At 69.8% G+C, this 113,474-nt stretch carries 105 protein-coding genes (1 of these 105 running past the window's edge); 48 read left to right on the top strand and 57 right to left on the bottom strand.

The window, feature by feature from the left end; all coding sequences use genetic code 11:
* Positions 1 to 1,011 carry the 5' end (the start) of a type VII secretion protein EccCa gene (eccCa, locus tag AB0I28_RS33685; RefSeq protein WP_357499769.1) on the bottom strand. The gene continues 2,958 nt to the left of window position 1, outside the view, so only the first 1,011 of its 3,969 coding nucleotides appear in the window; its start codon is at positions 1,009 to 1,011; its stop codon lies off the left edge, out of view.
* 220 nt (positions 1,012 to 1,231) lie between these two features.
* Here eccCa and eccD point away from each other — a divergent pair, with 220 nt between their 5' ends.
* A complete protein-coding gene (eccD, locus tag AB0I28_RS33680; protein ID WP_357499768.1) occupies positions 1,232 to 2,641 on the top strand; it encodes a type VII secretion integral membrane protein EccD in 1,410 nt (469 codons plus the stop codon).
* 78 nt (positions 2,642 to 2,719) lie between these two features.
* Here eccD and AB0I28_RS33675 read toward each other — a convergent pair whose 3' ends face one another.
* The 3 genes from AB0I28_RS33675 to AB0I28_RS33665 form a co-directional block, all read right to left on the bottom strand.
* Positions 2,720 to 4,066, bottom strand: coding sequence for a hypothetical protein (locus AB0I28_RS33675; protein ID WP_357499767.1), 1,347 nt, complete (start codon positions 4,064 to 4,066; stop codon positions 2,720 to 2,722).
* Between the two features lie 8 nt (positions 4,067 to 4,074).
* On the bottom strand, positions 4,075 to 4,566 hold the full coding sequence (locus AB0I28_RS33670; protein WP_357499766.1) for a hypothetical protein: 492 nt from the start codon (positions 4,564 to 4,566) through the stop codon (positions 4,075 to 4,077).
* 99 nt (positions 4,567 to 4,665) lie between these two features.
* Complete coding sequence (locus AB0I28_RS33665; RefSeq protein WP_357499765.1) at positions 4,666 to 5,835, bottom strand: type VII secretion protein EccE; 1,170 nt, start codon at positions 5,833 to 5,835, stop codon at positions 4,666 to 4,668.
* Between the two features lie 175 nt (positions 5,836 to 6,010).
* On the opposite strand from AB0I28_RS33665, the gene eccB reads away from it, so the two are divergent.
* The 3 genes from eccB (at position 6,011) to AB0I28_RS33650 (ending at position 8,825) form a co-directional block, all read left to right on the top strand.
* The gene (gene eccB, locus AB0I28_RS33660; protein ID WP_357499764.1) at positions 6,011 to 7,375 is read left to right on the top strand and encodes a type VII secretion protein EccB; all 1,365 of its coding nucleotides are present in this window, start codon (positions 6,011 to 6,013) and stop codon (positions 7,373 to 7,375) included.
* Positions 7,376 to 7,451: 76 nt separating this feature from the next.
* The gene (locus AB0I28_RS33655) at positions 7,452 to 7,856 is read left to right on the top strand and encodes a hypothetical protein (RefSeq protein ID WP_357499763.1); all 405 of its coding nucleotides are present in this window, start codon (positions 7,452 to 7,454) and stop codon (positions 7,854 to 7,856) included.
* A gap of 3 nt (positions 7,857 to 7,859) precedes the next feature.
* Positions 7,860 to 8,825 carry a hypothetical protein gene (locus AB0I28_RS33650; RefSeq protein ID WP_357499762.1) on the top strand — a complete coding sequence of 322 codons (966 nt, stop codon included), beginning with the start codon at positions 7,860 to 7,862 and terminating at the stop codon, positions 8,823 to 8,825.
* Positions 8,826 to 8,892: 67 nt separating this feature from the next.
* Here the strand turns inward: AB0I28_RS33650 and ileS are convergent, their stop codons facing one another.
* The 6 genes from ileS to AB0I28_RS33620 form a co-directional block, all read right to left on the bottom strand.
* A complete protein-coding gene (gene ileS / locus AB0I28_RS33645) occupies positions 8,893 to 12,273 on the bottom strand; it encodes an isoleucine--tRNA ligase (RefSeq protein ID WP_357499761.1) in 3,381 nt (1,126 codons plus the stop codon).
* A 151-nt stretch (positions 12,274 to 12,424) separates the two neighbouring features.
* Positions 12,425 to 13,450 (bottom strand): oligopeptide/dipeptide ABC transporter ATP-binding protein, encoded by a 1,026-nt coding sequence (locus AB0I28_RS33640; RefSeq protein ID WP_357499760.1) that lies wholly within the window; start codon positions 13,448 to 13,450, stop codon positions 12,425 to 12,427.
* A complete protein-coding gene (locus AB0I28_RS33635) occupies positions 13,447 to 14,532 on the bottom strand; it encodes an ABC transporter ATP-binding protein (RefSeq protein ID WP_357499759.1) in 1,086 nt (361 codons plus the stop codon). Before AB0I28_RS33635 ends, AB0I28_RS33640 begins: the two co-directional genes overlap by 4 nt.
* Positions 14,529 to 15,434: an ABC transporter permease gene (locus tag AB0I28_RS33630; RefSeq protein ID WP_357499758.1), complete on the bottom strand. Its 906-nt coding sequence runs from the start codon at positions 15,432 to 15,434 to the stop codon at positions 14,529 to 14,531. The genes AB0I28_RS33635 and AB0I28_RS33630 overlap by 4 nt, the downstream gene beginning before the upstream one ends.
* Positions 15,427 to 16,455: an ABC transporter permease gene (locus AB0I28_RS33625; RefSeq protein ID WP_357499757.1), complete on the bottom strand. Its 1,029-nt coding sequence runs from the start codon at positions 16,453 to 16,455 to the stop codon at positions 15,427 to 15,429. The genes AB0I28_RS33630 and AB0I28_RS33625 overlap by 8 nt, the downstream gene beginning before the upstream one ends.
* An 81-nt stretch (positions 16,456 to 16,536) precedes the next feature.
* The gene (locus tag AB0I28_RS33620) at positions 16,537 to 18,300 is read right to left on the bottom strand and encodes an ABC transporter family substrate-binding protein (RefSeq protein ID WP_357499756.1); all 1,764 of its coding nucleotides are present in this window, start codon (positions 18,298 to 18,300) and stop codon (positions 16,537 to 16,539) included.
* A 384-nt stretch (positions 18,301 to 18,684) separates the two neighbouring features.
* Between AB0I28_RS33620 and AB0I28_RS33615 the strand changes: the two genes are divergently transcribed.
* From AB0I28_RS33615 to AB0I28_RS33605, 3 genes are all read left to right on the top strand, one after another.
* The gene (locus tag AB0I28_RS33615; RefSeq protein ID WP_357499755.1) at positions 18,685 to 20,811 is read left to right on the top strand and encodes an anthranilate synthase component I; all 2,127 of its coding nucleotides are present in this window, start codon (positions 18,685 to 18,687) and stop codon (positions 20,809 to 20,811) included.
* Between the two features lie 64 nt (positions 20,812 to 20,875).
* On the top strand, positions 20,876 to 21,193 hold the full coding sequence (locus AB0I28_RS33610) for a hypothetical protein (protein ID WP_357499754.1): 318 nt from the start codon (positions 20,876 to 20,878) through the stop codon (positions 21,191 to 21,193).
* A gap of 9 nt (positions 21,194 to 21,202) precedes the next feature.
* Entirely contained in the window at positions 21,203 to 22,792 is a 1,590-nt protein-coding gene (locus tag AB0I28_RS33605; protein ID WP_357499753.1) for an alpha/beta hydrolase, read from the top strand.
* A 7-nt stretch (positions 22,793 to 22,799) separates the two neighbouring features.
* Here AB0I28_RS33605 and ndk read toward each other — a convergent pair whose 3' ends face one another.
* The gene (ndk, locus tag AB0I28_RS33600) at positions 22,800 to 23,204 is read right to left on the bottom strand and encodes a nucleoside-diphosphate kinase (protein ID WP_357499752.1); all 405 of its coding nucleotides are present in this window, start codon (positions 23,202 to 23,204) and stop codon (positions 22,800 to 22,802) included.
* Between the two features lie 236 nt (positions 23,205 to 23,440).
* Between ndk and AB0I28_RS33595 the strand changes: the two genes are divergently transcribed.
* Positions 23,441 to 24,433, top strand: a complete 993-nt coding sequence (locus tag AB0I28_RS33595) for a VOC family protein (protein WP_357499751.1) — start codon at positions 23,441 to 23,443, stop codon at positions 24,431 to 24,433.
* Here AB0I28_RS33595 and rarD read toward each other — a convergent pair.
* The 7 genes from rarD to AB0I28_RS33560 form a co-directional block, all read right to left on the bottom strand.
* Positions 24,411 to 25,376 carry an EamA family transporter RarD gene (gene rarD / locus AB0I28_RS33590; RefSeq protein WP_357499750.1) on the bottom strand — a complete coding sequence of 322 codons (966 nt, stop codon included), beginning with the start codon at positions 25,374 to 25,376 and terminating at the stop codon, positions 24,411 to 24,413. The two genes, AB0I28_RS33595 and rarD, sit on opposite strands and share 23 nt — an antisense overlap.
* 125 nt (positions 25,377 to 25,501) lie before the next feature.
* Positions 25,502 to 26,557: an LCP family protein gene (locus tag AB0I28_RS33585; protein WP_357499749.1), complete on the bottom strand. Its 1,056-nt coding sequence runs from the start codon at positions 26,555 to 26,557 to the stop codon at positions 25,502 to 25,504.
* Positions 26,558 to 26,670: 113 nt separating this feature from the next.
* Positions 26,671 to 27,102: a DUF4233 domain-containing protein gene (locus AB0I28_RS33580; RefSeq protein WP_357499748.1), complete on the bottom strand. Its 432-nt coding sequence runs from the start codon at positions 27,100 to 27,102 to the stop codon at positions 26,671 to 26,673.
* A 32-nt stretch (positions 27,103 to 27,134) separates the two neighbouring features.
* On the bottom strand, positions 27,135 to 28,454 hold the full coding sequence (locus tag AB0I28_RS33575) for a folylpolyglutamate synthase/dihydrofolate synthase family protein (protein WP_357499747.1): 1,320 nt from the start codon (positions 28,452 to 28,454) through the stop codon (positions 27,135 to 27,137).
* A 59-nt stretch (positions 28,455 to 28,513) separates the two neighbouring features.
* Positions 28,514 to 28,774, bottom strand: coding sequence for a Txe/YoeB family addiction module toxin (locus AB0I28_RS33570; RefSeq protein WP_357499746.1), 261 nt, complete (start codon positions 28,772 to 28,774; stop codon positions 28,514 to 28,516).
* On the bottom strand, positions 28,771 to 29,022 hold the full coding sequence (locus AB0I28_RS33565) for a type II toxin-antitoxin system prevent-host-death family antitoxin (protein WP_357499745.1): 252 nt from the start codon (positions 29,020 to 29,022) through the stop codon (positions 28,771 to 28,773). The genes AB0I28_RS33570 and AB0I28_RS33565 overlap by 4 nt, the downstream gene beginning before the upstream one ends.
* Positions 29,023 to 29,128: 106 nt before the next feature.
* Positions 29,129 to 31,774 (bottom strand): valine--tRNA ligase, encoded by a 2,646-nt coding sequence (locus AB0I28_RS33560; protein WP_357499744.1) that lies wholly within the window; start codon positions 31,772 to 31,774, stop codon positions 29,129 to 29,131.
* Positions 31,775 to 31,916: 142 nt separating this feature from the next.
* Between AB0I28_RS33560 and AB0I28_RS33555 the strand changes: the two genes are divergently transcribed.
* Positions 31,917 to 32,885, top strand: coding sequence for a cation diffusion facilitator family transporter (locus AB0I28_RS33555; RefSeq protein WP_357499743.1), 969 nt, complete (start codon positions 31,917 to 31,919; stop codon positions 32,883 to 32,885).
* Here the strand turns inward: AB0I28_RS33555 and AB0I28_RS33550 are convergent.
* Positions 32,852 to 34,159 carry a hypothetical protein gene (locus tag AB0I28_RS33550; RefSeq protein ID WP_357499742.1) on the bottom strand — a complete coding sequence of 436 codons (1,308 nt, stop codon included), beginning with the start codon at positions 34,157 to 34,159 and terminating at the stop codon, positions 32,852 to 32,854. The two genes, AB0I28_RS33555 and AB0I28_RS33550, sit on opposite strands and share 34 nt — an antisense overlap.
* 183 nt (positions 34,160 to 34,342) lie before the next feature.
* Here AB0I28_RS33550 and AB0I28_RS33545 point away from each other — a divergent pair, with 183 nt between their 5' ends.
* From AB0I28_RS33545 to yidD, 7 genes are all read left to right on the top strand, one after another.
* Positions 34,343 to 34,564 carry a DUF3311 domain-containing protein gene (locus tag AB0I28_RS33545; RefSeq protein ID WP_357499741.1) on the top strand — a complete coding sequence of 74 codons (222 nt, stop codon included), beginning with the start codon at positions 34,343 to 34,345 and terminating at the stop codon, positions 34,562 to 34,564.
* Positions 34,561 to 36,162 carry a monocarboxylate uptake permease MctP gene (gene mctP, locus AB0I28_RS33540; protein ID WP_357499740.1) on the top strand — a complete coding sequence of 534 codons (1,602 nt, stop codon included), beginning with the start codon at positions 34,561 to 34,563 and terminating at the stop codon, positions 36,160 to 36,162. The genes AB0I28_RS33545 and mctP overlap by 4 nt, the downstream gene beginning before the upstream one ends.
* 212 nt (positions 36,163 to 36,374) lie before the next feature.
* Entirely contained in the window at positions 36,375 to 36,803 is a 429-nt protein-coding gene (locus AB0I28_RS33535) for an OsmC family protein (RefSeq protein ID WP_357499739.1), read from the top strand.
* 49 nt (positions 36,804 to 36,852) lie between these two features.
* The gene (locus AB0I28_RS33530; RefSeq protein ID WP_357499738.1) at positions 36,853 to 37,626 is read left to right on the top strand and encodes an SDR family oxidoreductase; all 774 of its coding nucleotides are present in this window, start codon (positions 36,853 to 36,855) and stop codon (positions 37,624 to 37,626) included.
* 37 nt (positions 37,627 to 37,663) lie between these two features.
* Positions 37,664 to 38,152 carry an anthrone oxygenase family protein gene (locus tag AB0I28_RS33525; RefSeq protein WP_357499737.1) on the top strand — a complete coding sequence of 163 codons (489 nt, stop codon included), beginning with the start codon at positions 37,664 to 37,666 and terminating at the stop codon, positions 38,150 to 38,152.
* 5 nt (positions 38,153 to 38,157) lie between these two features.
* On the top strand, positions 38,158 to 39,054 hold the full coding sequence (locus AB0I28_RS33520) for a DMT family transporter (protein WP_357499736.1): 897 nt from the start codon (positions 38,158 to 38,160) through the stop codon (positions 39,052 to 39,054).
* Between the two features lie 9 nt (positions 39,055 to 39,063).
* Positions 39,064 to 39,519 carry a membrane protein insertion efficiency factor YidD gene (gene yidD / locus AB0I28_RS33515; RefSeq protein ID WP_357499735.1) on the top strand — a complete coding sequence of 152 codons (456 nt, stop codon included), beginning with the start codon at positions 39,064 to 39,066 and terminating at the stop codon, positions 39,517 to 39,519.
* A 43-nt stretch (positions 39,520 to 39,562) separates the two neighbouring features.
* Here the strand turns inward: yidD and AB0I28_RS33510 are convergent, their stop codons facing one another.
* Positions 39,563 to 39,787, bottom strand: a complete 225-nt coding sequence (locus AB0I28_RS33510) for an ester cyclase (RefSeq protein WP_357499734.1) — start codon at positions 39,785 to 39,787, stop codon at positions 39,563 to 39,565.
* Between the two features lie 8 nt (positions 39,788 to 39,795).
* Between AB0I28_RS33510 and AB0I28_RS33505 the strand changes: the two genes are divergently transcribed.
* Entirely contained in the window at positions 39,796 to 40,410 is a 615-nt protein-coding gene (locus AB0I28_RS33505) for a helix-turn-helix domain-containing protein (RefSeq protein ID WP_357499733.1), read from the top strand.
* 166 nt (positions 40,411 to 40,576) lie between these two features.
* Here AB0I28_RS33505 and AB0I28_RS33500 read toward each other — a convergent pair whose 3' ends face one another.
* Together AB0I28_RS33500 and AB0I28_RS33495 are read right to left on the bottom strand one after the other, a co-directional pair.
* Complete coding sequence (locus tag AB0I28_RS33500) at positions 40,577 to 42,202, bottom strand: hypothetical protein (protein WP_357499732.1); 1,626 nt, start codon at positions 42,200 to 42,202, stop codon at positions 40,577 to 40,579.
* A 22-nt stretch (positions 42,203 to 42,224) separates the two neighbouring features.
* On the bottom strand, positions 42,225 to 43,361 hold the full coding sequence (locus AB0I28_RS33495; protein ID WP_357499731.1) for a phosphorylase: 1,137 nt from the start codon (positions 43,359 to 43,361) through the stop codon (positions 42,225 to 42,227).
* Between the two features lie 101 nt (positions 43,362 to 43,462).
* On the opposite strand from AB0I28_RS33495, the gene AB0I28_RS33490 reads away from it, so the two are divergent.
* On the top strand, positions 43,463 to 44,158 hold the full coding sequence (locus AB0I28_RS33490; protein ID WP_357499730.1) for an NUDIX domain-containing protein: 696 nt from the start codon (positions 43,463 to 43,465) through the stop codon (positions 44,156 to 44,158).
* Between the two features lie 92 nt (positions 44,159 to 44,250).
* The gene (locus AB0I28_RS33485) at positions 44,251 to 45,345 is read left to right on the top strand and encodes a hypothetical protein (protein WP_357499729.1); all 1,095 of its coding nucleotides are present in this window, start codon (positions 44,251 to 44,253) and stop codon (positions 45,343 to 45,345) included.
* 255 nt (positions 45,346 to 45,600) lie between these two features.
* On the opposite strand, the gene AB0I28_RS33480 is transcribed toward AB0I28_RS33485, so the two are convergent.
* Positions 45,601 to 46,152, bottom strand: coding sequence for a M23 family metallopeptidase (locus tag AB0I28_RS33480; RefSeq protein WP_357499728.1), 552 nt, complete (start codon positions 46,150 to 46,152; stop codon positions 45,601 to 45,603).
* A 174-nt stretch (positions 46,153 to 46,326) separates the two neighbouring features.
* Here AB0I28_RS33480 and AB0I28_RS33475 point away from each other — a divergent pair, with 174 nt between their 5' ends.
* Together AB0I28_RS33475 and AB0I28_RS33470 are read left to right on the top strand one after the other, a co-directional pair.
* Positions 46,327 to 46,632 (top strand): nitrilase-related carbon-nitrogen hydrolase, encoded by a 306-nt coding sequence (locus tag AB0I28_RS33475; protein ID WP_357499727.1) that lies wholly within the window; start codon positions 46,327 to 46,329, stop codon positions 46,630 to 46,632.
* Complete coding sequence (locus AB0I28_RS33470) at positions 46,613 to 47,044, top strand: nitrilase-related carbon-nitrogen hydrolase (RefSeq protein WP_357499726.1); 432 nt, start codon at positions 46,613 to 46,615, stop codon at positions 47,042 to 47,044. The genes AB0I28_RS33475 and AB0I28_RS33470 overlap by 20 nt, the downstream gene beginning before the upstream one ends.
* A 70-nt stretch (positions 47,045 to 47,114) precedes the next feature.
* On the opposite strand, the gene AB0I28_RS33465 is transcribed toward AB0I28_RS33470, so the two are convergent.
* Entirely contained in the window at positions 47,115 to 48,245 is a 1,131-nt protein-coding gene (locus tag AB0I28_RS33465) for a DUF234 domain-containing protein (RefSeq protein ID WP_357499725.1), read from the bottom strand.
* Positions 48,246 to 48,485: 240 nt separating this feature from the next.
* On the opposite strand from AB0I28_RS33465, the gene AB0I28_RS33460 reads away from it, so the two are divergent.
* On the top strand, positions 48,486 to 49,937 hold the full coding sequence (locus AB0I28_RS33460; RefSeq protein WP_357499724.1) for a recombinase family protein: 1,452 nt from the start codon (positions 48,486 to 48,488) through the stop codon (positions 49,935 to 49,937).
* Between the two features lie 20 nt (positions 49,938 to 49,957).
* On the opposite strand, the gene AB0I28_RS33455 is transcribed toward AB0I28_RS33460, so the two are convergent.
* Genes AB0I28_RS33455 through AB0I28_RS33445 form a run of 3 tightly spaced genes read right to left on the bottom strand, consistent with a single transcriptional unit; the run spans position 49,958 to position 53,541 of the window.
* Positions 49,958 to 50,671, bottom strand: coding sequence for a hypothetical protein (locus AB0I28_RS33455; RefSeq protein ID WP_357499723.1), 714 nt, complete (start codon positions 50,669 to 50,671; stop codon positions 49,958 to 49,960).
* Positions 50,668 to 53,007 carry a hypothetical protein gene (locus AB0I28_RS33450; RefSeq protein ID WP_357499722.1) on the bottom strand — a complete coding sequence of 780 codons (2,340 nt, stop codon included), beginning with the start codon at positions 53,005 to 53,007 and terminating at the stop codon, positions 50,668 to 50,670. Before AB0I28_RS33450 ends, AB0I28_RS33455 begins: the two co-directional genes overlap by 4 nt.
* On the bottom strand, positions 53,008 to 53,541 hold the full coding sequence (locus AB0I28_RS33445; protein WP_357499721.1) for a hypothetical protein: 534 nt from the start codon (positions 53,539 to 53,541) through the stop codon (positions 53,008 to 53,010). It abuts the gene before it with no gap.
* A gap of 195 nt (positions 53,542 to 53,736) precedes the next feature.
* Here AB0I28_RS33445 and AB0I28_RS33440 point away from each other — a divergent pair, with 195 nt between their 5' ends.
* Positions 53,737 to 54,627: a hypothetical protein gene (locus tag AB0I28_RS33440; protein ID WP_357499720.1), complete on the top strand. Its 891-nt coding sequence runs from the start codon at positions 53,737 to 53,739 to the stop codon at positions 54,625 to 54,627.
* A gap of 266 nt (positions 54,628 to 54,893) precedes the next feature.
* A complete protein-coding gene (locus tag AB0I28_RS33435; protein ID WP_357499719.1) occupies positions 54,894 to 55,445 on the top strand; it encodes an NUDIX hydrolase in 552 nt (183 codons plus the stop codon).
* On the opposite strand, the gene AB0I28_RS33430 is transcribed toward AB0I28_RS33435, so the two are convergent.
* A complete protein-coding gene (locus AB0I28_RS33430) occupies positions 55,425 to 56,636 on the bottom strand; it encodes a helix-turn-helix transcriptional regulator (RefSeq protein WP_357499718.1) in 1,212 nt (403 codons plus the stop codon). The genes AB0I28_RS33435 and AB0I28_RS33430 overlap by 21 nt on opposite strands.
* 241 nt (positions 56,637 to 56,877) lie before the next feature.
* Here AB0I28_RS33430 and AB0I28_RS33425 point away from each other — a divergent pair, with 241 nt between their 5' ends.
* The 4 genes from AB0I28_RS33425 (at position 56,878) to AB0I28_RS33410 (ending at position 58,110) form a co-directional block, all read left to right on the top strand.
* Positions 56,878 to 57,177: a hypothetical protein gene (locus tag AB0I28_RS33425; RefSeq protein ID WP_357499717.1), complete on the top strand. Its 300-nt coding sequence runs from the start codon at positions 56,878 to 56,880 to the stop codon at positions 57,175 to 57,177.
* A 19-nt stretch (positions 57,178 to 57,196) separates the two neighbouring features.
* Positions 57,197 to 57,406 (top strand): hypothetical protein, encoded by a 210-nt coding sequence (locus AB0I28_RS33420; protein ID WP_357499716.1) that lies wholly within the window; start codon positions 57,197 to 57,199, stop codon positions 57,404 to 57,406.
* 64 nt (positions 57,407 to 57,470) lie between these two features.
* Positions 57,471 to 57,848, top strand: a complete 378-nt coding sequence (locus AB0I28_RS33415; protein WP_357499715.1) for a hypothetical protein — start codon at positions 57,471 to 57,473, stop codon at positions 57,846 to 57,848.
* Positions 57,849 to 57,891: 43 nt separating this feature from the next.
* Complete coding sequence (locus AB0I28_RS33410) at positions 57,892 to 58,110, top strand: hypothetical protein (RefSeq protein WP_357499714.1); 219 nt, start codon at positions 57,892 to 57,894, stop codon at positions 58,108 to 58,110.
* Between the two features lie 23 nt (positions 58,111 to 58,133).
* On the opposite strand, the gene AB0I28_RS33405 is transcribed toward AB0I28_RS33410, so the two are convergent.
* Entirely contained in the window at positions 58,134 to 59,393 is a 1,260-nt protein-coding gene (locus tag AB0I28_RS33405) for a hypothetical protein (protein ID WP_357499713.1), read from the bottom strand.
* Between the two features lie 171 nt (positions 59,394 to 59,564).
* Positions 59,565 to 63,266 (bottom strand): MobF family relaxase, encoded by a 3,702-nt coding sequence (gene mobF / locus AB0I28_RS33400; RefSeq protein WP_357499824.1) that lies wholly within the window; start codon positions 63,264 to 63,266, stop codon positions 59,565 to 59,567.
* A 402-nt stretch (positions 63,267 to 63,668) separates the two neighbouring features.
* Between mobF and AB0I28_RS33395 the strand changes: the two genes are divergently transcribed.
* Positions 63,669 to 64,454: a hypothetical protein gene (locus AB0I28_RS33395; protein WP_357499712.1), complete on the top strand. Its 786-nt coding sequence runs from the start codon at positions 63,669 to 63,671 to the stop codon at positions 64,452 to 64,454.
* 46 nt (positions 64,455 to 64,500) lie between these two features.
* On the opposite strand, the gene AB0I28_RS33390 is transcribed toward AB0I28_RS33395, so the two are convergent.
* The 7 genes from AB0I28_RS33390 to AB0I28_RS33360 all read right to left on the bottom strand — a co-directional run bounded on the left by AB0I28_RS33390 (position 64,501) and on the right by AB0I28_RS33360 (position 72,829).
* Positions 64,501 to 64,953: a hypothetical protein gene (locus AB0I28_RS33390; RefSeq protein ID WP_357499711.1), complete on the bottom strand. Its 453-nt coding sequence runs from the start codon at positions 64,951 to 64,953 to the stop codon at positions 64,501 to 64,503.
* Positions 64,954 to 65,086: 133 nt separating this feature from the next.
* Positions 65,087 to 66,820, bottom strand: a complete 1,734-nt coding sequence (locus AB0I28_RS33385; protein ID WP_357499710.1) for a methylmalonyl-CoA mutase family protein — start codon at positions 66,818 to 66,820, stop codon at positions 65,087 to 65,089.
* A 158-nt stretch (positions 66,821 to 66,978) separates the two neighbouring features.
* Entirely contained in the window at positions 66,979 to 67,188 is a 210-nt protein-coding gene (locus AB0I28_RS33380) for a DUF397 domain-containing protein (protein ID WP_357499709.1), read from the bottom strand.
* Between the two features lie 3 nt (positions 67,189 to 67,191).
* Complete coding sequence (locus AB0I28_RS33375) at positions 67,192 to 68,037, bottom strand: helix-turn-helix transcriptional regulator (protein ID WP_357499708.1); 846 nt, start codon at positions 68,035 to 68,037, stop codon at positions 67,192 to 67,194.
* A 159-nt stretch (positions 68,038 to 68,196) separates the two neighbouring features.
* Positions 68,197 to 68,856 carry an ATP-binding cassette domain-containing protein gene (locus AB0I28_RS33370; RefSeq protein ID WP_357499823.1) on the bottom strand — a complete coding sequence of 220 codons (660 nt, stop codon included), beginning with the start codon at positions 68,854 to 68,856 and terminating at the stop codon, positions 68,197 to 68,199.
* A 5-nt stretch (positions 68,857 to 68,861) separates the two neighbouring features.
* On the bottom strand, positions 68,862 to 69,731 hold the full coding sequence (locus tag AB0I28_RS33365; RefSeq protein WP_357499707.1) for an ATP-binding cassette domain-containing protein: 870 nt from the start codon (positions 69,729 to 69,731) through the stop codon (positions 68,862 to 68,864).
* Positions 69,728 to 72,829: an FtsX-like permease family protein gene (locus AB0I28_RS33360; protein WP_357499706.1), complete on the bottom strand. Its 3,102-nt coding sequence runs from the start codon at positions 72,827 to 72,829 to the stop codon at positions 69,728 to 69,730. The genes AB0I28_RS33365 and AB0I28_RS33360 overlap by 4 nt, the downstream gene beginning before the upstream one ends.
* 167 nt (positions 72,830 to 72,996) lie before the next feature.
* Between AB0I28_RS33360 and AB0I28_RS33355 the strand changes: the two genes are divergently transcribed.
* Both AB0I28_RS33355 and AB0I28_RS33350 read left to right on the top strand, forming a co-directional pair.
* Entirely contained in the window at positions 72,997 to 73,623 is a 627-nt protein-coding gene (locus tag AB0I28_RS33355) for a hypothetical protein (protein WP_357499705.1), read from the top strand.
* Positions 73,624 to 73,705: 82 nt separating this feature from the next.
* On the top strand, positions 73,706 to 74,281 hold the full coding sequence (locus AB0I28_RS33350) for a Uma2 family endonuclease (RefSeq protein ID WP_357499704.1): 576 nt from the start codon (positions 73,706 to 73,708) through the stop codon (positions 74,279 to 74,281).
* Here the strand turns inward: AB0I28_RS33350 and meaB are convergent.
* A complete protein-coding gene (gene meaB, locus AB0I28_RS33345) occupies positions 74,278 to 75,270 on the bottom strand; it encodes a methylmalonyl Co-A mutase-associated GTPase MeaB (RefSeq protein WP_357499703.1) in 993 nt (330 codons plus the stop codon). The genes AB0I28_RS33350 and meaB overlap by 4 nt on opposite strands.
* The gene (locus AB0I28_RS33340) at positions 75,216 to 76,400 is read right to left on the bottom strand and encodes an acetyl-CoA C-acetyltransferase (protein WP_357499702.1); all 1,185 of its coding nucleotides are present in this window, start codon (positions 76,398 to 76,400) and stop codon (positions 75,216 to 75,218) included. The genes meaB and AB0I28_RS33340 overlap by 55 nt, the downstream gene beginning before the upstream one ends.
* Before the next feature lie 194 nt (positions 76,401 to 76,594).
* On the opposite strand from AB0I28_RS33340, the gene mce reads away from it, so the two are divergent.
* The 9 genes from mce to AB0I28_RS33295 all read left to right on the top strand — a co-directional run bounded on the left by mce (position 76,595) and on the right by AB0I28_RS33295 (position 87,987).
* Entirely contained in the window at positions 76,595 to 77,026 is a 432-nt protein-coding gene (gene mce, locus AB0I28_RS33335) for a methylmalonyl-CoA epimerase (protein WP_357499701.1), read from the top strand.
* A complete protein-coding gene (locus AB0I28_RS33330) occupies positions 77,023 to 78,033 on the top strand; it encodes a methyltransferase domain-containing protein (RefSeq protein ID WP_357499700.1) in 1,011 nt (336 codons plus the stop codon). Before mce ends, AB0I28_RS33330 begins: the two co-directional genes overlap by 4 nt.
* Positions 78,030 to 78,608, top strand: a complete 579-nt coding sequence (locus AB0I28_RS33325) for a hypothetical protein (RefSeq protein ID WP_357499699.1) — start codon at positions 78,030 to 78,032, stop codon at positions 78,606 to 78,608. Before AB0I28_RS33330 ends, AB0I28_RS33325 begins: the two co-directional genes overlap by 4 nt.
* A 90-nt stretch (positions 78,609 to 78,698) precedes the next feature.
* Positions 78,699 to 79,433 (top strand): 2,3-dihydro-2,3-dihydroxybenzoate dehydrogenase, encoded by a 735-nt coding sequence (locus AB0I28_RS33320; protein WP_357499698.1) that lies wholly within the window; start codon positions 78,699 to 78,701, stop codon positions 79,431 to 79,433.
* A gap of 45 nt (positions 79,434 to 79,478) precedes the next feature.
* Complete coding sequence (locus tag AB0I28_RS33315; protein WP_357499697.1) at positions 79,479 to 80,633, top strand: isochorismate synthase; 1,155 nt, start codon at positions 79,479 to 79,481, stop codon at positions 80,631 to 80,633.
* Positions 80,605 to 82,182 (top strand): AMP-binding protein, encoded by a 1,578-nt coding sequence (locus tag AB0I28_RS33310; protein WP_357499696.1) that lies wholly within the window; start codon positions 80,605 to 80,607, stop codon positions 82,180 to 82,182. Before AB0I28_RS33315 ends, AB0I28_RS33310 begins: the two co-directional genes overlap by 29 nt.
* Complete coding sequence (locus tag AB0I28_RS33305) at positions 82,182 to 82,994, top strand: isochorismatase family protein (RefSeq protein ID WP_357499695.1); 813 nt, start codon at positions 82,182 to 82,184, stop codon at positions 82,992 to 82,994. Before AB0I28_RS33310 ends, AB0I28_RS33305 begins: the two co-directional genes overlap by 1 nt.
* A complete protein-coding gene (locus AB0I28_RS33300; RefSeq protein ID WP_357499694.1) occupies positions 82,991 to 84,073 on the top strand; it encodes a 3-deoxy-7-phosphoheptulonate synthase in 1,083 nt (360 codons plus the stop codon). Before AB0I28_RS33305 ends, AB0I28_RS33300 begins: the two co-directional genes overlap by 4 nt.
* Positions 84,070 to 87,987 (top strand): AMP-binding protein, encoded by a 3,918-nt coding sequence (locus AB0I28_RS33295; RefSeq protein ID WP_357499693.1) that lies wholly within the window; start codon positions 84,070 to 84,072, stop codon positions 87,985 to 87,987. Before AB0I28_RS33300 ends, AB0I28_RS33295 begins: the two co-directional genes overlap by 4 nt.
* Here AB0I28_RS33295 and AB0I28_RS33290 read toward each other — a convergent pair.
* Positions 87,956 to 88,936: an aldo/keto reductase gene (locus AB0I28_RS33290; protein ID WP_357499692.1), complete on the bottom strand. Its 981-nt coding sequence runs from the start codon at positions 88,934 to 88,936 to the stop codon at positions 87,956 to 87,958. The two genes, AB0I28_RS33295 and AB0I28_RS33290, sit on opposite strands and share 32 nt — an antisense overlap.
* 83 nt (positions 88,937 to 89,019) lie before the next feature.
* Between AB0I28_RS33290 and AB0I28_RS33285 the strand changes: the two genes are divergently transcribed.
* The 3 genes from AB0I28_RS33285 (at position 89,020) to AB0I28_RS33275 (ending at position 90,748) form a co-directional block, all read left to right on the top strand.
* The gene (locus AB0I28_RS33285; protein WP_357499691.1) at positions 89,020 to 89,508 is read left to right on the top strand and encodes a hypothetical protein; all 489 of its coding nucleotides are present in this window, start codon (positions 89,020 to 89,022) and stop codon (positions 89,506 to 89,508) included.
* Between the two features lie 17 nt (positions 89,509 to 89,525).
* A complete protein-coding gene (locus AB0I28_RS33280) occupies positions 89,526 to 90,434 on the top strand; it encodes a hypothetical protein (RefSeq protein ID WP_357499690.1) in 909 nt (302 codons plus the stop codon).
* Positions 90,435 to 90,550: 116 nt separating this feature from the next.
* A complete protein-coding gene (locus AB0I28_RS33275; RefSeq protein ID WP_357499689.1) occupies positions 90,551 to 90,748 on the top strand; it encodes a hypothetical protein in 198 nt (65 codons plus the stop codon).
* Between the two features lie 359 nt (positions 90,749 to 91,107).
* Here the strand turns inward: AB0I28_RS33275 and phoU are convergent, their stop codons facing one another.
* Positions 91,108 to 91,758, bottom strand: coding sequence for a phosphate signaling complex protein PhoU (phoU, locus tag AB0I28_RS33270; RefSeq protein WP_357499688.1), 651 nt, complete (start codon positions 91,756 to 91,758; stop codon positions 91,108 to 91,110).
* A 112-nt stretch (positions 91,759 to 91,870) separates the two neighbouring features.
* Here phoU and AB0I28_RS33265 point away from each other — a divergent pair, with 112 nt between their 5' ends.
* Positions 91,871 to 94,585, top strand: coding sequence for an AAA family ATPase (locus AB0I28_RS33265; protein ID WP_357499687.1), 2,715 nt, complete (start codon positions 91,871 to 91,873; stop codon positions 94,583 to 94,585).
* A gap of 10 nt (positions 94,586 to 94,595) precedes the next feature.
* On the opposite strand, the gene AB0I28_RS33260 is transcribed toward AB0I28_RS33265, so the two are convergent.
* Complete coding sequence (locus AB0I28_RS33260; RefSeq protein ID WP_357499686.1) at positions 94,596 to 95,375, bottom strand: hypothetical protein; 780 nt, start codon at positions 95,373 to 95,375, stop codon at positions 94,596 to 94,598.
* Between the two features lie 196 nt (positions 95,376 to 95,571).
* Here AB0I28_RS33260 and AB0I28_RS33255 point away from each other — a divergent pair, with 196 nt between their 5' ends.
* Complete coding sequence (locus AB0I28_RS33255) at positions 95,572 to 97,383, top strand: S8 family serine peptidase (RefSeq protein WP_357499685.1); 1,812 nt, start codon at positions 95,572 to 95,574, stop codon at positions 97,381 to 97,383.
* A gap of 232 nt (positions 97,384 to 97,615) precedes the next feature.
* On the opposite strand, the gene AB0I28_RS33250 is transcribed toward AB0I28_RS33255, so the two are convergent.
* The 5 genes from AB0I28_RS33250 to AB0I28_RS33230 form a co-directional block, all read right to left on the bottom strand.
* On the bottom strand, positions 97,616 to 98,143 hold the full coding sequence (locus tag AB0I28_RS33250; RefSeq protein ID WP_357499684.1) for a hypothetical protein: 528 nt from the start codon (positions 98,141 to 98,143) through the stop codon (positions 97,616 to 97,618).
* Between the two features lie 41 nt (positions 98,144 to 98,184).
* Positions 98,185 to 98,994 carry a MerR family transcriptional regulator gene (locus AB0I28_RS33245; RefSeq protein WP_357499683.1) on the bottom strand — a complete coding sequence of 270 codons (810 nt, stop codon included), beginning with the start codon at positions 98,992 to 98,994 and terminating at the stop codon, positions 98,185 to 98,187.
* 11 nt (positions 98,995 to 99,005) lie between these two features.
* On the bottom strand, positions 99,006 to 99,548 hold the full coding sequence (locus AB0I28_RS33240) for a hypothetical protein (RefSeq protein ID WP_357499682.1): 543 nt from the start codon (positions 99,546 to 99,548) through the stop codon (positions 99,006 to 99,008).
* A gap of 135 nt (positions 99,549 to 99,683) precedes the next feature.
* The gene (locus tag AB0I28_RS33235) at positions 99,684 to 99,881 is read right to left on the bottom strand and encodes a DUF397 domain-containing protein (protein ID WP_357499681.1); all 198 of its coding nucleotides are present in this window, start codon (positions 99,879 to 99,881) and stop codon (positions 99,684 to 99,686) included.
* On the bottom strand, positions 99,878 to 100,738 hold the full coding sequence (locus AB0I28_RS33230) for a helix-turn-helix transcriptional regulator (RefSeq protein ID WP_357499680.1): 861 nt from the start codon (positions 100,736 to 100,738) through the stop codon (positions 99,878 to 99,880). The genes AB0I28_RS33235 and AB0I28_RS33230 overlap by 4 nt, the downstream gene beginning before the upstream one ends.
* 251 nt (positions 100,739 to 100,989) lie before the next feature.
* On the opposite strand from AB0I28_RS33230, the gene AB0I28_RS33225 reads away from it, so the two are divergent.
* Together AB0I28_RS33225 and AB0I28_RS33220 are read left to right on the top strand one after the other, a co-directional pair.
* Positions 100,990 to 101,250: a hypothetical protein gene (locus tag AB0I28_RS33225; RefSeq protein WP_357499679.1), complete on the top strand. Its 261-nt coding sequence runs from the start codon at positions 100,990 to 100,992 to the stop codon at positions 101,248 to 101,250.
* Entirely contained in the window at positions 101,247 to 102,137 is an 891-nt protein-coding gene (locus tag AB0I28_RS33220; protein ID WP_357499678.1) for a hypothetical protein, read from the top strand. Before AB0I28_RS33225 ends, AB0I28_RS33220 begins: the two co-directional genes overlap by 4 nt.
* A gap of 339 nt (positions 102,138 to 102,476) precedes the next feature.
* On the opposite strand, the gene pstB is transcribed toward AB0I28_RS33220, so the two are convergent.
* From pstB to AB0I28_RS33170, 10 genes are all read right to left on the bottom strand, one after another.
* Positions 102,477 to 103,253, bottom strand: coding sequence for a phosphate ABC transporter ATP-binding protein PstB (pstB, locus tag AB0I28_RS33215; protein WP_357499677.1), 777 nt, complete (start codon positions 103,251 to 103,253; stop codon positions 102,477 to 102,479).
* 25 nt (positions 103,254 to 103,278) lie between these two features.
* Entirely contained in the window at positions 103,279 to 104,352 is a 1,074-nt protein-coding gene (gene pstA / locus AB0I28_RS33210; protein ID WP_357499676.1) for a phosphate ABC transporter permease PstA, read from the bottom strand.
* Positions 104,349 to 104,510, bottom strand: coding sequence for a hypothetical protein (locus tag AB0I28_RS33205; RefSeq protein WP_357499675.1), 162 nt, complete (start codon positions 104,508 to 104,510; stop codon positions 104,349 to 104,351). Before AB0I28_RS33205 ends, pstA begins: the two co-directional genes overlap by 4 nt.
* 98 nt (positions 104,511 to 104,608) lie before the next feature.
* Positions 104,609 to 105,760 (bottom strand): phosphate ABC transporter permease subunit PstC, encoded by a 1,152-nt coding sequence (gene pstC, locus AB0I28_RS33200; protein WP_357499674.1) that lies wholly within the window; start codon positions 105,758 to 105,760, stop codon positions 104,609 to 104,611.
* A 33-nt stretch (positions 105,761 to 105,793) separates the two neighbouring features.
* Positions 105,794 to 106,891, bottom strand: a complete 1,098-nt coding sequence (pstS, locus tag AB0I28_RS33195; protein ID WP_357499673.1) for a phosphate ABC transporter substrate-binding protein PstS — start codon at positions 106,889 to 106,891, stop codon at positions 105,794 to 105,796.
* A 214-nt stretch (positions 106,892 to 107,105) separates the two neighbouring features.
* Complete coding sequence (locus AB0I28_RS33190) at positions 107,106 to 107,753, bottom strand: alpha-ketoglutarate-dependent dioxygenase AlkB (protein WP_357499672.1); 648 nt, start codon at positions 107,751 to 107,753, stop codon at positions 107,106 to 107,108.
* A 114-nt stretch (positions 107,754 to 107,867) separates the two neighbouring features.
* Entirely contained in the window at positions 107,868 to 108,584 is a 717-nt protein-coding gene (locus AB0I28_RS33185; protein ID WP_357499671.1) for a DUF3105 domain-containing protein, read from the bottom strand.
* A 113-nt stretch (positions 108,585 to 108,697) separates the two neighbouring features.
* Positions 108,698 to 109,501 (bottom strand): transporter substrate-binding domain-containing protein, encoded by an 804-nt coding sequence (locus tag AB0I28_RS33180; RefSeq protein WP_357499670.1) that lies wholly within the window; start codon positions 109,499 to 109,501, stop codon positions 108,698 to 108,700.
* Positions 109,486 to 110,100 (bottom strand): hypothetical protein, encoded by a 615-nt coding sequence (locus AB0I28_RS33175; RefSeq protein WP_357499669.1) that lies wholly within the window; start codon positions 110,098 to 110,100, stop codon positions 109,486 to 109,488. The genes AB0I28_RS33180 and AB0I28_RS33175 overlap by 16 nt, the downstream gene beginning before the upstream one ends.
* 108 nt (positions 110,101 to 110,208) lie before the next feature.
* On the bottom strand, positions 110,209 to 111,429 hold the full coding sequence (locus AB0I28_RS33170; protein WP_357499668.1) for a cation:proton antiporter: 1,221 nt from the start codon (positions 111,427 to 111,429) through the stop codon (positions 110,209 to 110,211).
* 175 nt (positions 111,430 to 111,604) lie between these two features.
* Here AB0I28_RS33170 and AB0I28_RS33165 point away from each other — a divergent pair, with 175 nt between their 5' ends.
* Positions 111,605 to 112,513, top strand: coding sequence for a cation diffusion facilitator family transporter (locus AB0I28_RS33165; protein ID WP_357499667.1), 909 nt, complete (start codon positions 111,605 to 111,607; stop codon positions 112,511 to 112,513).
* Positions 112,514 to 113,474: the final 961 nt, after the last annotated feature.

Below are 113,474 nucleotides of genomic sequence, written 5' to 3'. Positions count from 1 at the left end.
CAGCCCCGGACCGGCGAGGTCGCAGTCGGCGTCGACGTCGCCGCCGTCGAGGATGACGATCACGTGCGGGGTCTCGGCGAAACCGCCCTGGTCGACCCCGCCGCGCGCACGGTCGGACAGCTCGTCGGCGAGCAGGCCCTCCAGTTCGCCCATGGTGTCGACGATGAGGCGCCGGGGCCCGGCGGCGTCGGGGAGCGCGTCGAGCTGGGTGTGCGGGAGCCATTTCACCCAGTCCCAGCGGGCCATCCGCTCGGGCGCGGCGACCACGGCGATGCGCAGGTCCTCCGGTGAGTGGAAGGTCGCGGCCTGGCAGAGCAGAGAGCGCAGCAGTCCGTCGGAGTGGGCGCGTTCGCCGCGGACGGCGACGCGCCGGAAAGCCCGCAGTTGCAGGGCCATCGGCATGTTCGGCAGGGTCGAGTGGGCGCGCACGAAGCGCCGCAGCGCCAGCGCGCTCATGGGTTCGAGGTCCTCGACCGGCTTCGTCTCGGGTGTGGTGATGCCGACCGACATGCGCTGTGTCCCCACGGCCAGACGGACCTCGACGAAGTCGGGGTCGGTGTGCCTGCGCTCCCACAGCCGCGAGGAGTTGACCATCGTCCACAACGCGGCGGGTGCCGGGTGCCGCCACTGGATGGACCTGCGCTGCTGCGCCGCGGCGCGCCGGATGCGGCGGCGGGCCTGGGCGAGGTAGCGCATGTAGTCGCGGCGCTGGGCGGTCTGCTCGGCCTTGCGGTCGCCCGATCCGCCGCCCATGAAGGAGCCCATGAACATGCCGACCATGGACAGGCCGAAGAGGCCGCCGACGACGAGGGTGAGCACGCCGCGGTTGCGGCCGCTGTAGAGGACCATCATCGCCGCGACGCCGGCGATCATCGGCAGCAGCATGAGGATCTGGGCGACGCTGCGCGGCACCGGGACCGGCAGGTCGGGCGGCGGCTCAAGGACCAGTTCGCCGTCGGGCATGGGCGGGCCCTGGGGGCGGGGCGGCCGGGTGAACACGACTGTACTCATTTCGACCCTGCTCATCAGACGCGGACGACGGTGCCGCCGAGGACAGTTCGGGGAACCGAATGGGGGTGGGGATGCCTGCATCGTAGGGCTTGGCGCGCTTTCCATGGGGGCAGCCGAATCCGGTCCTGAGCGGGCCGCCGGGCCGCGCTTCGAGGGACAGCGGGAACGGTGTCCGGCTCGGTAGGCTCCTCCCGCGCGTGCGCTCAGAGGAGAAGTCGCCATGACGGTCACCAGCGAGTTGTGCAGGGTCACCATCGTCGCCCCGCACACCCGGATGGACATCGCCCTGCCCAGTCACGTCCCGCTGGCGGAGTTGCAGCAGGACCTGCTGCACTACGCCTCCGGGGGCCCCGACGCCATCGACCTCGCCGACGCCGGCGCGGCCAAGGGCGGCTGGGTCCTCGCCAGGCTGGGCAAGGCCCCGCTCAACCCGGACCTCTCGCCGAGGCAGCTGGGCATTGTGGACGGTGAGGAGCTGTTCCTCTCCCCGTACAGCCAGAGCGGGCCGGAGATGGTCTTCGACGACGTCATCGACGCCGTGGCCACCGCCGCCGGCGAGCGGGCCGGGCGCTGGCAGCCGGCGACCTCGCGGGTCTTCGGGATCGCGCTGGGCACCGTCGCGCTGCTCGGCGGCGCCGCGGCGGCGCTGACGACCGGTGGCGCTGTCGCGCTGTGGACCTCCCTGGCCGTCGGGGTGGCGCTGCTGCTGGCCTCGGTGGTCATGTCGCGCGCGCTCGGCAGCACCAGGGCCGCGACGGTCTTCGGCTTGGTCGCGCTGGCCTACGGCTTCTGCGGCGGCGCGCTGCTGCTGGCCGACGGCCGCTCGCTGGGCACGCTCGCCGCGCCCCATCTGCTCACCGCCGGGACGGTGTTCACCGTGTTCGCGGTGGTCGGCGGGATCGCCGTGCCCCGCTCGACGCCGATATTCCACCCGGCCGCGGTCTGCGGTGTGGCGCTGACCGTCGGGGCGGCCCTGTGCGCCTTCCTGCCCGACGACACGGTCACCGGCGGACGCGCGGCGGCGGCGGTGGCGGCGGTGTCCCTGGCCTTCATGCCCGCGCTGCCGATGACGGCGTACCGCATGGCGCGCCTGCCGATGCCGACCGTGCCGACCTCCCCGCAGCAGCTGCGCACCGACAACGAGACCGTCGACGGCGAGCAGGCGCTGCGGCGCAGCGAGCGCGCCGACGAGCACCTGACCGGTCTGCTCGGGGCCGTCGCGGTGATCGTCGCGGTCGCCGCGGTCCTGATGCCGCTGGACGCGACGGTGCCGGGCGCGGTCCTGACCGGCTGGCTGGCGCTGGTGGTGATGGCCAGGGCGCGGGTGTTCCTCACGATCCGGCAGCGGCTTCCCCTGCTGCTGGCCGGAACGGTCGGTTTCGGGTCCCTCGCGGTGGCCGCGATGGCGACCTCGTGGTCGGGGTCCCAGCGGCTGCTGGTCGTCCTCGGCGGGCTGTTCGCGCTGGCGATGATCGCGCTGACCTACGCGCTGAGCGTGGCGGGCAAGCGCGTCTCGCCGAGCTGGGGCCGCGCGCTCGACATCGTCGAGATCATCCTCATCGTCGGCGTGATCCCGCTCGCGTTGTGGGTGTGGGACGTGTACTGGACGCTGCGGATCCTGCCCGGCTGAAGACGAACGCGAAAGGGCCGCCCGGCTCGTGCCCGGGCGGCCCTTTCATGTCCACTGTGGCCGTGACCGCTTTGCGGGCTAGAGTCCGACGACCGGTGGCGCGGTGTTCTCGTCGCTGTGCCAGGGGTCGTCGTCCTCGGTCAGCCAGGTCTCGCTGTCCTGGCCGCCACCGCCGCCCTGTCCGCCGTGGCCGACGCCGGGCATGAAGCCGCCCATCCCGCGTCCTCCACCGGCAGCGCCCGCGCCGCCGACGGCCATGAGCCCCGGCCCGGCCATCGCGCCTCCGGGGGCGGCCAGTCCCGTGCCGGCGGCCGTCGGGGCGCCCAGACCGGCGCCGCCGCCCCCGAATCCGCCGCCTCCTCCGCCGAGGCCGCCACCACCCGCGCCGGCTCCGGCGAGGCCGGTCTCCGGAGGCTTGTAGGGGTCGGGGTTGTAGGGATCCGGCTCGTAGGGTTCGGGCTCGTACGGGTCGGGTCCGCCCTCGACCGGCGGCTGCTCGGGCTCCTGCTCCCCCGGGGGCTGCTCGGGTTCGCCCTCCCCCGGCGGCTGTTGCGGCTCGCCCTCCCCGGGCGGCTGCTCGGGCTTGGTCTCCGGCTCGGTCTCGGGTTTCGTCTCCGGTCCGGTGTCCGCCGGCGGGCCTTCCTTCTCGGGGTCCTTGGGCTTGGTGTCCTCGGGACCGCCGCCGGTCTTGCCGCCGGGCTCGTCACCGCCGCCGGCCCTGCCGTCATCTCCGCCGCCGCCGCCGTCGCCCGACTTGCCGGCTTCGTCGTCGGCCGCCGAGACGTCCTGCGGCTGGTGCGGCTTGATCTCCAGCTTCGGCTCGACCTCGCGGTACTCGCTGTCGAGCTTTCGCGCGACGGCCTCCGCGCCGCGCTGCCCCGCCGAGTACCACTGGCCGACCAGTGCCTCGACGTCGGTTCCCAGCTTCTCGCGGGCGTCCCTGCCCGGTACGTAGATCGGGGACGCGCCCTCGGGCATCGGGTTCCAGGACAGGTAGCAGCCGAAGGCGTCGTTCTCGGCGATGTGGGCGCGGGCGGCGGGCTTGTAGTCGCCGCTCCCGCCGGTCGCCCGACCCGCGGGGGCGCCCAACAGCGGCAGCGGCATCTTCCCCTGCGCGTCGCCGAGCGCGCCCGCCGCCGCTTCGAGCGCGCCGACCACCGGGCTCACCGCCGTCGAGCGGTCCATCAGCGGGTCGGCCGTCTTCACCCGTGTGTAGTCGCGGAAGGCGTCGCCGGCCTTGCCGTTCCAGCCCGTCCCCGACTTCGTGCCGGGCCTGCTGTCGGCGCTCATGCTCAGCGCGTCGCGACCGGCCTGGTCGAGACCGCCCTGGAGCTTCACCAGCTCGGTCGCGGTCGCGCGGATCTTCTCCGGTTCGCCCTTGACGAGGATCTGCCAGACCAGGTCTTCCCAGGTGTATCCGGACATCGGGTCTCCTACCTCCCCTTGCTCGGGTCGGGATTGGCGTCCAGCAGGGTCTGCACCTTCGCGACGAGACCCTCGTTGACCTTCTCGGAGGCGGCGTACTCCCGGCCGACCTCGGGGAGCGTCGCGCCCAGGTAGTCGGCCGACTGCCAGACCTTCTGCAGGTCGGCGTAGAGCGTGGTCATCGACCGTCCCAGCCGGGCCATGAGCCGGTCGCCCATGTCGACCTCGCCGAACATGCCGCCGTTGCGGCCGTCCTTCGGCGCCGCGCCCGGGCCGCCGGATGCGGGGCCGATGGCACCGCTGACACCGAACACGTTGCCCTTGACGGCTTCCAGCGGCTGCTTGACGTTGCGGCCCTCCAGGTCCCACTTGATGCTGTTCGCCCTGGCGCCCAGCTGCTCGAAGGCCTCGGGACCGTTGTGCGCGATGAACTTCTCACCGGCGGTCGACACCGGCCTGCCATCGGGCCCGGTCGTGGGCTCTTCCTCGGGAATCGGCATTCTCGCCTCCGGTTCTCACAGAATCCTCGTGCCGGCTCACCGGGCCGGCGGTCCGCTCGCCGAGCCTGCGCCCCATGTGGTCGGTGGCCTCGGCGATGTTCACCAGCCGCTCCCGGTCAGCGCCGAGGCGTAGACCGCCGGCCCCTGCTCGCCGTCGCAGCGGCGCAACCGGACGCGGTACATCCGGGCCAGTTCGACCAGCCGGGCGCACAGCTCCTCGATCTGCTCCTCGTCGGCGGCCAGCCGCACCAGGCACTGGACGTTGAGGCGGTGGTCGCCGCGCCGCTCGCTGAGCCGGCGCATGTTCACCGAGACCGTGGTGAAGTCGGCGGGCAGCTCGGTCACCGAGGTCCACAGTCGACGGATCAGCAGGGGCTCGGCGACGCGTCCGTGGAGGGCGTAGGTGACCTGGCTCAGGGTGCCCGTGCGCCAGGTGTCCCAGTGCTCGGCGACATCGTCGGCGACGGCCGCCGCGACCGTCTCACCGCCGATCGACTGCCGCAGCGAGCGCGCCAGCTCGGCCTCGCCGAGCGGTCGCAGCCGCACGCCGAGCCCTTCGCCGCCCTTCGTCAGGCGGCTGACCGCCGAGGTCAGCGCCCGGTGGACACCGCGCTCGCCTCCCCCGCGACCGGCGGCGACCGGGGCGGCGTCGCGCACGTCGAGCCGCACCACGCACCAGCTCTCGCGGTGGGCGACCGTCTGGTGCCCGTCGAGGAGCTCCCGGTAGGACTGGGCGCACAGGACGTCGTGGTCGAGGCCGGTGCTGGGCGCGGGCACCGTCTGGGTCAGCATCTGGAGGCTCGACACCGGCGCGCCGCTGTGCGAGAGGACCCCGGCCAGCACCTCGAACACCGCCGCCTGCGCCTCGGCGGTCTCGACCGCCATCGCCGAGTACCAGCCCGATCCGTCGAAGGCGACGCCGAGATCGCCGCCGCGTTCGGTGATGGTCGCCAGGCGCGGGCGGGGGCCGAAGTCGGCGACGCCGTCGGGCGCCACCGTCGTCGGTTCGGCGGCGGCCGCCATGCGCCCGTCGACGCGCCGCCGGCTCCGCAATCGTTGCCATACCGTGACCGACGAGTACCACCAGCGGCCTCCGCCGCGTCCGAAGGTGACCGCCAGGATGAGGACGGCGACCGCCGCCGAGGCGATGAACCACTCGCGGGGAAGCGCGCTCGCCAGCAGCACCCCGGCGCAGGCGAGTTCGAGCACGATGAGCTGCGCGGCGGTGAACACGCCGACCCTGACCGGACTCTGCGAAGTGCTCGCCATCTGCCGAGATCCTTTGCGGTCACAGGGAACTGGATGGGGCGACGGGACCCGTCGGCCGGGCGGCGGACGGGCACGTCGAAGGAGGTCGACCGCGTTCGCGGGGGACCACGTGGGCGTCACGTTAGCGGTAAGTTCCGCACGAAGTTGTCCCATCGTTTTGAGGGAGCGGCCCGCCGTGCGGACCAGACGAGAACAGGTGCAGGCGCAGCGATTCGTGATCCGGCGGATCGTCTCGGCGATGCTCAGCGCCAACCCGGAGTCGCTCGATCTGCCGATGCGGCGGATGGGTCTTTCGATCCTCGGCGGGGTCATGGCCGGGGTGCTCCTGGCCGTGGGGTTCTGGGTGGTCGGGATCCTCTTCCCCGGTGGCGCGACGTCCTGGCAGAAGGACGGGACGATCGTGCTGGAGGAGGAGACCGGGGCCAGTTACGTCTACAGCCAGGGCAGGCTCTACCCGACGCTGAACTTCGCCTCGGCGCGGCTGTTCGCCGGCCAGCCGAAACCGCCGATCGTGTCGGTGCACCGGAAGTCGCTCGAAGGGACCCCGCGCGACAACCCGGTCGGCATCGAGGGCGCGCCCGACGCGGTGCCCGACCCGAAGTCCCTGGTCGGCCTGCCCTGGCAGGTGTGCAGCGCGGTGGATCCACAGGACTCCACGAAGCTCGCCACGCGCGTGGTGATCGGCGCTGCGCTCGACGCGGCGGCCGACCTGTCCGGGCAGGCGGTGCCGCTGCTGGCCTCGGGTTCGTACTTCCTGCTGTGGAACGACCGCCTGCACGAGGTCCCCGAACCCGACCGGAACCTCCCGGCGATGAGCATGGCCCGCACCGACGCCGTCGAGGTCACTCCACTGCTGCTCAACGCGATCGAACGCGGACCCCGGCTGGAGATGGCGGTCGGCGGCGCCGGCGGTGAGGCGCGGACCCTCGGCGGTGAACCGCGCGTGATCGGCGAGGTGTTCAAGGTCGAGGAGCGCTACTACGTGCTCGACGCGGCCGGATTGCACGTGATCGGGCGGCTCGCGGCCGAACTGCTCGGCTGGGACGAGAACTCCGGCCCGCGGCTGCCGCCCGAGGAGGTCACCGCCAACCTGAGCACCGAGGGCGTCGAACCGCCGGACTTCCCGCAGTCGGTGCCGGTCGCGGTGGCCGTCGACCGGGACGACATCGCGGTGTGCGGCGCCTACACCGGTGCGGTCACGCCGAACGGGACGGCCTTCTCCGCACAGGTCCACTCGCCGGTGTCGGGGACGATCGACCAGCCGGTGCCCGCGCCGGTGCCCACCGACGCCGTGACGAAGAGCGCCGAGTACGTGTGGATGGACGGCGGGGCGGCGGTTCTGGCGCGCTCCATCACCGCGAGCGGCAACTCCGGCGGCCCGCTCTACCTGATCGCCGGCGGCCGCCGGTTCGCGCTCGCCCCGGAAGCCGTGGCGCTGCTGGGATACGGCGAGACCGAGCCGGTCGCGGTGTTCTCCTCCTACCTCGACCTGATCCCCTCGGGGCCCGCACTGGCTCCGATCGGGCAAGCCGGTCCATGATCGACTAAGGGGCATCGGGTCCGTCCACTTTGTTCTATCCTGGCGCCGACACTCCTCGTCACATGGGAGGAAGCACATGATGGGTCCCGTTTCGGGCGACGGCGTCATCGACGTCAACATCGACGCGCTCGAAGAGTTCATGCAGATCTTCGAGCGACTACAGGCGCTCCAGACGTCGGCGCACGGCTCGGTGCACAGCACCAACGCGCCGGGACTCGGAAAGTTCGCCGACGCCGTCACCGTCGCCGCCGAGCACGCCCGGCTGCGCGCCGAGCACATGGCGCGGCTCAAGCGGCTGCTGGCCGCGCTGCGGGCGTCCGAACGCGCCACCGCCCAGGTCATCGTCGACTACGAGGAGTCCGACAACGTCGCCAAGACCAACATGAACTCATTCCTGGCGACCCTCACCCCGACGACCGGCGCGGTCGGCGCCACCGACCGGCCCGGCATGATCGCCGGCCACGGACCGAAGGAGGCGTAAGCGATGGGCTCCTATGACGCGATGTCCTACGACGAACTCGTCGCGGCCTTCGCCTCGATCGACCCCGCGCCCGTCCGCGCCAGCTCCGGCTCGTGGAACCAGGCGCAGGGCAAGACCGGCGACGTCGGGACCATCCTGGCCAAACGGCTGGCCGCGCTCGCCCACGACTGGAAGGGCTCGGCCGCCGGGGCCTTCGGCGCGTACATGGACGAGATCGGCGAGTTCTGCGCCAAGCTCGCCGAGGACGAGAGCGAGATGGGCGACGGCATGGCCGAGATGGCCGCCGACGGCGCCTCCTACAAGGCCAGGGCCGAGGCGCTGACGAACCCGCCGCCCAAGAACGCCAAGGAGAAGGAGAAGGTGCGCAAGGAGCTGGCGAAACTTCTGGGCGAGCTCGGCGGCAGGTACCAGGCGAGCGCGTCGAAGTACTGGAAGACGCCGGCGAAGGCTCCGGCGAACCTGCCCGGCGATGACGACCACGTCGAGGACGCGCCGATCGACGTCGCCGATCCGTACGAGGGTGTCCCGCCGCCGCTGGAGGACGCGGGCCCGCCGCCGGAGTCGGCTCCGCCGCTCCCGCCGGCTCCGGTCGCGCCGGTCCCGTACGTGCCCGAGATCGGTTACGACAACGGGAATTTCGAGACGGGCCTGGCGGGTGCGGCGCCCGCCGCGCCGGCTCCCGCGCCGGTCGGTCTGGGCATGGGCATGGGCGCCGGTGGAGCGCCGGGCTTCTCGCCCGGGGTCGCGGTGACCGGCCTGAGTTCGGCGGTCACGCCCGGAAGGGCCCCGACGCCGGCCGCCACGGGTGCGGGACGTTCCGGCGGCGGTCTGTTCGGGGGTGCCGCTCCACGGCAGCACGCCCACGAGGAGGACGAGCCCGAGGGCAACCGCACGTGGCTGACCGAGGACGAGATGGTGTGGGGCGGTGCCGAGGGAACCCCGGCGCCGGTCGTGGACCGCCGGGCCTGAGGGCCCTCGACGAACAGGTGCCCCGGATCGAGGCCGATCCGGGGCACCTTCGTCGGTGGATCTCCCGTTAGGCGTCGGCTCGCGACACCGCCACCCGCACCGCCACGCCGTCGCCGACCTCGCCGGTGAAGGCCTCGTCGGGCAGCGCACCGAACTCCAGGCTCGCGGTGAGGGTCTCACCGGTGAGGAAGTCACGGTGCGTCTCGACGGCCGCGCGCACCTCGGCGGGCAGGTCGGCGGTCAGCGTGATGCGGTCGGAGACGTCGAGGCCGGCTTCGCGGCGGGCGGTCTGCACGACGCGGACCACGTCGCGGGCAAGGCCCTCGGCGGCCAGTTCCGCGGTGACGACGGTGTCGAGGACGACGACTCCGGTCTCACCGGGCAGGGAGGCGGTGCGTTCGGCGGCCTTGACGACGCGCGTCAGCTCGTACTCCCCTTCCCGCAGCTCGACTCCGCCGGCGGTGACCACGCCGTCGGCGACGGACCAGTCGCCTGCCTTGACGGACTTGATGACCCGCTGGACGTCCTTGCCCAGCCGCGGGCCGAGGGCACGCGGGATCAGGGCGAGGGTGCGCTCGGAGTACTCCGACAGGTCGGCGGTGAACTCCACCGACTTGACGTTGACCTCGTCGGCGATGAGTTCGGCGAAGGGCCGAAGGCGCTCGGCGTCCGGGGTGGCCACGGTGAGCGAGGCGAGCGGGAGGCGGACCCGCAGGCGGGTCGACTTGCGCAGGGAGAGCGCCGCCGAGCACACCTCGCGTACGGCGTCCATGGCGGACACCAGGTCGCCGTCGGCGTTCGCCGGGCGCAGCTCACCGGGCTGCGGCCAGTCGGTCAGGTGCACCGACCGGCCGCCGGTCAGTCCGCGCCAGACGTCCTCGGTGAGCAGCGGCAGCAGTGGCGCGGCGACCCGGCACACCGTCTCCAGAACCGTTGCCAGCACGTCGAAGGCGCGGCGGTCGCCCTGCCAGAAGCGGTCGCGGGAGCGGCGCACGTACCAGTTGGTGAGCGCGTCGAGGAAGGATCGCAGCGACTGCGCCGCGCCCGACAGGTCGAACACGTCCATCGACGCGGTGACCTCGGCGACGAGGCCGTCGGTCTTGGCGAGGATGTAGTGGTCCAGCAGGTGCTCGGAGGCCAGTGCGCCCTCCCGGGCCGAAGCCGGGGTGGCGTCGTGGCCCTCGGCGTTGGCGTAGAGGCCGAAGAAGTACCAGACGTTCCACAGTGGAAGGAGCACCTGGCGTACCGCGTCGCGGATCCCGGCCTCGCTGACGACCATGTCCCCGCCGCGCACGACCGGCGAGGAGATCAGCAGCCAGCGCATCGCGTCGGCGCCGTAGGAGTCGAAGACCTCGTAGACGTCGGGGTAGTTGCGCAGGCTCTTCGACATCTTGCGGCCGTCGTCGCCGAGCAGGGTGCCGTGCACGACGCTGTTGCGGAAGGCCGGCCGGTCGAACAGGGCCGTGGCCAGCACGTGCATCGTGTAGAACCAGCCGCGCGTCTGCGGTGTGTACTCGACGATGAAGTCGCCCGGGTAGTGCTGCTCGAACCACTCGCGGTTTTCGAAGGGGTAGTGAACCTGGGCGAAGGGCATCGAGCCCGACTCGAACCAGCAGTCGAGGACCTCGGGGACCCGCCGCATCGTCGAGCGGCCGGTGGGGTCGTCGGGGTTGGGGCGGGTCAGCTCGTCGATCATCGGCCGGTGCAGGTCGGCCGGCCGCACCTTGCTCTGCTCGCCGCTTCGGGTCGCAAGCTCCCCACCCTGCATTCCGCTTCGGGTCGCAAGCTCCCCACCCTGCATTCCGCTTCGGGTCGCAAGCTCCCCACCCTGCATTCCGCTTCGGGTCGCAAGCTCCCCGAAGTCCGCCTCCAGCTCGTCGAGGGAGCCGTAGACGTCGACGCGCGGGTAGGCCGGGTCGTCGGAGACCCACACCGGGATCGGCGAGCCCCAGAAGCGGTTGCGCGAGATCGACCAGTCGCGGGCGCCTTCGAGCCACTTGCCGAACTGACCGTCCTTGATGTGCTCCGGTGTCCAGGCGATGTCCTGGTTGAGCTCCACCATCCGGTCGCGGAACTCACCGACCGCCACGAACCAGCTGGACACGGCCTTGTAGACCAGCGGCGTGTCGCAGCGCCAGCAGTGCGGGTAGGAGTGCGTGTAGCCCTCGTGGCGCAGCACGACGCCGCGTTCCTTGAGTTCGCGGACGATCGGCTTGTTGGCGTCGAAGACCTGCATCCCCTGGTACGGCGGGACCAGCGCGGTGAAGCGGGTGTGCTCGTCGACGGTCATGACCGTCGGGATGCCCACCGAGGCGCACGCGTTCTGGTCGTCCTCGCCGAAGGCGGGCGCCATGTGCACCACGCCCGTACCGTCCTCATCGGACACGAAGTCGGCGCCGATGACCTGGAAGGCGTTGGGGGTGTCGGCGAGGAAGTCGAACAGCGGCGTGTAGCGGCGCCCGACGAGGTCGCGGCCCTTGAGCTCGGCGACGACGCTCGCCTCGCCCAGCTCTTTCTCGTAGGCGGCCAGGCGGGACTTGCCGACGACGTAGCGGCGGCCTTCCAGCTCCACGACGAGGTAGTCCAGGTCGGGACCGACGGCTGCGGCGAGGTTCGACGGCAGCGTCCACGGCGTGGTCGTCCACACCAGCAGCCGCTCGCCGGTCTCCAGTTCGAAGCCGACCGTCAGCGCCGGGTCGGTGCGATCGCGGTAGACGTCGTCCATGCGGGTCTCGGTGTTGCTCAGCGGCGTCTCGCACCGCCAGCAGTAGGCCAGCACCCGGTAGCCCTGGTAGACGAGGCCCTTGTCGTGGAGGGTCTTGAAGGCCCACATGACGCTTTCCATGTAATCCAGGTCGAGGGTCTTGTAGTCGTTGCCGAAGTCGACCCAGCGGGCCTGGCGGGTGACGTAGCGCTCCCACTCGCCGGTGTAGCGGAACACCGACTCGCGCACGGCCTCGTTGAACCTGCCGAGCCCGAGTTGGAGGATCTCGGCCTTGGTGGAGATTCCCAGCTGCTTCTCGGCCTCGACCTCGGCGGGCAGGCCGTGGCAGTCCCAGCCGAATCGGCGCTCGACCCGCCTTCCCCGCATGGTCTGGTAGCGCGGGACGACGTCCTTGATGTAGCCGGTGAGCAGATGCCCGTAATGGGGCAGGCCGTTGGCGAAGGGCGGGCCGTCGTAGACGACGAACTCGTTGCTCCCGCCCGGCCCGGAGGGACGGCGGTCGATCGACGCCTGGAACGTCCCGTCGCCGTCCCAGAAGTCCAGGATTCGCTGCTCGACCTCGGGCAGTTTGGGACTCGCGGGCACCCCCCGCGTCGGGTCGTCCTTCGGATAGGCCACGACCGGCTCCTTCGCTCTCACACCTGGCGTTCCGGTGCGAGGACGAGCCGGGGCCCGCGGTACCACCTCGCTTGGCGCCGCCCCGGTGGGGAGACGCCCGCTCATTCGACGGCTGTGACGGGCCGCACCCGTCCGGATCTACTGGGGCGCGTGCGGCGCCTGTTCTGCCGGAGGCTCACCGGTGATGGCCGGGTCATAGCCGTGCTGGGGCAAGTGTAGCCAGGTCACCGGCCCGCCGCCGCCTGCTTTTCGGTGCTCACAGCACCGTCGACACGCTGGCGTAATGGCAGGCCGCCTCGGTCGCGCTGAACCGGTGCCGCAGCTCGGGCACCTTCCCGACGCACTTGGCGCGCTGGATCGTCGACAGCTCCCGCGCGAACTTCGGGCAGCGGCTGCGGAAGCGGCAGCCCGAGGGCGGGTCGGCGGCGCTGGGCACGTCCCCGGCGAGCAGGACCCGGCGGCGCCTGCGCTCGCGTCGCGGGTCGGGAACGGGGATCGCCGACAGCAGCGCCTGGGTGTACGGGTGGGCCGGTGACTCGAAGACCGCGCCGACCTCGCCGGTCTCCACGATCCGGCCGAGGTACATCACCGCGACCCGGTCGGCGATGTGGCGCACCACCGACAGGTCGTGGGAGACGAAGAGGTAGGCCAGACCGAGCTCGTCCTGGAGGTCTTCGAGGAGGTTGATCACGCCGGCCTGGATCGACACGTCGAGCGCCGAGACCGGCTCGTCGAGCACGAGGACCTTGGGGCGCAGCGCCAGCGCCCGGGCGACGCCGATGCGCTGCCGCTGCCCGCCGGAGAACTCGTGCGGGTAGCGGTTGCGGTGCTCGGGGTTGAGTCCGACGGTGGCCATGAGTTCGCGCACCGCCTCCCTGCCGCCGTAGGAGAAGCGGCCGTGGACCCGCAGCGGCTCGGCGATGATCTCGAAGACCGTCATCCGCGGATCCAGTGAGGCGAAAGGGTCCTGGAACACCAGCTGGAGGTCGGCGCGCAGCGGCCGCATGCGGCGCCGGGACAGGCGGGTGATGTCGCGGCCCTGGTAGCGGACCTCGCCCGAGGTCGGGCGGATCAGGTTGAGCAGCAGCCGCGCGGTGGTCGACTTCCCGCAGCCGGACTCCCCGACCAGGGCCAGGGTCTGCTCGGCCCGGATGTCCAGCGACACGTCGCAGACGGCGTGCACCTCGCCGACCTTGCGCCGCAGCATCCCCTTGCCGCGCACCGGGAAGTGCTTGACCAGGTGGCGCGCCGAGAGGATCGGCGGGACGACCAGCTCGCTCACGGTGACTCCCTTGTGGACGGCGCGCCCGGGTCGGACGCCACGGGCGCGAACAGGTCGGCGGGCGCGGTTCCGGCGAGGCGTTCGGCGAAGTGGCAGGCCGCCGTGCGCGGACCGCCGTCGACGTAGCGCAGTTCGGGTTCCTCGTCGCGGCAGCGCTGCTCGGCCATCGGGCAGCGGGGCGCGAAGGGGCAGCCGGGCGGGAGGTTCACCATCGACGGCGGCGCGCCCAGGATCGGCGTGAGCCGGTGGTGCCTGGCGCGGTCGAGTCGCGGAAGGCTGCCCAGCAGGCCGAGCGTGTAGGGCATCCGGGGCGCGTAGAAGATCTCGTCGACCCCGCCGCCCTCGACCATCTTCCCGGCGTACATGACCACGACCCGGTCGACGTGCCCGGCGATCACGCCGAGGTCGTGGGTGATGAGCACGAGCGCGGCGCCGGTCTCGGCGCGCGCGGTCTCCAGCGCCTCCAGCACCTGCGCCTGGACGGTGACGTCGAGGGCGGTGGTGGGCTCGTCGGCGATGATGACGTCGGGATTGTTGGCCATGGCGATGGCGATGACGATCCGCTGCCGCATCCCGCCGGACAGTTCGTGCGGGTAGACGTGGATCTGGCGGCGGGGGTTGGGGATGCCGACCACGTCGAGGAGTTCGACCGCGCGGTCGAGGGCCGCCTCCCGGCCGACGTCGTTGTGCACCAGCACGGCCTCGGCCAGCTGGTAGCCGACCGTGTAGACCGGGTTGAGGGAGGTCAGCGGGTCCTGGAAGATCATCGCGATCCGGTTGCCGCGCACGGCGCTGAGCCCGGCGTCGTCGAGGCCGAGGATCTCCTGCCCGAGCAGCCGCACCGAGCCGGTGGCCCGGGCGGTGCGGGGCAGCAGGCCCATCGCGGCCAGCGAGGTGACGGTCTTGCCCGAGCCGGACTCCCCGACGATGCCGACGGACTCGCCGCGCCGGACCCGGTAGGTCACCCCGCGCACCGCGCTCACCGGGCCGTCGTCGCTGGGGAAGGTGACGGCGAGGTCGGTGACGTCGAGGACGGTCGCGTCGCGGGGAGCGGGATGGATGGAGTCCATGTCGATGTTCATCGGCGCACCATGGTCTGGCGCGGATCGAGGGCGTCGCGGAGTCCGTCGCCGATGAAGTTGACGGTGAGGCAGATCAGGATGATGAACACCCCCGGGAAGTAGAAGAGCCACGGCCGGGTGAAGGCCGCCGAGGTCGCCGAGCTGATCAGCAGCCCGAGCGAGGTGTCGGGAGGCTGGATGCCCAGGCCCACGAAGGACAGACCGGCCTCGGCGAGGATCGCGGTGGCGATCTCCAGGGTGGCCGCGACGATGATGACGCCGGTGGTGTTGGGCACCAGATGCCGGAAGATGATGCGCAGGTCGGAGGCGCCGACGGCCCGCGCCGCCTCGATGAACTCCTGCTCACGCACGGAGAGCACCATCGCCCGCACGACCCGCGCGGTGCCCATCCAGCCGACGAGGCCGAGGATCACCGCGATGTGGAACCAGGTGACGCCGCCGCGCACCGCGCCCGACAGGGAGGCCGCCACGGCGAGGAACGGGATGACGAAGACGACGTCGACGATCCGCATCATGACCGTGTCGATCCAGCCCCGGTAGAAGCCGGCGACCGCGCCCCAGACCGAGCCGATCCCGGTGGCCAGGACCGCGACGGTGAGCGCGACCTTCAGCGACTGCTGCGTGCCGCGCATGACCTGCGCGAGCACGTCGTTGCCGGCCCTGGTGGTGCCGAAGGGATGCTCGGCGCCGGGCGGGGCGAGGCTCGGGATCTCGCGGTGCAGCAGGTGGTCCCACTTCCACAGCAGCGGCCCGGCGAAGGCGAAGAGCACCACCAGGACGAAGACGACGAGACTGGCCACTGCCAGCCGGTGGCGCAGGAAGCGGCGCAGGACCAGCCGCCCCTGGCCGCGTTCGGCGCCGGCCGGTTCGGTGTCCAATGTGGGCGCGGCCAGGTCATGCATAGCGGATCCTCGGGTCGAGGGCGGCGTAGAGCAGGTCGGCGACGAGGTTGGCGCACACGACGAGCGTCCCGGCCAGCACCAGCCAGCCCATGACCGCGTAGGAGTCGTTGTTGACGATCGACTCCAGCAGATAGGTGCCCAGGCCGCGCCAGTTGAAGATGAACTCGACGATGACCACGCCGCTGAAGGCGCCGGCGATGGCCAGCGGAGCGAAGGTCGCGATGGGGATCAGCGCGGTCCGCAGCGCGTGGCGGCGCATGACCACGCCGTTGCGCAGGCCTTTGGCGCGGGCGAGCCGGATGTAGTCGCTGTTGAGCACGTCGAGCATCGCCGAGCGCTGGTAGCGGCTGGCCGCGGCGTATCCGGTCAGCATGAGCGCCAGCGTCGGCAGGATCAGGTGGCCGGCGACGTCGCCGGCGTTTTCGGCGAAGCTGAGATCGCGGGTGTCGGGCGAGGTCGCGCCGATGGTGTAGAACAGCGTCGACCCGACCCGCTTGTTGACCCAGATCCCGGTCTCCTTGATCAGCGCCGCCAGCCAGAACGTCGGCATGGCCAGGGCGAGGAAGCCCACGAAGGTCAAGACGTAGTCGGTCTTGCGGTACTGCCGCACGGCGCTGATCACCCCGGTGACGATCGCCAGGCCGATGGCCATGAACACGGCGATGAGCACCAGCCGGAAGGTCACCAGGAAGCGCGAGCCGATCTCGCCGCCGATGTCGTGGTTCTCGGCGCGCACCGACGGCCCCCACTCCCCTTGCAGGAGGCCGATGTCGCCGTTGCCGCCGATGCCGGTCAGCCACAGCCAGTACCGCTCGGGCATGGACCGGTCGAGGTAGAGGCGCTCGCGCTCGGCGTCGATGGTCGCCTGCGGCACGCTGCCGTCCGCGGTGGACTGCTGGAGGCGCAAGATCAGGTCGGCGATCGGGTCGCCGCTCAGGTCGACGAGGGTGAAGGCCAGCATCGACGCGGTGATGAGGATCGGGATCGCCAGCAGCAGCCGGCGGGCGACGTAGGCGTACATCGTGGGGAACCTCCACTGCGGCCGGTCGGGCCGCCCGGATTCCCGCGGGCGGGCGGGGATCCGGGCGGGACGGTCAAGTGCCTACTGGGCCGCCAGGCCCCACTCCTCGTGGTTGTAGACCGACCGCAGCGGCGAGGCCGCCGTGTCGCGGATGTTGACGTAGTCGTCGGAGACGAGCACCATCGCCGGAGTCGTGACCAGCGGCAGGATGTAGGCGTCGGCGACGACCTTCGCGATGGCCTCGTTCGTGCGCGCGGCCGCCTCGGCGGGGTCGACCGTCTGCCGGATCGTGGCGATCACGTCGTCGATCGAGGCGTTGTCGTTGCCGCCGAAGTTGCTCGCCGAGGCGCTCCCCCAGAACTGCTTGGGGGCGGTGCTGAACTCCGGCGTGCCGCTCCAGCCGAACAGCACCATGTCGAAGTCGCGTTCGGACAGCGCGCTGCCGAGCTTGTCGGCGGCGATCGGGTCGAGGACGATCTCGATGCCGAGTTCGGCGAGGTAGGACTGCACCAGCTCGGCGGTGATCTGGCGCATCGGGTGCCCGTCGAGGGTCCGGAAGCGAAACGGCCCGACGGTCTGGCCGTCCTTGGTGAGCTTCCCGTCGGCGAGGGTGTAGCCGGCGGCGGTCAGGATCTCCTTGGCCTTCTCGACGTCACCGCTGCCCTGCCCGGTCGCGGTGATCTTGTCCTCGAAGTACGGACTGGACGCCTTGAAGAGGTGGTTGAGCCGCCGCTCCACCTTGTCGGTGACCTGCCCGTAGGTGCGGGCGTTGACGTCGGCCACATCGATCGCGGTGAAGATCGCCGTGCGCAATCGGACGTCGGCGAGCCACTTGTTGTGCACGTTGACGTCCACGTGTTCCCAGCTGGGCCCGCCGCTGAGCGCGCTGTGCAGTCCCTCGACCGCGCCGGCCTGTTCGGCGACGTCGGCGTCGAGCGCGGCCGGCGCGGCGCCGTCGAGTTCGCCGTTCTCGATCCCGGGCAGCAGCGAGCGCGTGTCGGAGACGACCTTCACGATGAGCTTGTCGAGGGTCGGCTCGATCTCGCCGTACCACTTGTCGTTGGGGACCTTGACGACCTGCTCGCCGACCACGGCGGTGTCGATCCGGTAGGGCCCGCCCGACCAGGCGGGGACGGTCTCGGAGAAGTACTCCATCGAGGCCGCCATCTGCGCGGGGTCGTTCTTCCAGTCGAAGCCGGCGCCGGCGGCGACGTGCGCGGGGTAGGACAGCGCGGCCGCCGAGCGCCATTCGGGGTTCTTCTCCCCGGGCTTGAGCGTGATGGTGACCGTGCCCTTCTCGGTCTCGGTGATCGAGGCGACCTGGCCGCCGTAGGTGGTGGCGGCCGGTGTGCACTCGGCGCAGAGGGCGTCGTCGCCGGAGAGGGCGTACCAGTACCAGGTGAAGTCGTCGAGGCCGATGGGCGTCCCGTCGTCCCAGACCGCCTCGGGGCGGATCTCGTACTGCCATGCCTGGGGCTCCTCGCTGACGAGGACCGGTTCGGCGGCGAGCAGGTCGCGGCTCCACTTCCAGGTCGCGTCGGGCTCGAAGCGCCCGGTGAGCGGGAAGACGCCGTGCAGGACCTGGTTGAGGTAGACGGAGTTGCCGCTGGAGGTGGTGTTGTTCCATTCCTCCCAGCCGTTGCTGATGGCCCAGACGATCTCTCCGCCGTCGGCGCGTTCGCCGGAGTTGCAGGAGTTGACGTCGGCCGCGCAGTCCTGGAGGCCCTGTCCGGTTCCGGAGTCGTCCTCGGAGCCGGCGCAGGAGGCCAGGACCAGTAACGCGACCGCGGCGAGGACGCCGGTGAGCGGGCGTCGGGGTAACGGGCGCTTTCGATTCAGAAGCATGGACGCTCCTTCGATGGCCGAGCACTCGATGATCGGCTTCGATCACGGAGTGCACCCGGTGTTGGCGCGGCGCGTCGCCGCGGTGACCATACGGTGGCATAGATTGCCGTGGATGCGCGAGGGCCCAAAAGGTCGAGACCGTATCGTCATATGTCCGTTATCGGGATGAGACACCTCGCCATCACGCGTCCGAGCGGTCCGTGCTAAAGTCGCCGCCATGCGACCCGAGACCCATCGATGCTGGTGGCGCCGCTGACAGGCGGCGTGGATTTCGCATGTAGTCGTACGCGACCGCCGGGGTGATGGGCGGTCGCTTCTTCATTGGGCGGCCCGGGCTCTCCGGCGGTTTTTCAAGCTGGTGACGAGCTAACCGAGGGCAGTGGCATGACGAGTGAAGAGTTGACCGCCGGTGGCGCGCGCGTGCTGAGGCGAACCGAGGAGTTCGACCCCGACGGGCTCCCGGAGATCGTGGCGGCCGTGGAGAACGGCCGTGGCGGCGTGCTGAGTTCGGGGATGGAGTATCCCGGCCGCTACAGCCGCTGGAACCTGGCCTATCTCAACCCCTGCGTCGAGGTCGTCGCGCGCGGGCGCACGCTGACCGTCCGGGCGCTCAACGCGCGCGGGCTGGTCGTGCTCCCCTTGCTGCGCCGGGCGGTCCTGCCCTGCGGGCAGGTCGTCGCCGACGAGCCGGAGCACCTCACCGTTCACGTCCCCGACACCGACGAGGTCGTCAGCGAGGAGCTGCGCACCCGGCGCCCGACGGTCTTCACCGCCCTGCGCGCGATGATGGCCGCGATGGGCGGAACCGATCCCCACCTCGGCTTCTACGGCGCCTTCGGCTACGACCTGTCCTTCCAGTTCGAGCCGATCCGGACCGTCCTCGACCGCACGCCCGGCGACCGCGACCTCGTCCTCCACCTGCCCGACGAGATCTACGTCGTCGACCGCAAGCGCGAGCGCGCCCACGTCCACCGCTACGAGTTCGAGGTCGACGGCGAGTCGACCGTCGGCCTTGCCCGCACCGCCGAGGCGACCCCGTACACCGCTGCCGCCGTGATCCCGCCCGCGCCGACGCCCGGCGTCTACGCCGAGGTCGTCCGCAAAGCACGCGACCGCTTCTTCCAGGGCGACCTGTTCGAGGTGACCCCGAGCCACACGATGCACGCCGCCTGCGACTCCCCGGCGGCCTTCTACGAGCGGCTGACGGCGGCCAATCCCGCCCCCTACGAGTTCTTCTTCAACCTCGGCGAGGGCGAGTACCTGGTGGGCGCCTCGCCGGAGATGTACGTGCGGGTCAGCGGGGAGCCCGGCAAGCGCCGGGTGGAGACCTGCCCGATCGCGGGAACGATCCGGCGCGGCGCCGACCCCCTCGAAGACGCCGTGCGGATCGCCGAGCTGATCGGTTCGGCGAAGGAGGAGTCGGAGCTGACGATGTGCACCGACGTCGACCGCAACGACAAGTCGCGCGTGTGCGTGCCGGGCAGTGTGCGGGTGATCGGGCGGCGCCAGATCGAGATGTACTCGCGGCTGATCCACACCGTCGACCATGTCGAGGGGACGCTGCGGCCGGAGTTCGACGCGCTCGACGCCTTCTTGACCCACACGTGGGCGGTGACGGTCACCGGCGCGCCGAAGACGTGGGCGATGCAGTTCATCGAGGAGCACGAGGCGACGCCGAGGCGCTGGTACGGCGGCGCGGTGGGGTATCTGGGCTTCGACGGGACGGCCAACACCGGCCTGACCCTGCGGACCGCGCAGATCCGCGACGGTCTGGCGACGGTGCGGGCCGGCGCGACGCTGCTCTACGACTCCGACCCCGAGTCCGAGGAGCGCGAGACGCACCTCAAGGCCCGCGCTCTGCTGGAGTCGGTGGGCACCCCGGCGGAGAAGTCGGCCCCGGTGACGGTCGTCGAGCCCGCCGGCGCCGGGCGGAAGGTCCTGCTCGTCGATCACCAGGACTCCTTCGTCAACACCCTCGCCGACTACTTCCGCCAGCACGCCGCCGAGGTCACCACGCTGCGCTACGGCTTCCCGCCGTCGATGCTCGACGAACTGCGACCCGACCTGGTCGTCCTGTCCCCCGGCCCGGGCCGGCCGAAGGACTTCGACTGCGCCGGCCTGCTGTCCGAACTGGACGCCCGCGGCCTGCCGCACTTCGGCGTGTGTCTCGGGCTCCAGGCGATGATCGAGCACAGTGGAGGGTCGCTCGCCCTGCTGCCCGAACCGGTGCACGGCAAGCCCGGTGTGGTGAAGGTCCTCGGCGGCAGGCTGCTGGCCGGTCTGCCCGACGAGTTCACCGCCGCCCGCTACCACTCGCTGCACGCCAAGGCCGACCAAGTGCGCGGCGGCTTCACCGCGACGGCGATGACCGACGACGTCGTCATGGCCATCGAGGACCACGAGCGCCGGCGCTACGCCGTGCAGTTCCACCCCGAGTCGATCCTCACCGCGACGGGCCGCTCGGGCCACAAGATCGTGGCGAACGTGCTCGGGCTGGTGCGCGGGGACTGATCGCGGGACAGCGGGAAGGCTCCTCTCTTCGTTAGGCTGCGGTCGCGAGGAGAGGAGCGGCACCGTGGAGATCCGCTACGCCGAGGTCCGCGACTGCGCGCGCAAGGTCGGCGCGGTCGGCGAGGAGGTCCGGGAGTTCCTCGACCGCGCCAGGAGCGGCCTCGACGCCGCCGCCGAGGGCAACGAGGGCTTCACCGCCGTCGACGCCTTCCGGGACGTCGCCGAGAAGCTGCACCGGCAGTCCACCGCCGTGGGCGACAACACCGTCAAGTCGGCCGCCGCGCTGGCCGCAGCCGCCGACGACCACGAGCGCACCGACCTGTACGTACGCGGCGAACTCGCCAAGACCCGCGAGGCGCTCGGCGACGCCTCCCCCGTCTAGGAGGCGTCCATGGTGGACTACCGACAGCTCAGGGCCGCCGATCCGGCCCGGCTCGAAGGCGCCGGCAGCAAGGCGGCCTCGATCTCGCGCGACCTCGACAGCTTCGCCGAGGACGTCCGGGCGCAGCGCAGGAAGCTGCCCGGACTGTGGCAGGGCCAAGACGCCGCCGAGGCCCAGACCGCCTTCGCCGGCCACCAGCGCGACTACGAGCAGGCGACCTCGGCCTACGAGGCCGTCGGCAACGCGCTCACCGAACTCGCCGCCGGCGTCGTGCACGCCAAGAAACTGCTCGACCAGGCCCACGAGATGGCCGCGTCCGTTCCCGCCGTGATCCGCTCCGACGGCTCGGTCGTCGCCGATCCCCCGCCCGAGGCGCGCAAGTCCGACGGGTGGATGGCCTCGATCGCCAAGGGCACCGAGGCCGTCGCCGCCAAGATCGCCGAAGCGCTGAAGGTCGCCAACGAGGCCGACAGCCGCGCCAAGGAAAAACTCGCCTCGGTCGGCATGCCCGACGCGCCGAGCCTGAGCGACGCCGACCTGGCCCGCAAACTGCCCGGCGCCGACGTCGACACCCCCGCCGAGGTCAACGCCTGGTGGAAGAGCCTCACCCCGGCCGAACGCGAGGCGCTGAAGAACGAGTACCCGGAGAGGATCGGCGACCTCGACGGCGTGCCCGCCAAGGACCGCGACGACGCCAACCGGCTCAAGCTCGACGACCGCCGGCAGGCCATCGACGACCGGGTCCGGCAGATCGACGGGGAACTGGCGAACAACCGGCCCGGCCTCGACGAGGACGCGCTCGCCGAGGAGCGGCGGGAGCTGCTCGGGGAGCGCGCGGTCCTCGACAAGCTGGAGAACAGGCTCGACGAGGTCGACGCGCGCGGTGGTGAGAAGACCTTCCTGCTCAAGATCGACCCCACCGGCGACGGGAAGGCGATCGTCGCGGTCGGCGATCCGGACAAGGCCGACAACATCGTGACCTACGTGCCGGGGACCACCACCGACCTCGGCAACATCGGCGACGACGGCAGCGACATCGACCGGACCGCGATCATGCAGACCGACGCGGCCGCCCTCGACCCCGGCAAGAAGACCTCGTCGATCCTCTGGCTGGGCTATGACGCCCCCGACGACCTCGCCGCGGCGAACCAGCCGGGTCACTTCCGCAGCGGCGCCGAGGATCTGGCGAACTTCCAGACCGGCCTGCGCGACACCCACGACGGCGGCCGGTCGAACAACACGCTACTGGGACACAGCTACGGCGGTTCGACCGTCGGGCACACCGCCGACCGGTACGACACGAAGATCGACAACCTCGTGCACGTCGCCAGCCCCGGCGGCGGCCAAGGGCTGGGCGGCGACGCCGGGGACTACCGGGGCGGGCCGAAGGTGTGGGCGACCAACGCCGGCGGCGACTGGGTGGGCGACCTGCCCGTCCACGGCACCACGCCGGAGACGTCCCGCTTCGGCTCCCGCGTCTTCGACAGCGGCGACGGCGGGCACTCCGACTACTGGAGCACGCAGGTCTCGCGCGACAACATCGCCCGGATCATCACCGGGCGCCACGACGAGGTGACCGCTCCGGGGGACACCACCTGACGGCGGCTCAGGCCTCGAACCACAGCGCGATCTCGCGCTTGGCCGACTCCGGCGAGTCGGAGGCGTGGATCAGGTTCTCCCGGTTCGACAGCGAGAGGTCGCCGCGGATCGTGCCCGGGACCGCCGCGCGACCGTCGGTCGAGCCGGCCAGCGCGCGCACCACGGTGATGGCCTCGTCGCCCGAGACGATGAGCGAGACGAGCGGGCCGCTGGTCATGAACTCCTTCAGCGGCGGATAGAACGGCTTCTCGACGTGCTCGGCGTAGTGGGCGTCGGCGAGCGCGGCGTCCATGGTTCGCAGGCGCATCGCCTCGATGCGCAGGCCCTTGCGCTCCAGCCGGCCGAGCACCTCGCCGACGAGGCCGCGGGCGACCGCGTCGGGCTTGATAAGGACCAGGGTCTGCTGGGACACGGAAGTGGCCTCCTTGTGGCTTCGGTTGACCGTGGGCGGCCAGCTTAACCGGAGGGACGGCGTCGGCGTGGCCGTGGTCGGGCAGGGCGGCGGGTAGCTGCGGTGAGAGGTTCGGGTGAGAGCCGGGTCACGTTTTTTCGGCGCCTCGCCGTGGGTGACGCGCCGGTTGCCCCCGGCCCGCCGCGCCATCTAAGCTGCGCGTGGACCCGGACCCGGGCGTCCACAAGGGAGGGATCATGGCGGTACGGCAGCGGCGGCCCGCTCGGCGGCCCATGTCCGGGCGCCTGCTGGGCGCCGGCCTCTTAATCCTTCTCGCCCTCTTCACCACGGCGGTGGCGGCGGGCAGCCGCAACCTGACCATCTTCCTGTTCGCCTTCGTGCTCTTCGGCGGGGGTGTGGCGCTGCTGACGCAGGAGCGGATCCGCAACAAGCTGCGCCGCACACCGCGTGACGAGCCGCGCAATCCGCCCAACCCGGTGGAGGAGTTCGTCGCCGAGTTCCGCAGCACCGAGCGCGACGACGAGGAAGAGGAGGAGTCGGCCGAGGACGGGCTGGCGTCCATCGACGACCTTGAGGCGAGCTTCGCCGACGACGAGGAGGAGCTCGAACGCGAGCCCGACCTGGAACCGCCGTCCCGCGAGGCCGAGGTGGCCGAGGAGGTCGTGGTCGCCGAGCCGGCCGAACGCGCGGAGGCGCCCGCCCCGGCGGTGCCCAAGCAGCGTCAGCCGGCCTGGGATCCCAAGCCGCAGCCGGAGGACCGCAACGACCGCTACACCGCGGCCGGGCACGTCGAGGAACTCGGCGGTCCGCTCGACGACTCGCGCGCCTTCGTCAGCGAGGAGACCTTCCTGCCGGCCGCCTCGGTGCGCGACGTGGCCGCGACGCTGGTGGTGGCCGACATCGAGCGTTCGGTGGAGTTCTACACCGGTCTGCTCGGGCTGGTCGAGCTGGACCGCTCCTCGGAGGCCGTCCTGCTGGAGGCCGGGTTCGGGCGGGTGCTGCTGGTCCGCCGTCGCGACGACACCCCCGAGCGGCACAGCCCGCTGATGCACCTGGCCCTCGAAGTGTCCGATGTGGACAACGCCTACCTGCAACTACAGGACCGGGGGGTGGTGTTCAGCCACGGTCCGCGAGCGGCGATCACCGGTGGGACCTACGAGGTCGTGGCCGCGTCCTTCACCGACCCCGACGGGCACGGCCTGGCCATCACCGAGATACGGGAGCTGTGACCGGCAGCGCCTCGGGCGCCGCGCGCCCGGCCAGCCGGGTCTGACGCGAGCGCCGCAACCCGTCGAAGCTGAACAGCACCAGCGCCGCCCACACCAGGCCGAAGCCGATCCACCTGGCCGGCGGCATCTCCTCGCCGAAGACGGTGACCCCGAAGACGAACTGGAGCACCGGCCCGACGTACTGGATCATGCCCATCACCGACAGCGGGAGCCGGTTGGCCGCCGCGCCGAAGAACAGCAGCGGCACCGCCGTGACGACGCCCGCACCGGCCAGCAACAGGGCCTGCGCCACCGAGATCGACGCGAAGGTCCCCTGCCCGGCCGCCTCCAGCCACACGACGAAGCCCAGCGCGGGCAGCGCCATGAACGCCGACTCCACGAACAGGCTCTCGGCCGGCGGCAGACCCAGCCGCTTCTTCACCGCGCCGTAGGCGGCGAAGCTGAACGCCAGGATCAGCGCGATCCACGGCGGTTGCCCGTAGGCGACGGTGAGGACGCCGACGGCCAGCGCGCCGACGGCCACGGCGGCCCACTGCCAGGAGCGCAGGCGCTCGCGGAACAGCAGCACGCCGAGCGCGACCGAGACCAGCGGGTTGATGAAGTAGCCCAGCGAGGTCTCCACGACCCGGTCGGCGTTGACGCCGTAGATGTAGACGCCCCAGTTGACCGTGATGACGGTCGCGGCGACCGCGACGCCGAAGAGTTTGCGCCGGTCGCGCAGCAGGGTCACCAGCGCGCCCGGGCCGTTGAGCGGGTCGCGACGGCCGGCCCGCCAGTGCATGGCGAGCAGCACCAGGCCGGTGAAGACCACCGACCAGAGGATGCGGTGGCCGAGGATCTCGACGGCGCCCGCCGGTCGCAGGAGCTTCCAGTACAGGGGCACAAGGCCCCACAGGCCGTAGGCCGCGAAGGCGAACACATAGCCGCGGCGGGAGTCGTTCACGGCGCAAACGTACGGGGCGTAAGGGGTGTCGGCAACTTACCGACGGCGCTCGCGCAGGTCCCGGGGACGCATGCTGCGAGGCCGTCGGGAGGGCTGTGCCGAAGGTCACCGGGAAGGGCCGCCGGCTACTTCTTCACGTCCTTGTTCACCAGGTCGGAGTGCTCGGCCAGGAAGGGTTCGAGGGAGTCGTCGGCGACGGCCTTCCAGAGGTCGTCGGCGGTGTCCATGGCCCGCAGGACCTCCGCGCCGCCGATCGTCTCCGGGACGGTCGGGACCTTCACCATCGTCATCGCCTCGGGCTTGATGCCGCGCAGGGTGTAGGCGACGTCGGTAGGGCGCATCCCCACCGGGCACTGGACGGTCAGCGTCGCCCCGACCTTCTCGATCAGCGTGCCGATCTTCGTGGGGTCGGACAGGTAGCCCTGCTCCTCGGCCCGCTCCAGGAGGGCCTTGACGAAACGCTGCTGCATCCGCTGCCGCGCGAAGTCGCCGTCGGCGTACATCTTGCGCTGCCGGACGATGTCGAGGGCGTCCTTGGCCTTGTACTCCTTGCAGCCCTTCTTGAAGGTCTTGTAGCTGTGGATCGAGGTGATCGTCTCCTCAAGGCACAGCTCGACGCCGCCGACGAGTTCGACGACCTCCTTGAAGCTGTTGAAGTTGATGATCGCCGCGCCGTCGAACTTCAGGCCGGTGAAGCCGCTGACGGTCTCGGCGAGCAGCTTGAAGCGCTTGGCCCGGCTGTCGCCGCCGAAGACGTAGGCGGCGTTGACGCGCTCCTCGCAGGCCGTCTCGCCGTCCCAGCAGCGCGGGATGTCGACCCACAGGTCACGCGGGATGGAGATCAGATAGGCCTTGTCCAGGCCCTTGGGGATGTGCAGGACCATGATGGTGTCGGTGCGCGCCTCGGCGTCGACGTCCTTGGCGTCGCGCGAGTCGGTGCCGATCATCAGGAAGTTGAGCGGACCGTTCGTGGCGACGTAGTCGACGCCCTGCTGCACGGCGGTCTCACCGAGCAGGTCCTCCTCGACGACGGAGTCGTTGACCGTCTCGGTCAGCATGCGCGCGTAGACCACCGCCCCGCCGGAGGCGGCCATCAGGAGCACGCCGAGGCCGACGAGGAACTTGGCCCACAGCGGGCTCCGGGAGCCGCGCTTGCGCTCGCCACGACGCTTCCAGGCCATGATCGTCGTCCGTCCTCGATGAAAGTGAAGAACTCTCTGCTGAGGAAAACGCGTTCAGATGACGGTTGGGTTGCGCCGGGATCTTCCGTGACCTGTTCGTGGCCGAGTCGAGATCAGGACTCGCGCACCGGCGGGCGCGACAGCACCTTGCGCACATGGAGCGAGTACAGCCAGACCAGGCCGAACACCACACCGATCGCGGCCAGTGACCAGTGGAACACCGCGCACGGGAGCAGCGCGACCTGAAGGGCCCCGCCGGCGAGCCACGCCCACGGCCGCTTCATCATCCCGGCCAGCACGACCGCCGCGACGACCAGGACCAGGACAACCGTGATGGCCAGGCCCAGGTGCGGCACGTCGAGCATGTTCAGCGGCGCGATCGCCAGCAGCAGGACCAGGGCCTCCAGGGCGAGGACCATCGCGCCGAGACCCCGGGCCGCGCGCTCGGGATTGCGCAGGCCGGACTCGGTCGCGGGGTCGGTACCGGACTCGGCGTCGGCAACGGCGTCGGTCTGGTCGACGGCTTCTTCGCGCACCTGTTCCACGGGTGCAAGGGTACGGGGGTGGCCCCCGGCACTCAGTCGCGCACCAGCAGCGTCCGCGCCTCGCCGACGAGGTACGCCGACCCGGTGATCAGCACGCCCGACGCCCCCAGGGTGATCCCGGCGGCCTCCTCGGCGCGCTCGACGGCCAGCTCGATCGCCTCGGGCAGCGAGGCCTCGATCTGGACCCGCTCCTCGCCCATGATGTCCTCGGCGAAGCGCGCGATCTTCGCCGGCGCCATCGCGCGCGGGTTCTGGCTGCGCGTCACGATGAGCTGGTCGGTGATCGGTTCGAGGAGTTCGAGCATGCCCTCGACGTCCTTGTCGGCGACGACGCCGATGACCACGATCAGCCGCTCGAAACCGAACTCCTCGCCGACGGCCTTGACCGTCGCGGCCATGCCGTGCGGGTTGTGGGCGACGTCGAGGAGCACCGTCGGCGCGGTCCGCACCCGCTCCATCCGGCCCGGCGAGGTGACCTGCGCGAAGCCCTCGCGCACGACCTCGGCGTCGAGTCCGGCGCCCAGCAGCGACTCGACGGCGGCGAGCGCGATCGTCGCGTTCTGCGCCTGGTGGGCGCCGTGGAGGGGCACGAAGACCTCCTCGTAGCGTTCCCCGATGCCCTGGAGGGTGAGGACCTGGCCGCCGAAGGCGAGGTAGCGCTCGGTGACGCCGAAGTCCTTGCCCTCGCGCATGACGGTCGCGCCGACCTGGGCCGAGCGGCGCAGCAGCGGTTCGAGGGCCTCGGGCTCCTGCTCGGCGGTGACGAGGGTGGCGCCCTTGTGGATGATGCCGGCCTTCATGTCGGCGATGTCCTCGACGCGGTCGCCGAGCCATTCGGTGTGGTCGAGGCCGATGGGCGTGATGACGGCCACCTCGGCACCGAGGACGTTCGTGGCGTCGGTCTCACCGCCCAGGCCGACCTCGATGACGCCGACGTCGACGGGCGCGTCGGCGAAGGCCGCGAAGGCCAGGGCCGTGGTGATGTCGAAGTAGGTGAGGGTCTCGTCGTAGCGCTGGTCGGCGAGTTCGGCCAGGGGCGCGACCTCGCGGTAGACGCGGACGAAGTCCTCCTCGGAGATGAACTCGCCGTCGATGCTGATGCGTTCGGTGATCGACTTCAGGTGCGGGCTGGTGTAGCGCCCGGTGCGCAGGCCGTGGGCGCGCAGCAGCGACTCGATCATGCGGGCGGTGGTGGTCTTGCCGTTGGTGCCCGTGATGTGGATCGCCCGGAAGGCGCGCTCGGGGTTGCCCAGCAGGTCAAGGAGCGCCTTGATGCGTTCGAGCTTGAAGACCCAGCGGCTGAATCCGCGGGCCTCCAGCTCGGCGTTGACGGCCGCGAAGTCTTGGTTCACGAGGTCAGCGTAGTTGGTGGGGCCGGGCGGCGAGGTGGGCCCGGGTCGGGCGGGGTGGGTCAGGGGGAATAGTGGTACCTACATGCAGCCACACGAATCTGTTCGTCGACGATCTTGTAAACCAGACGATGTTCCGACGTAATGCGACGAAACCAGTACCCGTGAAAACCGTGTTTCAGCGACTCCGGCTTACCGATCCCCTCATTGCCGTTGCGCTGAATATCGGTGATCAGCAGATTGATTCGCTTGAGGACCTTGCGATCCTGCGTCTGCCAGTGGACATAGTCTTCCCAGGCGGCTTCGTCCCACAGGAGCTTCAATCGATCAAGCCCTTCTCGATACCGTCCCCGCGCTCAAGCCGGTCGATTGAGGCCAGCAACCGGCGGGCGTTCTCGGGGCTGCGCAGGAGGTAAGCCGTCTCCTTGAGCGACTCGTACTCCTCAAGCGAAACGATGACGACCGCTTCGTGGCCCGCACGGGTCACCACTACCTCCTCGCGATCGTTGACGACCGCATCGAGAGTCTGTGCGTAGTTCGCTCTCGACTCGGTGAACGAGATCGTCTTCATACATACCTCCAGAGATGTACATAGAAGCGTACAGTGATTTTATGGCCGCGGCAACGAAACGGCCCCCGCCTCGCCGGCGGGGGCCGTTCCTCGTCGTTCGCTCCCGCTACGCCTCCGGCAGGCTCGCCAAGGCCGCCTCGATGCGCTCGATCGAGGCGACCGCGGCCGCCTCGCGCTCCCGGATGCCGGCCACGATCGCGTCGGGCGCCTTGGCCAGGAAGGCCTCGTTGCCGAGCTTGCGGCGGCACTGCTCCAGTTCCTTGCCGACGACCGCGAGGTCCTTGGTCAGGCGCGCCCGCTCGGCGGCGACGTCGATGGTCCCGCGTGTGTCGAACTCCACCGTCACGTCCCCGTCGATGGCCAGCGAGGCCGTCGCGGTGAAGTCGGCACCGGCCGCCTCCAGCCGCGCCAGCGCGCGGATCATCGGCTCGTCGCCGCCGATCCCGGACGCGTCGAGGCCCGTCAGGCGCGTCGCCACGCGCTGGCTGGGCTTGACGCCCTGGTCGTTGCGGAAGCGCCGGATCTCGCCGACCACCCGCTGCAGCGTCTCCACGCGGGTCTCGGCGATCTCGTCGTAGTACGACGTGCGCGGCTGCGGCCACGGCGCGATCATCACCGACTCGCCCAGCTGGTCGCCGCGCGTCAGCGCCAGCCACAGCTCCTCGGTCACGAAGGGGATCAGCGGGTGCAGCAGACGCAGCAGCGTCTCCAGCACCTCGCCGAGGACCCGGCGCGTGCGCTCGGCGGCCACGCCGCCCTCGGCCAGGACCGGCTTGATCAGCTCCACGTACCAGTCGCAGACGTCGTCCCACGCGAAGTGGCGCAGCGCGTCGGAGAGCTTGGCGAACTCGTAGTCGGCGTAGTACTCGTCGACGGCCGCCACGGTGTGGTTCAGCCGCGAGAGGATCCACCTGTCCACCGTGGACAGCCCCTCCGCGGCGGGCAGCTCGCCCTCGGTCGTGGCCCCCGACATCAGCGCGAAGCGCGTGGCGTTCCACAGCTTGTTGCAGAAGTTGCGCGAGGCCTGCACCCAGTCCTCGCCGATCGGCACGTCCACGCCCGGGTTGGCGCCCAGCGCGAGGGTGAACCGCATCGAGTCGGCGCCGTAGCGGTCCATCCACTCGATCGGGTCGACGGCGTTGCCGAAGGACTTCGACATCTTCTTGCCGAACTGGTCGCGGACCATGCCGTGCAGCACGATCTCCTTGAACGGCACCGCCTGCGCCGGCTCGGCGTCGGAGAACGCGTAGAGCCCGAACATCATCATCCGCGCCACCCAGAAGAACAGGATGTCGTAGCCGGTGATCAGGATCGAGTTCGGATAGAACTTCGCCAGGTCGGGCGTCTCGTCGGGCCAGCCCATCGTCGAGAAGGGCCACAGCGCCGAGGAGAACCAGGTGTCGAGCACGTCGGGGTCCTGCTCGTACCCGGCCGGCGGCTCCTCGCCCTCGGCGAGGCAGACCTGCTCGCCATTGGGGCCGTGCCAGATCGGGATCCGGTGCCCCCACCACAGCTGACGTGAGATGCACCAGTCGTGCAGGTTGTCGACCCAGGCGAAGTAGCGCTTCTCCATCTCCGGCGGCGAGACCTTCACGCGGCCGTCGCGCACGGCGTCGCCCGCGGCCTTCGCCAGCGGCGCCACCCGCACGAACCACTGCTTCGACAGCCGCGGCTCGATCGTCGTCTTGCACCGCGAGCAGTGCCCGACGGCGTGCACGTAGGGACGCTTCTCCGCCACGATCCGGCCCTGCGCGCGCAGCGCCGCCACGATCGCCGGACGCGCCTCGAAACGGTCGAGGCCCAGGAAGGGGCCGTGCGCGGTGATCACCGCGCGCTCGTCCATGACCGTGATCGACGGCAGGTCGTGGCGCTGCCCGATCTCGAAGTCGTTGGGGTCGTGCGCCGGCGTCACCTTCACCGCGCCCGTCCCGAAAGCCGGGTCGACGTGCGCGTCGGCCACGATCGGGATCCGGCGGCCGGTCAGCGGAAGCTCGATCTCGGTGCCGACCAGGTGCCGGTAGCGCTCGTCGTCGGGGTGGACGGCCACGGCGGTGTCGCCCAGCATCGTCTCCGCCCGGGTCGTGGCCACCACGATCGAGTTCTCACCGTCGCCGTAGCGGATCGACACGAGTTCGCCGTCGTCGTCGCTGTGGTCGACCTCGATGTCGCTGATCGCGGTCTGGCAGCGCGGGCACCAGTTGATGATGCGCTCGGCGCGGTAGATCAGCTCGTCGTCGTAGAGCCGCTTGAAGATCGTGCGGACCGCCCGCGAGAGGCCCTCGTCCATCGTGAAGCGCTCGCGGTCCCAGTCGACGGAGTCGCCGAGGCGCTTCATCTGGTCGAGGATCTGCCCGCCCGACTCGTCCTTCCACTCCCAGACCTTCTCGACGAAGGCCTCGCGCCCGAGGTCGTGCCGCGAGACGCCCTCGGCGGCGAGCTTGCGCTCGACCACGTTCTGGGTGGCGATGCCGGCGTGGTCCATGCCCGGCTGCCACAGCGCCTCGAAGCCCTGCATGCGCTTGCGGCGGATGACGGCGTCGATGAGGGTGTGCTCGAAGGCGTGCCCGACGTGCAGGTTCCCCGTCACGTTGGGCGGCGGGATGACGATGCAGTAGGCCGGCTTGTCGCTGTCGGCCTCGGCCCGGAACCGGCCGTCGGCTACCCACCGCTCGTAGCGCGCCGTCTCGACCTCGGCGGGCGCGTACTGGGACGGAAGGGACGCTCGGGGCTGCGGTTCGGGTGCGTTGGTCACGGCCTGAGTTTACGTACGCGGCCGAGACGCGGTCATCCCGGTTTACCACCCGTGACGCGCCCTTGGCGCGTTGGAGCCGGGATGGGGCGGCCGGGCCCATATCCTCGACGGATCGCGGCGGACACGACCCACAGGAGGCCCGGTGAGCGAGGGCGCGCAGCCGGTCAGCGAGGAGAGCGTCGGGACGGTCCTGCTCGCCGGGGCGATGAACCTGTCGATCGCGGTGGCCAAGGGCATCGCGGGCCTGCTCAGCGGCTCCTCGGCGATGCTGTCGGAGGCCGCGCACTCCCTCGCCGACACCGCCACCGAGGTCTTCTTGTTCGTGGCGCTGCGCCGGTCCGGGAAACCCGCCAGCCGCCGCCACCCCTTCGGTTACGGGCGCGAGGCCTACTTCTGGGCCTTCATCGCCGCCGCCTTCACGTTCATCGCCGGCGGCGGCTTCTCCATCGGGCACGGCATCCAGGAGATGACCGGCGACCACGAGCCCGGCGACTACCTGATCTCCTACATCGTGCTGGCCGTCTCCTTCGTCCTGGAGTCGATCTCGCTGATCCGCGGCCTGCGCCAGACCCGCGACGAGGCGAGGCGCTGGCGGGTCGGAATGCGCCGCTTCCTGCGGCTCACCCCCGACACCACGCTCAAGGCCGTCGTCCTCGAAGACTTCGCGGCCCTCGCCGGGCTCATCATCGCCGCCGGCGGCCTGGCGCTCACCGAGATCACCGGCAGCCCGGTCTACGACGGCGCCGCCTCCGTCCTCATCGGTCTTCTGCTGATCGCCGTCGCGGTGACCCTCGCGGTGGCGAACATGTCGCTGCTGGTCGGCCAGTCTGTCCCGGCGAAGCTGCGCGAGTCGATCATCACCGAACTCGAGGGCATCGAGGAGGTGAACCAGGTTCGCGAGCTGGTCGCGATGCACATGGGGCCGGCCTCGGTGCTGGTCGCCGCGAAGGTCGACTTCGTCGACTCGGTGACCGCCGGGCGCATCGAGATCGCCGCCGACGCCGCCGAGCGCCGGCTCCGCGCTCGCTTCCCGTCGATCGCCTACCTGTTCCTCGACCCGACCCCGGGCCGCGTCGCTCAGGAGGACGAGGAGACCGGCGACTCCGGCTGAAGCGGCGGCGGGATGCGCACGACCACCTCCAGGACCAGCACGAACAGCGTCGTCCACAGCGCCGTCCACAGCACCGAGGAAGGCCCCGGCCGGTCGTCGAGCACCAGCGTCAGGACGGCCACGACCACCGCCGCGACCTGCACCGGCCGGTACCAGCGCGCGACCGCCTGCCCGGCGCGGCCGAGCGGCGGCCACAGGTGCCCGAGAATCCGGGCGAGCCACTCGCAGCCGTGCACGACGACCCCGCGGAAGGCGCCGGCCAGACGGCTCGGGCCCGCCACGAAGGCGGCGACCACCCAGATGACCGCGGCGACCAGCAGCGCCTCGAACGCGTTGGCCAGCTGGGCGACGACCTGGTCGTAGACCACCGCCGCCGCGTCGGGCGACACGCCCGACGGAAGGTGGTTCAGGTAGTAGGTGCGGACCGCCGGCAGCGCCAGCACGAGTATCGCGGCCATCACCAGCAGGCAGATCCCGCCGATCAGCAGCCCGGTGCGCCGGCGCGGCGCGGCGGCCAGGCCCGCGACGACCAGGACCAGCACCAGCCACGGCAGCCAGGTGGCGACGGTGTTGAGCAGCTTCGTGAGCCGCTGCGCCTTGGCCAGGTCGGGCGAGTCGAAGACGGTGAACTGGATGGACACCGCCGGGACCTTCGCGGCGAGCCCGAAGCCGCCCTCGACGAGCCGCTGCTTGACGACCTCCAGGAAGGCGCCGAGGTCGACCGAGACGGTGGTGTCGGTGGTGGTCACGAACTCGCTGTCCTGACCGGTGAGGACGGCGTCGAGCTGGGTGTGGGCGATCCGGTTGGCGTCGGCCCAGGCGTCGGCGAAGGTGTCCGAGGCGACGATCTGGGAGACCTTCGTGCCGATGAAGCCCTCGATGGCGTCGGCGACGGTCCCGACGAGGGAGTCGAGGACCGCAGGCGCGCCGACGCGCTTGAGGGCGTCGACGGTGCGGCTGGTGAGGTCGTCGAAGTCGACGGCCTTGACGATCTCGCCGGTGAGCCTGTCGGCGACGGCGGTCTGCACCGCGGGGTCGTGCGCGAGGGGCGCGACGGTGGCGACGTAGGAGTCGGTGTCGAGGAGTTCGTCCCGGACGAAACCGGCCAGCAGCGCGACTCCGGCGAGCACGGCGGCCACGACGAACAGCGCGGTCGCGGCGACCCACCGCCCGCCCCGGCGCCATTTTCCTTTACGCCCGCGCAGGCGTTCGACCTCCTCGCGCAGCGCGGCGATCTCGGCCTCCGAAGCGCCCGCGGGCGTCGAGGCGGTCATGAAACGGACCGACCATTCGCACGTTTTGCCCCCATCCGATCATTTTGCCTGCGGAGTAGTCAGTGGCTCACCGCTTCGCGCAAACGGGGCGCGGTCGGTGCCACGGGGGTGACATGGCGTAGGTCACGTGATAGAAGTGCTCCACATCACAGCAAGACAGCCCCTCGAAACGGAGTCACGGCCTTGACCACCCGGCAACCCTCACCCCGCTCCGATCGCAGCCCCTGGAACTGGCTGCTGATCGTGCCGGTGGTGCTTCCCCTGCTGACATTCCTGTTCAACCACGACGAACCGCGACTGCTCGGCTTCCCCGTCTTCTACTGGCTCCAGCTGGCGTTCATCCTCGTCGGCGTGGCCACCACCAGCCTCGTCTACCAGATGACGAAGAAGCGGCGGTCGTCATGACGATCCAGTGGACCGAACTGATCGTGTTCGGCGTGCTGTTCCTCGGCGTGTCCGGCATGGGATTCGTGGCCGCGCGCTGGCGCCGCCCGAAGGACATGGAGCACCTCGACGAGTGGGGCCTGGGCGGCCGCAACTTCGGTGGCTGGATCACCTGGTTCCTCATCGGCGGCGACCTCTACACCGCCTACACGTTCGTCGCCGTCCCCGCGCTGGTCTTCGGCGCCGGCGCGGTCGGCTTCTTCGCGGTGCCCTACACCGTGGTCATCTACCCGATGCTGTTCCTGGTGCTGATCCGGCTGTGGTCGGTCTCCCACCGGCACGGCTTCGTCACCCCGGCCGACTTCGTGCGCTCGCGGTTCGGCTCGCCGACGCTGGCGCTGGTCGTGGCGATCACCGGGATCGTGGCGACGATGCCCTACATCGCGCTGCAGCTGATCGGCATCGAGGCGGTGCTGAAGGCGATGGGCGTCCAGGGACACCTCCCGATCATCATCGCTTTCGCGATCCTGGCGGCCTACACCTACCAGTCGGGGCTGCGCGCCCCGGCGCTGATCGCCTTCGTTAAGGATGTGCTGATCTACGTGGTCATCCTGGCCGCGGTCATCTACATCCCGCTCAAGCTCGGCGGGTGGGGCGAGATCTTCGGGGCGGCGCAGGCGAAGTTCGACGCCTCCCCCAACCCCGGTGACGGCATCCTGCTCAACGCCAACAACCAGCTCCAGTACGCGACGCTGGCCTTCGGGTCGGCGCTGGCGCTGTTCCTCTACCCGCACTCGGTGACCGGGATCCTGGCCAGCAAGAACCGTGACGTGATCAAGCGGAACATGTCGGCGCTGCCGGCCTACTCGCTGCTGCTGGGCCTCATCGCACTGCTGGGCTTCATGGCCATCGCGGCCGGGATCACGCCGATCGGCACCGACATGAACACCGTCGTGCCCAACCTCTTCGACAAGATGTTCCCCGACTGGTTCACCGGCGTGGCCTTCGCGGCCATCGGCATCGGCGCGCTGGTCCCGGCGGCCATCATGTCGATCGCGGCGTCGAACCTGTTCACCCGCAACATCTACAAGGAGTACATGAAGAAGGACGCCTCGCCGGCGCAGGAGGCCAAGGTCAGCAAGATCGTCTCGCTGGTCGTGAAGATCGGCGCGGTGCTGTGCATCCTGCTGCTGGACCCGTCGTTCTCCATCGACCTCCAGCTCATCGGCGGCGTGATCATCCTCCAGACCCTCCCCTCGGTCGGTCTGGGCCTGTACACGCGCTGGTTCCACCGGGGCGCGCTGATCGCCGGCTGGGCCGCGGGCATGGGCTTCGGCATGTGGATGCTCTACAACGTGTCCAGCCCGACCAAGCCGCACTGGGCCGGTTCGGCCTTCCCGCTGGAGAAGTTCGGCCTCGACACCAAGATGACCCTCTACGCCGGTCTGCTGGCCGTCGCGATGAACCTGATCGTGACCGTGCTGGTGACCCTGGTCCTCAAGGCCCTCAAGACGCCCGACGGCGCCGACGGGACCGTCGACGACGACTACTTCGCCGACGAGGGCGACAAGGGAGTCGACGCGGGCGAGCTGGAGAAGGAGCCGATCGCCTCCACGTGACGCGGCGACCGCCGGCCGCCGCCCTCCAAGGGCGCGGCCGGCGGGCCCGGGGCGGGGTGCGGTGGGGCGGGCCCGGCGGTCCGCCCCACACGCGTGACGAAGGCCGCACCCCTTCGGCGAAGGCGTCCGGGCGGGTTCGCGCGCAGCCGCGCCCGCCACGGCCTAATGTCGAGACCGTCCGGCTAGCCGTGAAACCGAAGGAGTCCATAGCTATGGCCACGGTCCGCACCGCACGCACCGTCTGGGAGGGCGACCTCGCCAGCGGCAAAGGCGTCGTCAACTTCGAGTCGTCGAATCTCGCGCCGACCGACGTCTCCTGGGCGGCACGCTCGCAGGAGGCCAACGGCAAGACCAGCCCCGAAGAGCTGATCGCCGCCGCTCACTCGTCGTGCTTCTCCATGGCGCTGTCGGCCGGGCTCGGCAAGGCCGGGACCCCGCCGGAGAGCCTGGAGACCAGCGCCGACGTGACCTTCGACCCCGCCGCCGGCGGGATCACCGGGATCCACCTGACCGTCGTCGGCCGGGTGCCCGGGATCAGCGCCGAGGACTTCGTCTCGGCCGCCGAGGCCGCCAAGACCGGCTGCCCGGTCAGCAAGGCGCTGTCGGCCACCACCATCACGCTCAGCGCCAGCCTGGCCTGAGGTTCGCGCACCCGCGGCTCACGCGTTACCTTCGATGCGGAGGTGGCGCGTGAGCCGTTCCTATGTGGTCACCGGTGGCGGGCGGGGTGTGGGCCGCGCCATCGTGGAGAAGCTGATCGACGACGGCGGCCACGTCGTCGCCATCGAACGCGACCCGGGCGCGCTGGAGTGGATCGCGCGGCATCCCTTCAGTGAGCGCGTGTCGGCGCTGACCGGCAGCGCCGCCGACGAGCGCGTCTGCGAGGAGGCCGCCGAGCTGGCGGCCGCGTCGGGGACGCTGACGGGCTGGGTCAACAACGCCGCCGTCTTCCGCGACGCCTCGGTCCACACCGCCCCGGCCGCCGAGACCCTCGACCTGATCGGCCGCAACCTCGCGCCCGCCGTGGCCGGCGCGACCGTCGCCGTCCGCCACTTCCTGGCCTGCGCCGACGGTGGCGCCATCGTCAACGTCTCCTCGCACCAGGCGCAGCGCGCGGTCCCCGGCTGCCTGCCCTACGTCACCGCGAAGGCCGCGATCGAGGGCATGACGCGGGCCCTGGCCGTCGAATATGGACCGCACGGGATCCGCGTCAACACCGTCGCCCTGGGCTCCATCGCCACCGAGCGCTACCAGGCGTACCTCGGCGAGCGCTCGGCGGCCGACCGCGCCCGCACGGCCGAGGAGATGCGGCGGCTGCACCCGCTCGGGCGGGTCGGCGAACCGGCCGAGGTCGCCGACGCGGTCGCCTACCTGCTGTCACCGGAGTCGAGCTTCGTGAACGGCGTGACGCTGGCCGTGGACGGCGGTCGCGCGGCGCTGGGCGCCGACCCCGAAGCGCACTAGACTGTCGGCGCCCACCCCTGCTCAGGAATGGTCGTCCATGGCGCTCTTCACCGACATCGTGCTCATCGCGGCAGGCGTCACCAGCACACTGATCACCGGCCTGTTCTTCGGCTTCTCGACGGCCGTGAACGGCGCGCTGAACAGGCTCACCGACCGCGAGTACCTGCGCGCGATGAAGTCGATCAACCGCGTGATCCTCAACCCCGTCTTCATGCTGTGCTTCGTGGGCTCGCCGATCCTGCTGATCCTGGCGACCGTTCTGCACTTCGACGACACCGACTCGGCCCGCTTCTGGCTCCTCGCGGCTGCGACGGTCGTCTACGTCCTCGGCCTGTTCTTCGTGACGGTCGGCGCCAACGTCCCCCTCAACAACCGGCTTGAGGCCACCGACGTCGACGCTCTCGACGACAAGGGCCTCGCCGAGACCCGCGGCTGGTTCGAGAAGCCGTGGAACGCCCGGCACACCGTGCGCACGCTCGCCGGTGTCGTCGCGGCGGTACTGACGTTCTGGGCGCTGCTCGTATGACCGGGGTGCCCACCACCGACCGCAAGGCCCTGGCGGCCGCGGCGGTGACGGTGCTGCTGTGGTCGTCGGCGTTCGTGGCCATCCGCGACGCCATCGAGCACTACAGTCCGGGCGCGCTCGCACTGGGGCGGCTCGCCTCGGGCGCGGTGGTGCTCGTGGTGATCGCGGTGATCCGCAAGGCGGGCCTGCCGAAGAAGCAGGCGTGGCCGGGGATCATCGTGTCGGGGCTCTTCTGGTTCGGCGCCTACATGGTCGTCCTCAACTGGGGCGAGCAGGAGGTCGACGCGGGTACGGCGGCGATGATCGTCAACGTCGGGCCGATCCTCATCGCGCTGCTGGGCGGATGGCTGCTCAAGGAGGGTTTCCCGCCGCGGCTGATGGCCGGGATGGCGGTCTCCTTCGCGGGCGCCGTCGTGGTCGGCGTGTCCATGTCGAGCGGTGGCCGCTCGTCGATCCTCGGTGTCGTGCTGTGCCTGCTGGCGGCGGCGACCTATGCCGTGGGCGTGGTCGCGCAGAAGCCGGCGCTGCGGCACGCGACCGCGCTTCAGGCCACGACCTACGGCTGCCTGATCGGCATGGTGGCGTGCCTGCCGTTCGCCGGGAAGCTCGTCGGGGAGGTCGCCGAGGCGCCCTTGTCGGCGACGCTGAACATGGTCTACCTGGGCGTCTTCCCGACCGCGCTGGCCTTCACGACCTGGGCGTACGCGCTGGCGCGGACGACGGCCGGGAAGATGGGCGCGACGACCTACATCGTGCCGGCCGTGGTGGTCCTCATGTCGTGGATCGTGCTCGACGAGGTGCCCGGCTGGCTGACCTTCGCCGGTGGTGCGCTGTGCCTGGCCGGTGTCGCGGTTTCCCGCACGAGGAAGCGTGTCCGGGAGACAGTGGACGTCGCGGTCTAGTCTCTCCGGATGGTGGACTGCGACCTTCCCGACTGCGGATCCTGCTCGGACATCGGCAGCGGCTGCGACTGGTCGAGCAACGGGAAGAAGAAAAAGAAGAACAAGCACCGTCCCGACGCCCCGCACCCCGACTGGAAGCCCCGCGACCGCCGGGGTCCGGGGCACCGGCTGATGGACGCCGTCGCGCTCGACCGTTTCCCGGAACGGGCGCGGGCGCTGCGCTGGTGGTCGCTGTCGCGGTGGTTCGGTGTGCTGGCCATTCGCGGGTACCAGCGGTATCTGTCGCCGAGGCTGCCCTTCCACTGCCGGTTCAAGCCCTCGTGCAGTCAGTACGGGCTTGAGGCGGTGCGGGCGTACGGACTGGTGCGCGGCATGCGGCTGGCCGTCGGGAGGATCCTGCGGTGCAACGGGACCGTGCGGCGGGGGACGGTCGACGCGCTGCCGAGCAGCGTCGTGGAGGCCTAGTACTCCAGTCGCGGATCGTGATCTTCTTGATCCAGCGACTCTTTCACAGGCCCAACTGGTCGCGCATCGCATCGGCGTCGCGCAGGGCCCAGTGCTCGACGATTCGGCCGTTGCGGACGCGGACCATGTCCATGCTGAGGACTTCGTAGCGTCGGCCGGAGTCTGTGTGGGTGCCCCTGCTGGTGTACCGGTTGACGGAGGTGTCGCCGGAGACGACGTTCTGCTCGATCGTCACGGAGACGTCGTGGAACGCGCTGCCCGCGCTCATCCAGGGTCATGGCATCGCAGAGCGCCGGACCCGCGCCGCGTTCGGAACCACAGCGTCGTCGTCGCGCGGACGCCCAGCGCAACTACGACCAGCTCGTGGCCGCGGCCAAAGACGTCTTCCACGACCACGGCGTCGACGCCCCACTTGACGACATCGCCCGCCGGGCCGGCGTCGGCAACGCCACCATGTATCGGCACTTCCCGACGCGTCGCGAACTGATCATCGCCGTCTACTCCGAGGAAGTGGCCGAGCTCTGCGCCCGGAGCCGGTCCCTACTGGCCGAGGATCCTCCCGGCGACGCCCTCTTCGCCTGGCTTCGGGATTTCATCGCACACGTGGCAGCCAAGCGGGAACTGGCGCTGTCGATCACTGATGACCGCACCGGTCAGCGATCGGCGCTGTTCGACCGCTGGCACCAGTCGATGCACACAGCCGCGTCGGCACTGCTGACTCGGGCGCAAAGCGCCGGTGCCGTCCGCGCCGACCTCAACGCATCGGAACTACTTGCGCTGGCCAACGGGATCGCCCTGACCACCACCGACGCCACTCAAGCAGAGCGACTGATCGTCCTGGTCAGACAGGGCACGGACACTCGCTCGACACCGGCCGACGGCCTCCGCTGAAAGCGGCGAGCACGACGCCGGCTTCCGCCGCGTCCTCGAAACACGCGCTCTGGACCCTACCGCGAGCCGCTCGGGCATGAAGATCACGATACGACTGGAGTACTGGGCGCGCGGATGGGGCCGGTCCACCGCAGATGAACCGGCCCCGAGGTGAGGGAGAAGGTCTTCAGCCCGGTTGACCGACGTTGCCCTTGACGTTGCCGACCGAGTTGACGCTGTTGCCGCTGTTGCCCGAGCCGGCGACGCCGACGTTGACGTTGCTGCCGGCGCCGTTGTTGATGACGCCGTTGTTGATCACGGTGGCCGCACGCGCCTCCAGCTCGGCGAGATCGACCTTGCCCCGCAGGAAGTCCACGAGGGCGACGAAGAGCTGGCGTTCGAGGATCGCGACGTACTTGTGCGGGTCGCGCCACTGGAAGTAGTTGCCGAAGCCCGGCTCGGTGCCGAGGAGCCGGACGCTGGTCTTGGCGCCGACGTCGATGGGAGCACCCTGCGAGTTCAGTACCGACGCGGCCGATCGGGCCAGGACGGCCGGCACGCGCCAGATCAGCCGGGGCATCTGCCGCAGTGCCGCCAGACCGGCCCCGAACGCACCGCCGGAGACGCCGAAGACGTGGAAGTCGTCACGGGTCGGCGGCATCACAAAGGCCTGGAACTCCAGGTAGAGCGTGCGTCCCTGCAAGGCGGTGTGCACGTAGACGGTCGTGACGACCTCGCCGCTCCAGGAGACGACCTGGCACTTCAGGTAGTGACGCATCGCCTCGAACGGGTAGCGCATGACCCGTTCGGCCTCCCCCGTCGGCGGATCGGCGTGGTCCGGGTGCGCGGTGTCGCGGCCGGAGATGACGAACCGGTCCTCGACCCGCAGGTCCGGGATCCGCGCGAAGCGGCCGTAGTCTCCGTCGAGCCCCTGCAGGAACCGGCCGATGTGGCCGACGAGCGAGTCGACGTCGAACATCGGCCAGCTGCCAGGCTCGTGCGCGGCGGGCACGCCCCCTTCGGGTGGGCGCAGATCGAGCGCGAAGCGCCAGAAGTCGGTGCGCTCACCGGCGTGCGTGAAGGGGTTGAAGTCCGAGTAGACGGACACCTTCGCGTGCTCCCTCGCCTCGACCCGGGCGAGGCGGCGGTCGCCGTCCACCGGCGGAACCCAGCCCGCTCCCACGCGGGCGATGAGCCTCCCGCGGATGATGCCGGTCGTCAGAACGGTCGCCGCCAGCAGTAAGACCATCAGCACCGACGCACCGCCGAGGATGTCGGGCTCCGCGGAGGAGCCGCCGTCCATACTGGAATAGGGATCATTGGAGTCCGCCGTTCGGGACGCCAGCGCACCCGTCACCACGTACAGCGCGACGGCCGCCGCCACGAACCCGAGCAGGACGAGCGAGCCGGTCACCCGCCGCCCGGCCCGCAGGTCACGCGAAAGGCTCGCGGCGCTGAGGATCACCTGCCACACCACCAGCACGAGCGCCACGCTCGCGAAGATCGGACCGCCGGCGCATACCGTGCCGACGAGCAGGACGAGCAGCACCGCCGCCTCGACGGTGTTCAGCATGCGGGCGCGTTTCGCGTGCGCGAGCACCGCCGCCGTCTCGGCGCCCGTGTAGGGCGCCACCGCGCTGCCGTCGTCCTCGTAGACGTCGTGCAGGACGCGATCGCAGTACCGGTGGTCGAGGTAGACACCCGCGCAGAGATGCCGGGTGGCGAGGTTCACCGCCTGGGCCGTGGTCCCCGCCTCGGCGGGTGTCGGCGGCGGGCTCGGCTGCCGGCCGTTTCCAATGGGCTGGTCGGTCATGCTAACTCCCCCTTGAACTCTCCTATTCGGACTCGGTCAACGCGAGGATCCGCTGCGCCACCTCGTGGACGGCGACGATGCCGCCCGCGAAGCCGAGGACCGAGCGCAGCGCCGACCTGAGCCGTCCGCGCCGCACCTCCTTCCCCTCCGCGGCGCCGCGGATGTCGTCGACGGCGTCGGTGTACTCGTCGTCGGCGGTGCCGATCTCCCGCTCGTGCTCGGCGAGCAGCGCGAGCAGCAGGCGCGTCTCGGCGCGCAGGCGGTTGTCGGGTGCGATCGCGGCCGTCACGTGCACGTCTCCCTCGACGTGACCGACGCTGCCGATCGTGTTCCCGCTGTTGCCCGAACCCTGGATGCCGATGTTGGTCTCGCCGCCGTTCACGCCGGCCGCCTCTCGCTTCGCGGGGACATCGGGGTCGGTGCGGTCGAGCAGCTCCCAGGCGAAGGCCGCGGCGTGCCCGGCGGCCACGACCTGCCACCTGGCGTCGTTGCCGGCGGTCTTGTCGCCGAGCAGGTCGGAGACTCCGCGGATCACCATCGCGTCGACGCCCTTGTTGACGTAGGCGGCGTGGAGGACGCCGTAGCCCTCGGTCTCGACGCCGCGCGCGTCGTCGCAGCGCTGGTCGATGAGCATGGCCGTGCGGGAAGCGACGCCGGTGACGACCTTCCCCCCGGCCGCCAGCGGTGCGACGAACGCGCGCGGCTCGGACACCGGCGGCGGCTGGATGCGGCGACGCCACTGCCCCTCGCGCGAGACGGCCTGGGCGGCCTGCACGAGGCGGTGGGCGGCGGGCAGGCTCTTGGCACGGGAGAAGAACTCCCCGTCGGCGTCCCGGCCCGCCTCGTAGTCGTAGATGACGCTGGCGGCGATCACGTCCCCGTGACGGCTGTCCCGGCGGCCGCCGGCGATGCCGACGAGCAGTAAGAGCTGCGGGCCGAAGGCCGCCAGAGCCCTCTCGACCTGCACGGCTGCGCCGGTGTTCTCCCGCCCGACGAGCGCCAGGACGACCTCCCACGGGCCGTGCACGGAGGTCTCGTACCGCGTGCCTCCCCGCACGACCTCCGTGAACGGCCCCGGCAAGTGCGCACGTGCCGCCTCGTACTCAAGGTTCAGCGCGGCGCAGACCACCGCGACCGGGCGATCCCCTCCACCGTCCATGCCGCCTCCCGCGTGATCATTACTGTCGGTGTGACAGTAATACCTCGAAGTTAGCCCGCCGAGGCCATACTGTCAAGCAGACAGAAAGGTAGGGTGGCGCCGTGCAGACCTACATTCCGCCGCTGATGAACATCGCCGTGGACATCACCATCCTCACCGTGCGCGACGACCGCCTCCAGGTCCTGCTGGTCAAACGCGGAATAGAACCCCACCAGGGCGTCTGGGCCCTCCCCGGCGGATTCATGAACAACGACGAGACCGCCGAGCAGGCCGCACACCGCGAACTCGCCGAGGAGACCGGCATCCCCCACGGCCACGCGCGACTCGAACCCGTCGGCTTCTACACCGAACCCGACCGCGACCCCCGGGGGCGCGTGGTCTCCCTGTCCTACATGGCGCTCATCCCCGCCTCACCGCCCACCGCCGCCGGCGGCGACGCCGACGACACCGGCTGGGTGCCGGTCGCCGCCGTCCTCGACGGCGCCCGCACGCTCGCCTTCGACCACGCCCGCCTGCTCGCCGACGCGCTCGAACACGCCCGCGCCCTGCTGGAGCACACGACGATCGCCACGGCCTTCTGCCCGCCGGAGTTCACCGAGGCCGACCTGCGGCGCGTCTACGAGCGCGTGTGGGACACCGAGCTCGACGTGCGCAACTTCCACCGCAAGATCACCCGCACCGAGGGCTTCTTGACCCCCACCGGCGAGAAGACCACCCGCGACGGCGGACGCCCCGCCGCCCTCTACCGCGCCGGCGACGCGGTGCGGCTCCAGCCGCCCATGTACCGCGCCCGGTAGCCGCGCCCCGCAGACCTGGTCGGCCGATTCGCGCCCCCGGACACCCGCGCGCTTGATCAACTGGTCGCAGGTGACCGAGAGGAGCCGCCGCCATGTCGTTGCGCCGGGCAGCGCTCGCGCTGCTGCTGCTCCCCCTCGCCGCCTGCGCGAAGGAGAAGCCGCCGGACGACTTCTGCCTCACCGGCACCCTCGCCTACGACTTCCACGACGCCGAGGACGGGCCGGAGAAGCCGGCGGCGACCGCGCCGGCCCACAACGCCAACTGGGAGCTGTGGGGCGGGCCGACCGGGTCGGTGGAGATGCTGTCGACGGGCAGGACCGGCGCCGACGGGTCCTTCCGCGCCTGCCACCGGGGAAGGTTCGCCGAGGTCCACCTGACTTTCCGCTCCGCGTCGGGCGCGCTCTGGCAGGTCGTCACCGACGAGACCGCCCGCCAGCAGTACTCCTTCGAGAGCGTCGGCATCGCGCCCTCCCCCCTCGGAGAGCTCGACCTGGGCCGGCTCGAGGCGCCGGAGACGATCGCGGGCGCCTGGCGCATCGTCGACACCCTCAACCTGCTCTACGACAAGCGCGCCAACCCCGACTCCACCTGCTGGACGAGGCGGCAGGACGACGGCCACTGCGAGCCCCTCACCATGGTGTGGACGCCCGCCGACGATGACGAGGCGGGGTACTTCGACCAGGAGGCCGGGCTCGTCGTGCTGGCGGGGGACATGCCCGACTCGGAGCACCTGATACTCCACGAGGCGGGCCACTGGTTCCAGTGGCAGCTGTACGGGCACTGGCTGCCCGAGACCGTCGGATGCGAGATCCACTACATCGAGGAGCACACCTCCCCCACCTGCGCCTGGGTCGAAGGCTTCCCCGACGCCCTGGCCGCCTACGCCTCCGGCGACGACAGGTATGTGTACGAGGACGGCATCGAGGCACCCCTCGACGGCTCCACCTCCTGGGCCACCGGCGAGGCCGTGCAGGGGCGGGTCGCCGGCACCCTCGTGGACCTCTGGGCCCCCAACGGTCCCGACGGCGGGAACTGGGACGGCACCATCGAGGTGATGTCGCGAGTGCGGAGTTCGACGTTTCTGGAGTACTTCTACATCGCCCGCCCCATGGCCCTCCCGCCCCTGAGCACGACAGGCGAGGCGGCGGCGATCGTGCGGGGGCACACGATCAAGGTGGAGGGTTAGGGGCGGTAGCGGGGGCCGGCGTTCTGGATCCCGCTGTCGCCGCGATCGGAACGCGTGACGTCCGAGGAAAGCGGCGCGGGTTCCGGCGTCCACTCACTCCGGGAAGTGCGAAGCACACGAGATCCTGCCCGCCGATCCGCACCCATCCAGGAGAACCCATCGTGTGCGCCGAGCCCCGTCCCACCCCGCCCAGAGCTCGCACGTCGTACACGGCCCCGCCCGCAAAGCAGGCGGGGCCGGTGCCGGGAGTGCTGATCAGGCGTAGTAGTTGACGCTCTGCGGCCAGGTCCCGGTCCACGGGGTCCAGCCCTGGAGGGTCGCGGGGATGCCGACCCGGCTGTAGCAGTTGATGACCTGGAAGTGCAGGTGCGGAGCCGTCGACGCCCCGGTACTGCCCGACCAGCCGACGACGCGGCCCTGCGGAACCCAGTCGCCGGTGTTGTAGATGGCCCGGTTGAGGTGCGCGTAGTGGGTGCAGGTGCCGTTCGAGTGCTGGATGAGCACCTCGATGCCGTTCTGCCAGTACGGCGACCAGTCGGAGACGAGGATCGTCCCGGCCTGGGCGGCCGAGACCTCGTAGTTCGCCGGGAGGCCGAGGTCCCACGCGTACTCGTTGTAGGGCCCGGTGTGCGAGTAGGTTCCCTCGGGCCCTTGGGTGACCATGTAGGACTCACCGGCGGGGTACGGGAGTTCGTAGTAGTAGTCGGCGGCCAGGGCCTGCCCGGGCGTGGCGACCAGCGCCGCCGCCGCGACCATCAAGGTGATCGCCGCGGCCCGGATCCTGCGCCAGGGCATCGCTCGTCTCATGGGTGTCCTCGATTCTGTACCAGGGGAGGCACCAGGCTAAGCCGGATCGACGCGGATCTACCCCGCGTCGATGTCCGTGGACAACGCCGTGTCGGCCAGATCGTCGACGACTTCCAGGAAGCGGCTCAGCGGGGGAACTCGGCGACGGCCTGACCGCCGAGCTGCAGACTCGACATGCCGGAACACCGCCATCCGCTGCGCGTCGCGTCCGTGCAGTGCGAACCGCGCCCGGACGACAAGGCCTTCAACCTCGCGCGCATCGGGGCCTTCACCGCGAGGGCGAGCGAGCAGCGGGCCCGGTTCGTGGCCTTCCCGGAGATGTGCCTGCTCGGGTACTGGCACCTGCGCCGCCACGACCGTGAGAGCTGGTGCGGTTGGCCGAGCCGGTCGACGGCTCGTCCGTCGCCGAGGTGTCCGCCCTCGCCAGACCGGCGGGACCGCGTCACGCAGTCCGCACGGCATGCGGCCGACTCCTCGTGAGGTCTGGGAAGCCCGCCACACCGAGCCCGACGCGATCCGCGCCGCCATCCGGGGCCCGAGCGGACGGGACTGGCTGCTGCGATGGCTTCCCTCGCGAGCGCACGACAACGGCGTGTTCGTGGTCTTCAGCAACGGGATCGGCCGAGACGATGACGAGGTGCGCACCGGAAACGCCATGATCATCGACCCTTACGGCCGCATCCTCACCGAGACCGACGCGGCCGACGACGACATGGTCGCCGCCGACCTCGATCTCGAACTCCTGCCGATGTCCACCGGGCGCCGCTGGATCAAGGGCCGGCGTCGCGAGCTGTACGGCGTCCTGACCCGGCGGTTCGGCGACGAGCGCGACCCCCGCACGGCCCGCTTCTCGACCGAACCGGCCCACGCGCCGTCGCCGCCGGCCTCGTGAGCCGGCCTCGTGAGGCGGCCTGGAACCTGGGAGCTCGCCGGGCAGCGGCTCCCGCTCGGACACCACACGCTCAACGCCAGGCCCCGAGGATCTCCTCGGGGCCCCATGTCGCCGCAAGCGAAAGCCCTAGGGCGACACCGCAGCGGGATACCGCCACGAGGGGAGTCTCGGCGGTGGTCCCCGGTACGGCCAGGACGCTTCGGGCGAGTTCGTCGTACTCATGTCGCCCGAAAACGCCGGTGCCGAACCATTTGATCGAACCCACGAAGTGGACGGTTCCCGCCACGGGCGCGCGATCCGCGCCGATCAGGTCGATCTCCGGGTTGTTCTGCCTGTTCCACCAACCGCCGACGACCTCGGTCCCGTCCCATTCGTCGTTGGGCAGCATCCGGCCGAGTGCCTCCCGAATCAGTGGCTCGACGGCCCTGCCTCGCCAACCGGTCCACGACCGTTCGACCCGGGCGGTGACGAGGTCGCCACGTCCACGTTCGATCTGGGGCAGTCCACGTTGGAGGAACGCCAGCCAGAATCGCAGGTAGGGGTCGGCGATGCGGTATCGCCTGTTCTTGGTGTCGGGCCTCGTCGACAGTGGATTGTCGACGGCCACGACCCGCTTTGCGACGAGGCTGTTCAGGATCGGGCTCAAGGTTCCCGAGGGCAGCACCGCATCACCACCGGCCTTGGCCGCGATGGTGGAGAACGTTCGCTCGCCGTTCCCGATGGCCCCGATGACCGCGCTCGCACGACCCGCTTCGGGAAACTCGCTCAACAGCGTCAGCTCCCCCGACATCAGCAGCGGCGAGAGCGGATTCGTCAACGACGCGTCGAGGAAGTCCTGCCTGGTCATGCCGGGCTCCCAGGACTGAACGACCTCAGGGAAGCCGCCGGTGATCAGCTGCGCGTCGATCGCATCCGCCGCGTCGAGTCCCGTCACGGCCTGGACGTCCGCAGGATGGAGTGGGTTCACCGCCAGCCTCGCCGCGCGCCCGAAGAACGGGCGACCATGTTCCCGGAGCGCCTCCATGACCGAGACATCGCTGCCGATGAGGATGAGCATTACCGGCTTGGCCGACAGGTGACGATCCCAGATCGCCTGGAGGGCGCCCTCGAACTCACGATCCTGCTCGACGAGCCACGGCACTTCGTCGATCACCGCGACACTCGGTACGTCCTCCGGCAGCGCCAGCGCGAGAGCACGCAACGCCTGGTTCCAGTCCGATGCCGTGAAGCCGGAGACCAGCTCGCGATTCGTGAACGTCGGGCCGGTGACAGAGCCGATGGAGTCGGCCCGCTCGGCTGCCGGATTGCGTCCCCGGGTCGTGGCTCGGGCCGAAGCCGCATGGCTCCCTAGAACCTCGCCGGGTCGCGGTTCCGCGATTTACACCACACCAAGATCAATATCCGCGCGTTTTGAGCTTCACTCGATGTGGAGGTCTCTGAAGTGCGGATACTTGGTTACGGTCGCCTGTCGCGCGACGCCGAAGAGTCTACGTCCATCGAACGCCAACGCGAGGCGATCGAGGCGTGGGCACTCGCGAACGGGCACACGATGGTGGAGTTCGTTCCCGACGTCGACGTGTCCGGCAGCATCCATCCCGAGGAGCGCCGCGAACTCGGTCCGTGGCTGACCGATCCCCTCAAGGCCGACAGCTACGACGCTATCGTTGCGTACCGCCTCGACCGCGTCTCCCGCCGTCTGTTCCACACCGTCGACATGCTCAAGTGGGCCGACGCCCACGGCAAGACCCTCGTCTCGGTCACCGAAGGCTTCGACTTGTCCACGCCGCTCGGCCGGATGTTCTTCGCGATCATCGCCGTCATCGCCGAAGGCGAGCTCGAAGCCATCCGCAGCCGCGCCCGTGACTCCTTCCAGCAGCTCCAGAAAGTCGGCCGCTGGCGTGGCGGCTCTGTCCCGTACGGCTACCGCGCGGTCCGCAACCCCAATGGTGACGGGTACGTCCTCGAACCCGATCCTGAGACCTCCACGATCGTCCAGGAGATCTTCACCCGCGTTGCCAAGGGCGAGCCCCGGCTCGCCGTCGCCGCCGACCTCACCAAGCGCGGCCTCGTCACCCCACAGGGAAAGAAGGGCTGGACCGGCCCCAGCATCAAGGTGATGGTCACGCGCAAGGCGGCGCTCGGTCAGATCGAGTCGAAGCAGGACGGCCTCCTCGTCCTCCTACGCGACGAACACGGACTCCCCCTCCAACGCGCCGATCCGATCGTCACGACCGAACTGTGGAAGCAGGCCAACGAAGCCGTACGCGATGCCGCACGTCCACTAAAGCGAGCCCGTCAGACCGCGCCGCTGCTGCGACTCGTCTACTGCGCCAAGTGCGACGAACCGCTGTACAGGTTCAGCAATGGCCACTCAAAGGACTTCTTCTACCGCTGCTCGGGGAAGACCGTCCGATACAACGCCTGCACCTCGACGCCAGTACCCGCCGAAGGGCTCCATCGGTACGTCGAAGACCTCTTCCTCGACGAGGTCGGTGACGCCCCACGTCGCGAACGTGTCTTCGTCCCCGGCGAGGACAACACCGAACGAATGACCGAACTCCGCGAGGCCATCCGCGCCCTCACCGAACGCCAGACGAACGCGGGACCAGTCCAAGCCGAGATCATCCAGGAAACCATCACCAGCCACGAGACCGAGTACGCCGCCCTCGCCACCGTCGGCATCCGCAAGGCCCGCTACGAGTACCGCGAAACCGGCGAGACCTGGACCGCTTGGTGGAAGCGCACAACCTGGGACGAACGCCGAACCGTGCTCCTCAACGCAGGCATCTCAGTCAAGGTGCTCCTGGAACGCCCCAACCGCTTCCAACCCGGAGCCTGGACCGTCAACCTCGACCTGCCCACCAGCCTCCGGGAGAGCCTCGAACGCCTCTGATCCCGATAGCGTCAAACGTCCTATTGGTCATCGTCGATCGTTGATCGAAGACCTTCCGATAGATTCTTGTCATAGACAGCGGCCCAGTCGACGAGGTTCCCGATCATCTCCTTGATCTCTTCAGGAGTCTTCCTGCTGGTGAGTGAGTTGAGAGCCTCGGCGACACGAATCCACCGCTCGTCGGGTCTGTAGTCATCGATGTGGCGACGAAGCTTGGCTGCGGTGGCTGGCACCGTATCAAGGTTCGTGCCTTCCGACGCTGTGAGAAGCAGATACGCGACGGTAGTGGTGTGATCGTCCAGCACGACATGCCGTACGGCTTCCGCCTGAGCAGCTGCGTAGGCGGCTCGAACTCCGGCTATCTGTGCTGTTCGCCGAAGCACCTCCAAGTGCCGGGTCTCGGTCTGCCCTCGACTGTCACTGCTAAGACGAACCTCTGCCTTGTCAACCCGTAGGCCACGCCTCTCGGGTTGTGCCGCCAGGCAAGCGGCCGTGGCGGCAATAGTGGCCGCATCCGCGCACAGGACCGAGTACCGCCTAGCCACGTCCACGATGGATGTAACCGCTTGTCCACTGGTGAACGCGACAGCATGCTGCTCGGCCATTCGCCGTGGCCGGAGGCCTTCAAGGTGGAGCGCCACCGCAAAGACAATACCGGGTTCCCTACTGGGTACACAGAAGCTGGCGTCCACGGTCCATGGCTTGAGCCACCAGGGAATGTAGCGCTTGATCATTCACCGTCCTGTTGTCCAACCAGGAGCGCCTGACGCACCACTGCAGCTTCACCGTCTCGTAGCGCGGCCAGCAACCGCCCGTCGAGCTCAGCTACTCGCTCAGGTGGCAGCGTTGAAACGGCTTTCCATCTGAAGGACAATCGCGCGCCGGTCTGGTTGGCTTCCCCTGCCTCGATCACGTTGGTTGCCACCGCATCTCTGAGCACACCGATGACGAAGTTCTCGACCTCGATGGTCGTGCATGCCTCCATCCAGATGTTGAAGGCCGGTTGGATCTCTTCATCTTCGAGATCACGAAGCACACCTCCCCATACAGGAACCAGCGCCGCCTGAACCGAGCCGGATGTCTCGCCCTGCTCGATCAGAGCTGGTGCCGTGGTCCCTTCGGATCGTGCCTGGGCGATGGGGAGGAACAGTCGGGCGGCACGTTGCCGAAGCTCTGGCTTCTCTGCCTTCACATCACTACCAAGCCAGGCTAGAACCGCATTGCTCTGGTGCGCCTCGGTAACGAGCATCTGACACGCGCGCCGCAGAGCTTCTTCCACGACCGGATCAGCCTCGCCGCGAGAACGGTCATTCATGAGGTAGCTGAGCCGGGTGATGACCAACCTGGGATGTAGTGGAGCGAAAGTCTGGCTTGCGCAAACCTCGGCGACAGCACGCTTCAAGGCACGGTTCTCTTGCTTGACCCATTGGAGCGTGCGATCGCGGACGCCTCGCGAGATACCGGAGGCGGTTGCAGCACGTTCCAGAAGTCGCGCGGCATCGATGAGTGTGGCCTGCTTGCCAGCCCACGTTGAGACGACCTCGTAAAGGAAGTCGAACTCACCGCGCTGCTGGGCGTGACGGATGGCGAACTCGCCGATCCGCTCTTTTAGAATCTCCTGATCATCGCGTTCGACACCGTCGTTGCTAGCGAGCCCCATCAACCAGGCGAGCAACTTGCCTCGGTGCTCGGGCCAGTCGTCCCAGAAGTAGCGGACAACAGCTTCATCGAAACCGGGTCTCGTGAAAGCAACCTTGCCGTTCTTTAGCTCAGCAAGAGAATCACGCGCAAGTAGCCGAGTGCCTGGTCCGCTCAGACCTTCGACGTGGACCGCACCCTCATCGACGCTTTCAAGAAATGTGGTCGCCGCATTTCGAATCCGGATCGGGTCCCCGGAGGGAAGTACAGCGATCGCCAGCTGGAAGGCTCTCAGACGCGGGCGGTCCTGGTTCCGTTCGTTCCACAGATCAAGCTCGGTTTCCCAGGTTTGGAAGCGATCAAGCGCAAGCAACTGAATATAGACGTCACCTTCAGCAGACTCAGAAGCACGCCGGTCATGATTAAATTCCTCCTTCAGTGACTCCTGTTCAACATTGGTCATGCCATACCAATAATTCACGGCATAACGAATAGCCTCACAGAGCCGAACCGCTTCAGCAGGCGGCTTTCCATCGATCAAACGTCGCTGCCGGGCGAAGCTGACCCAGTCAGCCACTGGCGTGACCCCTGAAGGAACTCTGCCAGCGCTCATCGCGGCAGCCAAGTGCTTTTGCAGCACAAGGTACGGATCGGGACTGGAGAGACGCGCGACGCCGCGTTCCCGGGCCTGCGCTTCGGTAATGTCACCGACACCAAGAACGGCGACAAGTATCGAACGCTGTTTGCGAAGATCGTCTTCCAACCCTGCGAGGTGTTCGAACAAGAGCGTCCAGTTCCCGATTTCAACGTCCGTCAGGTCGAGCAGCCACGCACTCGCAGCATGCTCCGCCAGCTGCGTAGGCTCGACATATGGGTCCGAACGAGGATCAATTTTCCTTGGGGTGAGACCCTGCACAGCGGCCAACAGGGCACGAGCAGCGAAGGCACGGCCACCTTCTTCGACTGAGATTAGTGCGACACACGCCCGTCCACGGAACAGAGTCTCCTTGACAGCTTCGAATCCGTCAGGAGATACAAACAAGCTTCTGATCTTGTCTCCGATCCCCTCCATGGAGATCTTGCTGCTTCGGAGACGTTCACGGTGATAGTGCGCATGGTAGTCACCATCAAGGTAGCCGATTGCAGTCGTGTTGTCTGTACCGGCGAGTTCAATGTCGATGTCAATCGTTGCCCTGTCGGAGCCTGGGGCTCGATCCATTGCCACAGCATCCGCCGAGGAGAGTTCCGATACCAGTTCAGGCACTTCGGGTGCCGAGCCGGGCTGCGATGGAACGGACGCAACCAGCACGGCGGCCTCCGCTGGAGCCTGACCGTCCTGCGTCACGTGGTCTGGTACGGCCTCAGACTTCTGATCGGCCGCAGGTTCCGGCGCTTCCAGGTTCGTTCCACCGAAGTGGTTGAAGTCGTCCACTCACTCATCTCCCCGCTTGTAGCCGACGATTTTTGATCCGCCGTTGATGTTCCTAGCCCGCAGGTGCACGTTGATGTCTTCACCTGATCCCCCACCGGACATACCTGTCACCTCGGAGTTCTCGTCAATATCCGCCACATCCAAGCGGATCCGGACACGAGCTCCCGACTCTGAGCGGGCATCCTCGCCTCGGAAGGTGATGCGCTGACCGAAGAGGGCTTCGAGGTTGGCCCGCAAACGGGCCAGGGCCTCCATCAGAAGCGCGTCGTCGGGACTGAGGTATTGCAGCGAACCCTCGTAGCGCTCCGAAACGAGGACGTCGAGGTCCCCTGCGATGGCAGGCACGAAGGTGGACGCCGCAGGGTCCATCCGCAAGGGTTCGAGGGTTCCACGCAAGGCCGCCCTATCAGGCGCGGGAACGGTCTCGTCTGCCCGCCCGCTATACCAACGGGCCAAGGCGCCCCTTGCCAAGTCCACGAGGACGTTGTAGGCAACCCCCACAGCTGGGGCAGCGAACAGCGCGATCGGATCCATTGCGCTCCCTGAAGTCGGAAACCTCTAGTCCTCAAGAAGAGCAGAACGCTCCGCGCCCAGATACATGAAGCCGCTGTCGCAAAACCGACAGAAGAGACCGAGAGTGCGCGTGATAGGACATGACAGGCCCGTTGCGGGCAGGACAGCCCAGATCTCCCGCCGGACGACGGTGGTTATCGCGATCCCAGGAGCGGCATGTCTTTGACGAAGGAACTGCGGTCTCCCGCCAGCTCGATCACCGCCTACCTAGATGCCAGACTGTGCAATGTGGACACTGTCGAGCGGGTCTGCACACAACGCCTGGCGGCAACCTCACAGGTGAAAGCATCACCGTGCTCAGACTGGGCTCATCTTGGCACGGCCTTCGAGGTTTCCATTGGCCTTGACCTCGCTGAGTCCGTCCCCTATGAAGATCTTCTGCTCCGTAGGCCAGCTGATGAGAACGACCGTCTGCTCCGACTGGCGGGGTTCACATCGCTCAACATGCCTTGGGGAACAGACGAAGCCGTAAGCAGAAGCGGTCGAGAATCGCTGTCGAACGAGGGGGTCCGTGAGTACCTCGGTTGGTGCTGGGACCTGATCGTCTATGACGCTCTACGGAAGCACGATCCGAACCTCGTGCTCAAGATCATTCAACAGGATCGTGCCAGCGAACCCAATGGACGTTTCATCCCCACCCCGGACGGCAGCCATCTCGCTCTCTGGCAGACGTACCAAGCCAGAGGCCGCCAACAGCTCACCCGACTCGGCAGCCCCGTGACCGTCGCACCGAGTCTCCTGAGTGGCTTCGCCGTGCCCGACATCATCCTCGGCACCACGCTCGTCGACATCAAGCTCGTCAATGAACCTGGACCTCAGATCCGCCAATGGCTGCGGCAACTGCTCGGATACGTGCTCGCCGATACCGACGATCGACACCAGATGCGCCGCGTTGGGATCTTCGTTGGATGGCACATGACACTCCTCGACTGGAAGCTCGCTGAGGTCACTGACATCACCGACGACACTGAACTGGCAGACGCTCGCAGAGAATTCTCGGCGCTGTGCTCCCATGTCATGGAAGAAATACGGATCCGCAAGAAGTAGGACAGAGCCATGGACATGCAGTCCCAGATTGCTGAACTGAGCATCTCGACCATTTCTCGTTACCCTGTCAGGTGTTGGGAGGCGGATCAGCACTCATGGCCGCCCGTCGCATGCCTGTCTTAGCGGGGCCGTGGAGGTCTCCGGGGCAAGGGCCACCCGCAGGGTGGTCGCGAAGCGACGCGCAGCGCCCTTGACACGGAGGGCGGCGCCGCTATCCTCACGCGACGACGGGCGTGCTGGTCTGTGTTGGCCCGTAGGCTGACGCCATGACACCGGAACGACCGACGCAGTGGACCATCCTCGGTGAGCATGAAGTCGATGGGACTCGTCGGGCGAAGTGGAGCGTCGCGCATGTCCGGTTGCCTGATGGGGTGGAGTTTGAGCAGTACGTGCTGCGTGCACCGGCCTCGGCGATGGCTCTCCTGATCGATGCTGAAGACCGGGTGCTGTTGATGTATCGGCATCGGTGGGTCATTGACCGGTGGGTGTGGGAGCTTCCTGGTGGGTACTGCGACCCGGAGGAAGACCCGGCAGTGTGTGCCGCGCGCGAGGTTGAGGAGGAGACGGGTTGGCGTCCGACCGCGTTGAAGCCGTTGGTCGCGTTCCAGCCGTGGGTAGCGACGGCTGATTCCGCTCAGCACCTCTTCGTCTCCTATGGGGCGACGTTCACCGGCGCGCCCGTGGATGTCAACGAGGCCGAAGAGATCGCGTGGATCCCGTTGGCGGAGATCCCCGAGCGGATCGCGGCCGGTGAGATCGTGGGTTCGGCGTCGGTGATCGGGTTGCAGGCGGTGTTGCTAGATCGCTTGCGGGGTTAGGCGTTGACTGATGTCGGCGATCAGCTCCGCTGCGGCTGGGACGTCGCGATAAGCGGTCAGACCGACGGCGACGCGGCGGAGGTATTCCTCCGCTCGTGCTGAGCGTAGATCGCTGGCCAGGGTGAGGGCTGCTCGTCCTTTCGCGGCGGCTTCCTCTGGTCGACCGGCGCGGGTGAGCGATGAGGCGAGTAGGGCGAGGTTGAAGGCTTTGCCGCGTACGTAGGCGTCGTCCATGTCGAGGCTGGCTTCAGCGGAACCGACGGCTGCTGGGTCACCGAGGGCGAGGAGGGCGTGGCCTCGTAGGGCTGCGAGGTAGGCCGGTCCCATGTACCCGATCCAGGTTGGATCGCCGGTGCGGTCGGCGCGGTCAAGATGGTGTTCGGCCGCCAAGAGTGCTCTGGCGCAGCGAATACTGTCGCCGTTCACGGCATAGCCGTGGGCCGCCAAGGCGGCGGCTTCTGCTGCCAGGGCAGGGACGGCGGCTGCTTCGGCGGTGCGGAGTGCCTCTTCCGCGAGGTGCACCGCTTCGGTGCCTTTGCCGAGGAACGCCGCTTGGTGTGCCAGTGCCGCCAGTAGTTCGGCCGCGAGGGGCAGGTCTTTGGCGGCGGCTGCCCAGGTGTGGGCTTGGTGAAGGTGACGTTGTGCGGCTCCGTGGAGGCCGGAGTCGTAGCAGGTCCATCCGGCCAGTTGCGCCAACTCCGCCAGCGACGACAAGAGCCGCGAGGCGACGCGATCGCTCATGCGCGCGGCGAGCAGTGGCCGAGCCTCGCTGGTCAGGTACCGGGCGGTCATGTCGCGGACGGCACCACCGCCGAGGCGGTTGTCAAGGCCCCGCAGCGAGACCGTCATCGTCGCCAGCACCTCGATGTCCGGCGTACCAAGGCTCGGGGCCGCAGCGTCGATGGTCACGACCGGTGCCGAGGTCACCAAGGCGATCGAGTGGAGCAGGATGCGGCGGCGCATCGGGTCTCCCGTCGTTGCCAGATCGGTGAGCACCCCGCCGGCGTCGAGCGCGTCATCTAGCGCCTTCGCGAACGCCTTGGTGAGGGTCTTGTACCCGTTCTCGACGCTGCGGATATGGGACGCCGACACCTTGCTGCGGGCACCGAGCTGGATGGAGTCGAGCCCGGCAGCCGTCCTCAAGCGACGGAGTGCACCGCCGACCGTACGTCGCTCCTCGGGTGTCGTCATCGCCCCACCGCCAACGGGATCACACGGGATCACCAAGCCTGTACCGACACAAATGCCTGTGAGCCAGGCTACATCTACCAGCTGGCCACACCCACGACCAGCTGGGACACAACGAAACGGCGGGCTCCGATGGCCCGCGACACCGTTTCTTGTTCACGCACCAAAGGGGACGGTCCCGGATCTTGCGACAGACGACGAGACCGTCCCACCCATCAGCCGTCCCTGCGAGAGGAACCGACCGATGTCAACCGTAGCCGTGGAAACCCTCGTGTACGGAGTCTTCGCACACGAGCACAGGACCATCGAACTTCGGGGAGCCATCGGCAGCGAAACCCTCTGGCTGGTACGGACCGATCCCAAGCCCGACCTCAACCTCGGATGCATCACACACACCTCCATCAGGCCGTCGCTGACCTTGAACCCGAGCTACGTCGAGCGGTTGTCCGCGCACGTCGACGAGCTTCAGGCGCTCGCGATGGAGGTCTACCGCACCTGGGCACGTGGGAAGGCCGATCCGATCAGGAAGGACCTTCAGTCATGAACACGAAGATCTGTACGAGATGGACCTCGGAGCCGTCAACTGGCTCACCCTCTGCGGCGGAAACCAAGGCACCGGCCAGGCCGAATCCTGCGCGATGCTCGCCGAGATCCCCGACTCCGGCGGGTACGCGATCGCCGACAACAAACAACCCGGCGTGGACCTGCGCTTCACCCCGGACGAGACGCGCCGCCTACGCGACGAACTCAACAACCTCGACCTGGCCGCATAACAGCCAGCCGTCACCACGCCCCCGCCGCCGATCGCGGCGGGGGCTCGTCCACAAAGGAGGGAACATGGAGCAGCCAACGGGGATCTGGCGGTGCTACCGCTACCAGGGGAAACGCCCCACCGATGCCGAGGCCAGGGACAACACCGTCGCGGTACCGCCGTTGCAGACCGTACAGTGGTTGAAGAAACCCACCAGCATGCGACTTCTGTCGACCACGCACCTTGACGAAGTCGAGCTGTGGTTGGCCGAGCAGTCCGACACGTACGGCCCCAGGCTCCTCAACGGCACTGAGGAAGACATCCTCCGCATGAAGGAAGCCGTCGGCTACGCCATGCAACGGATCAAGATCGGCAAACCCGTGGTGTGGGGACACTGGCTGACCGGCGGGATCTACCTCGCACTCGCGATCATCCCCGATTGGGGCACCGATGGTCGGAATTGAAGTCCTCCGGGTTACCTCGGTTCCCAAACTGGAACGAGAACTGATGTCCAAAGCCGACGACCTCTCGCCCCGCCAACTCGCCGACGCCGCCCACCACCTCGGGCTCTACCCACCCAACTTCGACGGCGGAAGCAACCCACCCATCGCCCTGATCTCCCCCGGAGACACCGGCTACGACGGCACCGAACCGATACTGATCTGGAACATCTGCGATGATGTACCGGACGATTTCGATCCCCAACTCCCCCTCCGGCGGATCTAATCGAACCGCTGGCCTGAAACGGCTCAGCCGTTTCCTTGACTTTCAGTGGCACTCCAGATGACTGGGCTACAAAAAACGAGTCGCCATTCAGCAGAATCGACGCCAAACCCAAGGCTTCCATCTTCGGCTTCTAGCGCCCACCGACACTCGAAGGCCCCCGCACGTCCATTAACGGTCGCCGAACCTCGGGATATCCAGATCGCAGGGGCCTCCGCTTCCAATCCTACGATGCAGAATTCAGCGAGCTGGAATCCATCAAAGTCCTGACGCAGCTTTCCAGCTAGTTGACTATGCCGCCTATCTTTTGAATACCGCCTCCCTAGATAGTTTGCCAGTACGCCGAAATTGCGCTCGCGCCACCCCACCAAAAATGCATACGTACGCTGATATATTTCATGCTCTTCGAACGCATCTTCCCTGGAATCCAGCTTCTTGGGACTCCAGGCAGCAACCTTCTCCTTGAATTTGCGATTTTCATTTACCTTCCGAAGAATGTCACGAAACGACGGCAATGGAGGAACCGGCGTCTGCGATTTCACCGTCGCGTTAGCCCAGTCGGCAAGGGCGAAGAGCATGTTCCACGCCTTTGTAGCGACTACAGCATTGTTATAGTTCACGATAGAACCGTGCATGATTCCATGACGGTGCAGCTCGAACACTTCGCTGTCAACACGCTTCTTCACGGTCCGGGTAAATGCCTTGAGCGCATGCGTTAGACCTAGATGATGGCCCACGACACTGTCCCAAGCAACCATCTCGCTGGGCGTCCTTGAGGCCAACCCTTTCCGCTCGACTGGCTGGAAGTCGTTAACAAATCCATCCATGATCGCAATTAGGTGCAGCACACAGCTATCAAACTCGTCAACCTCATAGTGCCGAGCCGCACGCTCGATTAGCCGGAACCGTTCTCGCAAGCCTGGAACGTTACGGACCTTTATCAAACCGAATTTCTGAGTAATGAGCCCTCGATGATGCTGAATAAATCGTGCTTCTGCATCCTCTGGCGTCGTCGTTTCGCCTAGGAGCGCTTCCACCGTAGACACGGATAGAGAATCGTGGAAGATCCAGTTACGCGGACCTAGACGTACATAGAACCGGTCGACAACGTCAGCAAGGTGCTCCATCTGACGCTCGATATCGATCAACACCGCTCGCTGCCGTCGCGCGATGAAAAAGGTTATCAGCTTACCGGCTTGGATCTGCTGAGACATCTTACGAAACGAAGGAAGGTCGCGCGCAGAGCCATACGCCGTTGGCTGAGACGCGGAATCCTGGTTCGACATGAGACCATAGTATCGAGACCGAAGCCGAGCATCCTTTAATCAGACGTCCCGAGATCCAGATTGATCATGTCCGATCGCAACGCGGTTCCCGCTCATAGGTCAACCCGTCAGCCATGGAGACGTCTACCTGGCACAAGGACTACCGGTAGTCAACAAATTCAGGGGCCTGGATCATGGACGCTGTGTTGGCATGGTCGGACGCGACTGTGACGGGGCCATGTCGACTGATTGATCGTACTGGGGCACGGATCGCGGTGTTGGGGGCTGCTGTGGTGCGGCTTGGCGTGGTTGGTGGACGGGTCGGTCGACCTGGTCACGGCGTTGTTGGATCGACTGCTGCGGAACGCGCGGGCGTGGTGTGTATCCGGCGGCTCGGCGTTCAACCTGGCGGGCTTCCCACGCAGCTTGGGCTGCCTGGTCGGCGAGGTACTTGTCGTACACGCGCGGGTCGGGGTTGGTGATGCGGCGGGCGAGTTGGATGGCGTGGTCAGCGGCTTGGTAGGCGGCGCGTTGGGGGTGGGTCTTGGTGATGTACCCGCCGATGGGGTGCGCCGGGTCGTTGCTGGTGACGGCGAACTGTTCGCGGTAGGCGGCAGCGATGCCGATCTGTTCACACCATGCCGTGCGGCGGTCCGGCTCGGCGGGTGGTTCGCCGAAACCTTTGATCCATTCTGGATGGTCCTGGATCGCTTGTTGGGTAAGAGTTTGGCTGCGGGCCACGATCCGGCTCGCCTGCTCGGTCAAGTAATCGCCCCACTCAGGATCTTCGAGGAGTCTGGCGGGGACGCGTACCCATGGCGGGAGCCCGGCTGACGCAGCGATCGTGTCGCGGTGTGGTTCGTCCCGGCCGGCGGCGACCTCCATGGCGTGGGCCAAGCGGGGTAGGAGGGTAGCCAGGCTTGACGCCTCGGCGTGCATGCGGCGGATCTCGTCGGTGGCGGCGTCGGGATTGGTAGCACGGTTGACGACGGCTTCGAGGATCTCGCGGGCTTGATACGCCTTCGGGTCGGTCTTGGGGCGGTTGAGTCGCTGTTCAGGGTCATCGGTCGCGATGTGCGTGGTGACGTAGAAGCGGGTGGCGTCCTTGGCACGACTGGCGGCGACGTAGAGGGCCTCCCTTGTCCATGCGTCGGTGATCAGGAGATGTGCGGTGTCGACGGTTGCGCCCTGGATACGACGCACGGTGGTCGCGTACGCCAACTCGACATGCTCAGTCACATACGTCGACGGCAGAACCAGGCGTCCGTGGTGACCACGGTTCTCCACGACGAGGGCACCGTCGTCGTGACGGTGGAGGACACGCCACATGTCACCGTTACGAACCCATTCCCTGCCGCCGTGTGTCGTCAGGCGTCGATTGTTGTCGCGGGTGACGATCCAATCGCCTTTACCTGCGCGGTTCCCGTCGCGCAGTACGACGCCGACGTTCTCAACCAGTCCGGCACGGCGTAGGTCGTCACGGGCACGGGCCGACAGGGCGGTGACATCGGCGTTCGACAGGGCGATCATCAGGGAGTTCTTCCCGGCCCTGCGGTCGTTCATCCACGCGGCGTAGACGGCTTCCGTCATCGCGTCCTTCTCGCCGCCGACGATCCGGCCATGTTGTTGGTAGTGGTCGAGAGCCGCGCTGTGGCCTTCCCGCATGGCCAGGGTGGCTCGTGCTTCGTGCGGGTCGCGGAACCGGTGAAGGTCGGTGAGTTCGACGGCCCCGGCTTCCCTCGCGATCAACGCCAGAGCACCACCGGAGGCCATGGCTCCGAGCTGCCGATAGTCGCCCACGAACCGGACGGTGGCACCGTGCCGGGCAGCCAGGTCGGTGATCGCGTCCAAGTGTGGGGTACCGGCCATCCCGGCCTCATCAACCAGGATCACATCTCCCGGCCGGACAACCAGGCCCGCGAGGTGTGCCGGTACCAGGGCTCGGCCTTCGAGGGCGGCGGTGTGCAGCCCTTGCCGGTGTTCGTAGAGGAACTTGTGGATCGTGTCGGCCGACACGCCCAGTTCCCCGGCGAGGGCACTGGCGGCTGTCGCCGATGGGGCCAACGCGATCACACGCCGCCCGGCCTGCCGAAGGACGTCGGTGTAGGCGGCCATCGCCGTCGACTTGCCAGCCCCAGCTGGACCGATCCCGACCGTCAGGAGTCTCGAGTCGGTCGCGAACGCTTCCACGAGCGCGCGTTGCCCGTCGTCCAACACGCGACCCGTCCGCGCCTGGAACGCCTCGACGGCCTTGGCCACATCCTCGGCGGTCATCGTGATTCCGGTGACCGTCTCCGCAGCGGTGACCAGTCTGGCTTCAGCGTCGAGGTTGGCCGTCGAGGTGTACTTCTCCGCACCGTGTTCGACGAACACCGACGTGCCGTCCGCACGTCGCAGTGCCGCCGGAACTGGGACGGCGTCTGGGTCGGGGGTGATGTGGATGCTCAAGGCTTCCGACGTCGCGTGCCCCACCGCCTCGTCGATCAGGACGCGACGCTGCCCTGCGGTGAGCCCGTCGACAGTGCGTGCGAGGCGTTCGGTCTCCGCGACGAGGTTCCAGCGTGTCCACACCGCGCGTGTGGCGGACACGTTCTCCACGACCTGCGCAGCGAGGTCCACTGCCGCGATCGACACGGACCGGTGCCCTTCGTGACGGACCCGGTTGCCGGGACCAGACACGACCGCGTCGAGTTGTGCCAAAGCCTTGGAGCCGAGGTGCCACCAGGTTTCGGTCCGCCACGCCGCCCGCATCTCCGCATGGGTGCGGGGTGCACCTTTCTGGTGACGGGTTTCCAGGGTGGCTTGGCGGCGCAGTTTGTAGGCGGTGTCCTCGTCGGGTGTACGGCCGTGCTCGGCCCGGTATTGAGCGGTGAGCTGGTCGTGCCGTGCAACGAGAGCGGCGTGGCGTTTCGAGAGCAGGGACAAGAGTTCGGGTGCGACACCGTCGATCTCGCGAACCACCTGCCGAGACCCGTCTGCCTCCTGCCTGGTCGTGAAACCGACCCCGAGCCGAGTGGCGAGGCCGTCGTGGAGGCTGGTGTTGTACCGCTCGCTCGCGGCGACCGTCAGTCGATGCAAGGGGCGGGCGTCGAGAGCTTTCCAGGACCCATCAACGGCTTGGATCTTGTTGGAAATGACGACGTGGGTGTGCAGGTTCGGATCACCGTCACGCGAGTCGAAGTGGTCGAACGCAACCGCCACCAGACCCGTCGTGTCGACCTGCGCGGGGCCACCGGCGCCGGCTCGCGTGAACGCCGCATGCTCCTCCAAGAACGCCATCGCCTCGGCGATCGCGTCCTTATGCGCTGCCAGGATCGCCTCCCGCACCCAGCCACGTTCATCCAAGCCATGCAGGATCGCCGCCGACTTGATCGGCGTGAACACCAGGTCGAACCCAGCCGTCGCGGACTGCTGCTGCCGCTTGGCTTCGTCCCTGCGGACCCTCGCGATCTCTTCAGCCGTCGCCGCGCGACCAGCCTCGGCTTCAAGCTTCTCCACGGAGGTGGTGACGCGTTCCTCGAACCCCGGCAGAACCTTGTATCGACCGAACCGTCGCCCCAGGCTCGCGGCCTTGGCAGCTTCGGCGACCAACTCGTTCTTCTCCCGTGGAGTCATCCCGGGACGCCCATGTTCGGCCAGGTACGCATCGATCACCTTGTCGGCGTTGGGGTGACGGCCCTCAGCGAACAGATGCCGCATCTGTTCCTCCGACACCTCCTGCCCAGACAGGCCCAACACCTCGCTACCGCGTCCCAACCACACACCCGGCGGGTTGCCCGACGCGACGTAATAGTCCGCCGCATCCTGGCCCTTGATCCGCTGCCCGTCGCCACCCGCGATGTTGCGTGTCAGGTACGTGTACCCGTTCCCGACCGTCAATTTCTGCATCACCATCACCAAGGGCACGCACCTCCAGAAAAAGGGGAGCCCGGGAGCGGGGAAACGAGCAGAAAAGGAGTCATGGCGAGCAACCATAGCCACGACAAGGCCGAAGTGCAAGACGTGTCTCCACTCCTGCCGACTGGTGCTGATTGCTGCTGAATAGGTTCACTGGAATGACTTGAAAGATGATTGTTGCGTGATCGTGATCTAGCATGTTTGGCCTGGCAGATGACATGCTTGAGCCTGATTTGTCGAGCTTCTTGGTTGACGCTTTGGTGAACGTTCTGGCACTGACCGAGATGGAAAGAACTGGAAAGACACGGGCCGACACGCCAACGCCTTGAAACACCACATAATCCCGTGGTCACATCCGGAGCTTGTCGATCACTCAATCGGATGGTTACCTGTTCCGCTATGGGAAACACGACCAGCACCAAATGCGCACCAGCACGTGAACCATTCGCCTCACACCTGAACCGTCGTGTCCTGCTCGTCCCGGACGCCGCCGCACCCGATCGTCACGAGGCCGCCATCGCGAACATCATCGGCTTCGCCGCCGACTGGCGGCCCGACGAGATCATCCTGATGGGCTCACACGTCTCCTGCCGCCCATGCAGCATGCAGGCATGGCGCGCGACCGGCCAGCGTCCCGCAATCCTCGCGCCGTGGGTGCCACCCCTCTACGACCATCAGCGGCTCGTGTCGACCCTCCATCGGCTGAGACAGGCCTTCACAGGAGCGGCTCGACTGGAGGGGCACGCGCGGTTGCCCGAAACCGAACGGGGCCTCTGCGATCAAAACTGCGATGCCCGGTTGCAGGAACTCGCCGATCTCGGTGTGACCTGCCGCCCTGGCCCCGGCGAAATTCTGCCTGGATGGACGGCCGCCTACACCCGCTCATGGCCCGGTTTGCCGTACCCGATGGCTGCGATCCGCCTCGCACGGATCCTCGGTCGTTCGATCGTCTGCGCTGGCACCGCAGCCTTTGGCGCAGTCACGGAGACCTACGGTTCAGGCGCTCAACGCATGACCCGCTGGGGTATCGAGATTGGCGGGCTGAGGCGTGCAAACCGGACTGCGAACGGACCACGCCCGTTGGGCTTCGGGGTCGTCGAAGCCGTTGGCAACCGAATCCACGCAGAACCGGTTGCCGTCAAGGCCGACGGGAGCTTTGTTCCACCAAGCCGCGTCGTCTCGTGAGCTCACCTCTCGCCGCCGCTGTGAGGCTTGTAGGGCCTCAGCAGGACTATCCGGCGAGTCGCGCCACGTAGACCGGGAACGAAGGCCAAGCGACGTCAAGAGTGGCGACGGCCGGTCGCAGCTCCGACCACGGCACCACACCGGGATTCAGCTCCGACGCCATGTACTCAAGTACCTCGGTCGGGCTGTCAACCACCCGGAACGAGCCCCCGAACGGCAACGCCTCCGCCTCAACGGAAGCCAAGGAACACCGCAACTGCCCGGCCTGCCCGTCGTACCAGGCGTAGAACACCACCGGCCCGGCCACACCCGCGAACCGTTCGCGCAGTCGCCGCCCGACCTCGACGAGGGCCGCGCCCACCAACTCAGGCTCGAAGTCGCCCGGATCAAACCCGAAGGCCATCGTGTTGCCCCGGTCTGCGGCGTTCACGTCGCCGGGCGCGAGCAGCAGGTCCTCCTCCACATAGGACAGAACCTCTCGCGCCAGCTCTCCCGACACATCGACCTCCCCGTACGTAAGCGCCGACGACCCGACCCCCACGTCAGAGGATCAGGTCGTCAACCAAAGCCACGAAGCCTCGAATCATGCGCCTGACCAGCCAAAACACTCACCTGCTACGGTGGTGTAAAAGCTAAAAGCGCGCCGGCTCCCGGTACTCGCCCCACTCCTCGCGGAGCACGTCGCAGATCTCCCCCAGCGTCGCCTCGACGCGCACCGCGTCGAGCATCGCCGGAATCATGTTCGCGTCGGTCCTCGACACCTCGACCATGTGCTTGAGCGCCGCGTCGACGGCGGCCTGGTCGCGTCCGCCCTTGCGGGCCGCGAGGATCCTCACCTGCTCGCGCTCGACCTCGTGGGACACCCGCAGGATGTCGAGGTCGCGGGCGACGGTCTCGGTGTGGCAGTTGACGCCGACGATGCGCTTCTCACCGCGCTCCAGCTTCTGCTGGTACACGAACGCCGCCTCGGCGATCTCTCCGGTGAACCAGCCGTCCTCGATCCCGCGGAGGATGCCGCTGGTGACCGGCCCGATCTTGTGCGACCCGGCGGCCATGGCCTCGCGGGTGACGGTCGCGGCGTCGTCGCCGGTCTCCCCGCCGAGCGAGAGGATGTTCCGGAAGATCGCCTCGGCCTCGGCCTCGATGCGGTCGGTGAGGGCCTCGACGTACCAGGACCCGCCGAGGGGGTCGGCGACGTTGACCACGCCGGTCTCCTCCATCAGCACCGCCTGGGTGCGCAGCGCGATCTCGGCCGACTCCTCGGTCGGCAGCGCCAGCGTCTCGTCGAGGGCGTTGGTGTGCAGCGAGTTGGTCCCGCCCAGAACCGCCGCCAGCGCCTCGACGGCGGTCCGCACGACGTTGTTGTACGGCTGCTGCGCGGTCAGCGAGACACCGGCGGTCTGCGTGTGGAACCGCATCCACTGGGCCTTCTCCGACGTGGCGCCGTAGACGTCGCGCAGCCAGCGCGCCCAGATGCGGCGGGCGGCGCGGAACTTGGCGATCTCCTCGAAGAAGTCGACGTGCGAGTCGAAGAAGAAGCTCAGTCCGGGGGCGAAGACGTTGACGTCCAGTCCTCGCGACAGGCCCAGCTCGACGTAGCCGAAGCCGTCGGCGATGGTGAAGGCGAGCTCCTGCGCGGCGGTCGAGCCGGCCTCGCGGATGTGGTACCCCGAAACGGACAGGGGCTTGTACCGGGGGATGTTTCCGGCGCAGTAGTCCATCAGGTCGCCGATGAGGCGCAGGTGCGGCTCGGGCTCGAAGAGCCACTCCTTCTGGGCGATGTACTCCTTGAAGATGTCGGTCTGGAGGGTTCCGTCCAGTTTCCCGATGTCGGCGCCCTGCCGTTCGGCGGCGACGAGGTACATGCAGAAGACGGGCACGGCGGGTCCGGAGATGGTCATCGACGTGGTGACGTCGGCGAGGCCGATCCCGTCGAAGAGGACCTCCATGTCGGCGGCGGAGTCGATGGCCACACCGCAGTGGCCGACCTCGCCGAGCGCCTTGGGGTCGTCGGAGTCGCGGCCCATGAGGGTGGGCATGTCGAAGGCCACCGACAGGCCCCCGCCGCCCGAACGCAGCAGCATCTTGTAGCGCTCGTTGGTCTGCGTGGCGTTGCCGAAGCCGGAGAACTGGCGGATCGTCCACGCCCGTCCGCGGTAGCCGGTCGGGTAGAGGCCGCGGGTGTAGGGGAACTCGCCCGGCCAGCCGATCCTGGCCATGCGCGGGTCGTCGACGCCTTCGGCGGGGCCGTAGGCGGGCTCGAGTTCCACTCCGGAAAGCGTGGTGAAGTCCGCGTCGCGCTTGCGCGCGGCGTCATAGCGCTCCTGCCAGCGGTCGCGTCCTGCGGAGATGTCGGCGGAGTTCACGTGGGTTCCTTCCGGTACGGCTGCACTGCCCCGCCCATCCTAAGTCGCCGACCTTAACGATCGCTAACGCGGCGGGTGATCTTCTCTCGTCGCACACGCGTACGAAGCCGGCACCCCGCGAACGGGGTGCCGGCTTCGAAGAGACTCGAACCGTGAGGTTACGGCCTCTCCAGGTCCCCACCATCGATCATGTTGAGCAGCCCGGCCCAGGTCTCAGTGGTCGTCTCCAAGACCGGTCCACCACGGTCCTTGGAGTCACGCACGCCAATCACCGAATTCGGTGCGGCGAGCGCCACTTCGACACAGTTGCCGTTTCCCTGGCCGCTTTTGCCTGCTTTGCGCCAGGTTAGGAACCTATAGCCGCCCACTTGTTACCTCCTGTCAGTCAACCGCTGCGCGGTGCTACTGAGCAGCTTCTCACTGTCCTTTGTAGATAGCGAGGCCTCACGGAGACGTTCGTAATGAGCGACGAGCGGATTGACGTGTTCGGGGTCGGCGAGCAGCTCGTCGACGGCCGACATCTCGACCGCCGCCACCACGGGATCCTCGGGGTCGGGGTAAGTGAAGATGGAGTAGGTCGACCAGGGCACCGAATAGCCGGGCACGTGGGCGTCCACGGGCAGAATGCGGACTGTTATGCGGTCCGACTCGCGCATGGTGCGCAGCATGTGTTCCAGCTGCTCGGCCATCACGGGCGCGGGCGCCGACAGCCTGCGCAGCACGATCTCGTCGAGGATCACCTCGTAGGTCGTGCCGCCGGGTCGCTGCAGCATCCGCTGCCGTCCCGTGCGCCCCTCCCACACCAGCGGGTTGGGTCCGCTGCCGCCGGACAGCTGGGCGGCCGTCTCGTCGCGGGACTCAAGGTAGGCGCGGATCTGGAGCAGGCCGGGGATGAAGTTCTGCTCGTAGGCCCGGATCGTGGCGGCGCCGGCCTCCAGGTCGGCGTACATCGCCTGCCTGGTGCCCATCTGCTCGGCGATCCGGTGCCACCAGCCCTGATCGGCGGCGTCCCTGGCGATGGCGACGAGCTTCGTCCACTCGACGCCGTCGACTTCGAAGGCGTCGAGAACCTTGATGATGTCGCCGACATCCGGCCGGATGCGCCCGTTCTCCAGTCTGGAGAACTTCATGCGCGCCTGTCCGACCTTTCGTGCCAGCTGCTCGTGGGTGAGCCCCGCCTTCTTCCGGAGTGCGCGCAACTCCATGCCTAGACGCATGCGTCGCACCAAAGGACTGATCATCCGCGATCACCACCACTGATCTGGGTGAACTGTGAGTACTGCCGCCGTTGCCGACCTTACGCCGCAGGTCATGGAGGTCAACATGTGCGCACAGTCGCAAAGGCGACAGAAATCGTAAGGAGGCTACGCTATGCGTCACCGTCCTATGTACTCGGCCGTACCGTCCACAAGGTGCAGTCGTTGGTCGCAGGACGCGGCCGCCTCCGGATCGTGCGTGGCGAAGACCACCGCCGCGCCCCTCCACGCCTCGGCGTGCAGCAGCTCCAGAACCCGCTCGCGGTTGGCCGCGTCGAGCTCGCTGGTGATCTCGTCGGCCAGCAGAACCGTACCGCGCATGGCGATCCCGCGGGCGATCGCGACGCGCTGCTGCTGCCCGCCGGACAGCTCCTCGACGAGCTGATCGGCCTGCCCGGTGAGGTCGAGCCGGTCGAGCGCGTTGGCGGTGCGCTCGTCGGCGTCGTCGGGCGCGACCCCCGTGGCCAGCAGCGGGACCTGGATGTTCTCGTAGGCGGTGAGGCTGGCGGCCACTCCGTTGTCCTGTGGGATCAGCACGATCCCCTTGGCGACGGCGGCATCCCGGTCGCCGAGGGGCGCGCCGCCGAAGGTGACGCTCCCGCCCGCCGGCCGCATCAACCCCGTCAGCGTCCACAGGAGACTCGTCTTGCCCGCGCCGGACGGACCGGTGACGGCCAGGACCCGGCCCGGTTCGGCGAGCAGGGAGACGCCGTCGAGGATCACCTGCTCGCCGACGGTGACGCGCAGATCCTCGGCCAGCAACGGACCCAGTTCGTCCACAGTGCTCACTCTGGCCTCCCGGTGCCGATCGTGGGGATGAGCCGGACGGTTCCGTCGGGCCCGGCCTCGGCGCGCATCAGCGTTCCGGGAGGGTGCAGACGCAAGATCTCCGGCGGCAGGTGCACCGAACCGTCGCGGGCGACGACGAGATAGTCCTCACCGCGCCTGCCCTCGGCGCCGACGCGGCCGTCGCGGATGGTGACCGTGCGGCCCATCCGGGCGCCCACGTCAGGGTCGTGGGTGACCACGATGACCGTACGGCCGGTGCGGTGCACGGCCTCCAGAGCGCCGAGGACCTCGTCGCGGGAGGCGGTGTCGAGCTGCGAGGTCGGCTCGTCGGCGAGCAGCAGCCCGGCGCCGTTGGCGGCGCCGACCGCGACGGCCAGGCGCTGCCGTTCACCGGGAGAGAGCCGTTTCGGGAGGCTCGTCGCGGTCGCGCGTCCGGCGAGGCCGACGAGTTCGAGCAGCTCGCGCGCGGAGGGCATCTCGTCGCGGTGCTCGCGCGGGACCCCGCCCTGCGCGAAGCGGATGTTGTCCTCGGCGTTGAGGTACGGCAGCAGGTTGCGCGAGGCGCCCTGAAGCACGACGCCGACGTCGCCGGCGCGCATCCGCTGGAGTTCGAGCGCGCCGGCCTTGGCGAGGTCGCGTTCGCCGACGCTGAGCCGCCCGGCGGCCGGGCGCAGCAACCCGGCCATCAGCGACAGCAGCGTGGACTTCCCCGATCCGGACGGTCCGACGAGCGCGACGGACTCCCCGGGTGTCACGTCGAGGTCCACACCGGACAGTGCGACGACGTCGTAGCCGTCGAGCCGGTAGATGTAGACCAGTCCGCGGCAGGTCACGCCTATCGCGGGGTGATTGAAGCCGGTCGTCACTGCTCCCCCTCTCGCAGCCGGGCGGCGCGCCCGTTGCGGCGCAAGGCGACCACGGCGTACCAGACGGCGGCCGCGAAACCGAGCACAGTGATCGCCAGCGCCGCGGGAGGCCACGGGCCGCTCGCGTCGTAGACGGTCGGCAGCGCGTCTCCGCCGGCGCTGACCATCGGCACCGTCGGCAGCATCAGCCACGCTCCGGCCAGACCGGACGCCAGCCCGAGGAGCAGCGGTACGCCGATCACGATCGAGTACTCCTTGGCGATGCTCGACTTCAGCACCTTTCTCCCCACACCGGCGACCCGCAGCGCCGCGACCTCGTAGCCGCGCGCCGTCGAGGCCGACTGGGCGGTGAGCAGGACCGTGCCGACGGCCAGCAGCACCGCCGCGCCCGCCGCCAGCAGGTACAGGCGCAGCGCGAGCGCGGGCGCCTTGCGGCCCAGGCCGTCGAGGTGCTCGTCGATCCCGCCGGTGTCCACGACGGGCAGTCCGGCGGCGGCGAGCCGTTCGTCGAGGTCGGCCGGTGCCTCGGCGTTGGCCCAGACCTCGTAGGTGACCGTGGAGAACCCGCCGAGGCCGATGCTCGTACCGGCCTGCATCGCCGTGTAGGACAGGTCGGTCAGCAGCGCGCGGGTGCCGCCGCTGGGCACTATCTTGTCCGTGCCGACGATGTGGAAGGGCTGCGGGCGTCCGTGCAGGCCGGGGAAGTTGAAGTCGACGGCGTCCGGATCGTCGGCGGGGGCGACCCCCGACAGGATCGTCGGCAGCGCGGCGGGGATCGCGGCGTGCTCGGCGAACAGGTCGCGCGGGTCCGAGGAGCGGGCCAGCAGCCGCAGGCCCTCCGGCGTGGCCGAGACCCGCATGCTGATGTCGGCGGTGAGGTCGGAGGGGCGCCGCCACGCCGCGCCGCTGGTCAGCGTGTCCGACAGATCCTTGTCGCCGTCGAGGATCGAGCCGATGTTCAGCTCGACGTCGATGTCGTCGAAGGTGCCCGGGAAGCGGCTGACACCGAGTCCGATGAGCTGGCAGCCGCCGCCGCAGCCGGGAAGCTCCGCGCGGTAGGTGCCCGAACCCGGTTCCAGCTCACCGAAGCGCACCGTCTGCGGCTGCTCGCCGACGCCGGCGAGGCGGGCGACGAGCCGCATCGGGCGGCTGGCGTCCAGTTTGGACACGTCAGCGGTGATGGTCAGCGGGCCGCTCACGACGAGCGGGTCGGGGCCCGGCGGGTGGAGCGCGCCGGCGGTCTCGTCGAGCCACGCTTCGTCGTGGTCGCGCCAGATGGCGACCTCGCCGAGCCGGTCGGACTGCACCGCCACGAGCCCCACCAGGCCCTGGCCGTAGTGCACGTCGGTGCTCGCGACGGCCATCGCGAAGTCGCCGTCGGGGTCGATGCCCTTCACCGCCTCGATCAGCGCCGATGGGTTGGCCGCCGTCACCTCGTAGACCCGGTGCGCACCGAGGGTGTCGCCGGCGACGAGTTCGCGGTTGCGATCGCCGATCTGCCAGGCGACGGCCGCGAAGGACAGCAGCGACACCGCCACCGTGATCAGCACGATCACCTGCCGGATCGCCGGGCGGCGCGCGATCTGCGACCACGTCAGCAATGCCACGACCGCCCCCCTGCCACCGGAGCTGGCGACCCGCGCGCGGGCCAGCGCGCCCAGCAGGCGGGCCGCGCCGACGCCGACCAGCAGCGCCAGCAGCGGGGGCGCGAGCAGCACGATCGTCGAGGAGCCGTCGGCGTCCTCCGACCGGGCCTGGTACGCCTGGTACAGCGCGATCGCGCCGACCGCGGCCAAGGCGCCGTCGACGATGCCGACCCGCCAGCCCCGCCGGGGCGGCACCCGCCGCAGCAGGTCGAGGATCGGCAGCGAGAGCGTGCGCCACGCTCCGAGCGTCGCGGCGACCGCGGCTCCGGCCAGGGCCGCCAGCGCGTAGCCGAACAGTTCGCCGGACAGGCCGGTGTGGGTGCCGTCGGCCAGAACGAAGGCGGCGGTCGTCTCCACCAGCCCCAGGCCCAGCAGGATCCCGATCGGCGCGGCCAGCAGGATCAGCAGCATGGCCTCGGCGAGTCCGAAGTAGATGGTCGCCGAGCGGTGGTAGCCGCGCAGCTTGGCCAGCGCGACCTCGGGCGCGCGGGCCGCCGACAGGTTGGCCACCACGATGAACAGCACGAACCAGCACAGCAGGATCAGCGGGATCGACACCACCGGCACCGACTCGCCGATCGCCTCGGTGTCGGCGGCGATCGCGTCGAAGGTGCCGGGCAGCCCGGTCAGCAGCTCCCGGTCGTCGACGACCAGGACGGTGTCCCAGGCGGCGAGGTCGGCGACGAGCCCTTTCACGTCGGACACCTGGACCCGGTCGGGGAGCAGGGGGTACTCGAAGCGCATGTTCAGCGCGACCTTCGGGCCGCCGATCGCGCGGACGTCGTCGTCGGTGGACACGAAGAGGGCGTCGAGGCGAGGCGTGCCCTTCTCGTCGAAGCCCTGGTCGAAGTAGCGGGTACGGCCCCAGTAGCGATCGGGTTCGGCGCGCGGGGCGTACAGGCCGCTGACGACGAGGTCGATCCGCTGCTCACCGGCCATCCCGTTGGACACGGTGACGGTCTCGCCGACCTCGACGCCCTGCCAGTTAGCCGAGCGCTCCGACAGCAGCACCTCACCGCGCGCGGCGGGGCAGGCCCCGGAGACGATGTCGACGTGCCCGCACACGTCGTCGCGGTAGGCCAGGCGCACCGACGGCTCGTCGGGCACCCCGCGCATCCGCGCCGACCCGCCCGCGTCGGTGTCGACGGCGGCGACGGCCGGGCCCAGCACGTCGTCGAGGCCCGGGTAGGCCGCCAGGGACGCGTCGACGGCGACCCGCGCCTGGTCGACGGCGGCGTAGGCGGACGATCCGGCGCTGCCCTGCGCGTCGACGCTCAGGCCCGACGAGACCGGCGACAGCGCGCGCAGTCCGTCGGTGAGCATCGACTGCTGCGCGGCGGCCGTGTAAGCCGGCGCGAGCACCGCCGCGGCGACGGCGACGACGGCCAGCGCCAAGACGACGACCGATCGCCCGGGCCGATGCCGGATACCGGATGCGGTGACCCCACCCAACACGCACCTCGTTCTCTGGCCCTCGGGACCGTCGGCGATCGTCGTAGAGCCCAAGATTCCGGCATCGGGGCCACGATGGGCGCGTGTGTTTCCGATTTGTTGTGGAACGGCAACGCGTGCGAAACGCCCCAAGGTCGGCTGTCGCACCGGGCTGGCATCCTGCCGCCATGGGATATCAGACCGAGTTCGCCGGTTCGGTGGAGGTCGCGCCGCCACTGAACGAGGGCGAGATCGCCTTTCTGAGGCGCTTCGCGAGGACTCGACGGATGGACCGGACGAAGGGTCCGTACTTTGTGGACGGCACCGGGTACGCCGGTCAGGGGCACGATCCCGACATCCGCGAGTTCAGCAAGCCGCCCAAAGGGCAGCCCGGCCAATGGTGCAAGTGGGAACCGAGCGCCGACGGAACGCGGATCGCGTGGAACGGGGCGGAGAAGTTCTACGACGCCGCCGAGTGGATGGGCTACCTCATCCAGCACTTTCTCCAGCCGGGCGCGGTGGCGTCGGGGGTAAGGGTGGAGGGGTGGGTGTACCCGGCGGAGTTCGCGGACCTGACCTTCGATCATGTGGTGAACGGACGGATCGACGCGGCAGGGGAAGACCCGAACGATGTGTGGCGCATCGAGGTCCACGACAACGTGTTGTACGTGGTGTGCCGTGAGCCGCTGGACCTCGACGACTGGGAGGGCGAGCGGGAGCACGCGGTGTGGCGGTTCGAGGGGTGCGCGTCGACGAGGCTGAGCGACGGGGAGGCGATGGGCTTCGAGGAGGTACGCCACACCGAGTGTCAATAAGATGACACCATCACACACGGTAACGGGAACAAATGATCGAGTAATCTTCGCCGAGAGCCTACGAAGGAGGCACACTGTGCTTATGGCGCTGCCCCGCATACCTCAGCTTTCCGACTTCCCGCCGGACATGTCGATGGACGAAAAGCTGCTCGCGGTCCTTCATTGGCTCCCCACGCCGGACAAGTTCCGGGTTGAGCTCATCGACGGGGAGATCATCGTGACACCGCCCGCACTAGGTGGCCATGAGCAGAATGTCAGCAAGGTTCTGACGCAGTTCGCGCGCAACTGCGACGACATCGACATCATGGGCGGGCTCGGCCTGATCACCCCAAGAGGAAACGTCGTCCCGGACTTGACGGTCACCACCGCCGACGCCTACGGCGAGGACGAGGAATGGTTCACACCGGAACACGTGCTGCTCGTCGCCGAAGTCTCGTCGAAGTCAACCCAGCACCGCGATGTCAATGCCAAGCGGCACGGTTACGCGGGAGCGGGAATTCCGCTCTACCTCATGATCGACAGGAAGGCGCGAACGATCACGCTGCACAGCGAACCCAAGGGTGACCGCTACCTGGTCTTGAAGACGTTCCCCTTCGGCTACAAGATCCCCCTGCCCGCCCCCTTTGACTTCGTGCTCGACACGAGCAAGCTCCGCTAACCCTCCCCCAGCAACCGGTCGGCCGCCGCGTACGGGTCCAGTTCGCCCGCCGCCACGGATCCCGCCAGTTCCTCGGTCACGTCGAGCTTCGCGCGCAGCAATCCCAGCGCGATGGCCGTGATCTCCGCCGAGGCCCGCGCCGTCCTGCGGCGTTGCAGCTCCCCGTGCTCCCCCAGCCACGAGTGATGCTTCTCGATCGCCTCCAGCAGCTCCTCAAGGCCCTCGGCCTTGTGCGCCACCGTCTTCACGATCGGCTGCCGCCACTCGTGCGGCTCCCGGGTGATCAGCGCCATCATCGAGCGGATGTCGCGCATGGTGTGGTCGGCGCCGTCGCGGTCGGCCTTGTTGATGACGAAAACGTCGGCGATCTCCAGGATCCCGGCCTTGACCGCCTGGATCCCGTCGCCCATGCCCGGCGCGAGCAGTACCAGGGTCGTGTCGGCGAGGCTGGCGATGTCGACCTCGGCCTGCCCGACGCCCACGGTCTCGACGAGGATCACGTCGAAGCCGACACCGTCGAGGACGCGGACCGCTTGCGGGGTGGTCGCCGCGAGGCCGCCGAGGTGGCCCCGGGACGACATCGAGCGGATGTAGACGCCCGGGTCGAGCGCGTGCTCCTGCATGCGGACCCGGTCGCCGAGGATGGCCCCGCCGGAGAAGGGGCTGGACGGGTCGATCGCCAGGACGCCGACCCGCTTGCCCTCCTTGCGGTAGGCGCTGACCAGCGCCGTCGTGGTCGTCGACTTGCCGACGCCCGGGGATCCGGTCAGGCCGATGACCTGCGCGTTTCCCGCGTGCGGGGCCAGCGCGGAGGCGACCTCGCGGACCCTGCCGCCGCCTGCGGCCGACTCGCCGCTCTCGACGATGGTGACGAGCCGGGCCACGGCGCGGTGGTCACCGCTCCGGGCCCGGTCGACGAGCTGGTCTACCTCGTTCACGCCTGGGGTGCCTTCAGGATCAGGGCGTCGCCCTGCCCACCGCCGCCGCACAGGGCGGCCGCGCCGACTCCGCCGCCCTTGCGGTGGAGCTGGAGGGCGAGGGAGAGCACGAGCCGCGCGCCGGAGGCGCCGATGGGATGGCCGAGGGCGATCGCGCCGCCCAGCGGGTTGACGATGACCGGGTCGACGCCGAGTTCCTTCGTCGACTGGAGCCCGACGGAGGCGAAGGCCTCGTTGATCTCGACGATGTCGAGGTCGGCGGCGGTCAGGCCGTCCTTGTCGAGGGCTTTCTTGATGGCGTTGGCGGGCTGGGAGTGCAGCGAGTTGTCGGGGCCGGCGACCGAGCCGTGCGCGCCGATCTCGGCGAGCCACGTCAGGCCGAGCTCCTCGGCCTTCTCCTTGGGCATGACGACCAGCGCGGCGGCGCCGTCGTTGATGGAGGAGGCGTTGCCGGCGGTGATGGTGCCGTCCTTGGTGAAGGAGGGGCGCAGGCGGGACAGGACCTCGACGGTGGTGTCGGCGCGGACGCCCTCGTCGGCGCGGACGACGATCGGGTCGCCCTTGCGCTGCGGGATCTCCACGGGGGTGATCTCGTCGTCGAAGGAGCCGTCCTTCTGCGCGGCGGCGGCGAGCTGGTGGCTGCGCGCGGCGAACTCGTCCTGCTCGGCGCGGCCGATGCCCAGGCGCGTGTTGTGGTGCTCGGTCGACTCGCCCATGGGGATGTGGTCGTAGGCGTCGACGAGGCCGTCGAGGGCCATGTGGTCGGCGAGGGTGACATCACCGAACTTGTAGCCCTTGCGCTGGCCCATGAGCAGGTGCGGGGCACCGGTCATCGACTCCATGCCGCCGGCGACGACGATCTCGGCCTCTCCGGCGCGGATGAGCTGGTCGGCGAGCGCGACGGCGTTGAGTCCCGAGAGGCACACCTTGTTGATGCTCAGCGCGGGGACGGTCATGGGGATTCCGGCGGCGACCGCGGCCTGGCGGGCCGGCATCTGTCCCTGGCCGGCCTGGAGGACCTGACCCATGATCACGTAGTCGACCTGCTCGGGTGCCACGCCGGCGCGTTCGAGCGCGGCCTTGATGGCGACGCCGCCGAGGGTGGTGGCGGGCAGGTCGGCGAAGGCGCCGAGCAGCCTTCCGAACGGGGTGCGTGCGCCGTGCACGATGACATTGCTCATTACGCCTCCGGTCTGGGGGTGGGGCGGAGTGGACGCCGTGGCCGGGGTCGCCGGCCTCTCGGCCAGAATATCCGCGTGATCGTCTCGTGCCACGCCGGGAGCGTGGTGGGCGCCACGTCGTCACCGCCGCACAGCGGCCCCTTCTACATTACTCACCGGTAGGCTCCGGGCAACGGACTCACAGGAGGCGTCTCATGGGCTCAATCACTCCCGTCGGGCTGGTGCGCATCGACCATGTCGGCATCGCGGTGCCGGATCTGGACGAGGCGGTGGCCATGTACGTCGACACCTTCGGCGCCGTGTGCGTGCACACCGAGGAGAACGCTGAACAGGGTGTGCGGGAGGCGATGCTGCGCATCGGTGAGGGCGACTCGATGATCCAGCTCCTGGCGCCGCTGTCGCCGGACTCGACGATCGGGAAGTTCATCGCCAAGCGCGGGCCGGGCATGCAGCAGCTGGCGTACACGGTCGTCGACATCGACAAGGCGTGCGCGGCGCTGCGCGAACGTGGCGTTCGTCTCATCTACGAGGAGCCGCGCCGGGGCACCTCGAACTCGCGCGTGAACTTCGTGCACCCGGCCGACGCGGGGGGCGTTCTGGTCGAGCTGGTACAACCGGCTGTGTGACGCATTCGAGGGGGACCGCCGTACTGCGCGGCGTTGACGGCGACCGGACCGTGACCGACCGGCTGCTGCTGCGGACGGTTCCGGGCGCGGTCGACTACCTGTACGAGGACCTGCGGGCGCTGCCGGGGGCCGAGGTGGTGTCGCGGCGGCCCGACGGGCTGGTCGTGGACTGGTCGGGGCCGCTGCGGGAACTGGCGGATATCCGATACTTCGCGACCTGCGCGGTGATGCTCGACGACCTCGACGCCCGCGTCGGCGCTCCCGACGGCGCCATCGCGGCACTGGCCGGGCCGGTGCGCTTCCGGATCGCGCCGGTCGGCGAGCAGCGCTGGGAGCTGCGCGACCGGCTCGTCGAGAAGTACGGGTGGGTCAACGAGACCGGTGACTGGACGGCCAACCTGGACCGGGTCGGCGAGGACCTGGTCGCCGAGCTGGGCCCGCTGTTCTACCCGCGGCGCTTCGGCGAGCTCGTCCGCGCGCCCGCCTCGACCAACCCGGTCGTGGCGGCGGTGATGGTGCGGCTGGCCAAGATCGAGCCGGGCCAGGTCGTGCTCGACCCGTGCTGCGGCGCGGGGACGCTGGTGGTGACGGCCGGCCAGATGGCGGATCCCGGCGCGCTGATCGGCACCGACCTGCGGGATCGCTGGGCGATGGCCACGCAGGAGAACCTGGCGGCCCGGCGGGTGCCGGGGCTGGGGCTGATGGCCGACGCCACGGCGATGCCGCTGCCCGACGGGAGCGTCGACCGGGTCGTGGCGAACCTGCCCTTCGGCAAGCGGATCGGCTCGCACGCCGACAACCAGCGGCTGTATCCGCTGGTGCTGCGCGAGATCCGGCGGGTGCTGCGCGGGAAGGGCCGCGCGGTGCTGCTGACCGAGGACAAGCGCCTGTTCGAGCAGTCGGTGCAGCGTGCGCACGGTCTGCGGGTCGTCAAGGAGATCGAGTTCACCAGGCCGGGCGCGCACCCCTCGGCGTACGTGGTGGCCGCGCGGAGGTCGGGCCGGTGATCGTGCGGTGGGCGGTGGTCGAGCCGGTCGTCAAGGCCTACGCGTTCACCCCGCACGAGCTGGAGCGGGCCGGGAGGTTCCGCTTCGACGCCGACCGCGAGGCCTACCTGGCCGCGCACGCGCTGGTGCGCGACTGCGCCGGTGAGCTGCTGTCGGCCGACCCGTGCGCGCTGGTGCTGCGCCAGCGGTGCCCCGACTGCGGGGACGCCGACCACGGCCGGCCCTACATCGAGGGCGCCGAGGACGCGTGCGTGACGCTGTCGCACACACGGGGTTTCGTCGCGGCGGGCGCCTCGCGCTCGCCGGTGGGCGTCGACATCGAGCCGGTCACCGAGCGCGGGGTACCCGACGAGGTCTTCGCGCCGGGCGAGCGCACCTCCGACCCGCTGCTGCGGCTGCATCGCTGGGTGCTCAAGGAGTCGCTGATCAAGGTGGGCGCGGCGAGTCTGGGCTCGCTGGCCGAAGTGGACCTGTCGGGGGTGAGCGGTTCGGGCGGGTTCGCCTGGGGCGGCTGGAGTCTGCGGACCGAGACGGTGGCCGGCGGCGCGGCGGTGCTGGGTTCGGCGGGGGGCTGACCAGCTTCTATTCACTTTGTCGCGGGCCCCTTTCGAGCGGTGACTTTTTTAGGCTAGCCTAACCTCAGTTTCCGACTCTGGAGGTTCACCGTGGACACCCACGGCATCGCCGTCGTCACCGGGGCGGCAGGCGGCATCGGCGCAGCCGTAGCCGAGGCCCTGGCCGGCCGCGGGCAGATCGTGGCCGGGCTCGACCGCAGCCGCCCGGCCGCCGACATCGCCTGGTACGACACCGATGTCACCGACAGCAAGGCCGTCGACGAGGCCGTCGACGCCGTCGAGGAAGAGATCGGGCCGGTCTCGCTGCTGGTCAACGTCGCCGGGATCCTGCGCACCGGACCGGCCGCCGAGATGTCCGATGAGGACTGGGCGGCGATCTTCGCGGTCAACGCCACCGGCGTGATGCACCTGTGCCGGGCCGTGGCCCGCCACATGCTCCCCCGCCGCGCGGGCTCGATCGTCACCGTCGGCTCCAACGCCGCCGGAGTGCCCCGCGCGGGCATGGCCGCCTACGCCGCCAGCAAGGCCGCCGCCGCGCACTACACCCGCTGCCTGGGGCTGGAACTGGCCCCGCACGGGATCCGCTGCAACATCGTCTCCCCGGGATCCACCGACACGCCGATGCAGCGTGCGCTGTGGACCGACGATCGCGGTGCCGACGCCGTCATCGCCGGGGATCCCGCCGCCTTCAAGGTCGGCATCCCCCTCGGCCGCATCGCCGACCCCGCCGACGTCGCCGAAGCCGTGTGCTTTCTGGCCTCCGACGCCGCCCGGCACATCACCATGCAGGACCTCTACGTCGACGGCGGAGCGACCCTTCGCTGACCGCACGCACCCTTTGCCACCCCTTCACAGAGGACGCGTATGACCATGTCCCGAAACGACCTCCTCGACGCCTACCGTCCGGGATCCTCGTTCCTCTACAGCACACCGGAACGGGCCCTGCACGCCACCGGCGCCACCGTCACCCTCCCCGGCCGCGGCCCGCACGCCGCGACCCGCGCCGCCGCCGTCCTCGACGCGCTCGGCGAGGGCGCGCTGCTGGTCGGCGCGGTCCCCTTCGACGACAACGCCCCGGCACGGTTGGTCGTCCCCGAACGCTACGAATGGGGCCCACCGGTCACCGGCTCGCCGCCCCACCCGGCGGGAGTCCTCGACCTGCGGCCCGAACCGCCCGAGGACCACTACCTGGACTCCGTGCGGACCGCCCTGTCCCTCATGGACGAAGGCGGCCTGGAGAAGGCCGTACTGGCCAGATCCCTCGTCCTGCGGCCCCGGCGGCCGGTCAGCGTCCCCGCCCTCGTGCGCGGCCTCGCCGGCGGCGACCCGCGCGGCCACACCTTCGCCGTCCCGATCCCCGGCCGGCGCACCCTGGTCGGCGCCAGCCCCGAACTCCTCGTCCGCCGCCGGGGACGCGTCGTCACCGCACACCCGCTCGCCGGATCGCGTCCCCGGACAGGAGATCCGGTCCGCGACGAGGCCACCGTCGCCGAACTGCTGACCTGCGACAAGGACCGCCGCGAACACGCCTTCGTGGTCGACGCGATCGCCACCGCGCTCGCCCCCCACTGCCGGAACGTGAACGCGCCGGCCTCACCGGGAGTCACCACGACGGGCGCGATGCTGCACCTTGGCACGGTCATCACCGCCGAACTGCGCGACCCGGCCACCTCCGCGCTGGAACTGGCGTGCGCGCTGCACCCGACACCCGCCGTCTGCGGCACCCCGACCGGCCGCGCCCGCGAGCTGATCGGAAGCGTCGAGGGATTCGAGCGCGGCTTCTACGCCGGGATGGTCGGCTGGACCGACCGCTCCGGCGACGGCGAGTGGGCCGTGGCGATCCGCTGCGCCGAGGTCGACGGCGACCGTCTGCGCCTGTTCGCCGGCGCCGGAATCGTGCCGGGATCACAACCGGAGGCGGAGCTGGCCGAGACCTCGGCCAAGTTCCGCACACTGCTCGGGGCACTGGGCGTCGGATGCGGAACGGAGGCCGTCGATGCCGACCGGATTCACCGCGTGGCCTGAGCACTTCGCCGCCCGCTACCGCGAGCGCGGCTACTGGACCGGCGAGGACTTTCCGGCGCTCCTCGACCGGGTCGCGGGGAAGTTCGGCGAGCGCGAGGCCGTCGTCGGCACGGGACTGGACGGTTCGCCGCTTCGCCTGACCTACGGCGGATTGCGCGAGCGGTCGCTGAGGCTGGCCGCCGGGCTGCACGGGCTGGGCCTCAGGCGCGGTGAGCGGGTCGTCGTCCAGTGCGGCAACCACCCGGAGTTCGTGGTGCTGCTGTTCGCGCTGTCGCGGATCGGCGCGATCCCGGTGTTCGCTCTTCCGGCGCACCGGCGGGCCGAGATCGGGCACTTCTGCTCGGCGGCGGGCGCGGTCGCCTACTTCCACGGCGGCGACGCCGACAACGCCGAGGCCGTGTCCGGTGCGGTGCCGCACGTACGGGAGATCGGCGAGTTGTTCTCGCTGCCCGCCGGCGGCCCGCTGCCCGAGCCGCCGGCGGCCTCGGAGGTGGCACTGTTCCAGCTCTCCGGCGGCAGCACCGGTCTGCCGAAGCTGATCCCGCGCACCCACGACGACTACGCCTACAGCGTTCGCGCGAGCGCCGACATCTGCGGGCTGACGGAGTCGACGGTGTTTCTGTGCGTGCTTCCGGCCGCGCACAACTTCGCGCTGTCCTCGCCGGGTGTCCTCGGCGTGCTGCACGCCGGTGGGACGGTGGTCCTGGCTCCCGACGGCAGCCCCGACACCGCCTTCCCGCTGATCGAGGCCGAGGGTGTCACGATCGCCGCCCTGGTGCCGCCGCTGGCGCAGGTGTGGCTGACCGCCGCCACGAGCGCGACGGCCGACCTGTCCACACTGGACCTCGTGCAGGTCGGCGGTGCCCGGCTGGCGCCGGCGGTGGCCGAACGGATCGGGCCGGTGCTGGGCGCCCGGCTCCAGCAGGTGTTCGGGATGGCCGAGGGCCTTGTCTGCTACACCCGCGACGACGACCCGCCCGAGCTGGTCAACACCACGCAGGGCCGTCCGATCTGCGACGCCGACGACGAGATCCTCGTCGTCGACGACGAGGACCGCGAGGTCGCCCCCGGCGAGGAGGGCCACCTGCTGACGCGGGGGCCCTACACGATCCGCGGCTACTTCGACGCCGAGGCGCACAACCGCAACGCCTTCACCGTCGACGGGTTCTACCGGACCGGGGATCTGGTGCGCCGCACCGAGACCGGGCACCTGATGGTCACCGGCCGCGCGAAGGACCAGATCAACCGGGGCGGGGAGAAGATCGCCGCCGCCGAAGTCGAGCAGGTCCTGCTCGCCCATCCCGGCGTCGCCGACGCCGCCGTCGTCTCCGTGCCCGACGAGCACCTCGGGGAGCGCTCCTGCGCCTACGTCGTGGCCCGGGAGTCGCTGCCGCCCAAGGGTTCGCTGATCCGCGCGCACGTCCGCGCCGCGGGCCTGGCCGCCTACAAGATCCCCGACAAGGTCGTGTTCGTCGAGGCCCTGCCCCGCACGCCCGTCGGCAAGGTCGACAAGAAGTCCCTCCGTGAGCGCCACCGAAAGGAATCCTGATGGCCATCCCCCGGATCGCCCCCTATCCCCTGCCCGGCAGGCGGTCGCTGCCGTCGAACCGGGTGGACTGGCGGCTCGACCCGGATCGGGCGGTGCTGCTCGTCCACGACATGCAGCGCTACTTCCTCGACTTCTACGACGCCGAGTTCACCGCCCTCTACGAGGGTGTGGCACGGCTGCGGAAGCTGGGCATGCCGGCGGTCTACACCGCGCAGACCGCGCCGCAGGACCCGGTGTCACGAGGTCTGCTGACCGACATGTGGGGTCCCGGGATCGCCGACCGCGCCGAGATCGTGGCGCAGGTGGCGCCCGCCGAGGGCGAGCCGGTGCTGGAGAAGCACCGCTACTCCGCCTTCGTGCGCTCCGACCTCGCCGAGCGGATGGCCGCCGAGAGGCGCGACCAGCTGGTGCTGTGCGGTGTCTACGCTCACATCGGGATCCTGCACACAGCGCTGGACGCCTTCGCCCGCGACATCCAGACCTTCGTGGTCGCCGACGCCACCGCCGATTTCAGTCGTGAACACCACGACCGGGCGCTGGCGATGGTGGCCTCCACCTGCGGCAAGGTCGTGACCGTCGCCGACCTGTCCGCCCCGCGGATCACCCTCGACGAGCTCCGGGCGGAGGTCGCCGCGCTCCTCGACGAACCCGTCGAGGACGACGAGAACCTCGTCGACGCCGGTCTCGACTCGATCCGGGTCATGACCCTCGTGGAAGGCTGGAAGGCGCGCGGCTTCCAGGTCGGCTTCGCCGACCTGGCCGAGGATCCCACCGTCCGCGGCTTCCATCGCGCACTCGGAGGCAACGCATGACCGACAGCGCCGTCCTGCCGACTCCCGAGGAGCTGCGCCACTGCGTGCCGCTGCCGGAGGCCGCGGCCGAGCAGATCGCCGAGCACCGCGCCGAGATCGCCGGCGTCCTCGACGGTGTCGACGACCGGCTCCTCGTCATCGTCGGGCCCTGCTCCGCCCACGACCCACTGGCCACAGTGGACTACGCACGCGCCCTGGCGCGGCTGGCCGCCGAGTACGACGGCGAGTTGTGCGTCGTGCTGCGCGCCTACCTGGAGAAGCCGCGCACCAGCATCGGCTGGCCCGGCCTGCTGCTCGACCCGGGTCTCGACGACTGGTCGGCCGGACCCGCCGAGCGCGTCGCGCGACCGATCGGCGACGTGCGGGCCGGGCTTCCCGTCGGGCGCCGCCTGCTGGTCGAACTGGCCGACCTGGGGCTGCCGCTCGCCTACGAGTTCGTCGAACCCCTGCTCGCCCCCTACGTCACCGACCTGGTGTCCTGGGCGGCGATCGGCGCGCGAACGGTGGAGAGCCCCGCGCACCGCCGGCTCGCCTCGGCGCTGCCGATGCCGGTCGGGTGCAAGAACCGCGCCGACGGCGATGTCGGCGCGGCCGTCGACGCGGTCACCGTCGCCGCCGCCGGGCACAGCGTCGTCGGCATCGACGCGCGAGGCCGGGCCGCGGTCCGCCGCACGGGCGGGAACCCCTACGCCCACGTCGTTCTGCGCGGCGGCGCGCACGGCCCGAACTTCGACGCGGACTCCGTCGCCGGCGCCCTGCGGCTCCTGGAGTCCGACGGCCTGCCCGCGCGGGTGGTCGTCGACGCCTCGCACGGCAACAGCGGCAAGGACCACACCCGGCAGCCGGGTGTGGCCGCCGACCTCGCCGCGCAGATCGCGGGCGGGCAGCGCGGGATCGTCGGCGTGATGCTGGAGTCCTTCGTGCACCCCGGATGCCAGCCGCTCGGCCCGCGACTCGCCTACGGTGTCAGCGTCACCGACGCCTGCCTCGGTCTCGACGACACCGCCGAGGTCTTCGCCGTCCTCGCCGAGGCCGTCTCCGCCCGGCGCGGCGCCAGCGAGCTGGCGGTCAGCCGGTGAGGGTCACGCAGGCCCAGTCGGGAATCCTGACCGGGCAGCGCCTCGACCCCGAGAGCCCCGCCTACGCCACCGCCGAGGTCGTCGAACTGCACGGCGTCGACCTCGGCCGGCTGTCGGCGGCGATCACCGAGACGGTCGCGCGGACCGAGGCGCTGCACTGTCGTTTCGAGGGCGACCGGCAGCGGATCGGGACCATGCCGCCGGGCTGGGCTCCCTCGACAGTGGACCTGACCGGCGCCGAGAACCCTTGGGCGGCGGCGCGGGCGCACATCGACGCCGACCTGGCCGTCACCGTCGACCCGGCGCACGGACCGCTGTTCGCGCACGTGCTGTTCACCGCCGGCGAGCGCGTGTACTGGTATCAGCGCGCGCATCACGTGGCCCTCGACGGCTACGGGTACATGTTGTTCACCAGGGCCGTCGCCGACCACTACAACGGCGAGCCCGGCCTGGACTTCGCGCCGCTGGCCGACCTCGTCGCCTCCGACACCGAGTACCAGGCCTCCGAGCGGCGGGCCCGCGACCGCGAGTTCTGGACCTCCCTGCTCGCCGAGCGGGAACCGGTGCGCGGGCTCGTCGACGAGGTCGCGGCGCCCTCCCGCAGCGGTATCCGCGTCAGTGTCGCGGTCACCGGAGCGGCGAAGTCCACACTGGACGACGCCGGGCCGGCCTGGCCGCACACGGTCCTGGCCGCCACGGCCGCGCACACCCACCGGGTCACCGGCTCGCGGGAGGTGACCCTCGGCCTGCCGGTCGCCAACCGCCTCGGGACACCGGCCGCTCGCGTACCGGCCATGGTCATGAACATCGTCCCCGTGCCCCTGACCGTCGACCCCGCCGCCGGGCTCGCCGAGCTGACGGGCGCGGTCGCCGCGCGCCTCAAGGAATCCCGGCGCCACCAGCACTACCGCTACGAGCACCTGCGCCGCGACCTCGGGCTGATCGGCGGCGACCGGCGGATGTGGGCGCCGGTGGTCAACATCATCCCGTTCACCGAGGACCTGCGCTTCGGCTCGTGCACCGCCGCCACCCACGCGATCTCGGCCGGCCCCATCGACGATCTGTCGGTGACCATGCGCGGCCCCGGGCGGCTGGTGGTCGAGGGCAACCCGGCGCTGTACACCGTCGACGACCTGCGCGGCCACGCCGAGGGAATCCTGGATCGGCTGGCCGACAAGGGAAGCGTCGGCCTGTGGGAGGAGCTGCCGAGCACGCCGGCGCCCGAGGTGCGTCCGGTGCTCGACCGGATCCTCGCCCACGTCGAGGCCGACCCCGACCGGGTGGCGATCGTCGACGGCGACGAGGAGGTCACCTACGCGGCGCTGTGGAAGATGTCGGAGATGAACGCCGACAACCTGCTCCGCAAGGGCGTCGGTGAAGGCGATCTCGTCGGTCTCGCCTGGCCGCGCGGGCACGGCGCCGTCAGCGTCATGCTCGCCGCGCTGCGCTCGGGCGCGGCCTTCCTGCCCCTCGACGCCGACGGTCCACCCGAACGCAACCGGGCGATCGTCGCCGAGGCCAGGCCGCGCTTCGTCGTCGGCGGTCAGCAGGTCGCCGGCCCCGCGTCACCGTCGGCGGACTCCCCCGCCTACGTCATCTACACCTCGGGCTCGACGGGACGGCCCAACGGCGTCCGCGTCGGGCGCGGCGCGCTCGACTTCTTCGTCTCGGCCGCCCTGGAACGCTACGGGATCAACACGGACGACCGGGTCCTTCAGTTCGCGCCGCTGCACTTCGACGCCGCCGTCGAGGAGATCTTCACGACCCTCGCGGCGGGCGCCACGCTGGTGATCCGCGACGAGTCGGCACAGGAGTCCCTGACGGCGTTCTGCGACTTCGCCGCCGAGCGGCGGATCACGGTCCTCGACCTGCCCACCGCCTACTGGCACGAACTCGCCTACGCCCTCCACACGGGCACCGCCCGGCTGCCGGCGAGCGTCCGCACGGTCATCATCGGCGGCGAGGCGGCCATCGGGGAACGGGTCGCGCAGTGGTTCGCCGCGGTCGGTGACCGGGTGCGGCTCATCAACACCTACGGCCCGACCGAGGCGACCGTCGTCGCGCTCGCCGCCGACCTGTCCGAAGAGGACGGTCGCTCAGCGCACGTCTCCATCGGGCGTCCGCTGCCGGGCGTCCTCGCCGTCCGGGGTCCAGGGGACGAGCTTCACCTCGGTGGACCCGGACTCGCCCTCGGCTACCTCGATCAGCTCGAACTCACCCGGTCGCGGTTCGTACGGGTAGAACAGCGACGTCTGTACCGGACCGGCGACCGTGTACGTGTAGAGCACGCTTCCGGTGCCCTCGCCTACGTCGGGCGCGTCGACGATGAACTCAAGATTTCCGGACATAGGATCCATCCCGCCGAGATCGAAGGAGTCCTGCTCTCCCATCCGAGAGTACGGGAGGCGGCCGTCGTCGCGCAGTCGGCGAACGGCCGAGTCCGGCTGGTCGCGCACGTCGTCGCCGGCACCACCGCCGAGGAGCTGCGCGAGCACGCCGCCGCGCGCCTGACCGGCCCGGCCGTGCCGCACATCGTGCTCCTGGAACGCCTGCCGCGCACCGGAACCGGCAAGATCGACCGGCGCGCCCTGGCCCGGACGACGGAACCCGCCGAGGAAGCACTCGACGGTTCCCCGGAGGAGCGGCTGGTCGCGGCGGTGTGGACCGAGGTCCTCGGTCACCCCGTCACCGACCCCGGCGCCGACTTCTTCGCCGCCGGCGGGCAGTCGCTCCAGGCGGTCGCCGTCGCGGCGCGCCTGTCGGCCGCGCTCGACCGCACGATTCCGGCCACACTGATCTTCAAGCACCCCACGGTCGCCGCGCTCGCCGAGGCACTGTCCACAACGGACGACGGCTCGGTCGCCGAGGACACCATGCTCGCCGACGCCGAGGCTCCGCTGCCCCACCCGGTGCCGTCCGCGACCGGCGGGCGCGTCCTGCTCACCGGCGCGACCGGCTTCGTCGGCGCGCACCTGCTCGCCGAACTCGCCGGCGGCGACGACGAGATCTGGTGCACCGTGCGGGGTGGGGCCGAACGGCTCGCCGAGACCGCCGCCGCCTACGGCCTCCCCGACCCGAGCGGCCGCGTCAAAACCGTGAGCCTCGATCTCGCTTCCGAGGACGAACTGCCCGGGGCCGGGTTCGACCGGATCTGGCACTCGGCGGCGCTGGTCAGCCTCACGCGCGGCTACGCCTCCATGCGGGCGGCGAACGTCACCGCCGTCCGGCGGCTGCTGGAACTGGCCTGCCGCGACGGATCGGCCGTCCACCACGTGTCCACTGTGGCCGTCGGCGCCGGTCTGGCCGAGTTGCCCGAGGCCCACATCCCCGCACACGAGGGCCTCCACGACGGCTACCAGCGCGGCAAGTGGGCCGCCGAACGGCTCATGGCCCGCGCGGCCGAGTCCGGCCTGCCGGTGACCGTCTACCGTCTCGGGCGCGTCACGGGCGCGGTGACGCGCCCCTACGTCAACCCCGCCGACCTGGTCTGGCGGCTCGTGCGCGCCGGCCTGGCGGTCGGGTCGCTGCCCGACCTCGACGTCGCCGAACCGTGGACGCCGGTCGACTGGGTCGCCGAAACGGCCGTGTGGACGGCCGAGACCGGCCGCACCGGCGTGGTGAACCTGGTGCCCGAGACGCCGACACCGCTGCGGGACGTATGGCGCTGGATCGCCGACGAGCGCGGCCTTTCCGTCGAGCCCTTGGGCGCGTGGCGGGAGCGCGTCGCGGCATGCGGCGACCCCGAACACCTGGCCACGGCGGCGTTCTTCGGCGCCGGGCGACAGGGTCCGCCGCCACGCACGCCTCACATCCACAGTGGACGCCTGCCGACGCCCGCGCCCGCCGTCGACCGCGACCTCGTGCTCGCCTACCTCGCCGCGCTCACCAGCGGTCGTGGACCAGGGGCCGGATGAGCTCGTCGTAGACCTCGGCGACCGCTGCGTGCACCTCGGCGCTCAGCGGCTCGTCGGTCGCGGCGGCGGCGTTGGCGCCGGCCTGCTCGGCGTTGCGTGCACCGGGGATGACGACGCTGACGCCGGGCTGGTCGAGGATCCAGCGCAACGCGAAGCGCGCCATCGTCATGCCCTCCGGCAGCAGCGCCCGGATCCGTTCCACCGCTTGGAGACCGGTGGCGTAGTCGACGCCGGAGAAGGTCTCACCGACGTCGAAGGCCTCGCCGTGGCGGTTGAAGTTGCGGTGGTCGTCGGCGGCGAAGGCGGTGTCGGCACTGAAACGGCCCGACAGCAGGCCGCTGGCCAGCGGGACGCGCGCGATGATGCCGACCCCGGCCTCGCGCGCGGCGGGCAGGACCTCTGCGAGCGGCTTGTGGCGGAAGGCGTTGAGGATGATCTGGACCGAGGCGACGTTGGGCCGCGCGATCGCCGCGAGGGCTTCGTCGCAGGTCTCGACGCTCACCCCGTAGGCGGCGAAGCGGCCCTCGTCGACGAGGGTGTCGAGCGCGTCGAAGACGGCGTCGGTGGCGTAGACCGGCGTCGGCGGGCAGTGCAGCTGGACGAGGTCGATGGTGTCGACGCCGAGATTGGCGCGCGAGCGGTCGTTCCAGGCCCGGAAGTTGTCCAGGCGGTAGGCCTCGGGCGTCTGCTCGACGCGGCGCCCCATCTTCGTGGCGACCGTCAGACCGGTGTTCCCGGCCTCGGCGAGGAGCCTGCCGACGAGCCGCTCACTGCGGCCGTCGCCGTAGACGTCGGCGGTGTCGATGAACGTGGTCCCGGCCGCCACCGCCGCCCGCAGCGCGTCGAGCGCGGTGTCCTCGGGGACGTCACCGCCCCAGGAGCCGCCGATCTGCCAGGCGCCGAAACCGACGGCGGGCGTGGGGAATGGGAACGGGGATCGTCGCTGCATGGGGCGATCGTAGGCGCCGCCTTCGATGCACTGGCCGCGCCGCCCACCCCTATGTAGACTCTCGGCACAGCAAGGGAGGTACCGTGCTGACGACCGCCGCACCACCGCGCCACGTCCCGCTCCACCGCTTCTCCGCCGTCGCCTGCGGGGGACGCTCTCGGTCTACTTCGTCGCCGACTACGAGAACACCCCCCTACCTCGAAGTCCGGCGCGTTCCCCCGCTCTCGCACACCTGGCTCATCGGCGCCGGCGCCCTCCTGGGCGCACTCGCCGGCGCCGCCGCCATGGCCGCCTTCATCCGTCATCGCAGGAGCCACCCGCCGACGGACGCCAGCCAAGCGGGCGTGTGGGGCCCGGCAGCCCTCTGCGTCAACTTCGCCCTCGCCGCGATCCTCGTCTACTCCGACCTGCTCCATTTCGGCCGCATCGACGAACCACTGTGGAGAAGCGCACGCTTCATCCCCTTCGGCGCGAGCATGAACGTCGGTCTGGTGCTGCTCGCGGCGAGCGCGGCGGTGCTGTGGCGACAACGGGGGAAGGCAGCGCTTCCTTCGCCGAGTTCTTCCACCTAGCCAACCTGGAGGTTCCCGTGTCGGCACCCGCCGTCGAAGAGGCCGCGTCGGCGCCTCCCGTCCCGATCCGCCGCGTCGACCGGATCGTCGGCTCGATCATGGCCGTCTGCATCGGTGCGACACTGGGCGCGATGATCGGGTCGCGGATCGCCGGGACCGACGAGCCCCTCCCGGATCGCGCGGAGGTCCTCGCCATCGCCGAGGTCGTCTGGAACGAACGAGAACCCGACGAGAGCTGGGTGACCGAGGAACCGGTCGAGAACCTCGACAGCCGCACCGAGCACGAGGACATCATGGGCGTCCCCGGCTGGGTGCAGGTCCTGTTCGGCGACGCGACCATGGAGAAGACGACCGGCGTGTACTGGCCCGACCGCCCCGGCTGGGTCGAGTCCACCGACGAACCCTACGACTACCCCGAGACGCCGGAGGACAACGCCCGCCGGCTCGACGAGGCCGCAGCAAGGCTCACCGCCGCCGGATGGGACGTCAGCCGCCCGTACTTCCACACCGTCGAGGGACGGCGGGGGACGCTCGTGGTGTCCTTCACGGCCTCCGACGGCAGCACACCCGACATGGAGGTCGCCCGGGTGCCGCCACCGGTGCACACGTGGTCCGTGGCCGCCGGCGCGGTCCTCGGCGCCCTCGCGGGCTGCGCCGCCGTCGCCGCGTTCGTCCGCCACCGCCGAAGCCACCCGCCGGCCGGCACCACCCTCCTGGGCATGGCGGGCCTGGCGCTGCTGTCGGTCAACGCCGCCATGGCCGCGATGAGCGTGGGCTTCCAGCTCGCCTACGCGGGCGAGATCGGCGGTCCCTTGTGGCGGGAAGCGCGCTTCATCCCCTTCGGCGCGAGCATGAACGTCGGGCTGCTGCTGCTCGCGGTCAGCGCGGTCGCGTTGTGGCGGCAGCGGCTGACGAGGGCTGAGTGAGCGGCACCGTCACGACGCCCTCGTAGAGTGTCGGCACAACCCAGCCCGGAGGTTTCCATGCCGGTTCCCGCCACCGAAGCGGCCGCGCGGCCCCTCCCGATTCGCCGCGTGTACGGATGAGCGGCGTCTCCTGGCCCGGTGCGCCAGGTGACGGTTCGGAGGCTCCGGGGGCCGACGCCCAGCGACTCGACGAGGCCGAGTCGAGGCTGGCGGCCGCGGGCTGGGACGTCAGCCGTCCCGACGCCGGCGAACTGGACGGACGGAAGGGAACGCTCGTGGTGAGTTTCGTGAGCTGCGAGACGGGACCCCCCTGACATGTGGGTCCGGCGCGTGCCGCCGCCCGTACAGACCACATTCCCGGGCATCGGCGCACTGGTGGGTTCCCTGGTGGCCGCCGCCGCGTTCGCGTTCGCCCGCCATCGGCGAAGCCACCCTCCGATCGACGCGACTCGATGGGGCATGGCCGGTTCGGGCCTGCTCACGGTCAACGTCGCGGCAGCCGTGCTGAGCGTCGTCGCCGACCTGGCGGCCGAGGGCGCCATTGTGGCTCCACTGTGGCGGGAAGCGCGCTTCATTCCCTTCGGCGCGAGCATGAACGTCGGGCTGCTGCTGGCGATCTCAGCACCGGAGCGCCCCCGGCCGCGAACTACGACCCGCCAAGGCTTCCCGCGCCCTAGTCTCGCAGCTGCACGTCGCCGGTCACCAGGTACACGACCTGGTGGGCGATGTTGACCGCGTGGTCGGCGTAGCGCTCGTAGAAGCGGCCGAGCAGCGTGAAGTCCACGGCCGCCTCGACGCCGTAGGGCCAGTCGGAGAACAGCTTGGCGAAGACCTTCTTGTGCAGCGCGTCCATCTCGTCGTCGTCCAGGCTCAGCTGGGTGGCGTCGAGCTGGTCGCGGGTGCTCAGGATCTGCGTCATCTTCGTCGCTATCCGCACGGCCACCTCGCTCAGCGAGGTGAACAGCGGCGCGGCCTCGGAGGGCACCGCCGAGGCGGGCGCGCGCAGCAGCGCGATCTTCGCGATGTGCTTGGCGAGGTCCCCCATGCGTTCGAGGTCGCCGGTGATGCGGATCGCGGCGAGCATGAACCGCAGGTCGCGGGCCATCGGCTGCTGGAGCAGCATCAGCTCGGCGACCTGGTCGTCGACGGTGTTGCGCAGCTGGTTGACCTGTGCGTCGGTGGCGACGATCTGCCGCGCGAGTTCGGGATCACTGGTCAGGAGCGCACGGCTGGCACGGCCCATCATCTCGGTGACCGTTCGGGCCATGCTGACGAGGCTGGCGTCGAGTGCCGCCAACCGCTCGTGGAAATCGTCCCTGACCATCGTCATGAGTCTAGATGTTCACCTTCGCGCGCGGTCGATGCGGATCGATCTCCACGTCACACGCCTCAGATGAACCGCGCGTTACGTAGGATTGCCGCGTAGGGAGCGTGCGATGGTCAGATCAGTGCACCGCACGGCCGCGACGGTCACGCGGCCGCACGTCCACGCCGCCGTGCGGCGCGGAATCGACGAGGCCGGCGCCGTGCTGCTCACCGGCCCGGCGGGCAGCGGGAAGAGCACGGTCCTGGCCGCGCTCGGCGAGAACGGCGAACGGGTGGTGCGGCTGAGCCCGGCCGCGCGCGACCGCGAGGTCCCCTACGCCACCATCACCGAATTACTGTCCGCCCTGCCGACGGCCGCCGTCGACGCGCTGGCGCCGCCCCGCCGCTCGGCCGTGCGGGTCCTGCTGCGCCAAGAACCCGGCGACGGCACCGACCATCTCGCGGTGCGGCTGGCGGTGACCGAACTGCTCTCGGCGGCCGACGGCCGGGCGCTGCTGCTGCTCGACAACGCCGCCGACGTCGACGACGAGAGCGCCGACGTCCTCGACTACGTGCGCCAGCACGCTCCCGAAGGCCGGGTCGGGCTCGTCGCGGCCAGACGCGAGGCCGACGACACCTCGCGGGTGCTGTCGGGAGCGGTCGAGATCGCCGTTCCCCCTTGGGATCTCGACGAGATCTCGGCGCTGCTGGCCGGGCACGGCATCCCGACGCGCCTGACCGGGCGCGTCTTTCGCGCCTGCGGCGGCAATCCGCAGCTGGCGGTGCGGCTCGGCGGCGCCCTCGGCGGCTGGAGACGCGGCGATCCGGCCATGCCGATCCCCGAAACGGCCCGAAGACCCATCCGGGCGCAGCTCGCCACCCTCTCCGCGAGCGCGCGCCAGACGCTTCTGCACGTGGCCCTGGCCGCCGTGCCCAGCCTTTCGCTGCTGGCCCGCGCGGGCCGTCCCGACGCGCGCGAGGACCTCGCCGAGACCAGCGACGCGGGACTGACGACGCTCGGCTCGGACGGGCGGATCGCGCTGAGCTCGGGCGCGGTCGGCGACACCGTGCGGGAGGCGGCCGGCTCGGCCGAACTGTCCACTGTGCATGCCGCGCTCGCGGCGGTCGCCGACGATCCGGTGACGGCCGTGTGGCACCGCGCGCACGTGGCGTCGACGCCGTCGGCGGATCTGGCGGCCGAACTCGACGCCGCCGCCGACACCTTGCGGGCGCGCGGTGCCCGAAGGCGCGCGGCGGCCCTGTCCTTCCTGGCCGCCGAGCTCACCCCGGGGTCCGACCAGGCCGGGATGCAGCGTCGCTTCGTGACCGCCGCCGGTGACGCCGGGCTCGGCGGGGACGTCGAGCTGACCCGCCGGGCGGCGGCCCTGATCCTCGACCGCGTCGGCGATCCGGCGCTTCGCGTCAGCGTGCTGACCGCCGTGATCGAGTCGGCGGGGCAGGCTCTCGACAGCATCGACGACGTGTTCGCCGATCTCACCGAGGCCGCCGCCGAGGACCCCGCGCTGATGGCGGTGGCGCACCTGTGGATGGCCTGGCGCTACTACATCTGCGAGGGCGACAGCCATCGCGCCTTCCAGGAGGCGACGACCGCGCACCGCCTCGCGGTGCGCGGCGGGAACGTGGGCGCCGAGATCGAGGGCCTGACCACCGCCGCCCGCCTCGGCCGCGCGCTCGGCCGCTCCGAGACCGAGGAGCTGCTGGAGCGGGCCGCCGCGCTCGACCCGGACGCGTCGGTCGGCGCGCTGCGCGACTCGGCCCTGTTCGTGCGGTCCCGGCACGCGTTCTTCGACGACGACCTCGACGCCGCACGGCGCGGGAACCTCACGCTGCTCCCACTGGCGCAGCGGCGCGGCGACATCAAGGACCTCAGCGACGTCTACCGCACCCTCGCCGAGGTCGAGCTGCGCGCCGGGCGCTGCACCCTGGCCCTCGACTACATCCGCCAGGCCACCGAGCGCCTCACCGACACCGACACCTCCACCGCGACCGTCTGGTACGTCGTCGCGCTCGCCGAGACCGGCGGCGGCGACCTGGCCCGGGCCGCGAGCTTCGCCCGGCAGGGCCTGCGGTCGGCGCACGAGGACCACGACGTGCTGTTCACCTCCCGCTGCCTCTACGCCCTCGGCCGCGTGCAGCTGTTCGGCGGCGAGACCGCCGCGGCGGCGCAGACACTGCGCGAGGTCCGCGCCTTCGAGGCCGCCTTCGACATCGCCGACCCCTCGATCCTGCAATGGCACCGGGAACTGGCCGAGGCCCTGGCCGCCACCGGCGAGATCGGCGAGGCCGCCGCGCTCGTCCGCGACGCCCGCAAGGCCGCCGAGACCCACGGCCGCGACAACGTCCTGCCCGGCCTCGACCACGCCGATGCCGTGTGCCTGCTGGAAAGCGGCGACCCCGAGGGCGCCGCCACGCTGTTCGACCGGGCCCGCCGGCGCTTCGCCGAACTCGGCCTGCCCCTCGAAGAAGGCCGCACACTGCTGTCGCTGGCCCGTCTCGAACGCCGCCGCAGGCGCCGGGCCGCCGCCCGTGCGCTGCTCACCGAGGCCGCCGCGATCTTCGAACGCTGCGACGCCCTGCCCTGGATCGCCCTGACCGAAGGCGAACGCGCCCGCCTCGACAACACCGGCCCCTCCTCGGCGGCCGCGCTCACCGACGCCGAATCCCGCCTGGCCGCCCTGGTCGCCGGCGGCGCCACCAACACCGAGGCCGCCGCGCAGCTGTTCGTCAGTGTCAAGACCGTCGAGGCGACCCTCACCCGCGTCTACCGCAAACTCGGGCTGCGTTCGCGGGCCCAGCTCGCCGCACGGCTGTCGGAGCCGCGCTGACCGGCGCGGCTCAGCCCTGGCCGAGGCCGGTGCAGTGCGCGATCGTCGCGTCGTCGGCGGCGACTTTCTCGCGCGCCTCGGCATCCCTGACGAGGCGGACGATCTCGGCGGGCCCGGCCGACCCCAGCAGCGCCGGCAGTCCCGGCCAGTCGACCAGCCCGAAGCGGTCGACGATCCGGCTGGCGCCGTTGCTGAGCAGCGTCGCGGAGTTCAGTTCGGCCGGCGGGCAGGACCCGGTGATCGCCTCGCCGGCCGCGCCGGGATCGTCTTTGGCGAGCCAGAAGCCGCCCGGCCGGTTGCGGTTGGCGCGCAGCTCGCCGATGATCCGCCGGTACTCGTCGCCGCCCGCGGGGACGCCGACGAGCCGGGTCTGGAAGGCCCGGGCGATGACCACCTCGCGCGGATCGGTGACGACGAGCGCCTCCCGGCCGATCCGGTCGAGCAGAACGAAGGAGTCCCCGAGCACCAGGTGCTCGGCGACGCCGTCGCGGACGCGCAGCATCGCGACGCTCGCCGACGGGCTGATCGGGTCGGCGACGTCGCAGGTGCCCCGGTGAGCATTGGTCACCTCGTCGATCGCTCCGGCGAGCACCGATGGGAGGTCACCGCCGAGCGTCAGCAGGCCCAGCAGGCTGCCGCCGAGGCGATGGGCGTACCAGGCCACGCCGTGCGAGCAGACCCTTTCCCCGCCGGGGATCCCAGCTCCGTCGACGAGCACGGCGGCGGTCGGGAGGGCTCCGGTGTAGTCCTCGTTGACGCGGCCGGGCCGGTCCGCCGCGACACTCGTCATCGCCACCAGCATGCCGTACCGCCTTCCGCCGGGGCCCGAATGTAGCAGCCCCCGCGCCGACCCCTCGGTCCCTTGACTTGTCCGGCAAGGGTTTTCCCCAATAGCCCCCGGGGCCCCAACATCAATAGCGTCAAGGTGTCCCCGTGATCACTGACCGGCGCGGCATCCACCGCGCCGGACGCCCCGAAGGGAAGCCATGAAGCCCAACACCTTAGGCAGGAGCGCGGCCAGAGCCGGCGTTCTCGCCCTGTCCACCGCGGCCCTGCTGCTCGGTTCCTACGGGATGGCGGCCGCCGCCGACGCCACCGGCGAGATCCGCAACGCGGGCGGGCCGGACGCGATCGCCGACCGCTACATGGTCGTGCTCAAGGACAACGCCGTCGAGGGCCGCGCCGCGAGCGTCGAGTCCAAAGCGGACGGTCTGGCGTCGCGGTACGGCGGGAACGTGCGGTACACCTACCACGCGACGATCAAGGGCTTCTCGGTCGAGATGGCCGAGGGCGAGGCGAAGCGGCTGGCGGCCGACCCGGCGGTCTCCTACGTGGAGCCGGTGCGCACGGCGCGCATCGCCGGAGAGCAGAACAACCCGCCGAGCTGGGGGCAGGACCGCGTCGACCAGGCGAACCTGCCGCTGAACCAGAAGTACGCCTACCCCGACAACGGCGGTCAGGGCGTGACCGTCTACGTCCTGGACACCGGGATCCGCTTCAACCACAGTGACTTCGGCGGCCGCGCGGTGAGCGGTCCGGACTATGTGGACAACGACAACGACGCCTCCGACTGCCAGGGGCACGGCACCCACGTCGCCGGCACCGTCGGCAGCACCACCTACGGCCTGGCCAAGAAGGCCAAGCTCGTCTCGGTGCGCGTCCTCGACTGCCAGGGCTCGGGCGCCTGGGACGGCATCGTCTCGGGCATCGACTGGGTGACCGCCAACGCCGCCAAGCCGGCCGTGGTCAACATGAGCCTGGGCGGCTCGGGCACCAACAGCACGCTGGAGAACGCCGTCAAGCGCTCGATCGCCGCCGGTGTCCAGTACTCGCTGGCCGCGGGCAACGACAACACCAACGCCTGCAACTTCACCCCCGCGCGGGTTCCCGAGGCGATCACCGTCGGCGCGACCGCCAACAACGACTCCCGCAGCACCTTCAGCAACTACGGAACCTGCCTCGACATCTTCGCGCCCGGCACGAACATCGTGTCGACCTCGAACAGCGGCGGCTCCCAGACCATGAGCGGCACCTCGATGGCGGCACCGCACGTCGCCGGCGCGGCCGCGCTCTACCTCGGCGCGAACCCCTCGGCCACCCCGGCCCAGGTCCGCAACGCCCTCGTGGACAACGGAACCAAGAACAAGGTGACCTCGCCCGGCTCGGGCTCGCCGAACGTGCTCCTCTACACCGGCTTCATCGGCGGCGGCGATCCCCCCGGGGACAACGACTTCAGCATCGCGCTGAGCCCGTCTTCGGGAAACGTCCAGCCCGGTTCGTCGACGACCACGACCGTCTCGACGCAGACCACCAACGGCAGCGCGCAGAACGTGGCACTGTCGGCCAGCGGCCTCCCGTCGGGCGTCACGGCGTCGTTCAGCCCCACGTCCGTCACCAGTGGAGGGTCGTCGACCCTCACGCTGAGCGTCTCGGCCTCGGCCGCGCAGGGCTCGTACTCGGTCACCGTCAACGGAACCGGTGAGGTCACCCGCACCGCGACCTACTCGCTGACCGTCGGCACGACCGGCGGCAACACGCCGCCCGTCGCCTCCTTCACCGGCCAGTGCTACTTCCACGGCACCTACTACGGCTACCAGTGCTACCTCGACGCCTCGGCGTCGAGCGACGCAGGCGGCTCGATCGTCTCGTACGCCTGGACCTTCGGGGACGGGACGAGCGGGACCGGTGTCATGCCGAGCCACCGCTACCTGCGGGCCGGCAGCTACCTCATCACCCTGACCGTGACCGACAACCAGGGCGCCAAGCACTCGGTCAGCAAGACCGCGACCCTGAACTGACCAAAGCCCCGGAGGGCGCCTGGTGGAGGCGTCCTGGACGTCCTCCGGTACCAACGGCGGCGAGGGATCGCCGCGACGGGATCCGCGTGATCTGGGCGGCCGAGGGGCATCGGCCGTCGAGAGGATGGCGACCCGCGGATCCGGAAGGACCGGATGTCCCGCGACCGGAGAGGGGTCGCGGGGCATCCGTTCGTTCGTGCGGGGCGGGCGGCGAGGGAAGCGCGTGCCGGGTTCAGCTGCCCATGACCACGATGAGGTCCTGGTGCACGCCGTCGATCGCCGCGCGAAGGTCGACCGCCTCGGGATGCGCGGTGCCGGCGAGGTAGGAGAAGTAGGTCTCGACGACCTCGACGATCGTCATCCGCAGGTAGAGGGATCCCGAGTCGCTCTCGGGGAAGTCGGCGCGCAGGGAGGCCGTCGCGGCCGGATGCCCGTCGATGGTGAAGGAGCGCGAGGTCTCCTCGGAGTAGACCGCGTTGGCCTTGGAGTCCGACAGCTGCGCCCAGCCGCGAGCCAGGAAGAGCGCGGCCTGCGCCAGGTCGTCGGAGCCGCCCGGAAGGTCGCGCATGACGCCGGCGAGGACCGAGGCCTTGCGCTGCTCGTCGGGGTCGTCGGCGTCGGTGCTCGCGATCGCGCTGGTCGGGCCGGAGCCGCCGGTCTCCTCGGTGACGCGGTGCCAGCCGTCGGGGATGGTGTAGAAGAACTGGGCGTGATCGTCCCGGACGAACGCGACGCCGCCGGGGGTCTGGTCGTGGTCCATGCGGGGAATCCTTGCACGTTCCCGAGTCGCGGGGTGTTCGGTCAGCGCCAAGTGGCGGTGTCGGGGTCGATCCCGTGAGCGCGAGCGTTCTCGTCGATGGCCTGCCGGAACCAGGTGGTCAGCCCGGCTCGGATGCCGTTGTAGTGGGCGGCGAAGCCGGGGTCGGACTCGAACATCCTGCCCAGGCAGACCTGCATCTGGCGGGTGAGCGGGAAGAAGTTGGAGAACACCTCGCGGTGGCGTTCGACGAGCGCGTTGGCCTGCGCGCCGCCCGGGGCGAGACCGCGTTCGACGGCGTCGCCCAGATCGACCTGCACGGCCGACATCGCCGCCGACAGCGCCCGCCACTGCTCCTTCGAGCGGTTGGCGGACCGCTCGGCGAACTGCGCCCACTGAGGGGAATTCCCCCACACCGCACGCGCCTGCCGGGATCGGGGCGCGTCCCAGTCGTCGCCGAAGATCTCCGTCTGCGACTCGTCGTCGAGCAGGATCCCCCGCTCGTGGGCCTCGGTCATCCTTTCGAGGCGCTCGTCGAGGCGCTGAAGGTCCTGGATGCGCTCGGCGAGCTGCGCGCGCTGCTCCCGCAGGGTCGCGCCGATCTCGGTCGTGGCGTCGTCGAGGACCTCGCGGACCGCGTCGAGGCCCAGACCGGCCTCCCGGTAGGCGACGATGCGGTCGAGGCGCTGAAGGTCGGCGTCGGTGTACTGGCGGTAGCCGACGGGGGTGCGCGCCGACGGGGAGGCCAGGGAGATCTCGTCCCAGTGGTGGAGCGTGCGGACGGTGACGCCGACCATCTCGGCGGCCTCGCCGACGGTGACGCCGTCGCGGATGTCGTGCGCGCGTTCGGCCATGAAGACCATTGTCACTCCCCCTTCTCGGGTTCCGGGGCGAAGACGCCGGCCTCGGCGAGGTCGCGCGCCTCCTGGCTGTCGGGGTCGAACTCCAGCGGTGCGGTCATCACGACCCGCGCGCCCTCCGGGGTGATCACCTCGACGTCGCGAGTGCGCCACGGCGTGTCCCGAGGGCCGGTCACCCGGCCGGGGGCGAGTTCCGAGGAGGCTTCGACGATGGAGTCGAGCTCGCTGAGGACGCACAGGAAGCTCACGCTCATCGCGGGGGCGGGGGCCGCTTGTGGTTCGGGCGCCTCGGTGCCGGACGGGGCAGGGACGAGCAGGACGTCCTGGTAGGTCCAGCGGCGCAGGTGGACCACCTGGCCGGGGATGCTGAAGAGCTCGACGAAGCCGAAGGCGCGCAGCCAGAAGTCCGTCGAGGCCGCCAGGTCGGTCGTGGGGACCGAGACGAAGACGGGCATCGCGTAGATGCCGCGGAACACCTCCGGCGCGACGGCCTTCGGTCCCCGCTCGGACGTGGGGCCCATCTCGAACGCGTTGAAGAAATCGCTCATGCCGTCAACCGTGCGGCCTCACGTTGCGTGAGGGTCAAGGCGATCGCGGGGGGTGTGGATCACATTTCGGCGGGGAGGGATGGGGGCCGTGGGAAGGGTGGGGCTGGAGGGCTGGAGGGCTGGAGCGCGCCGGGGCTACTGGGCGGTGGGCTCGGCCGGCCCGGCCAGCCCGGCCAGGAAGCCGGCCCAGGCGGCAGGGTCGCAGACGAGGACGGGGCCGGATCGGTCCTTGCTGTCGCGGACGGCGATGCCGTGCGGCAGGCCGGCGACCTCGACGCACTGGCCGGCGTTGCTGTCACTGCGGCTGCTCTTGCGCCAGGCGAGCTGCTTCACTCGTCGTCCTTAAGGATCGTCTTGATGAGCCGTCGCGACTCCCGCGCGCTGAGGGCCAGGCGGTACAGGTCATCGTACGCGCGTTGGAAGCGCTGAACCTTGGCCTCGGCTTCGATGAAAGTCCGGCCGAGCAAGGCTTCGAAGTAGGCGACGTTCGGATAGGGATCGGGCAGTTCGAAACAGCTGAACGGCCCCTCCAAGCCGGGATGCCAGCTCAGAGTAGGCGGCAGAACTCGGATCTCGATGTGCTCCAGCGCTTCCAGCACCAACAGGTGCTCAAGTTGGGCACGGTGGATCTCAATGCCTCCGATGGCTCGCCGCAGGGCCAGCTCTTCGAGAATGACACAGAGTTCGGCAGGCTGGTCACCGGTGAGAATCTGCTGGCGTGTCATGCGGACTTCGACCATGCGATCCACCGTGGACTTCGGCGTTTCGGTTCCGAGTCCCGCCAGAGTGAGTGCTCTCGTGTAGTCGGCCGTCTGTAGAAGGCCGTGGATGAGCAGCGGTGAGAACGCGCGAATCCTGCGAGCACGCGCTTCGAGCCACGTGTAGTCGATGAAGCCCATGTCGAGCCCATCGGTGTCGCCGTCCCACCAGTCCTTGCGCCAGGCGTCCTCGTTGAGCCTCAGAAGGATGTCCCGTTCACGGCGGTCGGAGATGCCGTAGAAGCCGATCAGATCCCGGACGTAAGACGGCCGGATGGGGTGGGTACCGCGCTCAAAGCGACCGATGCTGGCGCCTTCCAGTCTGAGGAAATCACCGACCTGCTGGAGTGTGTATCCAGCTCGCACACGGGCTGCCCGGAGACGTTCGCCGAGCCACTGGGATCGCAGAGACAGGGTCTGGTTCTTCGACATCGGACCTCGTATGCGTGTTGACGCTTGTGTTCATTGACATCCTATGTCACGATGCGAGTACGACAGCAATCACTAACCGTGATCTTTCGAGGTCGCGGACGCTGCCGTGATCCAGATAATCGACCGGGGCGGGTAAAGGTTGGTCGCCACAGCCCCGCCCCGGTCCAGAACAGATCGGAGGAACCCGCGATGCGGGTTACCGACCCACACCCTGTGTACCACGCCGTCCTCCCCTTCCCCGGGAGGCGGCCGTGATCGCGCATCTCAACCACCACATCCAAACCCAGATCACCGCCGAAATGGCCTACGCCTACCGCCAATTCCGCTCCCACCTCCACGACCCCTGGTCGGGCTACTGCTATCCCTGCGACACCCCCGGCCCCTGCCCCATGTACACCCACTGGCTCGAACGACTCCACGCCCTCGAAACCGCACAACAACGACTCATCACCGATGCCACCGCCGACACCGAGGAACCCACCACCGACCCCGACGGGCAGGCGACCCCGTGACCACGCAGACCTTGCGCCCCTTCCCGTCCCCGCACACAGATAGCCGGCGCACCAAACCCAACGCCGCGACCGCCTCCCCCGTCGAGTTCCACCTGTCCCTCGCGCTCCGCAGACATCGCCGCGAACAGTCCGTCGTCGACCTCCACCGTCCCGGCCGCCGACGGCTGCGCATCGCCCGCTTCGCCGGGTTCCCCGTTCCCGCCCTCGTTCTTCGCTGCGACTGCTGCGGCGCGGTGTGGCCCTGCCGAGAACTACTCGGCGTGCTGCGCGCGAAGGTCGGGTGGACAGCGCAGATCGACAAGCTCGACCAGGTGCTCGACAGGCTCCGCCGCGACCGCTCCGCATTAGGCGCGCCACCCCGCGAGGTGGTAGAGGTAGGCGATGATCTCAGCGCCTTCCCCCGCCCCGAAGGACATCGCCGCCGCCCTGGCCGCCCTCGGCGCCGACGCGAGCGACCAGACCCCGTCGAGGCCGCCGAGCGTCTGATGGACCTCGCCGAGCACGCCTGGGCGGCCGCCGCGCGAGGCGCCGCCGAGGACGAGACCGCGCCGGACGAGATCGAAGCGGAAGCGCGCGACCTCGCCCGCGCGCACCTGCGCGCGCGACGGACCCTCGACCTCGTCACCGAACTGCGTGCCCGTGAGGCCGCCGACGAAGCCGACGACGACCCGGAGATGGCCGAGGAGGTCAACGCGGTGTGGGACACCGCCGCGTCGGTGGCCTCCGCGCTGGAGAGCCTCCTCTACTTCACCAGCGGCCTCTACACTCCCGACCGATCGCTCGACGACCGCCTGCGCTCCCTGCGGACGACCACCGGCCTCCTCCTGGATGCCGGCCGCCAAGCCGAGAGCTTCCGGGCGAGGTTCAGCCCCGCCGGCGACAGCTAGCCGGCCTTCGCACCCACGCCTTCACTCACCGCGCCCGGCGAGGAAAGCGCCTGAGGAGCCCGTCGCCGATTCGGTCGCGGCTGGACACCGACCTTGTCACGGCTGCGCGCAAGCGAAAGGCGGGAACGAGTCACCCCAACCCGTTCCCGCCAGGTCTCACATCGCTGCGTCGGCCGGAGCCGACACGCGGCACAGCCTGTGGCGTCGGCGAACGAAGACGGCAAGCCCCGGCGGCGACGAAGCCTCCCGCCGGGCACTCCTCCACCGCAGCCCAGGCCAGAGGGGGTCCGGATGGAGACGGAGTCTCCCCCGGCCTGCGAGCCAAGCGAGCAAAAAGGCCTAACCGAACCGCCCCGTGATGTAGTCCTCCGTGCGCTTCTGGCCCGGGTTGGTGAAGATCTTCTGCGTGTCGTCGTACTCCACCAGGCGTCCCGGGTCGCCGGTCTTCTCCAGGGAGAAGAACGCGGTCTTGTCGGACACGCGCGCCGCCTGCTGCATGTTGTGGGTGACGATCACGATCGTGTAGCTGTCCTTCAGCTCCCCGATCAGGTCCTCGATCGCCAGCGTCGAGATCGGGTCCAGCGCCGAGCAGGGCTCGTCCATCAGCACGACCTGCGGCTCGACGGCGATGGCCCGCGCGATGCACAGCCGCTGCTGCTGTCCACCCGACAGCCCGGCGCCGGGCTTGTCGAGCCGGTCCTTGACCTCTTCCCACAGGTTGGCCCCGCGCAGCGCCTTCTCGGCGGCGACCTGGAGTTCGCCCTTCTTGCGCACACCGACCAGCTTCAGCCCCGCCACGACGTTGTCGAAGATCGACATGGTCGGGAAGGGGTTGGGGCGCTGGAAGACCATCCCGATCATCCGGCGGACGGCGGTGACGTCGACGTCCTTCTCGTAGATGTTCTGTCCGTCGACGCTGATGGTCCCCTCGACGCGGGCGCCGGGGATGACCTCGTGCATCCGGTTGATGGACCGCAGGAAGGTCGACTTGCCGCAACCCGACGGGCCGATCAGAGCGGTCACCGACTTGCGTTCGATGACCATGTCGACGCCCTCGATCGCTTTGAAGGAGCCGTAGTAAGCGGTGACTTTGTCCGCTTCGATGCGCTTGGCCATAACCTGTCTTTCGTTCCTCGTAGCTTCAGCGGGTCAGCTTGCTGCGTCGGGCGATGAGCTTGGCGACGATGGTCAGCAGCAGCACGATGGCCACCAGCGTGAGCGCCGCCGTCCAGGCCCGCGCCGGCGCGTACTGCGACGCCGTGCTCGCCTGGTCGTAGATGTACAGGGACAGCGAGGTCTGCTGACCCGCGAAGGGGTTGCCGTTGATGGCGAAGGCGCCGCCGGCGACGAGCATCACCGGCGCGGTCTCGCCGGCCGCGCGGGCGACGGCGAGCATGACGCCGGTGACGATGCCGGGCAGGGCCGTCGGGATGACGACCTTCAGCACGGTGCGCCACTTCGGGACACCGAGGGCGTAGGAGCCCTCGCGCAGGGAGTTGGGGACCAGCCGCAGCATCTCCTCGGCGGAGCGCACGATCGTCGGCAGCATCAGCACCGACAGGGCTAGCGCGGCGGCGAAGCCGGAGTAGGCCGGGCGCCCGTCGTTGAAGATCGGGCTGACGACCATGACCCAGAAGGCGAGCACGAACAGTCCGGCCACAATGGACGGGATGCCGGTCATGACGTCGACGAAGAACTGGATCCACTTGGCGAGCCGGCCGCGGCCGTACTCGACGATGTAGATCGCGCCGGCCAGGCCGAGCGGGACGGTGATGATGACGGCGATCCCGACCTGTTCGAGGGTGCCGAGGATCGCGTGGTAGGCGCCGCCGCCGGCGTTGAAGGCGGTGATGCCGTTCATCGACCGGTAGAAGAAGTCGACGTCGAGGCGGTCGGCGCCGCGGCTGATGACCGTCCAGGCGACCGACAGCAGCGGCAGGATCGCCAGCACGAAGGCCGAGCCGATCAGTGCCGAGGCCGCGCGGTTGCGCGCCGAGCGGCCGCCTTCGACGACGGTCGCGGCGGTGATGAGGGTGACGAAGTAGAGCAGGGCCGCGACGAGGGCGCCGACGACGGGCCCTCCGTCGGCGGCGAAGGTGATCCCGCCGAGGCCGACGAGGATCGCGCCCGCGGCGATCAGCCAGGGGGCGTACTTCGGCAGCCGCTTCGCCTTGAGCTGGACCACCGTTGCGGTGGCCGCGCTGAGGGTGGTCATACCGCCGTCTCCTGCTCGTTCTCGGGGTTCGCGGTGCCGGTTTCGGCCGACCGCAGGGGTTTGGCGACGAGCACGGGCCAGCCGCCGGCGGCCTGGTGCTCGGCGTGCTTGCGCGCCTTGCGGGAACGGAAGTCCACGTGGGTAACGGATGCGGACATGGCGCCACCTCCCGGTTGCGGCCGCGCACCGACCCTGGCGCGGCGGTCTGCGCCGGCCCTGGTCCGGGCCGGACGGATCACGTGGTGGTGTGCGGTGGTCATGTCGCCGCCGCCGCGAGGAACCGCTTGCGGCGCCTGACGATGGCGCGGGCGGACATGTTGACGATCAAGGTGATCGCGAAGAGCACCAGGCCGCTGGCGATGAGCGCGCTGCGGCCCTGGTCGTTGGCCTCGCCGAAGGCGTTGGCGATGTTGGCGGCGATGGTGTTGCCGCCGGGCTCGACGACCGACCAGGAGATCACGAAGCTCGATCCGAGCGTCATGGCCAGCGCGATGGTCTCGCCGAGGGCGCGTCCGAGGCCGAGCATCACCGAGGCGACGATGCCGGGGCGGCCGTAGGGAAGGACCGCGGTGCGGATGACCTCCCACTTGGTGGCGCCCAGCGCCATCGCGGCCTCCTCGTGCTCGCGCGGGGTCTGCATGAAGACCTCGCGGGACAGGGAGGTGACGATCGGCAAAACCATGATGGCCAGCACCAGCGAGCCCAGCAGGACGGAGTGCCCGAAGCGCCCGTCGCTGGCGAACAGCGGGAACCAGCCGAGGTACTTGTTGAGCCACACCGAGAAGTCGTGCACCGGCACGGCGAAGAACTCCCGGCCCCACAGGCCGAACACGACGCTCGGCACGGCGGCGAGCAGGTCGATGGCGAAGCCGAGGACCGTCGCGACCCGCCGGGGGGCGTAGTGCGAGAGGTAGAGGGCGATGCCCAGGGCGATCGGGACGGCGACGACGAGCGCGATCGCGGCCGACAGGATCGTGCCGAAGGCCAGCGAGGCGATGCCGAAGTGGGCGTCGCCGAAGGCGTTCGGGGCCCACTTGGTGAAGGTGAAGAAGTTCTCCTTGTTGGCGCTGAGCGCCGGGACCGCCTCGACGATCAGGAACAGCGCGATCGCGGCGATGATCGCCAGGACCGCCGACCCGCCCACCGTGGTGATCGACTTGAAGTACGTGTCGCCGCCGTAGCGGCGCCGCCTCGGCAGGGGCTCGCCGACGGGCTCGTCCCGCGGCTCCTCGGGCCGCCGCGACGGTGCCGGGCGCCGGGGCACCTCGACGGTCGGGAGGGCGGAGGTGTTGAGAACGTGCTCGCCGGTGACGCCGCGGTGCCCAGCGGCGGGGGTCTCCCCCTGCCGCTGGGCGGGCGTTACCGACGGGCCGGTCGCTGCGGAGCGAATCGTGTCACCGTCAGTCATTGGTCTCACAAATCCCGTCGGGGTGCGGGTCGGTTAGGCGATCGACTTGGCGAGGGTCTCGACCTTGGCGCGCAGCTCCTCGGGGAGCGGGGCGTAGCCGATCTTGGTGAGCTCGGACTGGCCCTCGGTGCTGGCCGTGTAGGTCAGGAAGGACTTGAGCAGGCCGGCCTTGTCGCCGTTGCCGGCGGTGCAGACGATCTCGTAGGTCGCCAGGACGATCGGGTAGGCGCCGGCCTCCTTGGTCTGGAAGTCGAGCTCCAGCTGGATGTCGGTGTCCGTGCCGACCGGCTTGGCGCCGGTGAGGGCCTTCGAGGCCGACTCGGGGGTCAGCTCGACGAACTCGCCGCTGCCGTTGGCGACCTTGGCCTTGTTCAGGCCGAGGCTGTCGGCGTAGGACAGCTCGACGTAGGTGATCGAGCCGGCGGTGTCCTTGACCGCGCCGGCGACTCCATCGGAGCCCTTCTGGCCGACGCCGCCGTCGAGGGGCCACTGCTTGGCGTGCTCGTTGGTCCACACGTCGGGCGAGGTCTTGTTGAGGAAGTTGGTGAAGTTGTCGGTGGTGCCCGACTCGTCGGAGCGGTGCACGGCCTGGATCGGGGTGCTGGGGAGCTTCGCGTCGGGGTTGTCGGCCTTGATGGCCGCGTCGTCCCACTTGGTGATCTTGTTGGCGAAGATCCCGGCGATCGTGGCCGGCGTCAGCTGGAGGTCGTCGACGCCTTCGACGTTGTAGACGATGGCGACGGGGCCGATCACCATGGGCAGGTGAGCGGGGGCGCCGCCCACGCAGCGCTCCGTGGCGCCCGGGAGCTGGTCCTCCTTGAGGACCGAGTCGGAACCGGCGAAGTCGGCGGTGCCGGCGATGAACGCCTCGACACCGGCGCCCGAGCCCGAGGGGTTGTAGTTGATCGTCGACCCGGCGCACTTGGCCTGGTAGGCGGCGATCCACGCCTCGATGGCGTTCTTCTGAGCGCTGGAGCCCTGGACGTTGAGCGTTCCCTGCGCGCAGTCGCCGGTCGGCGCCTGCGCCCCGTTGGCGCCGTCGCCGTCGGCGTTGTCCGAACCGCACGCCGCCATCGCGAGCGTTGCGGACACGACGAGGCCGGCGATCGCGCCGTGCCGAAGCAGCTTCACGTGAGTCGTTCCCTTCCAAGAACTCATCAGGCCGGTCGTCCCTCGGTGGGCGGTGCCGGGGTTGACTTCATCAACCGATCCAGAAGCTAAGCGCGGTAGGTAGCGGGCAACCCGGCACTCGGTGAACGGACGGTGAACAAGCCGAGGTGCTGCTGATTCGTTATGAAGGAAGCGAAACTTGTGGATGTAAAGTGCTGGTTTGTCCGGTCGAGCCTCAGCTCAGTCCGGACATCCTCAGCGTGACGTTGACCCTGCCGTTGAGGTCCAGGTGCGCCGGCGAAGAGCCGGGAAGCGTGCGCGGGACCCCGTGGAAGGCCAGCCGGGAGCGCCCGCCGAAGACGAACAGGTCGCCCGACTCCAGCAGCACCTCCGACCAGGGCCGGTTGCGGTTCTCGGTCCCGCCCAGCCGGAAGACGCAGGTGTCGCCGATGCTCAGCGACACCACCGGCGCGAGGCTGAGCTCCTCCTTGTCCTGGTGCATGCCCAGGCGTGCGTGCCGGTCGTAGTAGTTGACGACGGCGATGTCGGGGTCGTAGGCCGCGGCCAGGTCCGGGTCGGCGTAGGCGTCGGCGACCGCCCGGCGGCCGAGATCGGCGAGCCAGGGCGGGACGGCCTTGACGGGCGTGCCGTCGTGGGAGACGCGGGTGTAGCGGTAGGGCGACCAGTACCAGCCGAGGCAGACGGTGCGGATGGACATCTTCCGGCCGCCGGACAGCTCGGTCCGCCGCATGCCCGCCGGAGGCTTCGACCACTCCCGCGCCGCTTCGAGCAGCTCGCGCTGGCGCCCCGGTGCGAGCCAGTCCGGTACATGGACGGCGCCCGGCGCGACCTCGGCGCGGGAGCGCGGAAGCGGGAGGGTCACGCGACCACTATCGCACGGGTGTTCGGGTCGGCGGACGCGATGTCGGCGGGATCAAAAGCGAACGCGTCCACCCTCGAAAAGGTGGACGCGTTCGTCGGTCAGGTGAGGGCCGGACTACATCGGCTGCCCGGCGGTCGGCGTCGCGCCGGTGGCCTGGACGCCGCCGTTGCAGGTCGCGCCGTCCTCGACGGAGGCCTTCACGCGCAGCACCTCGATGAACTCGTTGATGCGGGCGTCGTCGGCGTTGTCGACCTTGAGCTGGAAGCCCCAGGCCTGCAGCGTGATCGGCGAGTCGAGGTTGGGGTAGGGACTCATCAGCGTGTAGTCCTTGCCCTCGACGCGGGTGGCGAGCTTGGCCACCTGGTCGGTGGCGAGGTCGGGGCGGTAGGTGATCCAGACGGCGCCGTGTTCGAGGCTGTGCACGGCGTGCTCGTCGGGGATCTGCTCGGTGTAGACGATCCCGTTGCAGGTCTCCCAGGCGGCGTTGTGGTTGCCGCCGACCGGCGGGGTCTGCCCGTAGGTCTGGTCGCCTTCGACGTGGTCGCGGCCCAGCTCGGTACCGGTGCGGAAGTTCGTCACGCCGCTGATCGCCTCGGCCTGATCGGTCATGCTCCGGCTCTTCTGCCAGGCGGTGAAGCCGGCATAGCCCAGCAGCGCGAGGACGATGACACCGACGACCGCGTAAAGCGCGACCATGCCCCAGTTCGGCCCGGCCTTGGGCACGACGATGGGGGTGCGCTTCCTGGTGCCGGCGCCACCTCGGTTTCCCGGTCGGTTGCCTGCTCCGCCGGAGCGGGTTCCCGCCTGGGATCCACGGCCCTTGTTGCCCATGCTCCTACGCCTCCTATGTACGAAGGCGAATAGTACTAAGGTGCGCGACCGGTGGCTAGGTCGGTGTGAATGATTCTCGCGCCACGCCGTGACCGGGGGTGACCGGCGCGACCTCAGACGCCCGTCCAGGTCTGGCGCATCGTCGCGAGCGCACCGTTCTCGTCGAGCTCGCCGATGGCCTCGTTGAGGTCGTCGCGCAGATCCGTCTCGATGTAGATGGAGGTGGCGAAGGCCACCGGGAAGAACGGCTCGTCGACGCCCTCCACCAGCCGGTACCTGCCCGGCTGCGCCTGCGCGAGGTAGCGCAGGGAGGCGTCGTCGGCCAGGACGGCCGGCACGTCGCCGGCGTCGAGGGCCGCCAGGGCGGCGACCATGTCGGCCTGCGGGGCCTGCGTCACGCCCCAGTCGGCCGCGTAGGCCGAGACCACGCCCGTCCACGGCCGGTCCCCGGGGGTCGCCAGGACCTCGCCCGACAGGTCGGCCGGCTCCTTCACCTTGCTGTCGACGCGGACCAGCATCGAGGCGTGCGTGCGCAGGTAGGGGCGCGTGTAGTCGAGGACGTCACGGGTGGCCGCGTCGACGATCCGGCCGCCGGCGATGACCTCGCACTTGGCCTCGTCGAAGGGCTTGTCCGTGCCGATCCACTCCTCGGCGATGGTGATGTAGTTGGGCTCCAGGTCGATCATCTCGGTGACCTTCGCCAGCACGTCCACGTCGAGGCCGGTGAGCTGCTGGTCGGCGCCGGTCTGGGCGTACATGGGGGTCGGCATGACCACGCACACCGACAGCTTGCCCTCGCGGGACAGGCCGTACTCGGTGTCGGAGGCACCGCCGGTGCACGCCGCGGAGGCCGCGATCGCGAGCACCGTCGCCAGCGTCCCCGCCAGCCGTGCCGTCCTCTTCAGTTGAGCCGCCATCGCCGTGCCCTCCCACCCTTCCGGGCGTCGTTCCGTGTCCACCTGAGCCGCAGCAGCAACACGCTGCCGGTGACCACTATGCCGGTAAGCGCGACGGTCGCCACGGGCGCCCATCCCGCGGGGCCGGGCAGCGCGCGGAACGCGTCGTCGTCGCTGTCGCACGACGACAGCGGCCGACCGGGGCCTGGAGCGACGCACGCGGTGGCGACGCGGTGCTCGCCGCCCTCGCCGACCTCGGCGGTCACCGTGAGGACGCGCCGCTCGCCGGGAGCGAGCCCGACGCGCCAGAAGACCTCGCCGGGCGTGACGGAGGACGGGGACTCGGCCGAGCGCAGCAGCACCCCGCGCGGCAGGACGTGCGAGACGACGACATCGTCATAGCGGGCGGGACTGTCGTTGCCGACGACGAGCGTGTAGGTCACGCGCTCGCCCTCGGCCAGGCGGGTGACACCGTTGTCGACCGCGACGACGAGTCGCGGAGAGATCGTCGCGCCGAGTTCGGCGGCCCTGATCACCGAGGGATCCGGCCCCGGTTCGGGACGCGGCTCGACGGAGAGCGGGGCCGCGGCGAGGACGCCTAGGCTCAGGAATGCGGACATGAACGTGACGTGATGCATGATCCCCCCGGACCATGGGTGGACCTCGGGAGTCCACTGCGGTTTCTGGGTCGCGGCACCAATGGGTTAACGACCGGGGGACCCCGCCGGTTATGTCGGTTCGTTGACGACGTGGTCGCGCGCGGTCGCCTGGGCCGCCGACCCGGGCCGGATGGCCAGCAGCGGGAAGATCAGCACCGACAGCATCGCCGCCCCGACCAGGGCCGACTCGGTCGCCACCGAGATACGGCCGGTGCTCACGCCGATCCCGGCGACGACCACGACCAGCGGCAACTGCGTCGAGGACAGCAGCGCCAGCTTCCTGCGCTCGCCGACGGTGAAGTCCTTGCGCAGGATCCAGTAGGTGATCACCCCGCGCACCAGCAGGAACATCACCAGGATCGCCGGGAGCGCCAGCAGCGCCGAGGGGCTGTCGAGCAGCGCCTTGAGGTCGTAGCCGACGCCGGTCGTCACGAAGAAGAACGGCACCAGGAACCCGAAACCGACCGCGTCGAGCTTGGAGGCGACGATCTCGGCCTCCTCCTTCTCGATGGTGGAGATGAGCAGCCGGATGACCACGCCGGCCACGAAACCGCCGAGGACGATGTCGAGACCCAGCTCGTAGGAGATCCAGATCATCATGACGACCATGAGCATCGCCAGGCGCACCGCGAACTGCACGCTCGTGCCCAGCGTCGCGCTCAGCAGCCGCCCGACCCGCTCCGAACGCGGCCGCATCGCCGCCCAGGCGGCCACGATCGCCAGGACCACGAACCCGGCGCGAACCCACGGCGAGTGCGACTCCCCGGTCCTGCCGAACAGGATCGTGATGGCGATCATCGGCGCGAACTCGCCGACGGCGCCGATGGCCATGATGTGCGCGCCGACGCGGGTCGGGAGGATCCCGGCGTCGCGGATCATGGGCAGGATCGTGCCGAGCGCGGTGGTGCACACCGCCACGCCGATGATGAGGCCGACGTCGAGGCTGCGCGTCACGGCGGTCGACACGCCGAGCGCCAGAATGATTCCGATGAGCCAGCCGATGCCGCCGAGCATGAGCGGCCGGCCCTTGATGCGGCCGAACTCGATCTCGTAGCCGGCCAGGAAGAACAGCATCGCCAGGCCGAGGTCGTGGAAGCGGTCGGTGAAGACGTTCTGCTGGACGAGCGCGAACACCGAGGGCCCCAGCAGGATGCCCAGCATGATCTCCAGGACCGTCGAGGGCACCGGCAGCCACCTGCCGAGCCGGTCCGACAGCAGCGGCGCCAGCACGGCGGCGGCGAAGATCAGCGTGAGCCCGAAGAACGCGTCAGAACTCAAAACCGCCCCCATCGGGCCAGGTTAGGGAGTCGAAGGCGCCGGAAAACGACTAATGCGGTTATCTCGATACCCGCATGTCGCAGGCGTGCGCGTCAATCCCTGAATTTCGACACTTCGGAACGCAACTGTCCATAAGCGGTGACAGTGGACAATGACTCCGGGACCACGACGGCAGGGAAGGTGACGCATGGGATCTGGACACGACCACGGCGCGAAGAGCCTCGGTGAGGCGCATCGGGGGCGGCTGCTCTGGGCCTTCGCGATCACCGCGGGCTTCATGCTCCTCGAACTGGCCGGCGGGATAATCAGCGGCTCGCTCGCGCTGATCTCCGACGCCGCGCACATGTTCACCGATGCCCTGGGCATCGGCATGGCGCTCGCGGCGATCTTCGCGATCCGGCGCGCCGACGGGCGGGCGCACCGCACGTTCGGCCTCTATCGGCTCGAAGTACTGGCGGCCCTGGCCAACGCGGCCCTGCTGTTCGGTGTGGCGGTGTGGGTGCTGGTGGAGTCGGTGCGGCGCTTCAGTGAACCGCCGGAGATCCGCACGGGCCTGATGCTGGGCATCGCGGTGGCCGGCCTGGTCGCCAACGTCATCTGCTTCCTGATGCTCCAGCAGGGCGCCAAGGAGAGCATCAACGTCCGGGGCGCCTACCTGGAGGTGCTCGGGGACATGCTCGGCTCGCTCGGCGTCATCGGCGCGGCGCTGATCATCCAGTTCACGGGCTGGTGGTACGCCGACCCGATCATGGCGCTGGCGGTCGGTGTGCTCATCCTGCCGCGGACGTGGCGGCTCGGCCGCGACGCGCTGCGCATCCTGCTCCAGCAGGCTCCGAGTGGCCTCGACATGGGCGCGGTGACGCGGACGCTGAACGAGGTTCCCGGGGTCGAGGACGTGCACGATCTGCACGTCTGGACGCTCACCTCGGGCATGGACGTCGCCTCGGTGCATCTGTCGATCAACGCGGGCGCCGACCTCGGCGACGTGCTCGGCGAGGCGCGCGACGCGCTGCACGAGCACTACGGCATCGACCACGCCACGCTCCAGGTGGAGCCGGTGGGGAACAGTAAGGCGTGCGAGACGCTGTCCTGGTGACGGGCGGTCGGGGGCGGGGGCGGGGGCGGTCGGGCGGTCGGGGGCGGTCGGGCGGTTCGGGTGTGAGGGACGCCGGGGACTGGCGGGAAGCCGGTGGGGTCCCGGCGGGAACGCCGGGGGGCGGTGGGGACCCGGCGGCAACACCGAGGGGCGGTGGAGACCCGGCGGCAACGCCGGGGACCCGCCGCAGCCCGGCCACACATGGGGCACTCGCGGACTTGCCCCTCGCTCTCGCCTGGGCACCCACATGAGGGCGCCGGTTCGGGCGCCGGCCCCGGCCGGGGCCGGCGGCTTCACGCCGGGTACCCGCCAGTTCAGGCGCCACCCCGGGCGGGGCCGGCAGCTTCGCGCCGGGTACCCGTCAGTTCAGGCGTAACCGAAGCCCGGGGACCCGGCACCGGAGGAGGTGCCGCAGCCCGATCCCATGCCTGTCAGGAGGTTTCGTTAGCCTCCGACCAAGCAAGCACAGAAGTCAGGCGTCACCCCAGCCCGGGGACCCTGCCGCAGCGTGCTGACCCGCCGTCACTGCCTCCGGGTGTCCAGGCGTCACCCGACCCGGTCCACCACTGGCAGGCGTCACCCCAGCCCGGGGACCCCACCGCAGCATCCCCCCGGCCGCAGTCACTCCCACCCTGAGCTCTCGCCCCGCCCACTGGCGCGCACACCGGCCAGGACCGCCAACTCAGGCGGCACCCCACACCGGGCTGGCAGCTTCGCGCCGGGCACCCGCCAGGTCGAACACCGCCTCAACCCGGGGACCCCGCCGCAACCGGCTCACTCACCGCAGCCACCCCCGCCCTCAGCCCTCGCCCCACACCAACCCCCAACCCCCAAGGTCAAGCCCCCAGCCCTCAAGGTCAAGCCCCCAGCCCTCAAGGTCAAGCCCCCGGCCGGGGGCTTCGCCCCCCGCACCCCCACCGGAGCTCCGCCCCGGACCCCGCCAAGGGCTCCGCCCCTGGAC

The organism is Phytomonospora sp. NPDC050363 (genome assembly GCF_040655735.1).
In the GTDB taxonomy this organism is placed as follows: domain Bacteria; phylum Actinomycetota; class Actinomycetes; order Mycobacteriales; family Micromonosporaceae; genus Phytomonospora.
The sequence above is the reverse complement of the archived record's forward strand: the minus strand, read 5'-3'. Positions and strand labels throughout refer to the sequence as shown.

What these genes read in the sequence shown, in the direction of transcription:
- AB0I28_RS33375 (WP_357499708.1), bottom strand. Translation starts at nt 68,037, where the DNA reads ATGCGTCTAGGCATGGAGTTGCGCGCACTCCGGAAGAAGGCGGGGCTC.
- AB0I28_RS33525 (WP_357499737.1), top strand. Translation starts at nt 37,664, where the DNA reads ATGGCGCTCTTCACCGACATCGTGCTCATCGCGGCAGGCGTCACCAGC.
- AB0I28_RS33245 (WP_357499683.1), bottom strand. Translation starts at nt 98,994, where the DNA reads ATGGCCGAACGCGCGCACGACATCCGCGACGGCGTCACCGTCGGCGAG.
- AB0I28_RS33175 (WP_357499669.1), bottom strand. Translation starts at nt 110,100, where the DNA reads ATGTCCGCATTCCTGAGCCTAGGCGTCCTCGCCGCGGCCCCGCTCTCC.
- AB0I28_RS33315 (WP_357499697.1), top strand. Translation starts at nt 79,479, where the DNA reads ATGTCCCGAAACGACCTCCTCGACGCCTACCGTCCGGGATCCTCGTTC.
- AB0I28_RS33230 (WP_357499680.1), bottom strand. Translation starts at nt 100,738, where the DNA reads ATGTCGAAGAACCAGACCCTGTCTCTGCGATCCCAGTGGCTCGGCGAA.
- AB0I28_RS33430 (WP_357499718.1), bottom strand. Translation starts at nt 56,636, where the DNA reads ATGACGACACCCGAGGAGCGACGTACGGTCGGCGGTGCACTCCGTCGC.
- AB0I28_RS33165 (WP_357499667.1), top strand. Translation starts at nt 111,605, where the DNA reads ATGGGATCTGGACACGACCACGGCGCGAAGAGCCTCGGTGAGGCGCAT.
- AB0I28_RS33350 (WP_357499704.1), top strand. Translation starts at nt 73,706, where the DNA reads ATGGCGCTGCCCCGCATACCTCAGCTTTCCGACTTCCCGCCGGACATG.
- AB0I28_RS33655 (WP_357499763.1), top strand. Translation starts at nt 7,452, where the DNA reads ATGATGGGTCCCGTTTCGGGCGACGGCGTCATCGACGTCAACATCGAC.
- yidD (WP_357499735.1), top strand. Translation starts at nt 39,064, where the DNA reads ATGGTGGACTGCGACCTTCCCGACTGCGGATCCTGCTCGGACATCGGC.
- AB0I28_RS33670 (WP_357499766.1), bottom strand. Translation starts at nt 4,566, where the DNA reads ATGCCGATTCCCGAGGAAGAGCCCACGACCGGGCCCGATGGCAGGCCG.
- AB0I28_RS33585 (WP_357499749.1), bottom strand. Translation starts at nt 26,557, where the DNA reads ATGGCCTGGAAGCGTCGTGGCGAGCGCAAGCGCGGCTCCCGGAGCCCG.
- AB0I28_RS33180 (WP_357499670.1), bottom strand. Translation starts at nt 109,501, where the DNA reads ATGGCGGCTCAACTGAAGAGGACGGCACGGCTGGCGGGGACGCTGGCG.
- AB0I28_RS33475 (WP_357499727.1), top strand. Translation starts at nt 46,327, where the DNA reads ATGCCGGAACACCGCCATCCGCTGCGCGTCGCGTCCGTGCAGTGCGAA.
- AB0I28_RS33445 (WP_357499721.1), bottom strand. Translation starts at nt 53,541, where the DNA reads ATGGATCCGATCGCGCTGTTCGCTGCCCCAGCTGTGGGGGTTGCCTAC.
- AB0I28_RS33605 (WP_357499753.1), top strand. Translation starts at nt 21,203, where the DNA reads ATGGTGGACTACCGACAGCTCAGGGCCGCCGATCCGGCCCGGCTCGAA.
- AB0I28_RS33250 (WP_357499684.1), bottom strand. Translation starts at nt 98,143, where the DNA reads ATGGACCACGACCAGACCCCCGGCGGCGTCGCGTTCGTCCGGGACGAT.
- AB0I28_RS33535 (WP_357499739.1), top strand. Translation starts at nt 36,375, where the DNA reads ATGGCCACGGTCCGCACCGCACGCACCGTCTGGGAGGGCGACCTCGCC.
- AB0I28_RS33615 (WP_357499755.1), top strand. Translation starts at nt 18,685, where the DNA reads ATGACGAGTGAAGAGTTGACCGCCGGTGGCGCGCGCGTGCTGAGGCGA.
- mobF (WP_357499824.1), bottom strand. Translation starts at nt 63,266, where the DNA reads ATGGTGATGCAGAAATTGACGGTCGGGAACGGGTACACGTACCTGACA.
- AB0I28_RS33505 (WP_357499733.1), top strand. Translation starts at nt 39,796, where the DNA reads ATGGCATCGCAGAGCGCCGGACCCGCGCCGCGTTCGGAACCACAGCGT.
- AB0I28_RS33255 (WP_357499685.1), top strand. Translation starts at nt 95,572, where the DNA reads ATGAAGCCCAACACCTTAGGCAGGAGCGCGGCCAGAGCCGGCGTTCTC.
- AB0I28_RS33205 (WP_357499675.1), bottom strand. Translation starts at nt 104,510, where the DNA reads ATGTCCGCATCCGTTACCCACGTGGACTTCCGTTCCCGCAAGGCGCGC.
- AB0I28_RS33630 (WP_357499758.1), bottom strand. Translation starts at nt 15,434, where the DNA reads ATGCATGACCTGGCCGCGCCCACATTGGACACCGAACCGGCCGGCGCC.
- phoU (WP_357499688.1), bottom strand. Translation starts at nt 91,758, where the DNA reads ATGGTCAGGGACGATTTCCACGAGCGGTTGGCGGCACTCGACGCCAGC.
- AB0I28_RS33635 (WP_357499759.1), bottom strand. Translation starts at nt 14,532, where the DNA reads ATGAACATCGACATGGACTCCATCCATCCCGCTCCCCGCGACGCGACC.
- AB0I28_RS33410 (WP_357499714.1), top strand. Translation starts at nt 57,892, where the DNA reads ATGTCCAAAGCCGACGACCTCTCGCCCCGCCAACTCGCCGACGCCGCC.
- AB0I28_RS33625 (WP_357499757.1), bottom strand. Translation starts at nt 16,455, where the DNA reads ATGTACGCCTACGTCGCCCGCCGGCTGCTGCTGGCGATCCCGATCCTC.
- AB0I28_RS33265 (WP_357499687.1), top strand. Translation starts at nt 91,871, where the DNA reads ATGGTCAGATCAGTGCACCGCACGGCCGCGACGGTCACGCGGCCGCAC.
- mce (WP_357499701.1), top strand. Translation starts at nt 76,595, where the DNA reads ATGGGCTCAATCACTCCCGTCGGGCTGGTGCGCATCGACCATGTCGGC.
- AB0I28_RS33440 (WP_357499720.1), top strand. Translation starts at nt 53,737, where the DNA reads ATGTCTTTGACGAAGGAACTGCGGTCTCCCGCCAGCTCGATCACCGCC.
- AB0I28_RS33665 (WP_357499765.1), bottom strand. Translation starts at nt 5,835, where the DNA reads ATGGCGAGCACTTCGCAGAGTCCGGTCAGGGTCGGCGTGTTCACCGCC.
- AB0I28_RS33595 (WP_357499751.1), top strand. Translation starts at nt 23,441, where the DNA reads ATGGCGGTACGGCAGCGGCGGCCCGCTCGGCGGCCCATGTCCGGGCGC.
- pstA (WP_357499676.1), bottom strand. Translation starts at nt 104,352, where the DNA reads ATGACCACCCTCAGCGCGGCCACCGCAACGGTGGTCCAGCTCAAGGCG.
- AB0I28_RS33240 (WP_357499682.1), bottom strand. Translation starts at nt 99,548, where the DNA reads ATGAGCGATTTCTTCAACGCGTTCGAGATGGGCCCCACGTCCGAGCGG.
- AB0I28_RS33305 (WP_357499695.1), top strand. Translation starts at nt 82,182, where the DNA reads ATGGCCATCCCCCGGATCGCCCCCTATCCCCTGCCCGGCAGGCGGTCG.
- AB0I28_RS33415 (WP_357499715.1), top strand. Translation starts at nt 57,471, where the DNA reads ATGGAGCAGCCAACGGGGATCTGGCGGTGCTACCGCTACCAGGGGAAA.
- AB0I28_RS33510 (WP_357499734.1), bottom strand. Translation starts at nt 39,787, where the DNA reads ATGAGCGCGGGCAGCGCGTTCCACGACGTCTCCGTGACGATCGAGCAG.
- AB0I28_RS33420 (WP_357499716.1), top strand. Translation starts at nt 57,197, where the DNA reads ATGGACCTCGGAGCCGTCAACTGGCTCACCCTCTGCGGCGGAAACCAA.
- AB0I28_RS33405 (WP_357499713.1), bottom strand. Translation starts at nt 59,393, where the DNA reads ATGTCGAACCAGGATTCCGCGTCTCAGCCAACGGCGTATGGCTCTGCG.
- AB0I28_RS33260 (WP_357499686.1), bottom strand. Translation starts at nt 95,375, where the DNA reads ATGACGAGTGTCGCGGCGGACCGGCCCGGCCGCGTCAACGAGGACTAC.
- AB0I28_RS33500 (WP_357499732.1), bottom strand. Translation starts at nt 42,202, where the DNA reads ATGACCGACCAGCCCATTGGAAACGGCCGGCAGCCGAGCCCGCCGCCG.
- AB0I28_RS33300 (WP_357499694.1), top strand. Translation starts at nt 82,991, where the DNA reads ATGACCGACAGCGCCGTCCTGCCGACTCCCGAGGAGCTGCGCCACTGC.
- AB0I28_RS33395 (WP_357499712.1), top strand. Translation starts at nt 63,669, where the DNA reads ATGGGAAACACGACCAGCACCAAATGCGCACCAGCACGTGAACCATTC.
- eccD (WP_357499768.1), top strand. Translation starts at nt 1,232, where the DNA reads ATGACGGTCACCAGCGAGTTGTGCAGGGTCACCATCGTCGCCCCGCAC.
- AB0I28_RS33355 (WP_357499705.1), top strand. Translation starts at nt 72,997, where the DNA reads ATGGGATATCAGACCGAGTTCGCCGGTTCGGTGGAGGTCGCGCCGCCA.
- pstC (WP_357499674.1), bottom strand. Translation starts at nt 105,760, where the DNA reads ATGACTGACGGTGACACGATTCGCTCCGCAGCGACCGGCCCGTCGGTA.
- AB0I28_RS33675 (WP_357499767.1), bottom strand. Translation starts at nt 4,066, where the DNA reads ATGTCCGGATACACCTGGGAAGACCTGGTCTGGCAGATCCTCGTCAAG.
- mctP (WP_357499740.1), top strand. Translation starts at nt 34,561, where the DNA reads ATGACGATCCAGTGGACCGAACTGATCGTGTTCGGCGTGCTGTTCCTC.
- AB0I28_RS33485 (WP_357499729.1), top strand. Translation starts at nt 44,251, where the DNA reads ATGTCGTTGCGCCGGGCAGCGCTCGCGCTGCTGCTGCTCCCCCTCGCC.
- AB0I28_RS33565 (WP_357499745.1), bottom strand. Translation starts at nt 29,022, where the DNA reads ATGAAGACGATCTCGTTCACCGAGTCGAGAGCGAACTACGCACAGACT.
- AB0I28_RS33275 (WP_357499689.1), top strand. Translation starts at nt 90,551, where the DNA reads ATGAGCGGCGTCTCCTGGCCCGGTGCGCCAGGTGACGGTTCGGAGGCT.
- AB0I28_RS33185 (WP_357499671.1), bottom strand. Translation starts at nt 108,584, where the DNA reads ATGGGCAACAAGGGCCGTGGATCCCAGGCGGGAACCCGCTCCGGCGGA.
- AB0I28_RS33170 (WP_357499668.1), bottom strand. Translation starts at nt 111,429, where the DNA reads ATGGGGGCGGTTTTGAGTTCTGACGCGTTCTTCGGGCTCACGCTGATC.
- AB0I28_RS33290 (WP_357499692.1), bottom strand. Translation starts at nt 88,936, where the DNA reads ATGCAGCGACGATCCCCGTTCCCATTCCCCACGCCCGCCGTCGGTTTC.
- AB0I28_RS33455 (WP_357499723.1), bottom strand. Translation starts at nt 50,671, where the DNA reads ATGATCAAGCGCTACATTCCCTGGTGGCTCAAGCCATGGACCGTGGAC.
- AB0I28_RS33435 (WP_357499719.1), top strand. Translation starts at nt 54,894, where the DNA reads ATGACACCGGAACGACCGACGCAGTGGACCATCCTCGGTGAGCATGAA.
- AB0I28_RS33470 (WP_357499726.1), top strand. Translation starts at nt 46,613, where the DNA reads ATGCGGCCGACTCCTCGTGAGGTCTGGGAAGCCCGCCACACCGAGCCC.
- ileS (WP_357499761.1), bottom strand. Translation starts at nt 12,273, where the DNA reads ATGAGCGGGCGTCTCCCCACCGGGGCGGCGCCAAGCGAGGTGGTACCG.
- AB0I28_RS33340 (WP_357499702.1), bottom strand. Translation starts at nt 76,400, where the DNA reads ATGAGCAATGTCATCGTGCACGGCGCACGCACCCCGTTCGGAAGGCTG.
- AB0I28_RS33480 (WP_357499728.1), bottom strand. Translation starts at nt 46,152, where the DNA reads ATGAGACGAGCGATGCCCTGGCGCAGGATCCGGGCCGCGGCGATCACC.
- pstB (WP_357499677.1), bottom strand. Translation starts at nt 103,253, where the DNA reads ATGGCCAAGCGCATCGAAGCGGACAAAGTCACCGCTTACTACGGCTCC.
- AB0I28_RS33425 (WP_357499717.1), top strand. Translation starts at nt 56,878, where the DNA reads ATGTCAACCGTAGCCGTGGAAACCCTCGTGTACGGAGTCTTCGCACAC.
- AB0I28_RS33650 (WP_357499762.1), top strand. Translation starts at nt 7,860, where the DNA reads ATGGGCTCCTATGACGCGATGTCCTACGACGAACTCGTCGCGGCCTTC.
- AB0I28_RS33550 (WP_357499742.1), bottom strand. Translation starts at nt 34,159, where the DNA reads ATGACCGCCTCGACGCCCGCGGGCGCTTCGGAGGCCGAGATCGCCGCG.
- AB0I28_RS33495 (WP_357499731.1), bottom strand. Translation starts at nt 43,361, where the DNA reads ATGGACGGTGGAGGGGATCGCCCGGTCGCGGTGGTCTGCGCCGCGCTG.
- AB0I28_RS33310 (WP_357499696.1), top strand. Translation starts at nt 80,605, where the DNA reads ATGCCGACCGGATTCACCGCGTGGCCTGAGCACTTCGCCGCCCGCTAC.
- AB0I28_RS33620 (WP_357499756.1), bottom strand. Translation starts at nt 18,300, where the DNA reads ATGCTTCTGAATCGAAAGCGCCCGTTACCCCGACGCCCGCTCACCGGC.